Origin of the sequence: Endozoicomonas sp. ALD068, from assembly GCF_049310145.1 — a bacterium.
Lineage (GTDB): Bacteria > Pseudomonadota > Gammaproteobacteria > Pseudomonadales > Endozoicomonadaceae > Endozoicomonas_A.
The window spans coordinates 1557131-1672473 of sequence record NZ_JBLYNU010000004.1; the positions used below are offsets into that span (position 1 = coordinate 1557131).

Genomic DNA, 115343 nt, shown 5'->3' on the forward strand with positions numbered 1-115343 from the left:
TCTTGCGCATGGATTCTCCTTTCAGCGTAATCCTGTGGGCGTTGTGCATCAGGCGATCCAGAATGGCATCTGCCAGAGTCTCATCACCGATGCTGCCATGCCATTGCCGGGTCGGTAGCTGGCTGGTAACCAACGTTGAACTTTGTTCGTGACGGTCATCCATCACTTCCAGTAAATCGTTGCGTTGCTGCTGGGTCAGAGGTTCCAGCCCCCAGTCATCCAGTATCAACAAATCCACCTTCGCCAGTTGCTTGAGTTGCCTGCTGTAGCTGCCATCACCATGGGCAAGGCTCAGCTCTTCCAGTAAGCGCGAGAGTCGGTAATAGCGGACACTGTAACCCTGTATGCAGGCCCAGTGTCCCAGTGCGCAAGCCAGGTAACTTTTACCACTGCCACAAGGTCCGGTAATCAGCAGGTTCCTGTGCCTGTTTAACCAGTCCTCGCTGGACAGTGTGGCTATTTGGACTTTCTTCAACCCCCGGGGATGTTCGTAGTCAATGTCGTCTACCCGTGCAGCCAGCTTAAACCTGGCCGCCCTCAGTAACCGGGCAAGACGTTTGTTATTGCGCTCGGTCTCTTCCTGTTCTGTCAGGAGGGCCAGCCGCTCCACAAAGCTCAGGCTGTCGTAGGTGCCGGGCTGCTCCAGTTGCTGAGCCAGGGCATCGGCCATGCCTGTCAGGCGCAGTGACCGCAGACGGGTCAGAGTTTGATTCATCATGATACGTCTCCGGTTACTGATAGCTGGCTGCACCACGAATATTTTCGTGGCTGTCATGAAGAGGTAGTGTCGTTTGTTTCACCTCAGGTTGAAGAGCCTGTTTGTCTTTACCTGATTGCAGGATCGCCCGGATATTCTTGAGTCGGTAACCTTTGATTTTCCGGGCATGGGCGCAAGCATTGTTTAACCGGTCAGCTCCGTAATCCCGTTTGAGGTTCAATAACCCCAGGCAAGACCGATAAGCCTGCTCCGGATGCTCACGACTGTTCAACAGATACTGAGTTATCCAGTGAACATCGGGGCCCAGCTGTTTTGCCCACTCCAGCAGTCGTTCCGGTGTCCACTCCTGGTGCTTGCTATGTCGTTCAGGCATATGGCCTGATTGAGTGGTAAAACCGGTTGTGAACTTACGGGGGTGACAGGCCACAACTTCACCTTTGCAGAAGACAGTGACCGTATGTTCTGTTGCCTGAACTTCCACCTCTTTCTTGACCAGCTGATGAGGCACTGAGTAGTAATGGCCTTTACAGTGAATGTGATAGTCAATGTTCACCCTGGCTTTGCTGAACTCAGCGTACTCAAAGGCCTGTTTGGGCAAAGGTCGCAAAGCGGGTTCATCCAGTTGCTCAAAGGTACTTCGTCGTGTACCTGGCAGTTTTTGAAAGGGCTTAAGGTTGAGTTCAGTCAATAGCTCCCGTATACGACTGTTCAGTTCTGCCAGGGTAAAGAAGGTCTCATGACGAAGTCTGGCCAGTATCCAGCGTTCAACCAACTGCACACCCACTTCGGCTTTCGCCTTGTCCTTGGGCTTGTAGGGCCGAGCTGGAATGACCGCCACCTGGTAGTGGTTGGCCAGGTGTTGGTAAGCCGGGTTCAGGTCCGGTTCATAACGGCAAGCCTTACTGACACCGCTCCTGAGGTTGTCTGGTACCACGACAGCTGGAATACCTCCAAAGAACTCAAAGGCCCGAACATGAGACCCCAGCCAGTCTTCGGACTTCTGGGACAGGGTGGCTTCTGCGTAGGTGTAGTTAGAGGCTCCCATCACCGCTACGAAAATCTGGGCGTTATGGGCGATCTCACCGGTCTTTGGATTAACGACAGGGACCGTAAGACCGGCGTAGTCTACAAACAGTTTTTCACCCGCCTTGTGATGCTGTCGCATGGAACGTTTCTGGCAGCCCAGCCACTGGTTGTAGCGGTGACAAAACTGCGAATAGCTGTAGGCATTGAGAGTGCTCTCTTGGCAGTACTCCTCCCAGAGTGTTTGCTTGGTCACCTCCTTGCGCTTGAGTGACTGGTGAATAACGCCCCAGTCCGGGTCGACCAGACCCTGGCGGCTCGACAGTGGGGTCTCAGGGAACAGTGTCTGCACCAAAGTAGCCTCAGAGCAGTCCGAGGGCAGAGGCCAGCTCAGTGGCGACCGTTCAAAGGCCTGAACGTAGTTGGACACAGTGCCAACACTGACCCGCGTGCTGCGAGCTATTTGCCGGATACTGAGTCGGTACTCAAAGCGCATCCGGAGTATTTCTTGAAGTTTTCGCATGGAAATCCTGTTATCTGGCATGGCTGCTGTCCTTTCTGTTTAGAAAGGTCAGCGGCTAAAGTTCATGGAAATCAATGCGTAAGAGATAATCTACCGAAAGAAGAGTTTTCAGATTCTGGAGGCTTGAACACGGATTCTGGGCAGTTGAACAGCGATTCTGGAAATCGCCAAAAAGTGTTCAAGAGTTAACAGAATGGGTGTTCAAGCGCCGCCAGAATCGGTGTTCAAGAGTTAGCAGAATGAGTGTTCAAGCGATGCCAGAATATGCATATGATGCAAAATTATAGCTATAGCCGTGAAATTCTTGAATCTATTAATATGAAAAGCTGTAGGTATTTTGCAGTGGCTATAACTGAAGCTGGAGATAACATTGGAGTGATACTTTTTGAAAGCGAAAGAAAAGATTCATTTCCTAATGAAGTTAAAATACAAATAAGGGACTATTGCAGTGATTATCAAAGCCATCTTTGTAACTTTGTAAAAGATGGTATTTTGTATGATAAATCAATTGATTCTAACAAAGCACCAGCGACAGTCGATAATGATGCTGATGTATTGAATATGTTGGGAGGCTTAAAGTGACTAGGTTACAGAATATAATTGCTTACTTTTGCACCCAATATCCACATAAAGGTGAGCTATCTAAAGCTAGGCTGACAAAACTAGTTTATTTGGCTGACTGGTTTAGTGCTTTAGCAGATGAAAAACAGTTAACATCAATTAAGTGGCTGTTTAATCACTATGGGCCATATGTTGATGATGTTTTCAATGCAGTAAAAACTGGCGATGGTTTTACAATTGCGCACGAAAAAACCATGTATGGCTCTGATAAGCTTTTGATTGGGTTTGATGGTAATATTGAGCCTGTTGAACTATCTCCTAGAGATAAGCAGATATTAGATGCTGTAATCACTAAAACAAAAACATTATATTTCAATGATTTTACAGACTATGTCTATTCAACTTTCCCTGTCGTATCTAAGGATAGATATTCCTATCTTGATCTCGTAGGTCTAGCTCAAAAATACAAGGTAGAAAGCACCCTAACAAATGGTTCCAGGTGACGCCTACGGCGCACCTGATGCAAGCGTTATGTGCCAAATCAAGTTAAGTTAATATGAATGAGATCCACTTTCTTAACATAGATCTAGATATCGAATCGTCGATTGATATATCTCCCATCATCAAGGAATGGGGAGAGCGTATTTGCGTGTTTCGTAATGAAGAGATTGATGGTATTTACTATGGATCCTTTGAAACAGCCTGTAGCGGGATCGATGAGATAATTGCTGAGTATGTTTCTTTAATTGATGGTTTGTCCAAATCATCAAGAGATATCTGGGACAAAGCACTAAGGAGAGATTTTGACTTTGGCTATGAAAGTGGCCCCACAGCATGGCGTTATACGGCAGAAAAAATCAAAGAGCTATACCACAAGAGAGTTTTTATAGTGAAGTTAGAAAACGTTGTTCCTTGGGGACGTACACTCGAAGAGTATGAATTGATGTTTTCTTTGAGTGATAAGGATAAAAGAAAGAAAATACTTGGCTGTGGGGATGGGCCAGCAAGCTTTAACATGGAAATCAAAAAGCTTGGAGGTAGTGTAGTTTCAGTTGATCCGATATATCAGTTTTCAAAGTCTCAGATAATCACAAGAATCAAAGAAGTTCGTTCCCTTATTATGGAACAAATATATCTAAATAAAAATGAATATGTTTGGAAAAATATCAAATCTCCTGAAATGTTAGAGTCAGTAAGAATGTCAGCAATGAATGCATTCCTTAGTGATTACGATAGTGGTAGACTTGATAGTAGGTATATTTATGCTTCATTGCCAAACTTACCTTTCCAAAACAATGAGTTTGATTTAGCAGTTTGCTCACATTTTCTATTTCTTTACAGTGAACACTTTTCTGAATCGCAGCATATCGAATCAATACTTGAATTAACTAGAATTGCAAGAGAAGTAAGAATTTATCCATTACTAACATTGGATGGTAAAGAATCAAAGCATTTGCCGGTAGTAATAGAACATTTAAGAAAAAATGGAATTGAAGCTTCTCTCAAAGAAGTCAGCTATGAGTTTCAAAAGGGAGCAACTCAGATGCTAATCGTGAGAAGCCGTATAACAAAGCCCTAGAGTACGTTCCTCCCTAAAGGGCTCCACCCGATGCTGCCTTCGGCGCGCGGCTCAGGGCGGCGTTATGCGCTTCGATTCATCATAAATCATAACGTTGATACCATTTTATGACACTATGCTCTATAGTGCCTTCTATGAATGCTAAACACCGTAAAACGCTCACAGCGATATTCAAAGATCCAACCCCAAAACAGTTGGAATGGAAGGCTATAGAAGCCCACTTGATTGCTGTCGGAGCTGATATTATCGAGGGGCGCGGGTCACGTGTAAGATTCTATAAAGATGGGGAAATCGGAACTTTTCATAGACCGCACCCAAAAAAAGAGGCAAAGCCCTATCAGGTTAAAGATGCACGAGATTTTCTAACTAGAATTGGAGTTAAACCATGAACACAATGACATACAAAGGCTATGCAGCTAGCATAGAATACAGTGACGATGATGAATGCTTTATTGGTCATATCGCAGGCATTAAAGATCGAGTTGGTTTTCATGGTGAGTCAGTAACAGAATTAAAAGATGCTTTTCACGACGCAGTTGAAGATTATCTCGAAACTTGTGCCTCTGTGGGCAAAGAGCCTCAGAAACCATACTCTGGAAAATTGATGCTACGTATTCCACCAGAACTTCATGCAACCATTGCAACAGCAGCTCAGGTTAGCGGTCAAAGTATCAACCAATGGATTTCAAGAGCCTTAGTTCAAGCTTCTCGCATATAAACCAGCGCATAACAAGTGCGTGGTGTCGCCAGCAAGCTGGCTGGGACTGCCGCCTGCGGCGTCAGCCCCACACGCAGGCGTTATGCCTTTAATCCTCAACAGTGCTATTACCACTATTATCTCTGGTACATATTCTTACTCGATATTCTTACTCGCACACATCCATCTTTTGATTCAGTAGTTATTTGTGTAACAGAGTTGCCATGGTTTATTTGCTGCAAAGTTGCTGTTTGATCTTCTGAAGGTAAACTAATTTGAATAGGATCTCCCTCCTGTGTGCCATAAATGAAAATTCCTTCTCCACGCTGTTGAAGCTGAATAGAAATTCCACTGCTATGTGACAAATCTGGCATTGGAGGCATTGGAGGCATTAGAGGCATTGGAGGCATTGGAGGCATTGGAGGCATTGGAGGCATTGGAGGCATTAGAGGCATTAGAGGCATTAGAGGCATTAGAGGCATTGAGGGTATTGGAGGCATTGAGGGCGTTGCCGGTAAAAATTGTGCCGACATTGATAACCCATGTGCTCCAAATGTGTATGGAGCATATCGTTGACGACGTGAATGTCGTGGGTGACGTGATTCTTCATGGTTAGACATTACACAAATAACATCAACGCATTTATCATGCTCTTCAGTACTGTACTCTGGAGTATGAATACAAGCTTTCTGCATGCAATTCGGGCATGTATCATGGGCCTCAAACCAAGGGGCTATACAAGTGGCATGATATAAATGCCCACAACAAAGTTGTTGTACATTGTCACTATCTTCTAAAACTTCCAGGCATAAAGAGCAAGCCTCTTGCGCTAATGCTTGTAGAGGGATTATGAATAAAGATACGGTCAACAACTTAAAGATAAAAATTTTGTTCATGATGGAAGTCTATGCGCCTCAGCCCAGCTCAGTATAGGCATAAATCGGGTAAGGACTGGTCTTTCTCCAGCCCTCCCCACAGCACCCGGCATGCGGGTCCGCACCGGGCGGTTCACCGAGGATAGTGAAACCTGATCCATAACTCTTTCAGGGAAACAAGCCCAATATTTGCAAGATAACTGTCGTTGAGTGCCTGCTGTGTTGCAAAGGTTTTGCTCAACCGATAATACCCTTTGCTGCTGGCTGCAATCGAAGCGGCCTTGATATGATCAACGCCTAACTTGACTAAATTTCGATAACGGGTTTTCGGCTTGCGCCACTGCTTAATAAAACAGCAACGGATGCGCCGACGTATCCATTGATCCAGCAGCGGTATAGGACGGTAATATTCGGTTATTCTGAAATAACCCATCCAGCCCCGGATATATTCGGCAAGCTTTCGCAGGCGGTAGCCCATCGAGACTCCCCAGCTGCGGCTGGTGAGTTTGATGATTTTCCGCTTAAAGCGAAGCAGGCTTTTCTGTGACCAGCGGACTCTCTTCCCTGTGAAGGTAAAACTCAGGAACTCGACCTCAGTGGATTTCACCACCTTGCTTTTGGTCGGGTTGATTGTCAGTTTCAGTCGACGCTCAAGGTACCGGGTGATGCTTTCCATCACCCTTTCCCCTGCCCGTTGGCTGTGAACCACTATCACGAAGTCATCGCAATATCTTGCGAAACAGTGACCCCGATATTCCAGTTCCTTGTCCAGGTCATCAAGAAGTACATTCGACAGCAGCGGTGAAAGTGGACCGCCTTGTGGCATACCCACCCGTGTCGGGTAGCATTGCCCATCAATCATGACGCCAGCACGGAGGTAGCAACCAATCAGTTTTAGCAGACGCTTGTCGTTAATCTTACGGGCGACTCTCGACATGAGTACATCATGGCTGACGGTATCAAAGAACTGACTCAGATCAACGTCAACCGCCTGATGCAGCCCCTGTTTGATATAGCGTTTAACCTGTTGCACAGCATCATGTGCAGATCTTCCCGGTCTGTAACCAAAGCTGCTGTTTGAAAATCCGAGATCAAAGATGGGGGTTAACACCTGCACTATGGCCTGTTGTATAACCCTATCCTGAACGGTAGGAATTCCAAGCAACCTTTCTCCTCTATCGGGTTTCTCAATGACAGCCCGAAGCACCGGAGACGGTTTATATGTTCCATCCAGTAAGGCTTGGCGCACTGAAGGCCAATGCTGTTTAGCAAAGTCAGGGTAGGCCTCAATGGTGACTCCATCAATACCGGGAGCACCTTTGTTGCTTCTGACCTGTTTCCATGCCTTCAGTAAGTTGGCAGGCTCCAGTGCACAACTTAGTAGATCGTGGTTCAAAGCTGGTTAAAGATTCTGTCGCCAGACACAGTGTTTCGCCGTTCGGCTGCAATGCTCCGAGGGAATCAGTCTCCTCTTTGTCATCGGTGTTCAGTCCTTCGCTGACGATTCCTGTCGAACAACTACGCGGTAACTGCTCCTGCGTTACTCTAGCTCCTGCATCCATGCAGTCGTATGACGTCTGCTGACTTCTGTTCAATCACCACACAGGATTACTCCTTTGGGCGCTATTGGTTGTCATCGGGTTTGCTCGAACAGGGTGATGAATCTTGCTCGCCGAGCCTGTTGTAACCAGTGGCTGAGAACTGGGAATAACCAATCGCATGTTGAACAGACCTCGCCGGATAAGAACATGAACTGTCAGTGCACAACCGCCGCATTTACCGTGTCTCTCAAACCAGAGGGCTTTGTGATCATTGGCTCACTCGCCCACGAGACTCGGCCTTGTATACGATTTCTGGGGGACGCCCAGTCTCCGTCGGCTCGCACCTTTGCAGTCAGACTGCCTCCGCACAATCCTTCGCGGGATTGCAATTGCCTTAAGCTAGTGGTTATCATCGGTTGGCTTATTAGGCGCAAGATCCGATGCTGGTTTACCCACAGGGGACTTTCACCCCATAAGTTCATGCCCATGCCGGGCGTACCAAGTGCTTCAGGTGAAGCCTATGGTGTACCTGATGCAGGCGTCAGCTGCTAAGAGTAAATATGCACATTCCATCAAAATTTAAAGAAGAAAACTTGGATAAATTGTATGAGTTTATTCAAGAGCATCCGCTTGGCACTCTAATAGTTTCAGCTGAAAATACTTTGGATGCTGACCATATTCCGTTTTATCTTCAGAAACGAAAGAATGCACAGGTAATACTTCAAAGCCATATTGCAAAAGTAAACCCTTTATGGAAAAAGGTCTCAGACGGTCAGGAGGTTCTGCTTATCTTTCATGGACCAAACGCTTATATCAGCCCGAATTTATATCCATCAAAGAAAGAAACGGGTAAAGTCGTTCCAACATGGAATTACTCTGTCGTACACGTTAGAGGTCGAATTTTTTTCAGACATGAAAGTGACTGGATTATTCAGCTGCTCAACAATATTTCTGACTTTCATGAACTAAACCAAACCCTTCCTTGGTCAGTTTCAGATGCTCCGTTTGAGTTCACTAAAAAACTGATAAATGCTGTTGTTGGTTTGGAGGTCGTTATTGATGATATAGTTGGTAACTTCAAGTTAAGTCAAAATAAAACAGCATCAGACTATTCAGGTGTCGTAAACGGTTTGGCGGCTTCAGAAAACAATTCAGATATTTCTGTGTCCAAAAAAATGCAACAATCAGAACGCAGCTAACTGTCTGGGACGCAGCCTGCAAGCGTTAGCCGTCATAATAACATCGAGAAGTATCGTAATGTCAGGAATAGTAGATCTTGGAAAACTTCTGGAAAGTATGAACCCAGTGCTAGTTGAGGATGAATTTGTATTTTGCAATGTATCAGGTCAACTGTCCGAGTATATTAATTTAAACCCTCTTGCTACTTTCAATGAATCAGAGGGCTTAACATTGGTTTTACCAAAAAAATCTGCTGAAAGTGCTGGCATTAGTTTTGAAAATACCTACAAGCAAATCACTTTAACTGTGCATTCAAGCTTGGAGGCTGTTGGCTTAACAGCAGCAATATCAAACAAACTTGCGTCAAAAGGTGTCAGTGCAAATGTAATTGCAGCATATTTTCATGATCATGTTTTTGTTCAATCTGAAAAAGCTCACGCCGCATTAGCTGCTTTGCACGAAATATCGGGGAAAAACGGCTAACAAGCACATGGTGTCGCCAGCAAGCTGGCTGGGTCGCCTACGGCGCCCCACATGTAGGCGGTTATGTGGCACAAATCAACAATTGAGTAAAACGAGAAAAATATGAGAACTATTGGTCTGCTTGGAGGAATGAGTTGGGAATCTACCGCAAGCTATTACAAAGCAATAAATGAAGGTATCAAAGAAGTACTTGGTGGCTTACATTCCGCCAAAATCTGCCTCTATAGTGTTGACTTTGATGAAATAGAAAAGCTGCAACATTCTGGTTGCTGGGATAAGACAGGAAAAATTCTTTCTCAAGCCGCTCAATCAGTTGAAGCGGGTGGAGCTGATTTTATCCTCATCTGTACAAATACAATGCACAAGGTTTCAGAAGAGATTCAATCTTCTATTTCAATACCACTTGTTCATATTGCAGACGCAACCGCAGAAAAACTTATCACTGATGGAATAAAGCGGGTTGGTTTGCTTGGTACAAAATTCACAATGGAGCAAGATTTTTACAAAAATCGAGTTTCAGAAAATTATGGTATAGAGGTTATTGTTCCAAACGATCAAGATCAAAACATTATTCATCAAGTAATTTACAATGAGCTGTGCCTTGGTGAAATTAATGATGAATCGAGAGAAAAATATCTCGAAATTATCAGCAACTTATATTCGCAAGGAGCAGAAGCGGTAATTCTTGGTTGTACTGAAATTGCGTTGCTTGTTCAACAGCAGCATACAAATATCCCGCTATACGACACAACACAAATTCATGCAGCACAAGCTGTGAAGTTGGCAACCAGTCAAAGTGCCGCATAACAAGTGCGTGGTGTCGGCAGCAAGCTTCCTGGGACGCCGCTTGCAGCGGTGCCGCACAGGCAGGCGTTATGCCCTTATACCAAGAAAACAAATTACAATCTGACCGGTGAGAAAAATATAATGGCTAAAAAAGAATCACTCCTAAAACTCATAGAGATCATTGAGTCCCACAAGGCAAACCGAACAGATATGATGTTCAGAAATTATTTTTCTTTAGCATGTCATTTATCCCTTCAAGGGAAAGACGAAGCTTCGAGAAAAGTTCTCAGGAGCCTTTTTGATTGGCTTGGATATGAGAATAGGAAAACATATTTCAATAACATAATTCACACACTCCCACAATACGCTGAAGATTATGCTTGGGAAATATCAGCAAATTGTGAATTTAATGAGTTAGTTCAGGAAATTACTAGAAGCAAAGAACCAGCATAAGTTAAAAAAAGGCAAGCAATGAAAGTGGTTTCTATAGATACTGCCAAGCATTACAAATGGGGCGAAAAGTGTGATGGTTGGCATCTCGTAAAGTCTGCCATGCTCAGTGTAATCCAAGAGCGTGTTCCCAGTGGCTGTAGTGAAATTCGACATTTTCACCAAAAGTCAGAGCAGTTTTTCTACATATTATCTGGTAACGCAGTTATTGAAGCTGATGGAGTGGTTCATTCGTTGATTACAGGACAAGGCTTGCATATTCCGGCTAAAGTCCCACATCAGCTTAAAAATACAAGCTCTCAAGATTTGGTTTTTGTTGTCACATCTGTTCCGCCGAGTCATGGTGATCGTATCGAAGCATGGGCATAACGAATAAGGATAGATTGCGCCCAGCCGCAATCTTATCCTGTTGTTGCACAAGCCCAGGTTGAATTCTGGTAAGAAAGGTCTATTGAAGTTTACTTATCTGGCGGACCTTGAATCAAAACGTTTTTTCTGAACGCTATTTATTCAGGATGAGTGTCTCCAGACCACTGCATTACGGTAGTCTTGGGTATATCGGATCTGTCTGGCTGAGCTTACATTTCCTCCTTGCTTGTGAATGGCGGTGTTTGTTGATGTGACAATAGCTCAGGTCGGTTTCAGGAAGCTGAACGCAATGTGTTTCATAGGCTCACCGCAACGCCTGCATGTGAATTTCGGGCGAATCACGGGTTCGAATGCTTTGACCATCACATTTAAAACCAGTTGCACCAGTGATAATTGTTTTTTTGCGTTGCTGTGTAAAAATCCGTAATCCCGCGATCGTCGAAGTCGCCTGGGTAATACATGTTTCAGTACCAGCCACAGGAAGTCTTCTCCTGTGTCAACAGAATGGTGTAATAGCGCAGTTTCCGTGCAGTATTGAGCAGTCGTTCTACCTCTGCAGGCTTCAGGACAACGGGCAGTCGCTTGACGGTCGGTGGTTTGATGATTTCAACAAAGCCACAGGGTTTCCCAGAACATGTTTCCAGAAAAACTGCAGGCCATTACAATCGGTTTTGACCTTGCTCCAGGAATGGCTTTCCAGAAGGGCGGCAAAATAGGTTTTTAAATCCTCAGGGCTGAGTCTGTCAGGACAACGATCAAAGAAGGTTGCCAGCCGCCGAATTGGTCTGCTGTATAGATCAATGGTTGATTTACTTTTGCCCTGAAGTTTCAGGGTGGTGATGTGTTTTTGATACAGTTTGTCAAACCGGATTTGCTCAGAACGTTCCATGTTGCTTCCTTATATAAGCCGCGCCGGAGTGGTACGGATATCAGGAAGTATTGGCAATGTTGGGGTGGCTGGGATGAACGGTATTTTTTTGCCGCGTTAGCGGCTTGGTTCAACAACAACGATCATGGTGTATCAAACAGACGCATGAAAAAAATTCAGGTGACGCCTACAGCACACCTGATTTAGGCGTTATGTTGCATACAAATCAAAGGAATCATTCATCAAATGGACTTTCTCCCCAAAGTGTTGGAAGCAGAGAGATTAATTCTCAGACAATTCGAAGACGGTGATTGGGTTGATTTGCACAAATATTATTGTGACTCAGTAGCTACAAAATTCACAACTGGTCGCTCTTTTACAGAGGGTGAAACATGGAGAGCTATGGCAGGAATGATTGGCCATTGGCAACTACGAAGTTATGGCCCTTATGCTGTTGTAGAAAAGTCCAGTAACGCTGTACTGGGTCCAGTAGGCTTCTGGTATCCTAACGACTGGCCATCTCCAGAAATAAAGTGGGCACTGGCTCCGGAGTTCTGGGGACATGGCTTTGCAAAGGAGGCAACTCTGATTGTTCAAGCAACTGGCAAAAAAATTATGCCAGATTTGTCTTTGATAAGTTTTATTCATTCAGAGAACTTGGCATCAATAAAGCTAGCGAAATCTGTAGGTGCAAATCTCGAAAAAGAAACAGAGTTCAGAGGTGGGCTCTGGCAAATCTACCGCCATCCACATGCAACATAACAATTACAGGCAAAGGGATGGCTCACTGCGTTCGCAACACTTGCTGCAAGCGTTATGCTACGTACGTTTATAATAATAGGATTTAATATGTTAGATAAACTAAACAACAAAGTACTAATAATATGTTCATTGATATCTACATGCATTATGTTTTCAATTGTCATGTTTTATGTAAATCCTTTAATTGATGGTAAAAATGGGTTTGAAGTTATTGGCTTGCAGCTGGCTTTTAATAAATCGGTTGGTATCGAGTTGGTGAGACATTGGGGGGATTCTGGTATAAACAATTTTAAATCATTGATATTTACTGACTATATCTATGCTGTATCTTACTCTTTGTTTTTTTCATCATTATTGTCATTTCTTATTTTCAAGAACAACAAATCTAAGCACTTTTCTTATACTTGGGTTGTATACCTAGCTTTTCTAGCAGGAATACTCGATTGCATTGAAAACACTATTGAACTTCGTTTTTTAGAAAATACTGCAATTTTTTCGGATGATATATTTTTAATCCATTCTTGGCTTGCTGTTTTTAAGTGGGCCACCCTTCCAGTCATATTAGGCTATGTTTTAGTTTTGTCTGTGCCGAAAAAAAATACTATGACGATAGAAAAAGCATAACAAGGCCAGTCAGTCGGAATCGCTACGCTCTCCGCTGCTGGCGGCGTTAAACCGCATTACCTATCATTGACATACTATAAATGATATATATACTATATTTGGTATGTGGGAAATATACGAACATAAGAAATTGGCTGGTCAGCTTCGAAAAATTCCGAAGGATGTCTTGCAAAGGTATGAAAAATGGAAGGATATCGTAATGATCTCAGGCCCTGGAGGCCTAAAACAGATTCGTGGGTTTAATGATGAGGCCCTACGTGGAGAGTGGAAGGGCTTTCGATCATCACGCCTAAATATGCGATATAGAGTGATTTACAAAGTTGAGAAAGACAATGTTCTTGTGCAGGTCGTAAAAGTAACTCCACACGACTACAGGAGAAAATGAAATGAGCGAATACAGGAAAGCTAAACGTCATGTAGAGGTGTCAGTGGGCGATTCGGTTCGGATTGTACGAGAGCTTCAAGAGCTCAGTCAGAATGAACTTGCGGAAATAACTGGGATACCGCAGTCTACACTTTCTGCAATCGAAAATAATCGAGTCAATCTTGGAGTTGAAAGGGCCAAGATCTTAGCTCGTGCTTTAAAATGTCATCCAGCCGTTCTAGTCTTTCCTGGTTGGGATATTAATCAAGAATCAGCGGCTTAATTGCTTTATATCTCAAACATGGCTTTCAAGCATTACATCAAGCAGAGCAGAATTCTGTAACAACAACGATCATGGTGTATCAAACAGACGCATAAAAAAATTCAGGTGACGCCTACAGCACACCTGATTTAGGCGTTATGTTGCATACAAATCAAAGGAGTCATTCATCAAATGGACTTTTTTGTCCCCAAAGTGTTGGAAACAGAGAGATTAATTCTCAGACAATTCGAAGACGGTGATTGGGTTGATTTGCACAAATATTATTGTGACTCAGTAGCTACAAAATTCACAACTGGTCGCTCTTTTACAGAGGGTGAAACATGGAGAGCTATGGCAGGAATGATTGGCCATTGGCAACTACGAGGTTATGGCCCTTATGCTGTTGTAGAAAAGTCCAGTAACGCTGTACTGGGTCCAGTAGGCTTCTGGTATCCTAACGACTGGCCATCTCCAGAAATAAAGTGGGCACTGGCTCCGGAGTTCTGGGGACATGGCTTTGCAAAGGAGGCAACTCTGATTGTTCAAGCAACTGGCAAAAAATATATGCCAGATTTGTCTTTGATAAGTTTTATTCATTCAGAGAACTTGGCATCAATAAAGCTAGCGAAATCTGTAGGTGCAAATCTCGAAAAAGAAACAGAGTTCAGAGGTGGGCTCTGGCAAATCTACCGCCATCCACATGCAACATAACAGTTACAGGCAAAGGGATGGCTCACTGCGTTCGCCACCCTTGCTGCAAGCGTTAGCCCTCCTAAATCTAGCTAAGATCAATCCCTTGACTTTATTTGGCTCCAGAGTAAACTTAAAATCAATAAATTGATCTTATAGTAATTTTCATGTTAACTATATCTGGCAATGAAATAATAAAGCGCCTCTACTTTGATAACCCATGGTGGGAAACCTCCAATATTGAATCTAGGTACCAAAATTATCCCAAGAGGTTTTACTTTACTCCTTTCTTTGAATTGGTTAGAGAGTCATCTATAAATAGAGCTGCTGTCTTAATGGGGCCTAGACGAGTTGGTAAAACTGTTATGGTTTACCATACAATTGGAAAGTTACTTGAAGAAGGTGTTAGTCCGACCAGCATTCTTTATGTTTCTTTGGAAACACCTATATATACGGGTCTTTCGCTTGAACAAATTTTAAATTTTTTTAATGAAGAATTTAAGCATAAGAGAGATAGCAAACTCTATATAATTTTTGATGAGATACAATATCTTCCAAACTGGGAAGTTCATTTAAAATCACTTGTTGATTCATATGCATCTCATAAGTATATTGCCACAGGTTCAGCCGCTGCTGCTCTTAAATTGAAAAGCCGTGAATCAGGTGCAGGTCGGTTCACAGAATTTCATCTCCCATCTCTAACATTCGCTGAGTACATTTCGTTTATCAATAAGTCAGATAAACTCATGAGCTATGATGATGAATTTTGGGAAGCATTAGATATAGAAGAACTAAACAAAGAGTTTGTAAACTATCTTAACTATGGTGGTTATCCTGAAGCTGTATTTTCATCATTGATACAAGAAGACAGCTCTAGATATATAAAGAGTGACATAATTGATAAAGTGCTTTTAAGAGACTTGCCAAGTCTTTATGGGATAAATGATGTTCAAGAATTGAATAAACTTTTTAATGCTATAGCCTATAACACAGGTAATGAAATAACTTTAGAGTCATTGTCAAAGTCGTCAGGTGTTTCAAAAAATACCATAAAAAAATATATTGAGTATTTAGAAGCTGCTTTTCTAATAAAGATTATTCATCGTGTAGATATTAGTGCAAAAAAATTCAAAAGGGCAACAACGTTTAAGGTATATCTTACAAACCCTTCAATGAGGGCCGCTCTTTTTGGCCCTGTGGAGGGAAACCATGAAGCAATGGGAACCTTGACAGAAACAGCAATCTTCAGTCAGTGGGTACATAATCCCAATATAGAAAACTTACACTATGCTCGTTGGAAGGCAGGCGAAGTTGATATTGTGTGGTTAAATCTTGCAACTCAAAAGCCTTACTGGTGTGTTGAAGTAAAGTGGTCTGATTTACCATGCTCTGACTCTAGAGTTCTAAAGGGGATTATCGCATTTATAAAGCAGCATGATTTAGATGATGGCTTAGTAACCACAAAAACAATAACTCAGAAACAAACCGTTGATGGTGTTAAGCTACGATATAGGCCTAGTGCTGCTTACGCATACACCTTGGGAACAAATATACTCGGAGGGCTAAATCGGGTAGCCGGAGGATACTAACCTCCAACCCCCACCCCACGTAGCGTGCGGATCCGTACCGGGCGGTTCACCGAGGATGTTGAAACCTGATCCATAAGTCTTTCAGAGAAACAAGCCCAAGGTTTGCAAGAAAGCTGTCGTTCAATGCCTGCTGCACTGCAAAGGTTTTGGCCAACCGGTAATACCCTTTGCTACTGGCTGCGATCGAGGCGGCTTTGATATGGTCAACGTCTAACTTGATCAGATTTATATAACGGGTTTCCGGCTTACGCCACTGCTTGATAAAACAGCAACGGATGCGCCAACGTATTCATTGATCCAGTTGCGGTATGGGGCGGTAATATCCGGTTATCCTGAAATAACCCATCCAGCCCCGGATATATTCGGCATGCTTTCGTAGTCGGTAATCCATTGACACTCCCCAGCTGCGACTGGTGAGTTTGAATATCTTCCGTTTGAAGCGTTGCAAGCTCTTCTCTGACCAGAGGATTCGCTTCCCTGTGAAGGTAAAACTCAGGAACTCGGCTTCAGTGGCTTTCACCACTTTGCTTTTGGTGGCGTTGACGGTCAGTTTTAATGGGCGCTCAAGGTAACGGGTGAAACAGTGGCCCCGGTATTCCAGTTCCTTGTCCGGGTCGTCGAGAAGTACATTGGACAGCAGCGGTGAAAGAGGACCGCCCTGTGGCATGCCTACCCGGGTAGGGTAGCATTGCCCATCGATCATGAAACCAGCGCGGAGGAAGCGGCCAATCAGTTTTAACAGGCGCTTGTCGTGAATCTTACGAGAGACTCTTGACATGAGTACATCGTGGCTGACGGTATCAAAGAATTTACTCAGATCAACGTCAACTGCCTGATGTAGCCCCTGTTTGATATAGCGTTTAACCTGTTGCACGGCATCTTGTGCAGACTTTCCTGGTCTGTAGCCAAAGCTGCTGTTGGAGAATCCGGGGTCAAAGATTGGGGTCAACACCTGCACTCTGGCCTCTTGTATAACCCTGTCCTGAACCGTTGGAATGCTCAGCAGCCGTTCTCCTCCACCGGGCTTTTCAATAACAACTCGAAGAACCGGAGATGGCTTATATGTTTCATCCAGTATGGCTTGGCGCACTGAAGGCCAGTGCTGTTTGGCAAGGTCAGGGTAAGCCTCAATGACGACGCCATCGATACCGTTGGCAGTAATGGAAAGGTTAGATATGGTCAGGCAAGCATCAAACTTTGAGCATCCAGCCTAACCTGTTGGCCACAAACTCAGAGAGCACGGATTAAACAATCACGTTGGGCAGCAACCGCCTTTTAACAAGTGCAGTCAAAGGGAGGCTCACTGTGTTCGCGCCCTTGCTGCAGGCGTTATCAGTAGGGATACATTATGAGTAAATCAACGTTTGAAAAAACATCGATCGGTTCGGCTTTTGAAAGCCTTTTTGTTTTCCTGGTTGCGGGAATGCTATTGGTTGTTCTGGGTGGCTGTTTTGTAGATCTTAGTGGGGACTTGCCAGGTTGGTACTTAAATTTGATTCAAGAACCTATCTCGATCGGATACTTCTTTATATTGAGTATTCTAAGTCTATTGGCTACTGCTTTAGTTACTTGGGGAGGGACTAAGAACCATAATGAAAAGTGGTGGTTCCGGTAACTTTCAAGGTAGATGTCGCCTCAACTTATGCAGCTAAATCACAATGCTGCTGATTCTCTGATCGCTCAGGGTTAAGCCACACCTCTACCGGTAATTGCCAGTTTCTGGTTTCACGGCTTCCCCATCGCTCAGGGTGTTGCTCTTTTGCTTTACGGTAAACTCTTTCACGATTCAGAACCTTTTTCTGAGCCTTCCCTGTGTGTCTGTCGTAGGGGGTCTGGAACTTGATGCCACTGTGCTTATGCTCCATGTTGTACCAGTTTACGAACCCATACACCCACTCTCTGGCTGACTCCAGACTGGCGAAGTGATTCGGATACCCGGGACGATATTTCATGGTTCTGAAGCCTGACTCTGAGTATGAGTTATCGTTACTCACGCGTGGCCTGCTGAACGATGTCTGTACACCCAGCTGCTGAAGAGTACTCAGCATGGTCGCCCCTTTCATTGGGCTGCCATTATCGGAGTGCAGAACCAGTGGTTGCTCCTGAAGGCTGATTTTATTCTGCATGAAGGCTTTGCGGATCATCTGAGCAGCCAGATCAGAGGACTCCCTTTCATGGACTTCCCAGGTCACAATCATGCGGCTATAGACGTCCAGAACCAAATAGAGATAATAATATTTACCCCTGATGGGCGACCCCAAGAATGTTATATCCCACGACCAGAGCTGATTCGGTGCCGTAGCCCGATGCGATGTTGGCTTCCGCTTTGCGGGCTTCTGACTGCGACCGCGGTGATGCTGTTGATTATGGGCCTTCAGCACTCGATAAAAGCTTGACTCAGAAGCTATATAAACACCTTCGTCGGCCAGTGTCGGTACAATCTGGCATGGCGACTTACTTTTGAATCGCTCGCTGTTACAGACTTTCAGAATCTCGTTTTGCTCACTCTTGGTTAGTTGGTTGGCAGGCATTGGCCGGTCTGCGTATTGACGCTGATCTTCCCGCACCTGTTCTACATCTTTTTGCCAGCGCTGAACCGTGCGTATCGACAGGTTGAGCGCAGCACAGGCTTTCACTTTACGTGCACCCTGTGAAACAGCTTCCTGGATTAAAGCAACGGCTTCCTTGCGATCAGGGAGAGGAATCAATCGTCCTCGCGCTCCCCCCAGATCGCGTTTGCCTTTTTTGTTAGAACCAACAGTGCTGCGGTTTCAGCAAGTGCTTTGTCTTTGCGTTTGAGTTCTTTTTCCAGTTTCTGGATGCGCTTCTTGTCATCTCGTCTGGCAGCAGCGGCCTGTACCTGACGGGATTCAGCAGGCTTTGTGCTGCCTGCGATAAAATCAGCTTTCCACTGCTGCAGGTCTTCATAGTAGAGACCCTTCTTACGACAGTATTCGGATAGCTCTGTTGTGTTCATGTTGGCGGTTTCCATCAGAACCGCGAACTTGTTTTCAGCACTCCACTGCTGAGGATTCTTACCATCACCGGGCACGACTACACCTTGCGCTTTTGCCTGTTTGCGCCAAGTATACAGGGTCGCATCAGTAATGCCGGTTTCTCTTTTAAGCTGAGCCACGGAAACATTATTTGGCGGCATCATCTTCTGGATAATGGACTCTTTCATTTCTTTGGAGTAGCGAGTCATAACAGCCTCTTTCTAAATGCTCTCAGTTATTGAGAGTCATGAATCAAAAGAGGCGACATCTATTCTGACACAGAGGGGTTCGAAAAAATCTTTTTGGCTCCTTGTAGAGCAGGAATAAGTTGCGGCTTTATCGCAAGCGGTATGCTCGTTGGTATTGGGTTAGGATTGTTCATAGTTACCCGTGGGGTGCCTGATTCAGAACTCGCAAATACCTCACTAGCTTTTATTGCGTTGGGTGTATACTGCTTTGCTGTAGCTTATCCTATAGCACTGCTGATGCTTTACTTGATCAATCAGGATGCAAAACATAACTTTGTAATCGATCTGTTTGGTGCTCTATACATAGCTTTAGTAATCTTTGCAGGCTTCATGTTTAAAGAATATATGGATTGGGTTGGTTTGGGGGCGTGCTTTGCAATATTAATTATTTATGCATTTGTAGGTCGAATATGGTTGCGCAAAACTGATAACAAATAAATCAGCCTGTTGCCTGGCGGCACAGGTTATTAAGGCGTTAGGTGCTCACAACTTCACATCGCGCAATGGCTCTGCTATCAGAGGAAATTCAGAAATTACCTTCTTGTCCATCGTGAACAGTTTTGTCCCAAGGTTCATAGCCAAAGAAACATATTCGCAGTCGTATGCTGAGCAGTTGCTCTGATTTACAAGAGATAACACGTTCAGTGATTTGATGTCATATTCATTACCAGACATTAATGTTTCAGCTTCATTCTGTATCTGGAGAGCTTTGTCGTAGGTAACAAGCTCCTTTCTCAGATAGAGTGCTAAAACATTTCTAAATTCGCTACGCCAGAGGTGAGGAGCAACCCACAACGGGTCAATTTCGAGAAGCTTTTCCGCATGCGGGGTGTATTTCGTTGGCAAGTACAAATAAACGAGTACATTGGTATCAACAACAATCATGCTCTGCCTTTATTAATCGCATCTTGGATATCGTCAATATCAACCAGATTGGCATCAATCCCTCTACGTAGCTCTCTGGCACGCTGCAAGTGCTCGGAAGGGTTCACTCGCTTAGGCAAAAGCATTTGCTCAAGACAATGAATTAACTCACTATTTATGCTTCTGTGGTGGGCGGAAGCCGCTTCTTTCAACCTGTTATAAAGAGTTTCGGGTATGTTTTTAACCGTAATGGCTGGCATTGCTTAACCTCCTGAAATGTCATAATGGTTTCATTATGGTTGCAAAGTGTCAATCAGTCAAACAACGCACCAAAATCGGGTAGCCGCAGGTCTCTAACCTCCAGCCCCCATACCACCACGGCGTGCGGATCCGCACCGGGCGGTTCACCGAGGATGGTGAAACCTGATCCATAAGTCTTTCAGAGAAACAAGTCCAAGGTTTGCAAGAAAGCTGTCGTTCAATGCCTGCTGCACTGCAAAGGTTTTGGCCAACCGGTAATACCCTTTGCTACTGGCTGCGATCGAGGCGGCTTTGACATGGTCAACGCCTAACTTGATCAGATTTATATAAGAGGTTTCCGGCTTACGCCACTGCTTGATAAAACAGCAACGGATGCGCCGACGTATCCATTGATCCAGTTGCGGTATGGGGCGGTAATATTCGGTTATCCTAAAATAACCAATCCAGCCCCTGATATATTCGGCAAGCTTTCGTAGTCGGTAATCCATTGACACTCCCAGCTGCGACTGGTGAGTTTGAGTATCTTCCGTTTGAAGCGTTGCAGGCTCTTCTTACGAGAGACTCTTGACATGAGTACATCGTGGCTGACGGTATCAAAGAATTTACTCAGATCAACGTCAACTGCCTGATTTAGCCCCTGTTTGATATAGCGTTTAACCTGTTGCACAGCATCTCGTGCAGACTTTCCTGGTCTTTAGCCAAAGCTGCTGTTGGAGAATCCGGGGTCAAAGATCGGGGTCAACACCTGCACTATGGCCTGTTATATAACCCTGTCCTGAACCGTTGGAATGCCCAGCAACCGTTCTCCTCCATCGGGCTTCTCAATAACAACCTGAAGAACCGGAGATGGCCTATATGTTCCATCCAGTATGGCTTGGCGCACGTCAGTGCACAAAGCTTCCGCGTCCTGCATCCATGCAGACGACCGCCGCATTTACCGTATCTCTCAAACCAGAAGGCTTTTTGACCTTTGGCTCACTTGCCCACGAGAGTCGGCCTTGTATGCGATTTCTGGGGGACGCCCAGTCTACGTCGGCTCGCACCTATGCAGCCTAGACTGCCTCCGCACAATCCCTCGCGGGATTGCACTTGCCTTAAGCTAGTGGTTATCATCGGTTGGCTTATTAGGCGCAAGATTCGATGCTGGTTTACTCACAGGGGACTTTCACTCCATAAGTTTATGCCCATGCCGGGCGTACCAAGTGGTTCCAGGTGACGCCTACGGCGCAGCTGAACCAAGCGTTAGGCACTTCAATCAATATGCTCAACTGACATAAAATCAGCTTTATTTAAAGCTAAGCTTTTTTTCATGTTGGTACATTCAGAGTTTTGTGTAATACTGCCATCTTTAAAGGTAAGCCCGCTGAGACTGGGTGTTTCTCTGAGCGCAGACATCGAATATAAAAATTGTTTTTTATGAAGAGCAACGTCAGTCGTATCTACATTATGCCTTGTTAAAACTTTCCCTAAGAAATCAGAAAGCTTTGCTCTATTTACTTTGATATGGCAGTGCCAACCGTCTAACTTGTGATTTTTACTAGTAGGATTTTCTGGCTTATGTAACTCTGCTTTATGGTCTGGATGATAACTAAAAATCATACTTCCACTATCATAACCCAATGCATTTTGACATTCTCCAAAGCTAAAAAAAATTTTACCTGGAGGATAATATATTGTTAATACATCTTGCTGAGCAGCCTCTCTTTCCGTTAGCTTTACAGCTGAAATGAAAGCTTGGCTTTTAGGAAAATAAGTAAAGCTCAGCGATGTACTGGTTATAGATTTACTAGCAAATTTACCTGACGAAAGGTTTTCTTGGTTTGATGCGTCTTGCGGACTTGGTTGTAATAAGTTTACCTGATCTATTCCTTGCACTTTATCCTCCTTAATAATCAATTTAATTACTAATCTGACAATGCTGCTGCCAAGTAGTTCTACCAATACAAACATGTGTGTTAGCAATACTAACTATTCGAGACCAGTGCATAAATCGGGTAAGGACTGGTCTTTCTCCGTAACCTTGAATGTCTTTTCCAGGTGAGGCTTGAGGCCATATGCATGCCATATCCGGCGAACACTTCTCTCACTGATACCGCTAACAGCAGCCATAGTTCGGGTGCTCCAGTGAGTGGCATTTTCCGGAAGGGTGTTTGTGGTCAGACTCACAATCTCAGCAGCATCAATCTGCTTTTTACGGCCACTGCGAGCTCGATCCTGTTCAATCCCGGAGAAGCCTTCCTGGGCATATCGGTCACGCCAGCGGCTGACCTGATGACGACCGATCTTCAGTATTTGCGCAATCTCAAGATTGCTTTTTCCTTCTGCAGCGAGAAGAACAATCTGAGCACGGCGGGCCAGGCGAACAGGGCAAGTATTTGACGAAGTAATCTTTCTGAGTCGTACTTCTTCAGAAGCATCAAGTATTATCTCTGTGGCAACTCGCATAGTAAAAACAGGCAGTGGTTGGAATAACATCCATAGTAGACCGTTAGGAGTCTTTATGTATTTTTAATTAGGTCGCACTACACTAGTTCCGACAGCTTCATGCCGTCGTACTTTCCGTCATAAACTTTCATGTGGCAGTCACGACAGACCGGTATTTGCTTCCGGTTGATTTGCGCCATTACCTTGCTAAAGCCTTTGGCTTCCTGACCCATCTTGCGGGTATGCCGGACATGATGCATCTCAATATCATCGGGTTTACCGCAAATTGCACAGTGACACCCCAGCTTGCTCCTTGTTCGCTGGTTTATTCGCTTCAGGTACAATTTCTCAGGATCAAGACCTTTGCCGCTGACATTAAATGCTTTTTGGTTCACCTTCAGGGACAGGTTATTGCCGTATCCATTAAAATTAACCTGTCGTATACCATCTTTAGTTGTCTTCAAGGCTGTAATCTTACCGTTGCCTTTCTTCAAAACTTGCCGGGTTGAACAGCGCCTGCTGCTCGCTAATGTATGCATCAGTGATCTTTGAAGCGTGTATACCATCCAGCTCATTTTTGACCTGTTGGCAGCGAAAGAGTAATAGTTTAGAACTTCTCCCAAGACCGAGTTGTAGTACATGACTATTTCCCATTCCTGTCTCGGGATTAAATCTCTACGCGCTTTTCCCTTAAAAGACCCTTTCTTAGCAAATCCATCCTCAACCAGTTTGCCCATCAGCTCCATGATCGGAGCTTCGAGCCTTATGGTGCCCGCACCAGTACGTGCAAGTGTTGCCCGTTTCGCATGGCCACTTTTATGTTTGGAAGTGTGCCCCTTGGGATCGGATTTAATATACGTCCCAAGAAATTTCACTTTTGCCTTGTCGGGTCTGGCGATCATGGCGGATGAAACAACCCTACAAGTGCTGAAAGAACCAGGGCGAGAGGCGGCCAGCAAGTCGTATATGTGGCTATATCGCAATGGTGCTTACAGTAAACCCATTGTCATCTACGAATACCAGCAGGGGCGTGGATCTGAACATTTTAGCTGACTATCAGGGGACTCTGCACTGCGATGGCTACGCCATAGAACAGAGAGTGCGGGACAAAACACCGGATGAGCGACGCCTGGCGAGGCAAAACGACGCCGGTCCGGTGATGGACAAAATCAAGGTTTGGCTGGAAAAACAGGCGCTGAATGTCACCCCCAAAAGCAAGCTGGGTGAGGCGATTCGCTAAATGCAGAACCAGTGGACGTACCTTGTTCGCTAACTGGACAATGGTCTTGTGGGCATTGACAACAACGCATCAGAACGGGCGATCAAACCCTTCGTGATGGGGCACAAAGGCTGGCTATTCTCAGACAGTATTGCTGGTGCACGCAGCAGTGCGGTTCTGTACACACTGGTGTATGCACAAGCCTGTCAGTCTGCTGTTTCTAGAGATCCTCATGACCTGTGATCAGCTAAAGCGGGTTGGTCGTGAGATGTTTGCTATTGATGGTCGTAAAATGTCGTCCAATGCCCGCAAGGAATGGAGTGGGACACATAACATAAGGAACTGCCCAGTAAACAGAAAAAGCTCGAGCAGATGATCGCCCATCTGATGAAAAAGCATCAGAAGCACGACGTTCAGGAAGCACAGAACGAGCAGTATCGTGAGGGCGATGAGAAGCGTATTCAGACTCTGCGTATGGTAGCAATCTCCTTTTTCTACAGATTCGTTATGCTTTTATGAAGGAAATTGAAAATGCAAAAATATGTGTCAAACTGCCTATGTATTTCTCGCTCTTTGTGATGGTGAGATGATGTTCTTGGAACCTAGGAGGCTGACCGAGAATAGCGCCCGTAGCGAGGACGGCAGAAAATTGAGGATGAAAATTCGGTTTTGTGAGGAGAATAGCGAGCTATTTGACGAACAAAAGCGGATTTTCAGACCAATTTGCTGCCGCCACAGTAGGGCAGACTATTCTCGGTCAGCCTCCTAGCAGCCTGTCGGACTTAAGACTGTTCTACTGCGGTTGCAATAAATTGGTCTAAAAATCTCTGTTTCTTCGTCAAATAGCTCGCTATTCTCCTCAGAAACAGAGATTTTTATCCTCAATTTCTTGCAATCCTCGCTACGGACGCTTAAGTCCGACAGGCTCCTAGGCTATTGAGGTGAAGTATGAAGGTTCGGAGTATTAATGAATGTCGGCTTGTGCAATCTATTGCAATCTCTCTTTTTTCCTGTTCAGTGTGTATGGCTAATCCTGTTCCAACATTGAGTGACAAAAATGGAACTGAACCGACGGTTGATATTGAGTCATTTTCCCGGCTAGTGGATGATAAAAGTGCTGACGACGTGCTGGAGTTAGCCAAGAAATATAATGTCCCCATTTATGAGGGGGAAATATTACTTGATGAGGTGACAGGCAATATTTCATTAGAGACCAAACCATATGATATGAGTCTTGACTCACATGATGATAAAGCAAATGAAACGCGAGGGTTAGATAGAGAAAGAAGATCTATCGATAGTACTGATAGCAATAATGGGGATTGTCATCTTGAAGATCTTGAATTCGATGTGTCGAAATTTGATATTTTGAAGGGTGATATCAGCGAATTCTGGAGCGCAAAAAGAATAAACATCAAGCAGGCTGTTGGCAGTTGCTCTAATATAGATTCCATGAGAAAGGCCAGGCAGCACACTATCGCCAAGCAAAAATTATACGAGCAAAACCACCTTGTACAGCCAGCAAGGTGCGTACCAATCAGTTTTAAAAAACGAGCCTTCGTAGTCAAGAATAGCCAGGGACATTTATCTATTGTGGAATTGAGAAAATTTATCGCAACTGAAGCTGGGTGTCGTTAGAAAAAGAACGTATATTAAACGCATTTTTCGGACAAGGTGTTACAATAAAATCCAGTTGACGTCAACGGCACATATAGTTTTGTGCGTGTGTGCCGGGCATAGCGCTTAACTTGAGACATGAAAGTCCTCTTACCAGTTATTGGCAGAGTCGAAGGTTAGCGAAAGGGCACGGGCGTTGTCGTGTTGAGTGAGTTTGAGACCTTTTTTATCGGTCAGGTGAAACCTGTGAACCGGAATGCTACGGCTTTCATATCGCAGCCACAGGTTCTGCAGGCGTGTTTGGGTCGGATGACGGGTTACAGAGGTTCCAGCATGACTTTCAAGATCAGCTGAATCAGGTAAGTCTGCCTCTCCCGACAGTACAGGAATCCGTAGTCACGGACTCGTCTCAACCCTCTGGGCAGAAAATGTTGTAAAACCAGCCAGATAAAGTCTTCTCCTTTTATGGTTCGCTGCTCCATTGCACCGGTTTTACTGTTCCGGTAGATGAAAGTCACTTGTCCGTCATCATGACCTATAATCTGCCGGTCAGTGAGAACGTCCCGGTAGAGATCTCTGGACAAGTATTACAAAGCAGGTTCGCCTTTTCCGACGTGCTGACAATTCACCACCCAGAGTTCGGGCGATGACTTTTTGAGCGTTGGTATCAGTAAACCCGCTTCTTTCGAGGCTTTCAACAATCGTCCCCGGAAGACTCTGGCCAGGTTGTTACTGTTGAACAGGTATTTACCCTTGAGCTTTCGCCATTCACGACGGCGGGTATTAATACCACCATCCGGAACTACAAAGTGCACATGAGGGTGATATCACGGCACTGGTAGGCAAGTGCATTTCTCATGGCTCTTTGGGGTAACGAGCGATTCATCGGCTTTTGTGCCAGGTGTTTTTCTGCTTTATCCCGGTCTTGTGGAAAAACCCAACGTGGATTTCGGTGGGTTTTCCAATGGGTTCTCAGGGCCCCGAGTGCTTGGGTTGGCAGTGGGACCTAACGATCTTTACCGCCTTTGCACTGTCTTAAATGAACACTCATTCTGTCTGAGTCAACATCGTTGACAGTGAGGCTCAATGCCTCTCCTAACCTCAGTCCCGAACTGTAAGTAACGAGAATAAAGTTTTTGAATATTGGATTCCTGGCAGCTGTTGAGCAGCCGGGCGGTCTCTGCTGAAGTCAGGATATCCGGCAGTCGCCTGACTGAGAGAGGCTTGAAGATATCAATGAATTTCCACGGTTTGTTGATCACATGTCCATAGTAGAACTGGATACCGTTGCGATCTGTTTTTAATATACTCCATGAGTGGCTTTCGATCAGATCCGCAAAATAGGTTTTAAGGTCATCCGTGTTGAGTGCATCGAGGCAGCAGTTAAAATAGCTGGCAAGACGTCTAACGGGCGGCTGTAGAGATCAATGGTGGGCTTGCTTTTGCTTTGTAGTTTGAGTGCGGTCAGGTGTTTTTGGTAAAGTTCTTCGAACTGTTTTTTTCGATTGAATTCATGTTTGGTATTCCTGTTATTCAGACACATCAGAATTGATGTGGTATCAGGAATTATTAGGCAATATTGTAAGTTTTTTTTCCGTGTAGCGGCTTGGTTCAACAACAGGCTCAACTGGGACGTACATATTGTGCGCCCGTCAGTTTTTCGGTTTTGCGCTGCCAGCAATCAGTTAAAGCCAGTTAGACGGGTAGGTTTTGGTCTATGATTATTTTCTTATTAATCACTTGAATGATGACTTAAAAGTGAAAAAGTTACTAAAGACAGTATGTTTATTCTATTGTTTCTCAGACTGTGCCTGCTCACAGACTGGAAAAGGTTTCATTGATGTTTTTTCAAACTCTTCAATTGTTCCAAATATTTTAAAATATTTAAGCTTTCAAGGCATTTCTTCATTTCGAACTGCGGTTGGTTGTGACTCATCTCTTTTGGGTTTGTCTGAATTAATACAAAGCTCGGGTCTACATGTAATAAGAACTATAAGTCGAAATAGGTGGCTGAATTATGCGTATTCTTCCTATTTAAGTGAAGATGGGGATTGGGAAGTGCGTGGAACACCTCAAGCAGGAATGCTGGAGTATTCTACAGACAGGGAGTTTGAAATTAAAAAAGTGATTTCATATTCAGAAGGTGAAAGAGATGAAGCTCCATGGGTCATGTTTGGGGAACTACATGATGGCTCAGTATTTTACTTTATTGCTAGCTGTGATTATACTGGTTTTGATTGCCAAGGAAGTGGAGTGATAACGTATGCGCCAAGTTGGGTCAACTTACTCAATAATCTTAGCCCTCGCGCACTAAATTACCTGATTAGCAATTTAAATACATCTGATGAGTTTATTGTCCTCCTTCTAAAAAACAAAGACTGCCCTGAAATACTTATACGTCTTTTTATTCAGGCACTTAATCAAAAAACGTAATAATTCATTCAAGTACGATCATGCGCATAAAAAATTTCCAGCAGACTACGCCTGCGGCGGAGCAGTTGAAAATGACGTGTGTGCCGAGCATGGCACTTAACTTGGGAGGTGAAAGTCCTCTGACCAGGTATTCGCAGAGCCGAAGGTTGGCGAAAGGGCATGGGCGTTGTCGTGAGGCGGGTTCTACGCGACCGGTCTACGCGACCCGGTCTACGCGACCCGGTCTACGCGACCCGGTCTAAAGGAAGCTCGATGCAATACTCAAAGATGTCTCTTATTTTAAACAGGTCAGAGTAGCTTTTAGCTCAGTAGAATGGCCTAATGATCAAGATTTCAGCAAGGATACTCTTTATCTTCTCGGCGTTTCAGTGAGTTCAGCTCAAAGAAAACATTGACAACGCACCTTAAAAGAGAATCCGGCGGCGCTAGATGCACCGCCGCTTATAGGCTAGGCGTTAGATGCTCAAACCGAGCAAGGAGACTGGTATGAAAATCGAAGAAAAGGGAGTTATACCTGATTCAATTTTTTGGGTAGGAATTGGTAATATTTCGATATACTTGATCATATATTTTCTCGGGTGCTTAAATTCTGGATGGACATGTTCTGGTGATAGCATGGGCGGAATAATGATGGTTTACGCATTGACCATTTTTATTCCTCAGTTTCTACTGTTTATTTTCTTAACAATCTACTTTATTCGTAAATTAACTTGTATATTCAGAAAAGAAGAAAATGAACGACCAAGTAGAAGAGACTGGAGAAAGTTCATAATCTATTCTTCGTTATCAATGTTTGCTTATTTTATAGGGTGATTATTACTCCATATCTTAAACATAAAGTTTCAACAAAACCATGAGTTTGCGAATAGATATTATTCATAATTTTTATTAAACATTTCAAGAGCAGATCTAGCAAAATCGCCGTAAACCCTCGTCCAATCGAGGGTGTCATAAAAGCCAAAATTCAAATACAGTAAAGCTCTCTCCTTTGCAAAGTATGAGGCTTTACTGAGTTTCTTTTCCGACTGACCCATTTTCTATCAAGTAACCAATATTTTTCAAAAAGCCAACAGAGAAGCTTGTTTAGCCACAAAATAGCGTAAATAACGGCTTTTACAGCCCTGCTCAGGTTGTAAGCCAGCAGATGCAAGCCAAACACCAATTTAACGTTCTCAAGCCCACTGCGACGGAAGCGACTTAACCCCTGTATCTCAAGAAAATCCATGGTTATGGCGGCGGAAAGTTGCTACAACGAATGGAGAAGATCAAAAAAGAAACGCTGAAACGACTTTGGTCGGTATTTATGTGAACAGCTTGCCCCGCCAGAGGCGCCTGCAGTGTTCTGAACGGTTCTCAGGCTGCTAATGCATATTCTGGTCAGCTTGAACACCCATTCTGGTTCATTTGAACACCCTGGATCTCCTACGCATCACCCAGTCTGATTTTTAGTCCAAGTGTTCAAGTGTTTCCAGTTTTCCCAGCTTCTTGCGCATGGATTCTCCTTTCAGCGTAATCCTGTGGGCGTTGTGCATCAGGCGATCCAGAATGGCATCTGCCAGAGTCTCATCACCGATGCTGCCATGCCATTGCCGGGTCGGTAGCTGGCTGGTAACCAACGTTGAACTTTGTTCGTGACGGTCATCCATCACTTCCAGTAAATCGTTGCGTTGCTGCTGGGTCAGAGGTTCCAGCCCCCAGTCATCCAGTATCAACAAATCCACCTTCGCCAGTTGCTTGAGTTGCCTGCTGTAGCTGCCATCACCATGGGCAAGGCTCAGCTCTTCCAGTAAGCGCGAGAGTCGGTAATAGCGGACACTGTAACCCTGTATGCAGGCCCAGTGTCCCAGTGCGCAAGCCAGGTAACTTTTACCACTGCCACAAGGTCCGGTAATCAGCAGGTTCCTGTGCCTGTTTAACCAGTCCTCGCTGGACAGTGTGGCTATTTGGACTTTCTTCAACCCCCGGGGATGTTCGTAGTCAATGTCGTCTACCCGTGCAGCCAGCTTAAACCTGGCCGCCCTCAGTAACCGGGCAAGACGTTTGTTATTGCGCTCGGTCTCTTCCTGTTCTGTCAGGAGGGCCAGCCGCTCCACAAAGCTCAGGCTGTCGTAGGTGCCGGGCTGCTCCAGTTGCTGAGCCAGGGCATCGGCCATGCCTGTCAGGCGCAGTGACCGCAGACGGGTCAGAGTTTGATTCATCATGATACGTCTCCGGTTACTGATAGCTGGCTGCACCACGAATATTTTCGTGGCTGTCATGAAGAGGTAGTGTCGTTTGTTTCACCTCAGGTTGAAGAGCCTGTTTGTCTTTACCTGATTGCAGGATCGCCCGGATATTCTTGAGTCGGTAACCTTTGATTTTCCGGGCATGGGCGCAAGCATTGTTTAACCGGTCAGCTCCGTAATCCCGTTTGAGGTTCAATAACCCCAGGCAAGACCGATAAGCCTGCTCCGGATGCTCACGACTGTTCAACAGATACTGAGTTATCCAGTGAACATCGGGGCCCAGCTGTTTTGCCCACTCCAGCAGTCGTTCCGGTGTCCACTCCTGGTGCTTGCTATGTCGTTCAGGCATATGGCCTGATTGAGTGGTAAAACCGGTTGTGAACTTACGGGGGTGACAGGCCACAACTTCACCTTTGCAGAAGACAGTGACCGTATGTTCTGTTGCCTGAACTTCCACCTCTTTCTTGACCAGCTGATGAGGCACTGAGTAGTAATGGCCTTTACAGTGAATGTGATAGTCAATGTTCACCCTGGCTTTGCTGAACTCAGCGTACTCAAAGGCCTGTTTGGGCAAAGGTCGCAAAGCGGGTTCATCCAGTTGCTCAAAGGTACTTCGTCGTGTACCTGGCAGTTTTTGAAAGGGCTTAAGGTTGAGTTCAGTCAATAGCTCCCGTATACGACTGTTCAGTTCTGCCAGGGTAAAGAAGGTCTCATGACGAAGTCTGGCCAGTATCCAGCGTTCAACCAACTGCACACCCACTTCGGCTTTCGCCTTGTCCTTGGGCTTGTAGGGCCGAGCTGGAATGACCGCCACCTGGTAGTGGTTGGCCAGGTGTTGGTAAGCCGGGTTCAGGTCCGGTTCATAACGGCAAGCCTTACTGACACCGCTCCTGAGGTTGTCTGGTACCACGACAGCTGGAATACCTCCAAAGAACTCAAAGGCCCGAACATGAGACCCCAGCCAGTCTTCGGACTTCTGGGACAGGGTGGCTTCTGCGTAGGTGTAGTTAGAGGCTCCCATCACCGCTACGAAAATCTGGGCGTTATGGGCGATCTCACCGGTCTTTGGATTAACGACAGGGACCGTAAGACCGGCGTAGTCTACAAACAGTTTTTCACCCGCCTTGTGATGCTGTCGCATGGAACGTTTCTGGCAGCCCAGCCACTGGTTGTAGCGGTGACAAAACTGCGAATAGCTGTAGGCATTGAGAGTGCTCTCTTGGCAGTACTCCTCCCAGAGTGTTTGCTTGGTCACCTCCTTGCGCTTGAGTGACTGGTGAATAACGCCCCAGTCCGGGTCGACCAGACCCTGGCGGCTCGACAGTGGGGTCTCAGGGAACAGTGTCTGCACCAAAGTAGCCTCAGAGCAGTCCGAGGGCAGAGGCCAGCTCAGTGGCGACCGTTCAAAGGCCTGAACGTAGTTGGACACAGTGCCAACACTGACCCGCGTGCTGCGAGCTATTTGCCGGATACTGAGTCGGTACTCAAAGCGCATCCGGAGTATTTCTTGAAGTTTTCGCATGGAAATCCTGTTATCTGGCATGGCTGCTGTCCTTTCTGTTTAGAAAGGTCAGCGGCTAAAGTTCATGGAAATCAATGCGTAAGAGATAATCTACCGAAAGAAGAGTTTTCAGATTCTGGAGGCTTGAACACGGATTCTGGGCAGTTGAACAGCGATTCTGGAAATCGCCAAAAAGTGTTCAAGAGTTAACAGAATGGGTGTTCAAGCGCCGCCAGAATCGGTGTTCAAGAGTTAGCAGAATGAGTGTTCAAGCGATGCCAGAATATGCAGCTAATAAGCCAGAATGGAAAAATACAAATTAACCGCGAATCTGAAGATCAGTACTCGCTAATAACAGTAACCGCAGGTTTACGGCTTTGTTTTTGGGTTTTTCTAAAGGCTCGTTAGCTGTTCTCTCCACATCTCAAAATACGACATAATTGAGACAAACTAGAAATATTGAGTTAGAATATCTCAATATCACACTTTTTTGAGATATATTATGTTCAAGGCACCACCACCTGAAGGCCTAAATCCAAATGTATTTGAGGAAATCTCCCAATATAGTCCAGAGAAATTTGGAGATTATCTTAGTTATTACAAGCCCTTAGATGGAAAAGGTCGCTATTTACCCTTTGATGAATTCCGATATCGAGTAAAGAAAGGCTTAGATGTAGCTATTGCATGGTCCTTAACAAAACTGTCTAGAAACAGCCAGTATGTAAACTTGCTGCCTGTAGGTGAACCAACCGGACTATGTAGCCTAATACTTACGCCATCGATTCAAAAAACGATCTCACACACTGATCGGAACGCAACTACAGCTGCACTAGAGTGGATGAGTAGCAAAATTGGGGAAGAGCAACATTTTGAATATCTTCTAAATGATCTCATTGAAGATGAAGCAATTAGTAGTAGCCAGTTGGAAGGGGCAGCTACAACGACTCTTGTAGCAAAAGACATGCTCAAGAGAAAGAGAAAACCAAGAACATCAGATGAAAAAATGATTCTTGGAAACTATAAAATGATGAGATTTGCATGGGACAATAGAGATGAGCCTCTGACTATTGATTTGATATGTGACATGCACAGGATTGGTGTCAGTGACATTGATGATGATAAATATACGCCAGGTGTATTTAGACAAACTGATGATGTTGTCGTTGTAGATAGTGATGGTGAAACCGTCCATACACCGCCTTCTCATAAAGGGATAAAGAAACGGTTTAAACTTTTATGCGACTGGATAAATCAATGTCATGATGATGAGGATAGCTCAGACTACCTCCATCCACTAGTCAAGGCAATTTCATTGCACTTTTCGATTGGTTTTGAGCATCCATTTCGAGATGGAAACGGAAGAGTTGCCCGATCATTATTTTATTGGTTCATGTTCAAAAATGATTATGCAGCATTCAGATATATTGCAATAAGTGTTTTACTAAGAGCTGCTCCTGTAAAATATGGAATGTCATATTTATATACTGAGACGGATGATATGGACTTAACATATTTTATCGAATATCAGTGTGGAATTATTCATAAAGCAATAAATAATTTCAAAGAAGCATATAAAAAAGCATTAGATGATATTGAAAGTTTCAATCAATGGATTTGGTCTTCAGGACTTTATAAAAAGCTATCAGAAAAACAGAGGGTTGTGTTTCAGGTGGCAAAGAGTGGTACAGCAAGTGTCTTCACAGCATCTAGTGTAAGAGACAATCTTGGTTGCTCGTATAATACTGCTTCAACTGTACTAAACGGACTAGTTGATCTAAATATTTTTGAAAAAAAGAAACACGGTAGAGAGTGGCTTTTCTACATGATGGATAAAAATTCTATTCAGAAAAAATGGAGAACGCAGCTAACAAAAAAAACCAGGTGACACCTACGGCATACCAGATTTTAGTGTGTGTGCCGAGCATGGCACTTAACTTGAGAGGTGAAGTCCTCTTACCAGGTATTCGCTGCCAAAGGTTAGCGAAAGGGCAAGGGCGTTGTCGCGAGGCAGGGTCTGCGCGACCCGACCTGCGCGACCCGATCTGCGCGACCCGATCTGAACAAAGCTCAACGCAAAATCGCGGGACGACGAACAGCAACCCAATATGAGATGTGACGTATTCGCGGCCAGTGGGCACGTGATCATTAACCGCTCCATCTGCAATCTTTTGTTCATTTTTGATGGGCGGTTACTGGGAAATCTATACTTCGATCTTTCATGGGCATTACAACAATGATGAAACCGGTCGTTTAGCCTACGATCCAACCATGCTTTTAAAGGTGGTGTTGTTCGCCTATTCCCGATCCTCTCGCTCCATTTCATCCAATGTTTCCTGAAGCCAGCGTTTAGAACGATCATTAATATCTTCCTCGGAGAGAGCCGAATCTGTCTTCCTGATAGAATTACCAATAATTGTAATTGCTTCTTGCTCTGGTTGAGGACGTAATTCTGAAGGTACTCTGTTCCTATGGAGAGACTCGATGTGTTCTGTTAATAACAAATCTTCATTTGTGACTACAAGACAGTCACCAGGTTGTGCAAAAATTTTATACGTAACTGCTAGAAGTAATAGAACTATACCTTTAGTAATCATTTCAATATTCAGCTTTAAATAGTACGTTTTGTTCGGACAGTATAGGCATAATAGCTGTTAGCAGGCAGATGTATGATAGTTTTTCCGCTTTGTCAGTAGTTAAGTAATGTACCAAAAAAAGTGCCGACAATCAGTTCGATCAAAACCTGTTCGGAGTATTTTTTAGCGGTAGATGCCTGCTGGTTTTGAGCCAGTCTCCAATGATTCTTTAGTGTAATCTTGTGTCTGTCAGCGTTGGTTCCCAGTTTTTATAAGTACTTGGTCTGGTGCTCTATTACACTTTAGAGTAGTGTCATTATTGGTGTTGCCTGAAGGGTGTTAACTCCGTTTTGAATGACCTTCACCCACTGATTTGAGATGACCCGCTTTCTGTCGTGTTTTTGAGCTCGACTTAACAGTTAAGTTCAGGATCATTCTTTATCCGATTATATATTTCGGTTGAGCCATTCAAAAGTGCAGTCTGTATGCTCCATAAATTAATGACCTTTATAGGTCGGCATTGATTTTAAATCAGGAAAGATGAGTTCGAATATTTAATAAGAGGGATGTAGAGATAGCAGTTGTGCTTATCTTATTTTTCTAACGGTTTCTCAGGTTTCATCCGGATACCCATACTCTGAGCAATAAAGATGGATATAATCTGAAATAGCCTCTATTTGTTCGTAATTTTCAAAAAAAGGGTTGGTCAGAACCTGTGACACATAAAGCTGAACGACTGGGTAAAGCTCAATGCAATCTTGAATTAAACGAGCTAAGTAAACGTTGTTGAACCAAACTAGCTCAAGAAATACTAGAATCGCCTGCTCCACAGTTGCTCCTTTTTTTACTTATTAAGTTTTATGTAGCTAAAGGATTTACGAATTTATTTTTTATAATGCAACAATAGCATAAAGAGTTTAAAGAGCAATGGCACCTTTAGGGATGAATGCAACCAGCCACTAATAAAAATCAAAATCAGTATGCCGGTTTCTTAAATCGTTAGCTTTTAGTTCAGGGACTAACTTTTCTGGCAAGCACATTTTTCGCCAAAATCCTTTGTGGCTTTAGTTTGATTTTGTCCAAATTTAGACAAACTCTAAGCCTTTGGCACATGGTTTTAATTTTAACTCTTTTCTTTGCTCAGTAGTGAATGGCCATATGGTTAATGGAGAAAGAAATTTCACCATTTCTGCATGATAGCTTTCACTCTTGCCGCTGCCTTGTGGGGGAATTTGTTCACATTCGCCATGTAATGGGCTTTCCCCATCTTGGAGTGCCAGGGAACTCCGCCAGCAAACTTGTGTGGTACGGATCACCGCAAACAGTCTACATGTGTCCTTGCTGTCTCTGCATACCACCTGATAAGCCGTTAAGGTGTTGGCAATATTCTTCAGAATAACGAGGCACGATACCTGCCTACTGCCTACTGCCTACTGCCTACTGCCTACTGCCTACTGCCTACTGCCTACTGCCTACTGTTGACTTCTGGACATGGCCTGATCGATGTGACACTACATCACCCGCCCGAGGTGAATAAAAACATGCAAGGCAGGGTAAAAAAATGTCCGGAAAATCCTTGCCACATCAAGTTTTTCAGACAGGCACTGAATAGATGGGAATAAATAAAGCATTTTCAAATTTAAGGTCTATTGTTATGCCTCGTTGATAAGATCTTTAGGCAAATCCAATCATGAAAACAGTAAAACTTCTGACTATGATTCGCTTGTTTATGTTATTCATTCTGGCTGTGACTTTTCCTCTTGTTGGTCACAGTGCTGCTTTTTCCAACCTGTTGAGCTGGACAGCTTGGATGAGTTCCTCCAAAGCCATTGAAAAAAGGAGTGAGACATTGGAGGGGATTAGCAAACTGTCGTTTATAGGGCACAGTCCGCCGCTTCATCTCACTTATGATAGCAAGTCAAATGTCGAGATCGATAAAACAATTTCTGAACTGGATAATAATCAGCTTTATATCATTTTGAATGGCCTACCAAATGACTGGTTTGTTTTTTGTTTCAGGACACCTCCAGTATTCTCGTCGGAGAATATTCCTTCTCCTCCGGTAATTACAAAGTCTTTAACGGATAAGGGTTTGCCCGATATACAAGACGTGAGATTGAGACTGTTGGCATCGACACCAGGTACTGGTCGCTGGCAGTATGAGTACACGGCCCGATGGCGTTTGCCCGCAGGTAATCACTCGCTGGTTCTGGCCGTTGAAAATAATGGTAATGAATGGCTTATAGAACCGGAATGTAGTGGTATTCTTTCAGAACTCACCCGTTCTCCGTCGCCTTTGAGAAGCAATACTTTCGATGGCAAAAAAGCATCATTTGTTGATATTTTTTATCGTAATAAACAGGCTGTAAGAAATGAGCCTGTCAGTTCTGACGACAATAGCCGTACCAGTGGGCCTTTAGCAATATCTGCAGCACCTGATACTATCGATAACAGCGAATCATTCACAAGGTCTGGTGGTGGCGGTTTTGGTGGTGATGATTTAGACGATTTATTCAAGAAAAGGCCGGGAAATGGGTTAACGCCTCTTTACTCTTTTGAATGGATGAGTGACCTGGTCAGCAGAATAATCCTTGTACCTGTCCCTGACGCTGATGGCGAAACCGTAAAAAAACAGATTTGGGATACCCGGATTCTTCTCAAAATCAAACAGGGTTGGAATGAGCAGGCGATTATTATTTCGCAGGAACTCTGGCGTAAAATAAAGGGTGCAAATTTTGAAAGGAGTACGGGACTTTTTCTGGCATTGTCCAGAAATCCCGATAATCCGGAAGTTGCATTCGATCACTACCTGAGCAGTAACCCGGCACAACCCTTACAGGCAGAAGACTATCGTCGCTATACGCAGCAAGATTTTATTTTAAGTCCCAAACAATTACTTAGTGTGTCTGTTTTTCCGGGCCATTGCCCCACTGGGATCGGTTGCTCTGGAGGAACCGGTCAGGTTGAAAAGGAGATGGCAGACCTTGGCGCGAAACCTCCCGGCTATAGCCAATCTCAAAGAGACGATGATCGGCACCATCAAGGAAGCCAAGGTAGAAGAGGGAGTGGGGGAGATGATGGATCCGGTAGATCACCAATCAGTGGACTATGCAAAAATTGCAATAAGCCTGTTGTTGCCTTCAATAAATGCCGTGAATGCCTGAATCGTGAATCTAATTTATTTGAGCAGGTAGCTAATAAAGAGCTCTCCTCTTCAACAGATCAAAATAGCGAAATGCCACTGTCTGAAGCAAAAGATTTTAATGCTTTAGCAATTGATGTATTTCAGTGGTTTCAAACTTTGAGATCAAATGAAAAGGAGGCAATACATTATTTTCACCATAATGACTACTATAATCTACCAGAGCTTTATAAGCTTTTATCTCATCGCTTTTATTTAGACAAGAATAATCTAAGTAAATTTCATTCAAAATGGGTTGAATTTACAAAAGGAAATCTGGCACTTTACTCCCTTATTTCAGAAGTCGGTGAATTGGCTAAATCCCAGGGAGTCGATGATTATGTTGAGGTGATGAGAATTATACAAGCGCTCGCATTAAAAAGGGAGGTATATGAGAACGAAATTTCTTTAACACTATTCAGAAGCAAATTGATAAACTATCTAGCGAGCAATAATCTTTTGGTATCTGATGAATCGGATCAAATTTCTTATTCAAGATTGCATTGCCATAAGAAAGCAGAATTGATTAATTTTATTTATCAGTTATTTAAATTGACTGTTCCCTTGGTAAAAGAAGAAACTGTACCATTGGGATATGAAGTAATGGTAATGTTAAATAGCTTTGCCAGAGAGATTTATGCTGAGTTTTTTTTTGGTCTTCCGGATGTTGATGATGACGGTTTATTCGACGTTATTATGTGGGGTTATGCAAATCACAATCAATATTCTTTTCTAACTCCAAACAACAGGGATAATTTTCTTGAGGTTAACAGTCATCAATCACTTCAAAATCTGGCATTGTTTGTTTCTGCTGATGGATCATCAAATGCTGAAGAAGTTAGCACTATGTTTACGGCTTTGGCTATTGTAAAATCAATGTTTTCAGAACGTTTGACAAAAGTTTTTCCGGAGCATGCTCTTTTAATAAAAGGTATTCCCTATAAGCAACTTGATTTTTTAAGGACTTTTACTTCTAAAGCCAGAGAGCAGCTTTTTGAAGTGCTAAAACTTAGTGGGGAAGAAAAAAAAGATGAATTCATACGTAGTATGCTTTTGATCTTTGGTATGGTTCCAAAAGAACTATCTGATGAATTGTCTAAAGAATCGGATTCCGAACTTTATCCATTATCGCAAGTTGCTTCTCACGCAGTAGCACATCCTCAGCATCTGTCATCAAAAATAAGAATACCGCAGTCTGTAAGTTTGGACTTTGCTTTACCACAAGGGGTACTCCAGAATATTGGATTTAAGCTGGACGAAGATTGGGAAAATTTTGCCAAAAGCTCTTTCCTTAGTAATGCTGATGTAAGAAAGATTGATGCTGATAACGAGAGAGTTGAAGATAAGGCAATGGCAATGCTAGAACTATGGCAACAATTGAAAGTCCGAATTACCTTTGTAGATTTACTGATTGTTCTTGAAAACATCGGACGAGATGATCTTGTAGACGATATAATGGAACTTTATGCTCTTTGAAATCATTAACTTTTTTATCGAAAGTCGTCTCAATTCAGTGATTTTGGAGCATTTTATGGCAGCGGTAAAACAACAGTGGGCATCAACAGTCGGGACAGCCAATTTTGGTATTTTCATGTAACCATGTGATCTGTTTCTGAGGTGTTTCATAAAATTTAGTGCACCGCGAAAAACCACGTCCCATGGACGTGGTCATGAATTGTTGGCTCTGCCTGCAATGAACGGAGCTACCCATGCTACAGCGAGGCATAAGGCTCATGCCCATTGATTTTGGCAGTTTTGGGACAGAGTGACGCGGTCGTTTATAGTAGCCCGACTGTGCAATTCAATAGTGTTTCTGAGAAATATCAGAATAGGTGAGAATAAATGCCGGTCACAGTGCCACCCATATCAAATGGAGTTCAGGACTTTTTCTGACATTGTCCAGAAATCCCGATAATCCGGAAGCTGCATTTGAACAGTACCTGAGCAGTAACCCGGCACAACCTTTACAAGCAGAAGACTATCCTCATTATGCAAAACAAGAATTCATTTTAAGTCCTAAACAATTACTTAGTGTGTCTTTTTTCCCAGGCTTCGTTCCCAACGGGACGAGCCACTCCGGGGGAAGCAGTCAGGCTCAAAAGCAAATGACAAACCTTAGTGAAACCCCACCCGCCGACACCCAATTTAAAAAAGACTATGGTCGTCAAAATCGGGGCAGCCGTGATGGTGGAGGGAGTGGGGGAGACGATGGTTCAGGTGGATCACCAAACAGTGGGTTATGTCAAGTTTGTAAAAAACCGGTACCAGCTTTCAATAACTGCAAAGAATGTCTGGATCGTGAACCCAGTGTAGCTGAGCAGGAACTGACTAAAGAACTGCCTTCTGTAATAAGACAAGATAGAAAAACAGCTGTATCAGGAACAAAAAATGCTGACACATCAGCAATCCATGTATTTCAATGGTTCAGAACTTTAAAATTAAAGGATAGGCAGAGAGGAAATTGCTTTCACGAAAATGATTGCTATAAACTTCCACAACTTTATAATCTTTTAACTCAAAGTTTTATGTCAGATAAAAATACGCTTAGTAAGTTTCATTCGCATTGGGCTAGGTTCTTAAATTACAGTATGTCGATTTACGAGCTTATTTCAGAAGTCGGTAGATTGGCAAAATTAAAGGGAATTGAAGATTATGTTGAGGTAACAAGGGCAGTTAAAGTACTTGCTTTTTATAGGGATGAGTTTGAGAACGAAACTAGTTTTAATAAATTCGGAAACGACTTGCTGAACTGCCTAACGAGTAATAATATTATTGCCTCTGATGACTAAGAACAAGTTTTTTATTCAGGGCTGGATCGACAAAAGAAAGTAGCGTTAATTAAATTTCTTTATTGTAGCAGAACAGGAACTCCTGAATATTGGTTCTAAACTTGACATCGATTGGCAAAAATTTGCAAAAAATACGGGTGTTCTCAGTGACGATCAACTAAGAAGTATTAATGTTGATAACGCTAGATTTGATGATAAAGTAAAGGCAATGATGGAAAAATGGAAACGAATGAAAGGCTGGATTACCTTCAATGACTTACTGGATGTTCTTGCAGAAATCGAACGATATGATCTTATAACCGAACTAATAGATCGTTATCATCTTTAACACTATAGACTTTATACCTGGTTCCTGAGAGAAGTAAAATGGGTATCCCTATATTTGACTAATCGACTTGATATAATAATCTTTTCCTGCTTCCGATTTTTACCGCTTTATCAGGAAATCCCATTACTCGAACTCGTAGCAGCCTATTTTAACTGATTCAGCTACTGCCTGAGCGCTCAACCAACAACACCTACCCCGCAAGGCTTGGGTGGGGTTTATTAAAAATTCTGGTTTGATCTTCATTGGCAACAGGTGTTCCACATTCACGTCTTTTTCCGGGGCCGACAGAGTTGTCAACATAGTGACAGAAGAGTGATGCGACGTTTATAGTAACTTGGCTGCGAATTTTAAAGGTTTTTTCGATAGATATCAGAACAGGTGAGAAAAAATAAAACAACTTCAAATTTAAGGTCTATTGTTATCCCTGCTTAATAAAATTTGTAGGCAAACCCAATTATGAAAACGGCAAGGCTTCTCGCTATGACACGCCTGTTTCTTTTATTCATCCTGTCTGTCATTTTACCATTTGCTGGTCACAGTTTTGCTTATAGTAACCTGGTGCGCTGGCCAGATTGGGGGAGTTCTTCCAAAGACATTGTGAAGCGGGGCGAGGTATCAGGGATAATTAACAAACTGTCGTTTATCGGGAGCAATCCGCCCCTTCTTCTTACTTATCATCGCAAGATGCTTGAAGAGAGCGGTCAAACAGTTTCTGAACTGGAGAACAATCAGCTTTATATTATCCTCGATAGCCAACCGGGCGACCTGTTTAATTTTTGTTTCAGGACGCCCCCCGCATCTTCGACTGGAAATTTTCCCTCCCCTCCTGTAATTAAGAAGACTGTATCTCATCAGGGTATGACGGATATACAAAATGGAAGAATGAGACGGGTCGAATCGGCACCAGACAGTGGTTTCCGGCAGCATGAGTACTCGGCCAGATGGCGTTTACCGGCAGGTAATCAGTCTTTGGTTCTGGCCATTGAAGACAATGATAATGGGTGGGTTATAGAACCGGAATGTAGCGGTATTTTTTCAGAAAGCGCTGCTTTTAAGTCGTCATCGGGCAGCAGCACATTCGATAGCAAAAAAGCATCATTTGTCGATATTTTTTACCTTAATAAACAGGCTGTAAAACATGGGCCTGATATTCCTGAAGGCAGCAGCCGTTTCAGTGGGCCTTTTGCGATACCCGGAGCCTCTGATACTGCTGATAACAGCGAGCCATACATAAGCTCTGGCGGTGGTAGTTTTGGTGGTGGCGATAATTTAGACGATTTATTCAAGAAAAAGCCAGGAAATGGGATGGCTCCTCTTTACTCTTTCGAAGTAACGAGTGAGCCATTCAGTAGAATGATCCTGATGCCTGTTCCTGGCGCAGTCGGCCAGACCGCAAAAAAACAGATTTGGGATAACCGGATTGTGCTCAAAATCAAGCAGGGTTGGAATGAGCAGGCGATCATTATTTCGCAGGAACTTTGGAATAAGATAAGGGGGGCAAATCTTGAAAGGAGTTCAGGGCTTTTTCTGGCGTTGTCCAGAAATCCTGATAATCCTGAAGCTGCATTTTATCATTACCTGAGCAGTCACCCAGCACAGCCTTTGCAGGCAGAAGACTATCGTCGTTATGCACAGCAAGAGTTCATTTTAAGTCCCAAACAATTACGCAGCGTGACCGTTTTTCCGGGTACTGTTCCTACAGGGATAGGCCATTCTGGAGGAACCGGAACCAGTCAGGCTGAAAATCAAAAGGGTGACGTTAATAGGACTCCGCCTACCAATACGCAGTTTCAAAGTGGCGATGGTCATCAAGATCAAGGCAGCAGAGGTGGAAGTGGGAGTGGAGGAGACGATGGGTCAGATGGATCACCAGACAGTGGGTTATGCCAAAATTGTAATAAACCGGTACTGGCTTTCGATAAATGCAAAGAATGTCTGGATCGTGAATCCAGTGTACTTGAGCAGGATCCGATTGAAGAACTGCTTCCTGCAATAAGACAATATGAGGGAAAGCCTGTGTCAGGAGCCAGTGTTGTTGAGCTGGTATCGACTGGAGAACTGCTTCCTGCAATAAGTCAAAATAGGGAAGTACCTGTATCAGGAACAAAAGATGCTGATACTTCAGCAATCCAGGTATTTGAATGGTTCAAAATGTTGGAATCAAATGAAAGTCAGAGAGAAGATTGTTTTCGCATTAATGATTACTATAAGTTCCCAGAGCTTTATAGACTTTTAACTCAAAGTTTTATGTCAGATAAAAATACGCTACGTAAATTTCATTCGAAATGGGTTGAGTTTTTAAATGGCAGTCTATCTCTTTATCACCTTATTTCAGATGTGGGGGAATTGGCAAAATCTCAGGGAATTGAAGATTATGTTGAAGTGGCAAAAATTGTTAAAGCACTTGCTGTTTACAGGGATGACTTTGAGAACGAAATCGGTTTGAAACAATTCAGAAACGAATTGCTGAACTACTTAACGAGAAATGATTTTTTCGCTTCTGATGACCCAGGTAAAGTTTTTTATCCAGGATTAGGTCGCCAGGAAAAAGCAGAGTTAATTAATAATATTTATCAGATATTTGAAAAAACGAGTCGACCTCTACAGAGTGAAAGATTTCCATCGAGATTTACAACAATATCAATGTTAAATAAATTTGCCAGAGATGTTTATGCTAAGTATGGTTTTGGTCTTCCGGATCTGGAAATGGAATATGAGGACACACCAGGAATTCTTATGTGGGGCTGTGGGAGTAGTGGTGAATATTCTTTTATTACTCCATATAACAAAGATTTTATAAGTGGAATCATTAGTCAATCACTTCATATGCTGGCATTAGGAGTTACTGCCAATGAATATTTGGATTTTGGTGCTGTTGAAGCTATGATTACCGCCTTTGTTCTTATAGGATCAATGCACGGACAACGTTTAAATGATATGTTCCCTGAATATGCCAGTTTTACGAAAGATTTACCCAGTGAGCAACTTGAGCTTTTAAGCGCTTTTAGCATTAAAGCCCATGAAGCGCTTGTTAAGGTTCTGGAACAGGCTGGATCAGAAAAAAAAGACAAATTTATACGTAGTATGTTTATGATCTTTGGTATGGTTCCTGAGAAGCTATCGGATGAGCTGTTAGATGAATCATTGGATCCCGAACCTGTTCCGTTAACGCAAGCCGCTGCACATGCAGACGCATATCCACAGGATCATGAATCAGAAATAAGCGCGCTACAGCCTCTAACCTTGAATTCTGATACAGCGGAAATCCTGGATGTGTGTTCCAGACTCGATATCGATTGTTCCTCATTTGTCAAAAAAAGCACACCACAGTCTGTAACTTTGGACTCTACCGTAGCCAAGAGGAACTCTTGAATATTGGTTTTAAAATAGATATTGATTGGCAAAAATTTGCCAGAAATACCGGTGTTCTTAATGAAAAACATATAATAGAGATTGATAAAGCTAACGTTGGGTTTGATGATAAGGCAGGGGCAATGATGGAAAAATGGAAAAGCATGAAATTTCGGATTACCTTCAATGACTTGCTGGATGTTTTTGCACTAATCGGACGATTTGATCTTATAACCGAGGTAGTAGATCGTTATCATTTGTGAAATTGTTGACTTTTTATCCGGCTGGCTCCCCAAGAGAACTAAAATGGCTATCCCTGTATTTGGCTAATCGACCGGATATAATAATCTTCTCCTGCTTCCGATTTTTACTGCTGTAGCAGGAGATCCCATTACTCGAACCCGCAGCAGCCTGATTTGACTGATTCAGGTACTGCCTGAGCTGTCAAGCAACAACATTGATTTTGTTAGTTTAGGGGCAAAGTGATGGCGACGTTTAATAGTAGTTTGGCTGCTAATTTTAAAGGTTTTTTCGAGAAATATCAGAAAAGATGGGAATAGATAAAACAACTTCAAATTTAGGGTCTATTGTTATCCCTCCTCAATAAAATTTGTAGGCAAAACTCATTATGAAAACGGCAAGGATTTTCGCTATGACTCGCTTGTTTCTGTTGTTCATTCTGTCTTTTATTTTGCCACTTGCAGGTCACAGTTCTGCTTATACCAGCCTGTTGACTTGGCCAGATTGGGGGAGTTCTCCCAAAGACACTGAGAAGTGGGGTGAGGCATCAGGAGAGATTAACAAACTGTCGTTTATAGGGAGCAATCCGCCCCTCCTTCTTACTTATGATCGCAAGACGCTTGAAGAGAGCGGTAAAACAGTTTCTGAACTGGAGAAAAATCAGCTTTACATCATCCTCGATAGCCAACCGGGTGACCTGTTTAATTTTTGTTTCAGGACGCCTCCTGCATTATCGACAGGAAATTTTCCCTCCCCTCCTGTCATTAAAAAACCTCTAACGGGTCAGGGTATGATGGATATACAAAATGGGAGAATGAGACGGGTCGAATCGGCACAAGACAGTGGTTTCCGGCAGCATGAGTACTCGGCCAGATGGCGTTTACCGGCAGGTAATCAGTCTTTGGTTCTGGCCATCGAAGACAATGGTAATGGATGGGTTATTGAACCGGAATGTAGCGGTATTCTTTCAGAAAACGCTGCTTTAAAGTCGTCATCGGGCAGCAACGCATCTGATAGCAAAAAAGCATCATTTGTCGATATTTTTTACCGTAATAAACAACCTGTACAAAATGGGCCTGGTAAGCCTGATGGCAGCAGCCGTTTCAGTGGGCCTTTTGCAATACCCGGAACCTCTGAGACTGCGGATAACAGCGAGCCTTACATAAGCTCTGGTGGTGGCGGTTTTGGTGGTGGCGATGATTTAGGTGATTTATTCAAGAAAAAGCCAGGAAATGGGATGGCTCCCCTTTACTCTTTTGAATTAACGAGTCAGCCGGTCAGTAGAATGATCCTGGTGCCTGTCGCCGGCGGGCAGACCGTAAAAAAACAAATTTGGGATACCCGGATTGTGCTCAAAATCAAACGTGGTTGGAATGAGCAGGTGATAATTATTTCGCAGGAACTTTGGAATAAGATAAGGGGTGCAAATCTTGAAAGGAGTTCAGGGCTTTTTCTGGCATTGTCCAAAAATCCCGATAATCCGGAAGTTGCATTTGAGCATTTCCTGAGCAGTCAACCGGCACAGCCGTTACAAACGGAAGACTATCGTCGTTATGCACAGCACGAGTTTATTTTAAGTCCCAAACAATTACGCAGCGTGACCGTTTTTCCGGGCCATGTCCCCACCGGGATCAGCCGCTCCGGGGGAAGCAGTGAGGCTGAAAAACAAATGGCCGACCTTAGTGAAACCCCACCTGCCAATACCCGGTTTAAACAAGACAATGGTCGTGAAAGTCAAGGTAGCCGAGGTGGAAATGGGAGTGGGGGCGACGATGGGTCAGGTGGATCTTCAAACAATGGGTTATGCCAAAATTGTAATAAACCGGTATTAGCTTTCAATAAATGTAAAGAATGTCTGGATCGTGAGTCTTGTGTACTTGAGCAGGAACCGGCTAAAAAACGGCTTCCTTTAGTAGGAAGAGTTAGGAAAATACGAGCGTCAGGAATCAAAGTGGTAGAACAGGAGGCGACTGAAGAACAGCCTCTTGCCACTAGACAAGATAGAGAAATACCGGTGTCAGGAACAAAAGATGCTGATACTTCAGCACTCGAGGTATTCCAATGGTTCAAAAATTTGAAATTAAATGAAAGGCGCAGAGCAAATCTTTTTCACACTAATGATCACTATATTTTCCCAGAAATTTATAACCTTTTAACTCATAGTTTTTTTTCAGACAAAAAAACTCTTAGTGATTTTCATTCGAAATGGATTCGTTTTGTAAAGAACAACTTGTCACTTTATGATCTTATTTCAGATGTTGGTGAGTTGGCAACATCGCAGGGAGTCGAAGAGCATCTCGAGGTGACGAGAATTATTATAGCGCTTGCATTATATAGAAATGTATATATAGACGAAGTTGCGCTGGTGCGATTCAAAAACGAATTGCTGAACAGCCTGGTGGATAATAATCTTTTGATATCTGATGACTCAGACCAAGTTTTTTATTCAGGGTTAGTTCGCGAAAAGAAAGTGGTGCTAATTAATTCTATTTATCAGCTTTTTAAAAAGACGGGGCGTCTACTACAAGAAGAAACTGTTCCGTCGGGATTTAAAACAATAGAAATGTTAAATAAATTAGCCAGAGATGTTTATGCTAAGTATATTTTTGGTTTTCCGGTTATTGATGGCCGAGGGTTTGACATTATTATGTGGGGCTATCCGAGCCAAGGTCAATATTCTTTTATTACTCCATCTAACAAAAATAATTTGCTTGAAATGCCTGATCATCAAACACTTCAGGGACTAGCATTAAATGTTTCTGGCGATGGATCATCAAAATGTGAAGATGTTAGGGGTATGTTTACTGCTTTAGTTCTTATAAGATCAATGTTATCGTATCGTTTAAGTGCTATATTTCCTGAACATAGTCTTTTGGCTGAAGAGCTACCCAGTAAAGAACTTGAGCTTTTGATAGATTTTACCCTTAAAGCCAGAGAAAAGCTTGTTGAGGCATTGGAGCTTAGTGAGCCAGAAGAAAGAGACGAATTCATTCGTAGTATGTTTTTGATCTTTGGTATGGTACCCAAAGAATTATCTGATCTATTGTCTTGGGAAGTTAATCACGAATTTTTTCCGTTAACACAAGCCGCTGAGTATGTATCGAAACATCCGCGGTATCATCCATTTAAAACAGGCACTCCACAGGCGGTAATTATGAAAGCTCCTTTACCACTGGGAGAATTGCTGAATATTGGTCTTAAACTAGGCAAAGATTGGAAGAATTTTGCCAGACAAACGGGTGTTTTTAGTAATCACAACCTAAGGAGTATTGATGATGATATCGATGAAGATGATGGAAAGGCAATGGAAATGCTGGAACGATGGAAAAAAAGGAAAGTTGGACTTACCTTTAAAGACTTACTGCTTGTTCTTGAAAAAATAAAACGAAATGATCTTAAGCGCGAAGTAATGGATCGTTATGGTCTTTGAAACTATTGGCTTTTCAGCTTGTTCCCATGCTTTTTGGCTCTGTAGCTCGTAGCGTGGGAACGAGTTGTTGTAGTTTTGTGACAGTCTTCAGAACACGGGGTTAAACGGCATATCTGATAAAGAATCTGAATGTTTTTGTCAGGATTTCTTGCGAAGATGTTAGTAAGAATATTGAACAAATATCAAAACTGAGACTCTAAAATAGTCTGAGATGTAAGAGTTAGAGGGTTCTACATTGTACTCAAACATAAATATGGAGGCTAGTGGCTCCTTTGCTGCTACAAATAATTGTCCAAATAACCAGGCAAAAGAGCCGGTAACGTATCAGGGTCATACCCTAGTCAGTGTGGAGCCTGTAGTCGGCTCTGATTTACCAGGGGTGAGTGCCTGTCAGCAAACCTCCATCAGGTTAAGAAAATACACCGCTTATGATCATCCTTTAAGTCATGTCTTTAAACATATTCAAGATGTTATTTCAAAAAAATATGGAATCACTGTTGGAATCAATAAAGACAGGCTTGTTTATGATTTAACTAAAAAAATCAATGAAGAACAGGATCGGCTTTTAGAATTTGGTGAATATCATTATTTAATCACAAGTGCCTTCAATGGTACGGATATCCCTGATTTAATCAGAGCTGAAAGGCTAATTCCTATTGTTCTGAAAGGTGATAGTAAAAGTCAATTCATTTTAGAGTTTAAGTGTTTTCCTGGGGCCTACGTGCATACTCTTTATGGAGAAGAGACGCCACTTAAAACACTATCTATTATGCCCTTTTATAATCCTGAAGCATTAAACGATGTTGATAGTTCTATGTTAAGGCTGGATATGTTTGATGTGGGGTTCATAGATGGCTCGCCACGATACATTTTTACTACAGGCATTTGCCCCTGCATTTGTGTTGCTTTTTTTGATAAATCTCTAAATAAGGTGCTACTTTGTCACTTTGCTGGTACAGATTTTTTATCTGAAAAACTATCAGAAATTTTTGATTTTTGCGATCAGCAGAAAATGAAAAGCCTTGAATGCCATATTGTTGGTGGAGAATGTGAGTTTCTAGGTCAGAAATACGGTTTTTTAGATTTAATTGACTTTATATCCGCAAAAGGTGTTCCCATAAAACAGATGTTTGTTGGTGATAGTAAAGACCGTCCAAAATCGGTAGTTATAGACACCAGGGATATGAGTTTGTATGGGCTTCCTTTTAGTGATCTTGCTTTTCCTGCAAGCAGCCAAGACATGTATGTATCGAAAAAGAAACTTAGGCGTATAGCAAAGATGCCTCTCATAACGAAGAATCATAGCCTTTCATTATTAACGGCTGGTCTGGATGCCTGATTTAAACTGAAACGAGTGGAAAGGGCAGCCTTCGTGACACAGTATGTTCAAAGACTGGAGGATATTGTCGGCCTTTCTTGCAATGTTGTTAGTAATAAAAGTGAACGATTCTCGAAATAAAGTCTCTAAAATAACTGAGTGATTTAAGATTGAGGAATTATATATGGACCCAAGAACAGGCTTGCATGAAAGCTGTGTGTTTGCTTCCATAGATCACACTTCAAACAACCAAATTAAAGAGCAGGGAAATAATAAGGGGCATACTGTTTTGAGTGTTATGCCTCTGGTTTCGTCTGGTTCCTATGGGATGAGTGCCTGTCAGCAAACTCCTATCAGTTTAAGAAAATACACCGCTTATGATCATCCTGGGAAACAAGTCTTTAAACACATACAAGATGTTTTTTTAGAAAAAACCGGAATCCCTGTTGTCGTCAATAAAGGAAGGCTTGCTTTTGATTTAACTGAAAAAATCATTGATGATCAGGGTGGCTTTTTTACATGCTTAGGGTGTCATGCTAAATTAGGACATCTATTTGATGGCACAGATATCCCTGATTTAATTAGATCTGAAAGACTAATTCCTGTTGTTCAGAAAGGTGATAGTGAAAATCAAATGCTTTTAGAGTTTAAGCATTTTCCTACTGCCTATGTCCATACTCTATATGGAGAAGAGACGACTCTTAAAACACTACCAATTGCACCTTTTTATAATTCTCAAGCTTTAAATGACGTTAATACTTCGATGCTGAGGGTAGATGCGTTTGAAGTGGGGTTTAGCGATGGCTCACCACGATACATTTTTACTACAGGTCTTTACCCCTGCATTTGTATCGCTTTTTTTGATAAATCTCAAAATAAAGTGGTACTTTGTCACTTTGGTGGAACAAGTATTTCACCCAAAAATCTATCAGAGATCTTTGATTTTTGTGATGAGCAAAAAATGAAAAGCCTTGAGTGTCACATTGTAGGCGGTCAATATAATTATCTAGGTCAGAAAAACGGTTTTTTAACTTTGATAGATTATATATCTTCAAAAGACATACCCATAAACCAGATGTTTGTAGGAGATACCAAAGATCGCCCAAAATCTATAGTCATAGATACCAGAGACATGAGCTTGTATAAGCTTCCTTTTTGTGAACTTGATTTTCCAGTAAGCCACTATGAAATGGATTCAACAAAGGAAAAGTTCAGGCATATGGCAACGATGCGTCTCATAACAAAAAAACACAGTCTTTCATTATTGACAGCTGGTTTGGATTCCTGAAGTGAATTGAAACTGAAACAAGTCAAAAGGGCACCCTTAGTGGCACGCTAAGGATAAAAAACTGGAGGTGTAACTATGTCAGACATTGTTGCAAAGTTGTTCGTAATGAGCGTGAACGACTGCCGAAATCAAGTAGCTGAGTAGTTTAAGGAATTGTATTATGGACCCAAAAGTAGGCCTGGATGCAGACCTTGTTTTTACTTCTATAAAACACACTTCAAATAACCAGTTAAAAGAACAGGTAACACATCAGGGGTATTCTGTTGCGAGTGTCGAGCCTGTAATCTCCCATGGCGATCAGGGGATGAGGGGTTATCAACAAACACCTGTCAGTTTAAGAAAGTACTCTGCTGATGATGATCGTAGAAGTCATCTATTCAAAAAGATTCACGATATTGTTTCAGGAAAAAAAGGAATTACTGTTAGCATGAATAAAGATAGGCTTATTTTTGATTTGACTAAAAGAAATAATGTGAATCAGGACAACTATTTTAAAGATGGTGAATATCACGCTTTAATCGGAAATGCGTTCGAAGGTACAGATATCCCTGATATAATCAGAGCGGAAAGGCTGATTCCTATTGCTCGGAAAGGCTATAAGGAGAAACAATTAACTGTAGAGCTCAAGGTTGCTCCTGAGGCCTACGTTCATACTTTGTATGGTCAGGAAGTGCTACTTGAAACGAAGCCTTTTACCCCTTTTTATAATCCCCGGGCATTAAGGGATGCTGATACCTCTATGTTAAGAGTCAATATGGATGAATTGGGGTTCACAGATGGTTCGCCACGATATATATTTACCACGGCTCTCGCTCCCTGCATTTGTCTTGCTCTTTTTGACGGGTCTCAAAGTAAACTGCTACTTGGTCATTTTGGGGCTGCTGATTTTTCATATGAAAAGCTGTCAGATATTTACAAGTTTTGTGATCAACAACAAATGAGAAGCCTCGAGTGTCATATTGTCGGTGGCTGGTATCAATATTTAGGTATGGAAAACGGTTTTTTGAGCTTGATCGATTTTGTATCTTCAAAAGGTATTCCCATAAAACAGTTGTTTGTCGGTGACACCCTAGATCGTCCAATGTCCGTAGTTGTAGATACTAAGGATATGAGTCTGTACGGGCTTCCTTTCAAAAGCCTGGACTTTCCGACAAGTATTGTAGAAAGGTTCAGAGCAAAGAAAGAACTCAAGCGCTTAGCCAAATTGTTTCTCCTGACAAAAGATCATAGCCTTTCACTATACACATCTGGTTTGGATGCCTGATGCGAGTTAAAAGTGAAGTGCGAAATAAGGACATTGATACAGAGTAAAGAAGCTCCGGCCTGTTTAACGGAGCTTTTCAAACGTTGCGCGGTCAGTCGTGAAGGTGTTCCGCTGCGTAAAGTGTGTTTTCCAGCAGAGTGGCCACGGTCATCGGGCCCACACCGCCTGGTACAGGCGTGATCCAACTGGCTCTCTGCTGTGCCGTTTCGAACTCGATATCACCTACCAGTCGACCGTCGTCCATACGGTTAATGCCGATGTCGATGACTATTGCACCTTCTTTAACCCATTCACCTTTGACCAGTCCTGGTTTGCCAACGGCAACCACCAGAATCTCGGCTCCGCCTACAACCTCTTTGAGGTCGTGGGTAAAGCGATGAGCTGTTGTTGTTGTGCAGCCTGCCAACAGTAATTCCATGGTCATGGGGCGGCCAACGATGTTGGATGCGCCAACGATCACTGCATTTTTGCCGCGAATGGCTTCACCGGTACTCTCTAGCAGGGTCATAACACCTTTTGGTGTGCAGGGGCGCAGCATTGGGATGCGTTGAACCAGACGGCCAATATTATAAGGGTGGAAACCATCTACGTCTTTGTCAGGACGAATGCGTTCTAATACAGGGTCGCAGTTGATGTGCTCTGGCAGTGGCAGCTGAACCAGGATGCCATCAATGGCCGGGTCCTCATTCAGCTGGTCAATAAGGCCCAAAAGGTCTGCTTCGCTGGTAGAAGCAGGCAGGTCATGAGAAACAGAGTGAAAGCCAACACGTTCACAGTCACTTCTTTTTTTGCCTACGTACACCTGGGAGGCAGGGTCGTCACCCAGCAGAACGACAGCAAGACCCGGTACCCTGAGTCCCTGTACAATCCGTTGTTTGACGCGTTCAGCAATGGAATCTTTCAGTTTTTCGGCAATGGCCTTGCCGTCAATGATTCTAGCGGTCATGGTTCTTGGTGGATGCCTGTTAAGCGGACGAGTTGCCCATTTTATCATGGAAGTTCTTTATTGTTCATGAATTGAATAGGTCGAAGATACCTATAGCTATTAGATGGAGTTCTCCTGGAGTGCCGAGTGACCCGGGTGATTGTTTTCGGCTCAAAAAATGAACGTTTCGAGTCTGGTCAGTCTGGTACTCCTGTGTTAGATTGTTTGCCGTTGGAAGCAAGGCGGAGCTCAAGTCCGGCGACTCGTTGATGGCTCAGATGATTGAATTAAATCGACGTTGACGAGACACTCTCTTCTGGGTAATATTCGCCGCGCTGCAACGATCAGCACATTGGATTAACAGAAAGTTATCCATAACTCGGGGTATAGCGCAGTCTGGTAGCGCGCCTGCTTTGGGAGCAGGATGTCGGGAGTTCGAATCTCTCTACCCCGACCAGATTAATCACTGGTTAAAATGTTCTTAATGTTTAGACGAGTGATGACTTATGATGCGCCCGTAGCTCAGCTGGATAGAGCATCCGCCTTCTAAGCGGATGGTCGCAGGTTCGAATCCTGCCGGGCGCGCCATAATTAACTGTCTCGAAGAGTCGGTTATTGCTGGTGGGCGTAGCTCAGTTGGTAGAGCCCCGGATTGTGATTCCGGTGGTCGTGGGTTCGAACCCCATCGTCCACCCCAGTATGAAAAAAGGGTTTAAGCCCGATATTTGGTTTGTCAAGAGTTAAGCAGCATCAGTAAAGTGCTGTAAGCGGATGTGGTGGAATTGGTAGACACGCTGGATTTAGGTTCCAGTGCCGTGAGGCGTGAGAGTTCGAGTCTCTCCATCCGCACCAGTGAACGATACGGGGATAAGCTTGCTTATCCCCGTTTTTGTATTGGAGAAATAGCCTGTTTGTGCCGGGCATTCTCTCTGCAACTAGTCCGCAGTCCCAGCTCGCTGGTGAGGCGTGAGAGGGGCAGGGGTCTGTTTGTATGATCCGGGGTGCAACCTATAAGTACTTTTGCTAGTCTATGCGCCCTTGTTCCATACGTACTGCAACTCAGGTTTTATTGAGGAACGCAAATGCAAGTCTCCGTAGAAACGACTTCCGGTCTGGAGCGTCGCCTGACAATTACAATCCCAGCCGACAAGATCGATGGGGAAATCAACAAGCGACTGCAGGATCTGTCTCGTCGTGTTCGCCTGGATGGTTTCCGTCCCGGCAAAGTGCCTATGAAGGTCGTTAAGCGTCGCTATGGCCTGGGTGCACGTCAGGAAGTGCTCGGTGAGCAGATGCAACAGGCGTTTGTAGAAGCGATAACCCAGGAAAATTTGAATCCTGCAGGTGCGCCCCGTGTTGAACCCAAGAATGACGAAGAAGGCAAGGATTTTGAATTCGTAGCCATCTTCGAGGTTTATCCGGAGATTGTAGTGGGTGACTTCGCAGGTGTTGAAGTTGAGCGCCCGGTCGCTGAAGTTTGCGATGCTGATATCGATGAAATGGTAGAAACTCTGCGTGCTCAGAGCAAAACCTTTGAAGATGTAGAGCGTGCTGCTGAACTGGGTGACCAGATCGTATTTGATTACGTGGGTTCCTTTGCTTCAGGAGAGAAAGACGGTGAAGAGTTTGACGGCGGCAAGGCTGAGAATGCCACTCTGGAGCTGGGCTCTGGTCAGATGATTCCGGGCTTTGAAGACGGTCTGGTTGGTGTTTCAGTCGGTGAAGAGAAGACGCTGGAACTGACCTTCCCGGAAGACTACCACGCTGAAGAGCTGAAAGGGCAAGCCGTTAAGTTTGCCTGCAAAGTGCACCAGGTGCAGGCTGCCACTCTGCCAGAACTTGATGAGGCATTCTTTGAGCGTTTCGGCGTAGCTGGGGGTGGCGAAGAAGCTTTCCGCACTGAAGTTCGCAAGAATATGGAGCGTGAACTGCGTCAGGCTATAAAGAGCAAGGTTAAGAATCAGGTAATGGACGGTCTGCTGACTACTCACGAGATTGAGGTTCCTTCGCCACTGGTAACTCAGGAAATCGACCGCATGCGTGAACAGGCTGTTCAACGCTTTGGTGGTGCTCAGGGTGGTTTCGATCCCAGGCAGTTGCCTGCTGAACTGTTTGAAAAAGATGCCAGGAAGCGTGTAGCTCTGGGTCTGCTGATTGGTGAAATCGTCAAGCAGCGCGAAATCAAGGTTGATGACGATCGCGTTCGCGCCATGATTGAAGAAATGGCCTCTGCTTACCAGACACCACAGCAGGTTATCGACTGGTACTACAGCAACGAAGAGCAGCTCTCTGAAGTGAAGTATGTTGTTCTGGAAGAGCAGGTAGTAGATACTGTTCTGGAAGCAGCCAAGGTTTCTGATAGCGAATGCAGCTACCAGGATGCAATCAAGCCAGCTGCTCCTGCTGAAGAAGCCGAAGCTTCCGAAGAACAGCTGGCCTGATCAGGGCGTCGTCTAAGGTTTTGACGCGCGCTGCCGTATTAACGCCTTGTGTGCGTCGATAATGTTAGTCACTGTATCACTACAGTGGTTAAACCATGACACGTTTCGCGACCCGCTCTATGCGGGTCGTTCCTCTTCGACTTGGCAAGGAGTTAAGACAGGACATGTCCAGACTGATCGAAACGCAATCCGTGGCAATCACCAATTCCGGCCTGGTTCCAATTGTCGTTGAGCAGTCCGCCAGAGGTGAGCGTTCTTACGACATATACTCAAGGCTACTCAAGGAAAGAGTTATCTTCCTGGTGGGTCAGGTTGAGGATCACATGGCCAATCTGGTTGTGGCTCAGCTACTGTTTCTTGAGTCAGAGAATCCAGACAAGGATATCCATCTCTATATCAATTCTCCGGGTGGGTCGGTTACTGCCGGTATGTCTATTTACGACACCATGCAGTTTATTAAACCGGATGTTTCAACCATGTGTATCGGGCAGGCCTGTAGCATGGGCTCACTGCTTCTGGCGGCAGGTGCTAACGGAAAACGTTATGCACTGCCTCACTCCAGAGTGATGATTCATCAGCCGCTGGGTGGTTTTCAGGGACAGGCGTCTGATATTGCTATTCACGCCCAGGAAATCATGACCATCAAGGAACGTTTGAATCATGTGCTGGCCAAGCATACCGGACAGCCCATGGAAGTGGTTGAGAAAGATACTGACCGTGATAACTTTATGAGTGCCGAACAGGCAATGGAATACGGCCTGATTGACAAGGTTCTGAGTAGTCGCATTCCGACTGACAAGTAAAAGCGTGGAGTTTGAACGAAAATAGCCTCGAGCTGTCTATTCTTGTTCAGACTCCCGAGTACCGTCTGGCAGAAACAGATTAAAATCAGGCAAAGGTGGACAGTGAGTGCTTTTGTGGAGGCAGTCTCAGTATTGGTAACAGATTGCCCCAATGTGAAGGAGTAAATTGAATCCATGACAGTTTCTGCCTGAGGCATGAAAAATAGGTCTGACTAACCTCTCGTAGACCATTTTTCTGTAATTTCTCCTGTTTGACACTTGAAAATACGTCCCAATGCCTGCATCTTGTTTTTATGACAGGTGTTGTTCCTCCAACAGGTAATCGAATGACCGACGAAACTAGCGGCAAGGGTGAAGATAACGGCAAGTTGCTGTACTGCTCTTTCTGCGGAAAAAGTCAGCATGAGGTGCGCAAGCTCATTGCCGGCCCTTCCGTATTTATTTGCGATGAGTGTGTTGATCTGTGCAACGACATCATCCGTGAAGAAATTCAGGACAGTGAAACAGAGACTTCCTCTGACAAGCTGCCGACACCCCGGGAAATCAAGGATATTCTCGACGAATATGTGATCGGTCAACCGCGCGCTAAGAAAGTGTTGTCGGTTGCTGTATACAACCACTACAAGCGCCTGCGATATGGCGATAAGAAAAAAGATGATGTAGAGCTGGGCAAGAGTAATATCATGCTGCTCGGGCCTACCGGCAGTGGTAAGACATTGCTGGCCGAGACACTGGCAAGGCTGCTAAATGTGCCCTTTACTATTGCCGATGCCACCACTCTGACCGAAGCAGGTTATGTGGGTGAAGATGTTGAAAATATCATTCAGAAGCTGCTACAGAAGTGTGACTACGATGTAGAGAAGGCCCAGGTGGGCATTGTTTATATTGATGAAATTGACAAGATTTCCAGAAAGTCTGACAACCCCTCAATTACCCGTGATGTATCCGGTGAAGGTGTTCAGCAAGCCCTGCTCAAGTTGATTGAAGGTACCGTTGCTTCCGTTCCGCCACAAGGTGGTCGCAAGCATCCTCAGCAGGAGTTTCTGCAGGTAGATACCTCCAATATCCTGTTTATCTGTGGTGGTGCCTTTGCCGGTCTGGATAAAGTGATTCGGGACCGCACTGATAAAGGTGGTATTGGTTTCTCGGCGGAAGTGAAGAGCAAGGATAGCAAGAAGGATCTGAGTGAAATCTTTAAAGAGGTTGAACCGGAAGATCTGGTTAAGTTTGGTCTAATTCCGGAGTTTATTGGTCGTCTGCCAGTGATTGCCACGCTGGAAGAACTGGATGAAGCTGCTCTGGTTCAGATTCTGACCGAACCAAAGAATGCTCTGACCAAGCAGTATTCAAAGCTCTTCGAAATGGAAGATGTCGATGTCGACTTCCGTGAAGACGCTCTGCGTGCAGTGGCTAAGAAAGCTATGGAACGAAAGACGGGTGCCCGTGGTCTAAGGTCCATTCTCGAAGGTGTTTTGCTGGACTCCATGTACGACATACCGTCAGAGAGGACGGTTTCCAAAGTGGTCATTGACGCTTCCGTGATTGAAGGCAAGTCTGAACCGCTGATGATTTATGAAAACACTGGAGCACAGATGGCAGCATCTGACGACAGTTGACTATAAGTTCGCATTTTTACAGAACCGGGAACCCTGTCAAATGGCAGGGTTTCTTTTTCCCGGGAGCAAATCCACAACCGACCAAAATAGCGGGATTCTGGTAAAACGCTTATTGCTTTATTTTTTCAGTGTTGGATTACATAGGCCCAGCTCTGATCGGGATGACAGAAAAATACAAGAGATACATTGCTCTTGACAGACTTCAAAAACTGTTACATTAACGAATTGGGTCAGCGTTATTGTGGTACTAAGGTCTATAAATTTTACTTGCCGGGTGGGTAGAGAGTCTTGTAAAAAATCAGATCAGTGGCTGTATAGAGAATTGATCGAAAGAAGTTGCGAAGATAAGCTTCTCAATCATGAAAATCTACCACAGTTGGAAGCAATAAACACTATTGTAATTTCCGCAAAAAAGAAGCATCTTAAACCTTAAGCCAACGGTGCTGCACGTTTACAGGATGTTGCCCGTTGTGAGCCGTTCCGGAACATTATAATACCGGAGTCATGTAAGTAGAAATGCCGTAAGGGGACTGAGTCATGGATAAAAACGATACTTTGCATCTGTCAGAGCCCTTTGAGCTGCCATTGCTGCCTCTCAGGGATGTGGTGGTGTATCCGCACATGGTGATACCGCTTTTTGTCGGGCGTGAGAAATCCATACAGGCCCTTGACCTTGCCATGGAGCAAGATAAGAAGATTCTTTTGGTGGCCCAGAAAAATGCCCAGGTCGATGATCCGGTCGTAGACGATATTTTTCAGGTGGGCACACTTGCCAGCATTTTACAGCTTCTAAAGTTACCCGATGGTACCGTCAAAGTTTTGGTTGAAGGTGAGGGCCGTGTCACTATCAATCGTTTGGATGAAAGTAATGATTATGTTACGGCGGAAGTTCAGGAATTCATTGAGCAGGAAGTCAGTGAGCGCGAGTCGGAAGTTCTGACCCGGTCATTAATGTCCCAGTTTGAACAGTATGTTCAACTGAGCAAGAAAGTGCCTTCTGATGTACTGACGTCCCTGACAGGAATCAATGTGCCCTCCAAGCTGGTTGACACTGTCGCCGCTCACATGCCCATGAAGATTGAGGACAAGCAGAAAGTGCTTGAAGTCGAAGATTTGGGTGAGCGGCTGGAATACCTGATCGGTATTATGCAGGGTGAGCTGGATTTTCTGCAGGTTGAAAAGAAGATTCGTGGCCGTGTCAAAAAACAGATGGAGCGCAGTCAGCGTGAGTACTATCTGAATGAGCAGATGAAGGCTATCCAGAAAGAATTGGGTGATATGGATGAGACGCCTAATGAGTTGGAAGAGCTGAAACAGAAGATTGATGATGCAGGTATGCCTGTCGAGGCGAAAGAGAAGGCCATAGCAGAGCTCAGCAAGCTCAAGATGATGTCGCCAATGTCCGCTGAAGCGACTGTGGTCCGTGGTTATATCGACTGGATGATTGCTGTACCCTGGAAAAAGCGCAGCAAAGTTCGTCATGACATGAGGCGTGCTCAGGATATTCTTGAAGCAGAACACTATGGTCTGGAAGAGGTGAAGGAGCGTATTCTGGAATACCTGGCAGTACAGAAACGTGTTCGCAAGATAAAAGGTCCTGTTCTGTGTCTGGTGGGACCTCCCGGTGTTGGTAAAACCTCTTTGGGCGAGTCGATTGCCAGGGCTACTAATCGTAAGTTTGTTCGTATGGCTCTCGGTGGTGTTCGTGATGAAGCGGAGATCCGTGGCCACAGAAGAACCTATATTGGTTCCATGCCCGGCAAGCTGATACAGAAAATGGCCAAGTCCGAAGTGCGTAACCCGCTTTTCCTGTTGGATGAAATTGACAAGATGGGTTCTGATATGAGAGGCGATCCTTCTTCAGCTTTGTTGGAGGTGCTGGATCCCGAGCAGAACAACTCATTCAACGATCACTATCTGGAAGTGGACTATGACCTCTCTGATGTCATGTTTGTTTGTACCTCCAACTCCATGGATATCCCGGCACCACTGCTGGATCGTATGGAAGTGATCCGGATTCCGGGTTACACCGAAGATGAAAAAGTGAATATTGCCCAGCGTTATCTCGTCACCAAGCAGATCAAGAACAGTGGTCTCAAGGCTGGTGAGCTGGAGTTTGAGGAAGACGCCATACGTGATGTCATCCGTTACTTCACTCGGGAAGCAGGCGTCCGGGGGCTGGAAAGGGAAATTGCCAAAATTTGCCGTAAGGCGGTTAAGGATGAAGCACTTTCTGCTCAAGAGCGTTACGATACAGTGACCCCTGAATCACTGGAATATTTCCTGGGGGTTCGCAAGTTCAGCTTTGGTAAGGCGGAAGATCAGGATCAGGTGGGTCAGGTAACCGGACTGGCCTGGACCCAGGTTGGCGGTGAGCTGCTGACTATTGAGTCAATGGCGGTGCCTGGGAAAGGGCAGATTACCAAGACGGGTTCTCTTGGGGATGTTATGCAGGAGTCTATCCAGGCTGCCCTGACTGTCGTTCGTAGCAGAGCCCATTCACTGGGAATTCCTCAGGATTTCCACCAGAAGAATGATCTGCACATTCACGTTCCTGAGGGAGCTACGCCCAAGGATGGTCCAAGTGCCGGTATCGGCATGTGCACAGCTCTGGTTTCTGTACTGACTGATATTCCAGTCAAGGCCGATGTTGCCATGACCGGGGAAATTACTCTGAGAGGGCAGGTGCTGGCCATTGGTGGTTTGAAAGAGAAGCTTTTGGCGGCGCATCGAGGTGGTATCAAGACGGTCGTTATTCCGGAAGAGAATCGCCGGGATCTGAAAGAGATTCCGGAGAATATCAAGGAAGACCTTACGATCGTGCCGGTGAAGTGGATTGATGAAGTGCTGGAGATTGCCTTGCAGTATATGCCAACTGCTGACAATGAAGAGCCTATTAAGGATCTTGAAACCGAGGCTGCATCTGGTAGGAGACGTTTAATCAAGACCCATTGAGCATACTGATCCTATTAAAACAACAGGCTGGTACAAGAGTACTGGCCTTTTTTTTGGAGTTAGTGCGCAGAGGCAGTATTGGCGGTTGTTGCCGCTGTTGACAGTTCCCATAAGGCATTGGTATAAACAGCGTCTGCTGTTAAGTAGGCTCTTGTGGGTTTTAGGAGCCTGAGAATTATCCGTTTCGGATACAATCTGCAACTCGTTTGATGCTGTTTCGCTTTTTTGCCCTGTTCAATTCTTTCAGATGGAAAGTCAGAGGGTATTTCGAAGTCGTTGTGGCCGTTCTGTAATAAACGGGGAGCTGTTGTTAACTGTTTGATTGGAACATACGATCAGATTAGGCAGAAAACGGCAGAAATTACCGGGTAACCTGCGCTATCGCTTGAGTTTTCAGCTAAAATCACGCAGCATAGCAAAGCACCCGTCAGGTATGGTATCTGGGGCAGTCAGACTGTCTTCAGTACCAACAAGCTATTTTTGGTTATAGCTATTTTTGGCTATAAAAGCATCGTACAAAGAAGGGGAATAGAGTGAACAAGTCCGAGCTGATTGAAGCAATTGCGGCATCTGCTGACCTTCCCAAGGCTGCCGCTGGTCGTGCCCTGGACGCCATGATTAACTCTGTCACCAATGCACTTAAAGATGGTGAACAGGTCGTCCTGGTTGGTTTTGGTACATTCGCTGTTAAAGAGCGTGCGGCTCGAACTGGCCGTAACCCTCAAACCGGTGAGCCTATTGAGATTGCTGCTTCCAAGATCCCTAGCTTCAAGGCTGGTAAAGCTCTCAAGGATGCGGTTAACAGCTGATAGCGCGCCTGGGATGAAGTCCTGAGACTTCAACAAACCACAAAGGAACTGTGGCAAGAATCTGCAGTTGTTTTCAAAAAGGCTGTTAATTTTTTGCTGCTTTCCGAAAAGGCGCATCTTAAGATGCGCTTTTTTTGTTGGTGAAGCCTGAAATTCTGAAACTCCGTTTTACGGGTCAGGGGATAAAGGTCATACCAGCAGCACCTGACACTACGTCTCAAGAGCTCATTCTCAAGAGCTTACAGAGAGGTAAGTGATGTCATCGTAACAGGGCTCGAACATCAGGTTCGTGTCTCTATGAATATAAAGCTAAAGCGAGCCCGGAACCTGAGGTTAGTATGCTCCAATCAATGAGGGATAAGGCAAAGAGCTGGGTAACATTTGTTGTTGTCGGCATCATTGCTTTTATGATGGCGATTACCGGCCTGGAAACACTGGCGCCGAATCCTAATAATCCTAACGTTGCTAGCGTTAACGGTGAAGATATCACCCGTGCCCAGTTGACACAGTCGCTGGAGCAACAGAGAAGAATGCTTATTCAGCAGATGGGTGATCAGTTTGATCCATCCCTGATTGATGAAAAACAGCTCAGGGAGTCTGTTCTTCAATCTCTGATTGATCGCAGTCTGCTGCTGCAGGAAGCCAAAAATGGTGGTATGGGTTTAGGTCAGAAAGAACTGGATGCCATGATCGTTCGTATGCCTGAATTTCAACAGGACGGTAAATTCGACCAGGATCGCTTCATGATGATGGTCCGCAGTTTGGGTATGTCTCCAGCTCAGTTCCGTGTGCTTTTGAGTGACGAAACAGTTTTGCAGCAAATTCAGGCCGGTGTTGCAGGTTCCGAGTTTGTCACCCAGTCAGAGATTAACAGGCTGACTGCCCTGGAAAGCCAGAAGCGTGAGATAACCTGGCTGACACTGGATGTTGCAAAAGTTCGTGACAGTATTGAACCGACTGAAGATCAGGTTAAATCCTACTACGAAGCCCACCGTGATCAGTACATGACATCAGAGCAGGTTGAGATCAGTTTCGTAGAAATGGATAGGGCTTCCATGGTTGAGGATCTTGAAGTCGATGAGCAGGCTGTCAAAGATGAATACCAGCGTCGACTCCAGGACATCGAAGAGAATGCCGCTGATACACAAACAGTGTCCACTATTTTGATTCAGACCGGTGATCAGCGCTCACTGGAAGAAGCTCGTAAAATTGCTGCAGAAGTAGAGTCCAGGCTGAAGGCGGGTGAAGCTTTTGCCAGGCTGGCAGAAGAGTACTCGGACGATCCCGTAACCTCTGCCAAAGGCGGTGATATGGGGCAGGTTCAACCAGGCATCTTTGGTGATACTTTTGATGAAACGGTGGCCTCTCTTGAGCCAGGACAGGTTTCAAGGCCAGTTGAAACTGACTTTGGAGTCCAGATCATCAAATTAACTTCTCGCGAGAAGCCCGTCATTCCGAGCTTTGATGAACTGAAAGATGAAATTGCTACCGGGCTTAAGGCTCAGGAAGCCGAAACCATTTATCTGGAAAAAACCCGTAAGCTGGCGGATATCAGCTTCGAAGCATCTGATCTGGCCCAACCGGCAGAACAGCTGGGCCTGACCATCCAGACGGCAGGTCCTTTTACTCGCCAGGGTGGAAGCACCGATGTAACTTCAAACGCTAAAGTTATTGCAGCTGCCTTCAGTGATGATGTGCTTGAACTGGGTGCCAACAGTGAACTGATTGAGCTGTCTCCAGAAAAGGCCATGGTTCTTAGAGTTAAAAAGCACCTTAAACCAGAATTGCGTCCGATGGCTGAAGTGCAGGACAGCATTGTACAGGCTCTCAAGATTGAAGAAGCACGAGAGCAGCTGGTCAAGAGGGCAGAAGCTCTGCAGGCAAAACTGGTGGCCGGCGACACGGTTAAGCAGGTAGCTGAATCTGAGGGTCTGAACTGGACTGAGGCCAAGACGATTGCCAGAAGAGAGCAGGGCGTTCCTCAACCCCTTCTGATTGAATCTTTCAAAATGCCTCATCCTGAAGACGGGAAGTCGAGCTATGCTTCAGTCGAATTGTCCAATGGTGATATCGCTGTTGTTGCCCTTAGTAAAGTAGTTGAAGGTAAGCCACTCGAGGCAGATACCGCCAGTAATCGAATGATGGCGAGCTACATCGCTAACGGTAATGGACGTAACCTCTTTACCGAGTACCTCAAGAGCCTGAAGGAAACCGCAAAGGTTAAGATCACTAAACAAGAAGAGTGATCTCAGGTTAACCCAATCCGAATGGCAGCCATAAACCCCGGTTTTTATCGGGGTTTATTTTTTTCTGGCCGATTACGGCACGCAGCGCCAACTGGCGCTGTTCCAGTCCGCATAGTGGCGACTATCCATTTTCGTACCAAACAGAAAGCGGAATATCTGTCGGAGCAGGTCATACAACGTTTAAAAGACTGTGGTCTGACATTGCATCCGGAAAAGACAAAGCTGGTCCAGGTGACTTTGTTAAGAAAATGGTACAAAAATTATTCTAGCCGTATGATCACTCATCATGAAGTATAAAAAGCAGCCTTCGAATTGCTCTTTAGATATATTAATTGAATAACGCTTGATATTGTCCAACAGGCAATGTGTAATGCTTTCGTTATGTTCAATTAAATCAGTTTCTGATGCATGATATAGGAATGTTCTGTTTGACAGCATTAAATCTACATCATGCCTGGTTAGCCCTCGTGGTTTGTTTTCTTTAGAGTTGTTTTCTACTGTTAGTAATACAATATAATTTTTTATTTGAGCTGATTTGGTTTGTCTGGAAAGTTGATCGAATGTTGAATAAATTGTAGATGATGCTCCTGAATAATTAATAATCCTGGCAATGTCTTCCTGTCTATTAATGTAAGTGTCTTGCTGCTCTACATCATCAATCAAGATAGACAAATCCTCCTCATTCATCCGAATAGCTTCATTGATTGGAACCACTAATGATGAATTGACACTGAATTCTGGTGGTACGTCTAATTCAGCATTTGCTCCTGGTGGCGGGAACCTTAGATTCCTGGTTGCTCGCAATGCTAAGGAAAATCCTCTACGACAGCCATAGAGGATAGTTACAGGAAGGGCTGCAATTGAAATACCTGTGACTGCTGTTGCTGCACCAATGGTAAGAAAAGTGCCGCCTATTAAAATACTAACACCTGCCAGTGTTGGAATTGATCTGATTGTTGCTCGCCAGCCATGGTATGTTGTTTGAACGCCATTACTTACAACGGTAAGTTGTGCCCCTGTTTCAGAAGTTGAATATCTATATTCAGAAGTTGAATATCTATAGTTAAATTCAAATGAATAAGAACGCTCGGAAGAGGCTAAAGCCAAGAGAAACGATATTATATAAAACAGCTTTATCGTAGAGTGAGTGGTTGTTTTCATTGACTCAACCTATGCATTAGAAATTTCATTTAAGGTAGAGTCGTTTTTGTCTTTTGTCACGTAACGAGTCTGTAGAAAAAACATCTCAAAGGCTGCTATCTCCAAGAGACTCACTTTAATATTCATTTAATCCTGTTTCAGATATTCAGTTACTGACTTTTTTCTGGTTTTTCAGGGTAAGTTCGGTCGGTCTGATTTCCTGCCTATGACCAAGCGGTGGTTCCGACGTCACCAGTCGTTTGCCGTAAAAAAACCGAGGGGCACCCGGTTACTGCTGATGAAGGCTTCTTTATAAGTCCAGACGCTATAGGCTGGCTGTAGCCTGTGAAGTCAGAAACCTCCCATGACAAGGCGGAGAGCGTCACAGCAGGTATTGTAAATACCTGAATTTCCATTAATAAATGCTTATTATTCTGGCGGTAAATGAGGGCAGGGGATCTGAAGCAGTTGAGTATTTTCATCAACATACCATTCTATTTGACCGTTTTTGGTGCTCAGTTTCACTGTAACTTCTGGTTCTGTTGCTGCAACGATGTCCCGTTTCAGATCTTTCATGGAAACAATGGATCTGCCGGAAATTTGATATGTTTCCAGTCCCATAATCCCGGCACCTTTTGCTCCCAGTGAATAGGGTGGTTTGCTGGCGATCATTGTGTAATCAACGGCAAGGTCACCGTCTGCCAGTAGTGTGACGGTTATCTGGTGGTTATCGTCAGCGTCCCTGCCCATAGGATTCAGCAGGAAGGGAGTCACCTTAAACAGTCGATAAGTCTCAAGTTTGGTCTGGTAAGCAGCAAAAGTCTGGGTCAAAAGTTTTGACAGAGTCCTGGCAGCACGCATGTCGCCAAGAAAACGCATCAGTTGAGTGACTTCCAGCGTATGTCCGATACGAGAAAAAGTTTGATCCTTTCTTCGCTTTTTGCTGCCGGTAGCTACCTTGAACTGATAGTCTGTTCGCGGGCGGTCCTTTTCAAATTGGGTCAGCATTTCTTCGGAATCGTTAATACTGTTCAGAATGACTTGCCACTCTTTCGTCATGTTTTCTTTTATGCCCAGAAATTCCGGGGAAACAGGCATGTCATGGTTAAGACCATACTTTAACGCCACGGGTAATCTTTTTGTTAATTCGCCTGTGATATGGCTCAGCCATTTTTCTGAAGGCTCCCCGATCATTTGGCGGGTGTCAGAAGAAACACTGGGTACTGAACAGGCATCGTGTATTTCCTCAACGAGAGCAAACAGGTGTGATAGACCTTTGTCGTAGGAAAAAATTTCCGTTCCTGAAGCCACTTGGACCAGCAATGTGGGAATGTCTGCAACGTAGAAATTTCTTAAATTTCTATCAGAATTATTGAATCGTTCAACCCTCTGTACAATAAAAGTCATATCCTGATGAAATGTTTGTTGCCAGGGAGTGTTCTGAATTCCATGGATAGGTTGATCATTCGCCAGGTGCCGGGCGATAAGGGTAAAAAGCTGGCTCTGCATGCTCATTTGTTCGGGGGCCTGAATCAGCAGTCCCATGATGTAATGATTAAGTCTCTCCTGAGTCAACTGCTGTTGTTGAATATCGGACAACATTGCTGCCAGCATCTTTTTAGTGCTTTCATCCAGGGAGGCTGAACTCCACGACACAAGGCACTCTATCAAGTCCGGCTGAATGGGATTTGAAGTTTCTGCGGCTTGCAGTTGCTGCTCCAGGGTCTTTCCGGCCTGAAATGCTTTTACAAAACGCTTGATGGACTGCTCTAGTCCATCAAAGTACTGAATTCCGGGTAGGAGAGTCAGGTTAATCAAATGGTTTTCATCCAAGGGTTCACAAAGCTGACTCTTCAAAGGTTCATCGACCTGTTGCGACAGGGACTGACAGAAGTGTTCCAGCTTTTGTAATGTCATCAGGCCTGTTTGTTCAGACACCAGCGCCTTAACCGGTCGGGACCTGCGGGTTCGTTCCATCAGTTCAATATGGTCGAGCGTGATATCGACTGAAACCAGTGTGTAACTGTTGTCTTCTTCCCGATGGATAAAGCCCATCTGGCTGAGCTCATTGTTGGTAAAAAGTGGTGCTTCTTCTGTTCTGGCAGGATAAACACAGTGAAACACAAACCCCTGATCAAGTTTTCCACCGTCGTTTAACCAGATTCGACCAAACTCAACCGGGTCTGTACAGGCGAGATAGCGATCAAGCAGGAACAGCTTTCTGTTATTCACTTTTGATGCGAAGAATCCTGAAGGCTTCAGTGAGTTAACCTGACCAGAAGCCATTCCAAGCTTTGTTAATACAAAGGCTACTTTGCTGCGCAGCTGATTTTTGTCTGCATAAAAGTCCGAATAGTGCTGTTCCAGAGACGCTACAAATTGATTCAGTTCACGCTGCCAGAGCTTTTTGTGGCGCAACTGCAGTAGTTCCTCTCCCTGACCTTTGGCAGTCACTTGCCAGTGTGCCAGGGTTTTTGCAGAAAAGGGCTGAACTGTCGGGAGCGTATTTTGTGTGGGCAGACTCCTGACCTTATGACCCAGCCAGAAACCGGAGAGACGGCCAAGTCCACTGTGCAGAGAGCGATAGACTGAGCTGACAAAACTGGGTATCCGCATACCGGCTTAATCTTCCATGAAGAGGCTGATGGGGGGGCTGTGTAAACTTTAACCTATCATAAAAAGCCAGAGAAACATGAGTTGTTAAGCCAGTTTCGTGTGCGCCAAACCCTTGTCAATTATTGGGGGACGCTCCCTCTCCGGTCGGAATTGGTATACCGATTGAGAATTAGTTTTCCAGCTCGAGCATCCAGTCACCTGGTATCCAAAAGTCGTCCAGATCCAGTGATAATACCGGGCGATCACCCTGATCAGACAAGGCCCTGGCATCTTTAAAGGCTTCAAGGCAGTCATCTTCGAGAATTGGGCCAATCAACTCAGGCCGGTATTTGTTGTCTTTTCCTGCCCGGTCGAGAATTTCGACGGCTTCGAATCCGAAAGAGCAATCCCAGAGTTCTTTGAGGCTGATTCTTGAAGCGCCGTAGGCGATTCTGGCAATGTTGATATCGTGCATATTGCACCAGAGAATCGTCGATATGGCTGCGCAGTCCGGCTCGGTATTGGTCAGCAGAATCAGCTCCTGATCCCGGCGGACATGATAGTTCTGTGCCAATGCATGAAGGGCCAGACCTTCAGCGCTGAACAGGGGACTGATATGCCGGGCATAAGCGGCAGTCACCAGAATCTGGCCGCAGGGGTCCAGGATGCAGCAGGAAAAAGGTGCTACGGGGTTGGCATTGATGCCAAGCTCGATCAGCTCTCCCATCATTTCTTCGTACTCTTGCATAACCGTTCTCCGGACGGGTTGAAATCATCAAGAGAGACACAGGCTATTTGTCATGTCCCAATTGTTAAGCGGAAAAGAGCCTGAATAAAGCGGAAAAAACTGCCAAATTTATAGTTCCATTTGTCATCTCCATCAAGGTATTGCGACCATTTCTTCGAAAAGTGCAATGTCCACAAAGCGCAGTATATTCCGGGTACAATTTTCTCATGTCACAGCAGTGCGATTCTGTACACACTGGTGGAAACCGCCATTGCCAGAGTGTTCTACACAGTAGCCGGTGCTAGCATGCTGTTACTGCACGGCTTTATCAAAAAGTCGGATAAAACCCCGACAAACGATCTTAAGCTGGCAAAAACGCGCCGTGATGACGTGCTAAGGGAACAGAAAGGAGGTAGTGATGAGTAATCCCCATATTGGCAGCAGTTTCGACGACTTCCTGGAAGAAGAGGGCTTGCTGCCCGAATGCCAGGCAGAGGCCATAAAGCGAGTACCTGGAAAAAGAGAAGGCCAACAAATCAACCTTTGCCCGCCGCCTGGGTACCAGCCGTTCACAACTGGATCGGCTTCTTGATCCCAACAGCACCAGCCTGAATCTGAAAACACTGGCGAATGCCCCTCAGGTGATGGGGAGAAAGCTGGAGTTGAGGATTGTTTGATTTGCCCGGCTTCGCCAACCCTTAGCCAGATTGACGGCAGATGCTTTAATGGGCTTCTTTTCTGGTAAGGTCTGCAAGTCAATGATCTGGTACTGGAACACCCGTTGACATCCTCCCACAGATAAAGAGGGTGTCGCAAAACTCCAACAGCTCGTCCCCGTGCTCTGAGGTCGTCATTCCCGCGAAGGCGGGAATCCAGCGCCAACGGTGGATCTCTGCCTTCTCGGGGATGACAAGGCTAGGGGGGCACCGGGCAGTATGGTTCTGGTGGTGAGTCAGTGTGGATTCCCGCCTTCGCGGGAATGACGAGAATGAAGTTGGGAATGACGAGAATGAAGTCGGGAATGACGAGAATGAAGTCGGGAATGACGAGAGTCAACTCGTTCCCATGCTGGAGAGAGTTTTGTGAGAGAGTTTTGTGACACCCTCAGAGCGTGGGAACGAGTCGTAAAATACGTGGCCCGAAGGAGAAAAGGAATAGTGAAGCTCCCAATACTTGGCTGTCTCTCAATTGAGAGACATACTAAATAAACATCACTTAAAAAGGATATTTGTTATGGCTCATACATCAATGTTGCACGTCCGTGTAGATTCTGCTTTAAAAACATAAGCGACCGAAAAGCTGGCCAACTTCGGCTTAACCCTGTCTGATGCGGTTCGGATCCTGCTGACCCGGATAACCAAAGAAGGTGGCCTGCCCGTCGGCCTTACCAGTGACCCTGAAGCGCATGATGCCTGGTTCCGGGAGCGGGTTAAGGAAGCCTTGAACTCTGAAGATGTTTTATCCCATAACCAGGTTATGGATGAAGCCCAAGCCTTGATCGAAAGGAAAAAACAACGTGCATAAATTGGAGCGGTTGGGCCTTGCTCGTAACGACCTTTTGACCATTGTTGATTACACTCCGATGATAACTTAGAGACGGCCCCTCGACTCAAGGACGACATTCAGGCCAAAGCTGAAAAGCTTATGGATTTTCCCAAAATTGGCAGGGTAGGCCGGGTTGTAGGTACAAGGGAGTTAGTGGCTTGGGGAAATTACATTATTGTGTACAAGGTAAGTGAAACCACCATTCGGATACTTCGCATTTTGCATGCCGCACAGCAATGGCCACTGTCGAAATAGGGGTTATGACCGTTAGCGTACGTTTTCGTTCCGGCTCCAGACCTCTGACAGCGAGATCGATATGGCGTTGTCGAAGGTGTCCATTGCCAAGCTGATTGAATGATGAGTTTATGGCCATCAGTGCGCAGGATGATATTGATCTCTTCGCTATACCCAAGCTGTTCTAACAAGTCGAAATAAAGCCGGGTTCCGGGAATAAAATCCCTCAGTCCTTCAGGCAGTCTCAGGGCGGGAAGTGCCATCAGGCTCTAGTGTCAGGTCTGGAAAAGAATCCAGGGCAGCCGTTTTTTTTGCTGCTAGTTGTCGTCAAAGCTGTAACCGCCTTCACCTCCGGTAAGAATGGTTTCTTCTGAAGGTTACGGTGAGGGTGTTAGTCCTCAATCTATATCCCTGCCCATTTGAGGTATCACAAAACTCTGTTTCCCATATTTTCAGGCCCTATGTGTCCCAGCATTTTTGCTAATGCACTACATTCTATGAAATGCCTAAGGTATAGAGGAGCAATCCATGTCAGTAAATGTGATGACAAGACCATCGTGGCGATGTGAAAAAAATCATCTCCTGTCCGGATGTATTCTTACTTTAACGGCACTGATACTGCCTCTGTCAGGCCTGAGTCTGGAGATCTTATCTGATGAGGTGGTTGAACCTGCAAGCTGTCTCAATCAGGAGCCGGACTTTCTCAGTCGGCTGAAGCATAATCAAAGATATTTCCTGCTCTGTCATGTTCCTGCCCCGGACTGGAAGGTTTTTCGTGATGACATCATTGATGATGAATCTTTAAAGGTGGAAGCGGAACAGCTGGTTGAGAAAATCAGCAATAATGACTATATATTACCGGCCTCTGGCGCTGAAAATTCTGAAGTCAAAAATGATGACGCAGTGCTGGAAAAAATATTCGACCTTCTGGTCTACATTCATATTCACCTTGCCGGTCAACTCACCACTGACAACCTTTTGAATGCCTGGATCACCCAGTTGCTTCCAGCTGCTCAGTTTGGTTCTGCATCAATAAGCAAGCTTGATTCTGTTAGTGATGGCTCTTTTCAGGGTGTCCAGGTTAACCTTGATGAGCGCTATCGGAAAGCTTTCCTCAAATCAGCAACGCGTGTTGACCGGTGCCCTCATGGGGGTTCTGAAAAAGCGGCAGCGGTTTTAACCCGGCTTCGGATTTTGGACAGAAATTCAGAGCCGTTTATCTATGATCGAGAAAAAAACCTGGTGCAGATACCTATCATGGCAAAAGTCTGGGCTGATATTGCCGAACATAATCGATTACATTTCTATCATGAGACCTTCGGACAATCACCGGAAAAACCTGTTCTTTTTCTCGGCGCGCCCGATATAAAAGCGCTCTATAAGCTTCGCAAAAATGGCCTGCACCCGGTGACACTTTACCACCCAAAACTCAGCGAGCCGTCTCTGACAGCTGACGACTGTTATGCGGGCCCGGCTATGTCTGCCTGGCACGGTATGAGCTACATCATACTGTTATCGACACTGTCCAATGACACTAAGCAGCACAGCTATGAACTCTATAATTCATTGACGCAACTGGGACAGGAATTACAAACGGGTTCTCCATCATCTCCCGGGAATGCTTTTTTCCTGGCGCACTATTTAGAAGCCATGGATCGGTTATCGAGGACAACGGACTGGAATAAAGACCTGGCATTCTTATTGAGGGGACTGTTCAAATATAAGCCTTTTTTTGAGGGGGAGTCTGTTAACATCAGTGACTCCACTTATTTCGATATTCTTGAAATCGGGCATCACAACCATGCTATTGGTGATGAGCGCGATGATTTAATGAAGCTGTTATCGTTAATGATGAATGCCAAGACTGAGCTTCAAGAAGCCTATTGGGGCTTGGCCGGTCATTATTATGTCTTCACACACATGGACAAATGGTTAGGGCGTGGAAACAGCAAGGAGCTTGGGCTGGTTCCGCAAACTCTGGTGGAGGTCTGGAGAGCAGTGCGTCAGTAAATTTGTTTCACAAAGGCAGCGCCGTAGTGGATTTAACCGAGGCCAGGGCCAGGGCTGTCTTGACATGACTGACGCCGGGCAGGGTCAGAAGCTCTTTCATGATAAATTCATTCAGAGCCTGACTGTTGGCTGCCATGACTTTTAACAGATAGTCTCCATCGCCGGTTATCGAGTGGCACTCCAGTATCTGATCCATATGTAAGATGGAGGTCTGAAAACTTTCAGCAGAGTGCTTGCCATGGGTTTCCAGTGTCACAGTGACAAAAGCCGAGACATCCAGACCCAGGGCTTCGGGGTTTAGTTGTGCCACCTGCTTCCTGATGTAGCCCAGCTTTTTCAGGCGGCTAATGCGTCTGGAGCATTGGGAGCTGGACAGGTTTACCTTGTTAGCCAAGTCTGCCAGAGAGACTCCATCTTCCTTCTGCAGACTATCCAGAAGACTTACGTCGTACTTATCCAGAGATTCAGTCATCATGAACAAGGCCCTGATATGCAATCAAATTGCATGATGTTGTTTTATTGCTTTTTATGTCGCAACCATTTTGCATGACCACCCTTTTATACTGTATTTACTATGGAAATGCAGCACTTTCAATGGCCGATACCGCTTGGTTATGGTTGGTGAGTTCTTCTCCCTGACACCTTTCAGATTATTGGCAATCTTGAGCTGAACTAACAAGAAGCTAATAGACGTCTGATTTGCCAAGGTTGGCCGATAGATAGAATAGCGGACTTTAAAGGGAAAGTTAGCCCGAATTCGTCCATAAAATGAGGGTAATTTATGAAAGGCATTGGCCATTCTGCAAAGGTTTCTGATATTAATCCCATGGGGACTGATGGCTTTGAATTTGTAGAGTTTGCCTCTGCAGAGCCCGCTGCGCTCCATGAGTTCTTCGCAAGCCTCGGTTTTCATGCCTCTGCGCATCATAAAACCAGGGATGTTGCTCTTTACAAACAAGGCGACATTCAACTTCTGGTAAATGGTGATGCCAGCAGTTTTGGCCGTCGTTTCTATGAAAAACATGGCCCCTGTGCCTGTTCTTTTGGTATCCGTGTGGCAGACGCTGAGTATGCACTGGAGCGAGCCCTGAGTCTGGGCGCAGAGCAGGGCGAATCTGAATATTCGGTCGATGGTCGTGAAATCCCCTGCATTGTTGGTGTTGGCGGCGCTCTGCTCTACCTGGTTGAGCGTTATGGGCCGGCAGGCAGCGTTTATGACAGCGATTTTGAGTTTGTTCAGGATCAGATAAAAAAACCTGAAGTCGGTCTGGAAATACTGGATCATCTGACCCATAACGTGGCACGTGGCAACATGGATCACTGGGCTGGCTTTTATGAAAGGCTTTTTAATTTCCGCGAGATTCGCTACTTTGATATTGAGGGCAAGCTGACTGGGCTCAAGTCCCGGGCCATGACCAGCCCCTGTGGCAAGGTCCGAATTCCCATTAATGAATCTTCTGATGACAAAAGCCAGATTGAGGAATATCTCGAGCAATACAAGGGGGAGGGTATTCAACATATCGCCCTGACAGCCGGAAATATTTATGAAGCGGTAGACAGAATGAGGGGTTTGGGGGTTAAGTTTATGTCGCCGCCACCGGATACTTACTACGAAATGCTGGGTGAGCGTCTGCCGTGGCACGGGGAAGTGGTTGAAGACCTGAAAACCAGAGCCATTCTGATGGATGGTGCTCCCACTTCAGACGGCGGTTTGTTGCTACAAATCTTTACCGAAACCGCCATCGGACCGATCTTTTTTGAGATCATCCAGCGTAAGGGCGACGAAGGCTTCGGAGAGGGTAATTTTAAGGCCCTTTTCGAAAGCATGGAGAGGGATCAGATTCGTCGAGGTGTTTTGCAGGAAAAATGACTTTTCTTGCATCTCTCAGACCAGGCTGTCTGTTTTCGGACAGCCTTCAAGCTGTGAAAATGGCTATGGAGATTGCTTTTTCACAGTAAAAGGAATTTCAGATTGAAGAAGCCCACACACTATGTAGCCCGAAAGCCTGATGAAAAGGGTTTTATCGAGTATCCGGCCGAAGAGCATGAAACCTGGCGAATACTCTATGAACGTCAGATCAGGGCGGTCGAAAAGAGAGCCTGTCCCGAGTATATCAGGGGGCTGGGGATTCTTGGTCTTTCTGCTGAGCAAATCCCTCAGCTCAATGATATCAATGAACAGCTGCTTGAATGCACCGGCTGGTCCGTGGCCAGGGTGCCAGCGCTTATCTCCTTTGACCGTTTTTTTGAATTACTGGCCAATCGTCGTTTTCCGGTGGCTACTTTTATCCGCACCCGTGAAGAGCTGGATTATCTCAAGGAACCGGATATCTTCCATGAAATATTTGGACACTGTCCTTTATTGACGAACCCCGATTTTGCTCAATTTACTGAAACCTATGGTCAATTGGGACTCAAAGCGAGCAAAGAAGAAAGAGTTTATCTGGCAAGGCTGTACTGGATGACCGTGGAGTTTGGCCTGGTCATGACAGATGAAGGGTTGAGAATATATGGAGGAGGTATTCTCTCCAGCTTCAGGGAAACGGTCTATGCTACCGAAAGTGAAGATCCTGAGCGTCTGTCCTTTGATTTGATGACGGCTTTGAGAACTCCCTACCGGATCGATATTCTTCAGCCGGTCTACTTTATTATCCAGTCCCTTTCAGAGTTACACAGTCTGACAGAAATGGATCTGATGGCAAAAGTACATGAAGCCATGAAGCTGGGACTATTAACCTCAAAATTCGCCCCCAAGAGTGCCTGAGCCTATTGTCGCTGGTGCGGGGATCTGGTTGCTTTACCTTTAATATCCTGATAATTTTTCGGCATTCTCGGGCTGTTCGGTGAATGGATAAAACTGCCTGAAAACTTTTGTGATGAGACCGACAGGCTCCTGACCATAATTTATGGCGAAAATAATGACACACTGTCGTGGAAGATAGAGAGGCTGACAAGAGAGAGCTATGGAGCCTAGAGACATTGAAATCAGTATCGGGCGGATGAACTTCTCCGGTCAGGAATGGGGCGACCCGCACGGAAAGCCCCTGATTGCCCTGCATGGTTGGCTGGACAACGCCGCCAGTTTTACTCCTCTGGCTCCCTTTCTGAAAGATGTGCGTTTGATTGCTATTGATCAGGCCGGACATGGGCGTTCCTCTCATCGACCCGATGAATTGGATTATTCCATCTGGCACTACGTCGAAGATCTGGTTGGAATCGCTGATAGTCTGGATTTGGAATCCTTCAGTTTAATCGGACACTCAATGGGAGCCATTGTTTCGGTAATGGCTTCAGCCATTCTGGGGGATCGGATTGAGAAAGCGATTTTGCTGGATGGGCTTTTTCCCATGCCCAGAAAACCTGAAGATACTCCCAGTGCCCTGGCGGCCTACATTCAGGAACGAAAAACCTTTCGAAAAGGCAAGCCAGTAAATCGTTACCGCTCTTTGGAGCATGCTATTCGTGTACGTTGTCTGGGACAATTTCCAGTAACGCGGGACTCTTCCGCATTGCTGGTGGAGCGAGCGTTATTTCAGGATGGTGATGCCTGGACCTGGCGAACCGATCCACGTCTGAAGTTGCCTTCTCCCACTCGTTTTACAGAAGATCAGGCGCTGGCCTTTGTAGAACAGATGAGCTGTGATGCACACATGCTCTATGCAAAAGAAGGTTATGTTGATGCTTTGATTGAGCCATATCGTGAACGTCTTGATAATATCCGGTTTTATCCGATGTCAGGCTCCCATCACTTTCATATGGACGGGGAGACGGATTCTGTAGCCAACATAGTGAACACTGTTATGAGTTCTTGACTTTGTCTGGCGGGCCAGGCACCTGAAAGGTACTTATATCTGATAAAAAAGCGGTACTTCATTGGTCGGGATTGAAATGCAAATCATAACCATTTTTCATTCTTTATTAAGACGAACACAGACTTTAACATTGGCAGGTGGCCTTATTGTCTCTGGTACTCTCATTGCTGATGAAATAACCCCGTTTCCCAATGCCACTCTCAACCTTGAATTCGAACAGCAGGTGACCAGCTATCCGGTCATCAGTAGCCCAATGAAAAAGGTGAACGGTGTCGTGACTGCCGATTCAGAGCAGTGGCTCGATGGCTCTCTCAATCGAAAACTCTACCAGCTGCCCAGTGGTAAAAGCAGTGACGAAGCCTATGGATTTTTTACCGATCAGTTTGAAAAACTGGGTGTCACCCCTGTTTACAGCTGCGAACGTTTCAGCTGTGGGGCCAGTAATTTCTGGGCGAACAATGTTTTTGACGTAGCCCGTTTGTATGGACTTGATAAGACTCAGGCCTATTTTCTGGGTGAAAAGCAAGTCGATGGTAAGACCGTTTATTATCTGACCTATACGGTTCGCAGAGGCGACAAAAGAGAGTACGCCCTGGTCGATATCTTCACTGCCGGCAAAACAAAAGTAGTGAGGAACAACCAGGTTGTCATGATCACCTTGCCGAGCAGTTCATCTGCTCTGGCCCGTTCAGAAGCCTACAAGTCCCTGCTTAAGGCTTTTGAAAACCAGACCAGAGCCCTGTTGATTACGGTCGAGTCAGCTTCAGCTGAAAGAGTCTCTGAGGTGGACAGTCACAGCAGGCAGTTGCAACAATTCAAAAGTCTCCTTCAGTCCAGACTGAGGGAAGACGCTATTGGCTCCAGTCGTTTCCGCATTCAATGGATTGTTGGAGACCAGGAAGAGGCAATGATGCATTGGCAGTTGCTTCAATAGAGTAACTTGATAGCCATCATAGCGTCTTCCTCCATCGGGAAGTCAGCCATTAAACACTTTCCAAAGCTACAGGCTTACTTCTGACCCCTGAAAAAATAACGTGCTCATAAGGCTCCATGAGACGTACCATGCGGTACGTTACGCCATTCTTTGGAAGAACGTTGTCCGGAGCGCCTACCAGCAATTGCAATGACTGATTGGCACAGAGTTCTTCCAGAGTCTGGAGTGCCCGGGCATCCAGTCGCGCCGCCTCATCAAGGAACAGCAGGCGATTGGCTGCATGGCCGTTTCCTTCACGGTTCTGGGATTCCCAGGAGTGCAGTACCATGGTGAGTACCGCCAGGCCTGTGCCTATGGCTTCACCGGTAGACAGGTTGGTCGGATTGGCGGCTTCAAACTGGCTGCTGCCCGCGCGTTGAATCAGTATATTAAGTTTGATGTACTCGCGATAGTCAAGTAGCTTCTCCCCGGTAATGGTGCCACCTGTTTCCCGTTTGAATATTGCCGCAAGGGCATCTTCAACGGTCATTTCAGGCTGTTTGAAAAGATCGCCATAGAACTGGCTTTGCAGGGCATCCAGTACCTTTTTGAAGCTCTCAATCTCCTGCACTTCGATTTTGATAGAGCGGATGGTGCCAAAGTGAACGCTGGACAGCGCAGAGTTAAGTTGAAAAATCTGCTTCCGCTGTCTGTTAATACTGCGTTGAATGTTCTGGCCCATGTATTCCGATTCAGCAAGGAACTGCTCTTCTGCATCCTTAAGTCGCTCTTCCAATCGAACCAGATGTTCTTCAAGTTGTTCCAGTGCTTGTCTGGGATCATCAGAGTTGGAAATGGTTTTATCCATTCGCTCTGCCAGCAGTTGTTGGGCATAAAGAACGCATTCAAACAGGTCGGGCAGGTCGGAAGCACTGGCTTGGGACAAGCGTCTGAGCAGGGTATTTTCAGGTTCAGGCTTGAGAGCCTGTTCCAGTCTCGCCCGGGCGGTTGAAATGTTTTCTTTTAACGCTTCACTACTCTCATGGAGTAATTGCTGAGAGTGAAGTCGGTTCAGCAAGCCGGACTGGCTGGCACGCTCTTCAATCCCCTGCCACTGTTGTTTTGCTGTCGCGCTCTTTGGGGTAATAGATTGAAGGTCTTTTTGCAGTGCTTCCAAATGATTCTGCAGTGTATTCAGCTCTGAGCGACATTCTGTGACTGACTTGAACAGGGTGTTGTGTTTCGGCTCAAGATCTTTTAGTTGACGGATGACCTCGTCCAAACGGGCTTTCATCTGGTCTGTCAGTGTTTCATGCCAATCCAGTGGGATGCCTTTGATCTCGTTTTCTTTAAGTAGAAGCTGGCCTTCGTTGTGTTGCAGTACGCTTTTATCGGCAGACATATTATTGTTAAGAGCCTGCAGCTGATCCTTAAGGAGTTCGAGTTCTCTCTGTTGGACCTGTTTTCCGGAGTCTTTTTCTTCCCATTCCCGTTTCAGGGATTCTCTCAATGAGCTGGTTTCGTTCTGACGATGGACTGAGTTTTTAAAGCGCAGGTTTGGCAGGGTCTGTTCTGTGCGCTGGAGCAGATCAATAGTCTTATCTGACTCGGCTATCTGGTTGCCGAGTTTATCAAGACTGGCCTTGAAGACTTCAATGTCTTCAGCCGGAGGGGTATCAAGGTATAAACGACTGCTTTCCAGTTGACTGATATTTTCAGAATGTATTTTGATCCATTCGGCGGCTTCGAGGCACTGAGTCTGCCGGGACTCCAGACTCTCCACTGTCATGGCAAGATCGACTTCATCAAGAACAGTGGCATTGGATTGTTGAGAGGCCAGAAAAGAGACAACATGGTTAAGCGTTTTTAACTCTGTATCTTTCTGAGTCCGGGTGGCCTGAGACGATGTGAGCTGGTTTTGACAGTCTTCAATGCTTACGGCCAGTGACTGGAGGTCAGGCTCCTCCTGGCCAATCCACTGCGATAAAGGTGCCATCCTGTCGAGCAGAGTAAACTGTTTTTCAAGTTTCCTGCGGTTGACGGCCAGCGTTTGTCTCTCATCGAGAATGTTTTCTTCCCGTTCAATGAGTCTTGCTCTCTCTTTCTCGCGGGCCAGTTTACCGAGAGTAGGAAATTCAGGTTCCTTGCTGAGACGGGAAATGTTCTTTGAAAGATTCACCAGTACACTGCCGTCTTCATCCTGATGTAACGGTGATTCAATGAAGAGGTCTTCAGAAAAGCTGGTGCTCGAATCACCCTCAAGCAACCAGACATCGTCAGGGCGATCAGTTTCCTGTCTGATCAGTGCCGCTGCCTTCTCAACATCCTTTACCAGTAGCGCATTGCGTAAGGGACCCATTTTGGCTTCCAGCCAGGCGGCTTCTGCCAGTGAAATCTCATCTTCATCAAAGAACTGGCTTACCAGCTGACCCTTTGTCAATTCCGCCAGTCTTTGCAGCTGGATCTGCTCTTTTGAATCGCAGATTTCAAGCCCTTTCAACCTGAGTCTCAGGGTGCTCAGTTCGGTCTCAAGCCCAAGGTCCTGACGATGGCAGATATTCTGCTGTTCGGTCAATGTATAGCGAAGAGTACTCAGCTCATCCGGCTGTTCTAATTGAATATCGTCGTTTAGCTCAAACAGCTGTTGTTTGAGACTTTCATATTCCAGCCATTGGGTATGATCTTTTTGCTTTTGTAAACGCTGTTGTTCCAGCTGCTGCTGCTTCACTTTCAGGTCCTGAATGGCATCGGAAAGTGTACTCAGTTGTTCACTGATCAGGGCTTTGTCCGTCTCTCCCTGCTTCAGGTGAGTCAGCCATTGTGCATGGTTTGTTATGGCATGGTTGAAGGGGGAGGGTAGTCTGGCGATGCCTTCTTTAAGTCGTTGTTGTTCTGCCAGTTTGCGTTGTGTTAATTCCAGCCTGTCCTTTATAACCTTTATTTGACGTGTATCATGCTCTTTTGAGCGCTTTACCTGAATCCACTTGTCTGATAACTGGCCGACATTGGCGGTAGACACTTCACTGTTTTCAAGGAGAGACAGGATCGGTAGACACTGATCAAAGTGATGTCTGATATTTTCCATCTGCTCCAGCAGGGGCCGTTTAACATGATACTCTGCTGAGAGTTCGCTGCGCTGCGCAATCGTCTGCTGAAGAATCTGACTGAGGTTTTTTTCACTCAGGGTCGCATCCGACAGATGGCTGCGACACTCTTCAAGGCTGGCTAAAGCCTGATTATAGAGTCCGGCTTTACGGGCTTCTTCAGAATAAGCATCTTCAGCGTCAGCCAGCTGTTTAACGAGTGATCGAACGTCCTCTTCTATTTGTTCCAGTTGCTGGTTTTGTTGCTGTTTTTGAGCTTCCAGTATTTCAAGTTGTTCGTTCTGTTGTTGCAGGCGTTCATGAATATTGTCATTTTCTTGTTTCAGCAGTCTGGACTCAGTGTGGATTCGGTCCAGTGTTTCGGCCTGTTCCTTTTGAGTACGGGCCATGGTTTCATGAGTCTGGAGCTGTTCCCTGGTACTTTCCAGTTGCTCTATTTCAAGCTCAATTGCGCTGATTTGCTGTCGTTGAGCTGTGATATCTGACTCAGTGCGCTCAGTCTGGTTCTGGCAATCAATCAGCGACTGCTCAAGTTGGACCTGAAGTCTCTGTGCCAATGCTATGATGTTTTCGCCCAGTTTGTAGCTTGAATCCAGTAACTCTTTAATCAGCTCCCGTTTTTCACGGGTATGGTGAATACTGTCCCGTGTTTTGCGAGTTTCCTGCAAAGCATTCTGCATGGAACCGACCGACTTTTTAACATTTTCTTCCGATGTTAGCAGGTAGTCCCGGAGCCCTTTTTGCATTTCAGAAGAAAGGCCACCATACAGGCTGGTTTCCAACATTCGATAATAACGCTGGCGGTCTCTGATGTTTTCCATTCTGCGGGGAATGATCCGGCACTGAAATTGCCAGTCCATAAACTGGCCGAGAGATTTGAAGCGTTTCAGTGTTCCGCCCTGAATGGCAATCTGATTTGAAAGGGCGTTTCCTTCCAGTGCATCGTAACGATTCTCACCCGCAGGACTCATCATCAGGTCTTTTACTGATATGTCTTGGTCTATGCCCGAAATGGCAAACATTTTCAGCTCGACTCTGGGCTTTCCAAGGCGCTTTAGCTGGACGACGGCGATGACACGTTCACCGTTGTACAGGGTGTAATCCACCAGAGAATAACAGGTGCCTTTGTCAATGCGTCCCCAGATACCATTATCGCTGCGATCCTGACCGCTGTCGGAGTTGTTTCTTAATCTTACCAGACGATTGTCTGGTACCCGGTTAACCAGCAGTGCGCCCATAATGGTCGTTTTGCCGGCCCCATTATGGCCAATCAGGTTGCTCATCCACTGGTGCAATGAGAGAGTTTTAAAGAATATCCCTCGAAAGTTGACCAGCGTCAGACTGTTAATCTGCGTACGTGTCTGACTCATGCTTCGACTTCCTTAATCTCTTCATTGCCTTCAACGGAACCTTTGTTTTCTGCTGCCGGTTCGTCGCTGTTTAGTGTTTCATCCGTTACTGATTCGTCTGCCACTTCTTCGTCTGCCTCCAGAGAAATAGAACCGGATTGCACCAGCTTTTCCAGACTTTCCCGGGTCATTTGGCTGCTTCTTACAGGTTCAATAAAGCGCATCAGGGGGGATTGGGTCTGAACTCTGTCTGCTTTTATGCCATCCATGCGGATCATGCCGAGCTTCGCCAGTTGCCGCAGTGACCTCTTGAGGGTTTCCATAGCTTTTTCACGATCCAGCTGGGTATCGATTTTCTTTCTGTCCAGCAATCGTGCCAGCCGCTTGTCGTCTACAAGCATCCGTAAACGTTCAAACAAAGAATCCGCGTGAATCCAGCCGCCGCCTTCGAGCTGTTCCGGGTCAAGGTGATACAAGGCCAAAAGCTGGCCCAGAACCATGCTGAGTTCGTCGAGCTTTTTAGAGCGAATCAGATTTTTGTTGCCCAGTTTTGGCTGCAGGTAATAATAGTCTTCCTGAGCACAAATCAGATCTATACCATAACGCTGGTAATGCCCGTCAAGCCAGGTTTCGCCTGCCTGTAACATGCTATAGAGATGGGTATGTCTGGCATCAATATGCTCACCCCGGCGCAGTCGGCTGTCCAGCTCGGGAAAGAGATCGTCGTTTATGACATCGGCCAGAGTCTGGTAGGGGTTGTTAGCATTCAAGCGAAGATTCTCTCTCTGATGTGATGGGTTTTGTTAGCTCTAATTGCAGGTGTTCGGCTTCGAGGTTGGGCATGATTTGGTGCCAGAAACTTTCAGGAATATCCTGAGCATTACGGAAATGGCCCAGTCTGGTCATGGCTTCGAACAGCCAGCCCGCAGATTGCAAAAAATCGGTCATGGGTAGGGTGTTGGCAAGTTCGCTTAAGGCTTCCTCATAGGAGGGAAGATAGCCTTTGTCAGAAACCCGTGTTTTTAGCCATTGAGCGATCGCTGTTTTACGGCTTTCAAGATCGTCCATGTCGGTCATGCTCTCTTCATCCATGATGACCCGGGACTGAGTGGTTTCAGGCTGGGGCGCATCAATTTCTCTCAGTCGAAGTAAAGGAGCGTCGCTGGAAAGATTGAGATACCAGGGGTTCTGATCATACTGTTGAATGGCGTCCAGCGTTCTTTCCATCAGGGCTTTGCGTTCATCCATGTTGATAAACTGGCGGATATATTGATGGGCGCGTTGATGGAAACTTTCCCAGTGTGCCAGTCTTTCTCCGCTCCAGTGCTCAATGCGATCAAGGTGTTGCTCTAGTCTGAACACCGAGTGGGCTGCAAGATGTCTATTCGCTGTTTCGCAGGCCTGGGAAATGGCTTCCAGAAGTTGTCTCAGGTCATGACAGGAGGCCAGCAACAGTTGTTGAAGATCCTGTAATCGGTCCTGGGTATCATTCAGAAGGTGTTCACACTGTGTCATGGCATTTTGCCAGTCTTGCTTCAGCAAGGCGACGACGTCAGACCGTGTTTCTATGGCTTCCTGGTCCAGTTGTCTCTGTCTATGATCAATCGCGGTGACGAGTTGCTGTACAGTGACATCCAAGGGTGCTTCGATTTGAAGACGCCAGTACTGATCGTTACCATCATTGATAGCAGCATCCCTGATCTCCCGCAGGTGGCTGGCGACTGTCATAAACAGTGTGCTCAATGCGGTATGGGAGGCGTCAAAGCCTGTGCAGATGGATTCAACGATTTGTTCTGAAACGGGAGGAAGCAGGTAAGCGTGCTGTTTTTCACCGATACCCTCCAGACAGATCAGCAGGTTTTGATCCATCATTCGACGAATAGTTTCATTGCAGCGTCGTTCAGATGTGACGGAATCACTGTCTATAAGGTGTTTATCAACCTGTTCATAGACGATATGAAGCTCTGCTTCGCTGAACTCTGGCTGAGATTCCTGATCTCTCCAGTATCTCAGGGTAGCAAGAAATGCTAGCTCTGCGGGTTGCAGGTTAAGTTTTTGACCGCTGGTTAAAATGTTGCTGATCAGTGAAGGAATATCACGAGATGCCGTCAATCCGCACTCCCTGGCTGCTTAATGTGAAAATAAATGTTATGCCACGCTGAATCTGTGATTGAGATGGCATTGATAGAGTCAAGGCACGATTATGGAAAACCAAACGAGTCTCGTAAAGTAGAATTGATAAGCAGTAAGTAATGCAGTGAATAATACTGTGCAAACAGAGGTAGTTAGTCAGGAAAACGGGCACTGAAATACGGGCAGCTGACAATAGGGAATGCTGAACAATTTGACTAAGTAACTGGTTAGGTACTTAAAGTAAGCCCCGGGTTTTACGGCGCTTTGTCACGACCGGTTATCTGGTTGGTAGCAGAGCTTTTTAAGAGGGTGGCCCGGCTTTTCAGGGCTGCCCTTGCTCTCTGTCAGTAACCTGTTCTTTTCTGCGAGTTTGTTTTCTTTTCTGCGTTTGTTAAGCTCTTTCCTAAGGTAAAACAGGTCTGGGTGTTATGAAAACGCATAGTCAACGTTTGCTTCCTGGCGATGATCTCTATTTCGAACTCCTGACCCTTGCCAAGGAATGGCCTGCAGCCTTTCTGTTATCCTGCGTGGGAAGTCTGAAAGTGTTGTCGCTCAGATTGGCCGGAGCAGAGCAGGAGAAGATACTTCAGGGCCCCTTCGAAATTCTTTCTCTTTCTGGCACCTGTTGTCCATCAGGGCTCCATTTGCATATCTGTGTGGCGGACAAGGAAGGGCGTGTTTTTGGTGGTCACTTAAAACCGGGGTCGATTATTGAAACCACAGCAGAAATAGTTGTGGGTATTCTTGACGATACCTGTTTCACCCGGGAAGCAGATGATGAAACAGGTTATCTGGAGCTGGTGGTCAAAAAGGCTTCGCAGGCCAGTTCCTGATCAATTTTCGTCTGATGTTGGCTTGCTCTTCACTCGATAAATCACCAATGTGCTTACCGGCATAATCGCTGTAGATGGTAACAAGTCGACGTGTATTTAATGGGTTGGGAATGATCATATACTGACGGCCAAACCTGTCTTTATTGGCTGCCACGGATGCTTTCAGGTCCGGGTCAAAGCCATTTTCTTCAAGGCCAAAGTCAGAGAGTGTGTCACCAATATAAAGTGCGATCTGATGTTTTTTTCTATCAACCTGTCCGCTGGTGATCGCATGTCGCTGAGAAGTTTTTGTGCAGTTCTTCAGCTCGACCTCAGTGCAGTGTTCACCTTTTAATAAAACGTGGGTTTCGTCTGCATCGGGGTAGCCAAGCTCCCTTAATTTCCTGACCGTAAGCGTTTCTATGTCTTTCTTGTTGCCCTGCCGACCAGACGACACTGGTGTTTCGGAGACATAAAAGATATCAAATCCTTTTTCCTTTGCGCCAGCAAGAAACTCGGGAGCTCCGGGGGTTGGCTTTGCATTTTTTTGTTGTTCAAGGTGCCAGTTAAACAGATTCTGTTCTGATCCTGGTGCAGGTAGGTTCAGGTCAGGATTTTGGGGGGTGTATTGTAATATGGTACCGTTGATGTTCACGACAATAGCAGGGTTCTCCATGGTTTTCTGATTCATTTTTGCCAATATTCTTGTGGATTGATTGTAAGCCTGATGCGTCAGGGCATGATAATCCGCTGATGAGTTCATCCACAGCATTGCATTAATGTTGTGCAGTGCAAATGTTGGGTCCTGTATCTGCGCGAAGTGAGAATAGTTCAGCGCATTCAATTTGGCATCGTGCTTCTCATCAGGAGACAGCTGGTTGAAGTTCACCGTCACCACAGCATGCTCCCAGCTTCCATAGACAAGGTTGGGAAAAAAGATCCAATCTTTGCCGAATCTGCTTCGGTTTTGCTGAACCCACTGTTGTCTCCTGTTGAAGTGATGGCCTTCCACATCTGCCAGATCATCCAGCTGGTCACCCAGAAGCATCAGTACGTGATAGCCCTTGTCTCTGATTTTCTGACGTTGGTTCTCTTTACTTAATGTTCTATTGTCTGTTTGCTGAAAGAGTAGATAATCAGCTCCTTTGATCGGGAATCCCAAGCGTTTTAGTTTGGCCAGGGAAAGTTCCTTGGCTTCATTAAAACGAGCGCTGACATAGAAGATGTCTATCCCCTGGTTATCAACCTCATTCAGAAAGTCTAAGGCACCGGGCAAGGCTTCCATCTTCTGATCTTTCCACCAGGCTAAAGTAGCATCGACGTTTCTTGCACCGTCGGTCCCCACCATACTTGAGAAATAGGTGGTGCCCTCGATCAAAGTGTCATCAATGTCAGTCACTATCGCTGCACGCTTGCCTTTCGGTAGTTGATTCAGTGCGTTGCTGAGGTTGTCTCTGGCCATGTTAAAAGACTGGTACACCAGTGCTTCATATTCCGGTGAGTGTTGTTGCCAATTGGACGCAACGACTTTTTCTTCATTCAATTCTCTCTGGGAATAATCATCAGGACGTGCTGACAATGCAGATGTGTATGCTGCCATTATGAGCAGGATTGAAGTTTGAGCTATGGCCATGAATTCCTCTGTCTGATCGATTTATCGGCGGGCTTCGAGGATAAAATCTAGTCGAGGTTTCAGGGAAGGCGTGTTTTTTTGTAACGGGTTGTTTGCTGACAAGGTAAATAATGACCCACCGTTTAAGTGGGTCACACGGCGATGTCAGAGTGTTGCAATGTTCTCTGGATCACCCGGAAGCTGGGCATGAAAGGCTTTGCCGCTGACTGAGTGACTGTCGTCTCCCATCAGATACAGATAGACTGGCATAATATCTTCAGGCGTCGGACGACTCATCGGGTCCTCTCCGGGGTAAGCAGAAGCTCTCATGGCTGTGCGGGTGCCTCCGGGATTAATCGTGTTGACTCTTACCTGACTGAGGCCGTCCTCTTCGTCGGCCATGACCTGCATAAGCCCTTCGGTAGCAAATTTCGAAATGCTATAGGCTCCCCAGTGAGCGCGCCCTTTATGGCCAACGCTGGATGAAGTGAAGGCAATAGAACCCGATTCAGCCTTGCGGAGCAGGGGGATTAGTTCTCTGGAGAGCAGAAAGGGGGCGGTCACATTAACGTGCATGACCTCATTCCATTTGTCCAGATCGAACTGTGCAATGGTCTTGAGTTCGCCCAACAGACCTGCATTGTGCAGAAGCCCGTCCAGTCTGCCAAATTCTTTGTTCAGAGTTTCCGCCAGGTTGGCATAGTCCTGTTCAGAGGCTCCGGCGAGGTTCATGGGGTAAATAGCTGCCTGGGGCCAGCCATTTTTTTCAATCTCGTCATAGACCTGTTCAAGCTTGCTGATGGTTCTGCCCAGCAGAATGACGGTTGCGCCGTGGCGTGCAAAGGTCAGGGCTGCCGTACGGCCAATACCACTGCCTGCACCGGTGACCAGGATGATTTTGTCCCGGAGGAGGTTGTCGGGTGCGGTATATTCAAACATGCGTTGCTCTCCGTGGCAGCTGCCACTTATACTTTTCCAGCAGCGGAAGAATCTCTTCTGCGGACGAAACCTTGTAATCAGCGTGCCATTGATCCGGTGTATCTATGGGGCTGATAAAACCATAGAGTGCTGCAATAGTCACCATTCCTGCATTTCTGCCAGCCTCGATATCACGCAAATGATCACCTATATAAATGCACTTTGCCGGGTTGGCATCTGTTTGCTGGCAAGCTACCAGCAAAGCTTCCGGGTTGGGCTTGGTCTGTTTGACATGGTCTGGACAGATCAATGTTTTTGAACGCTGGCTCAAGCCAGCCTGATCCAATAAGATTTTTGCATAAGCTGAAGGTTTATTGGTGACGACTCCCCAGGGAATGGTTTTGTCATCCAGAGTATCCAGCAGCATTGGCATTCCGTCGTACAGTTTTGCAGCCTTTTCCCTGCGATCATTGTTGATATATTCATTGTATTCTTCAAGAAGCCTGGTTCTGAGGCTTTCGAGCTTCGGATCAGGTGGCTCTATACCATAGGCAAGTTGAACAAGCTTTCTTGAGCCTTCCGAAACATGGCTTCGAATCAGTTCACTATCAATCGCTGGCATATTGTCGTCTGCCAGCATTTTGTTAACGGTGAAAATAAAGTCTTCCGAGGTGTCCAGCAATGTGCCGTCCAGATCAAAAAAAATACCTTCAATGGCGTTCGTTTGGCTCATCGGAGTTCTCATTGGGGCTCTGGTTTGCTGCCGTAGATCAGGTAATTAACGTCAGTGTCTGACTTCTTGAGGGAATAAACGCCAGTAAACGGGTTGAAAACCATGCCTGTCATGTCGTGTACTTCCAGATCGGTCTGGCGCATCCAGCTACAGAGTTCATGGGGTTTAATGAATTTACTGTGCTCATGTGTACCCCTGGGTAGCATTTTTAGAACATACTCGGCTCCGACAATGGCAAATAGCCAGGATTTGGTGTTGCGGTTTATCGTAGCAAAGAAGATCTTTCCGCCGGGTTTGAGCAGCTTTTCACAGGCGCGAATAACGGATGCAGGTTCGGGAACGTGTTCCAGCATTTCAAGGCAGGTGACAACATCAAAGGTGCCGGGCATCTCTTCTGCCAGCTCTTCCACCGGAATTTTACGATAATTGACTTCGACTTCACTTTCCATGCTGTGCAGGCGAGCTACAGAAAGTGGCGCGTCGCCCATGTCGATGCCAGTCACCTCTGCGCCGCGAAGTGCCATGGATTCGCTGAGAATGCCGCCACCACAGCCAACGTCCAGTACTTTTTTTCCGGCCAGACCCACTCGCTCGTCGATGTAGTTGAGGCGCAGCGGATTGATTTCGTGCAGTGGCTTGAATTCACCCTCCATGTCCCACCAACGGCTGGCCAACTCTTCAAATTTAGCAATTTCGGCTGGATCGACGTTTTGCACTGGGCGTGGTTCGTCCTGGTTTGCAGTCATAGTGTCCAGATTCTCATGCGGTTGTGTTGAATGTGCGCCGGGAAGCGGGTCTCTCTGAAAACCGCTTTATGCGAAGAATAACGCAAAAAACCAATTTCGAGAGTCGGTTGATTTTCGAAAGTAACAGCGCAGTTTGTATTCTTGTCTGCATTATACAGACAGAGTTATCAGAGTTAAGTATTCCTGTTATCCGGATACTAAAGAGTTACTATGTCGTACTTCTGTGTCATTTTTTATTCACAAATATTGTTGTCAACGCATAGACTTGCTCGCAGTAGGGCTGGCAGCTGTGGTATTATTTCGTACTTAATATGAAAAAAGTAGCCATGCCCTTTTTATCGTTAAATTCATTTCAACGCTCCTTTCTATTCAGACAGGAACTGAATGATTGCTTCCACATGGCTGCGTGTTGATTGAATTGTTCGGGTTTCCGGCCTTCCGGGTTGAGAAAGGGTGCTGACTGGTATCCGTTGGGCGCAAGCTAAAGGACGACTGGGTTTACATGACTGATATCGCCAAAGAGATTCTTCCGGTAAACATCGAAGACGAACTCAAGCAGTCCTATCTGGACTATGCCATGAGTGTCATCGTCGGGCGGGCACTGCCCGATGTACGTGACGGACTCAAGCCGGTCCATCGGCGAGTTCTCTTCGCAATGAACGAGCTGGGCAATGATTGGAATAAGCCCTACAAAAAATCAGCTCGTGTGGTGGGTGATGTGATCGGTAAATATCATCCCCACGGTGACTCTGCAGTATATGACACCATTGTTCGTATGGCGCAGCCATTCTCTCTGCGATATATGCTGGTAGACGGGCAGGGTAACTTTGGTTCCGTGGATGGTGACTCTGCAGCGGCCATGCGTTATACCGAGATCCGGATGCAGAAGATCAGTCATGACATCATGGCTGATCTGGATAAGGAAACGGTCGATTACGTGCCTAACTATGATGGCACGGAACAGATCCCTGCTGTTATGCCTACCCGCATTCCCAATCTCCTGGTGAATGGCGCTGCCGGTATTGCCGTCGGTATGGCAACCAATATACCTCCTCATAATCTGACTGAAGTGGTCAAAGGTTGTCTGGCGCTTATTGATGATGAGAGTCTGTCTGTTGATGACCTGATGGAATACATTCCGGGTCCGGATTTCCCGACGGCTGGCATTATTAATGGTCGTGCGGGCATTTTGCAGGCCTATCGAACCGGGCGTGGTCGCATCTATATTCGTGCCCGAGCGGATATTGAGCACGATGAGAAGAGAAACAAAAGTACCATCATTGTTACCGAGCTTCCTTATCAGCTGAATAAGGCCCGGCTGATTGAAAAGATCGCCGAGCTGGTTAAAGACAAGAAAATTGAGGGCATTTCCGAGCTGCGCGACGAGTCTGATAAAGACGGTATGCGGGTCGTGATTGAGCTGCGTCGTGGCGAGGTGGCTGACGTAGTACTCAACAACCTCTATGCCCAAACCCAGCTTGAAAGCGTATTTGGTATCAACAATGTTGCGCTGGTGGATGGTCAGCCAAAACTCCTGAATCTCAAGGAGATGCTGGAAGCCTTCATTCGCCACCGTCGTGAAGTGGTGACCCGCAGAACCGTTTATGAGCTGCGAAAAGCGCGTGAGCGGGGTCATTTGCTGGAAGGTCTGGCCGTAGCGCTTTCCAATATTGATCCGGTAATTGCCTTGATCAAGGACTCTCCAACGCCTGCAGAAGCTAAAGAGAAACTGGTGGCTCAAGGGTGGCAGCCCGGTCACGTGCTGGAAATGGCAGAGCGTGCCGGAGCCGATGCCTGTCGACCTGAAGAATTACCTGCAGAGTTTGGCATGAGAGAGGATGGTCTCTACTATTTGTCCCCGGCTCAGGCTCAGGCAATTATGGAAATGCGTCTGCACAGACTGACTGGCCTGGAGCATGAAAAACTGCTCAGTGAATACCGCGAGCTGCTGGAAAAAATTGCCGCGTTACTACTCATTCTTTCCAGCTCTGAGCGTTTGATGGAAGTCATCCGCGAAGAGATGGAAAAAGTGGTTGAAGAGTATGGCGATGAGCGTCGCACTGAAATCACCAGTTCACGCCGGGATCTGACCGTTGAAGATCTGATTTCTGAAGAAGACATGGTCGTCACCCTGTCTCATGGTGGTTATGCAAAAACCACATCGCTCGACACCTACCAGGCACAGCGCCGTGGTGGTCGGGGTAAGTCTGCCGCTTCGGTAAAAGACGAAGATTATGTTGAACATATGTTGGTGGCCAATACCCATACCCAGATTCTTTGTTTCTCCAGCAGGGGTAAGGTCTATTGGTTGAAGGTCTATCAGATTCCGGAAGCTGGCCGTACTTCACGTGGCCGCCCAATTGTGAATATCCTGCCTCTGGAAGAGGATGAGCGGATTACGGCGATGCTGCCTGTAGAAGAGTATACCGAAGGTCACTTTGTCTTTATGGCAACGGCTGCGGGAACGGTTAAGAAGACGCCTCTGGAGCAGTTTTCCCGTCCAAGAACCAGTGGTCTGATTGCCCTGGGTCTTGATGAAGGCGATACTCTTGTGGGTGCTGAAATTACTACCGGTGAGAAACAGGTTATGCTGCTTTCCAACGCCGGAAAAGCGATCCGCTTCGAAGAGACTGACGTGCGCGCCATGGGCAGAACTGCCAGAGGTGTGCGTGGTGTCAAGTTACAGGATGCACAAAGAGTTATCTCTCTGATTATTCCCGAAAACGACACCCAGATTCTGACCGTCAGTCAGAATGGTTTCGGTAAACGTACGGCGGTAGAAGATTTCAGAATCACCGGGCGCGGTGGTCAAGGGGTTATTTCCATGCAATGTACCGATCGGAACGGTGAGCTGGTTGGTGCTATTCAGGTGCAGGATGGAGAAGAGATCATGTTGATCTCTGATCAGGGGACCCTGGTGAGAACCCGTGTCGATGAAATATCTGTCATGAGTCGTAATACCCAGGGTGTTACCCTGATCAAGGTTCAGGAAGGCGAGAAGCTGGTCGGTGTTGCCAGGGTTGAGGAGCCGGAAGAGCCAGAGTATTCAGCTGAGGGCAATGAAACCGAAGAGGCTGGGGAAGAAACCTCTCAGGCCGAACCTGATGAAGGGCAGGAAGGCTGATTCTGTATTCCATAATTTAACGCCAGCATCATGCTGGCGTTTTACTTGCCGGGATGTAATTTATCCCTGAGATGCAGGAGCAATTTCAGCGGCAGTTACGCATTTCTGAATCGACGAGTCTGGCTGTATGGGAGGATGGTATGAACAATCTATTGGCAAAAACACTGGCTGACCCAAAAGGGCAAACCTATAACTTTTCGGCGGGTCCGGCGCCTTTGCCAAAGTCGGTGCTTGAGCGTGCTCGTGATGAGCTGCTGGACTACAACCGTGAAGGGGCTTCCATTATGGAAGTCAGTCACAGAGGGAAATCCTTTCTCAAAGTCGCAGAGCAGGCGGAGCAAAATCTGCGTGAGCTTTTGAAGATTCCTGAAAACTACAAGGTTCTGTTTTTACAGGGGGGTGCCCGTGGGCAGTTTGCTGCCGTCCCGCTGAATCTGAGAGGTGAGAAAAATAGCGCCGACTATGTCAATAGTGGGTACTGGGCTCAATCAGCTATCAAGGAAGCTCAGCGTTATTTGAATGTCAATGTTATTGCTGACGGTAAGGGAGCTTCATTCCATACCATGCCGGAAGAAAGTGAATGGCGCTTCAGTTCAGATGCGGCTTATGTCCATTACACGCCAAACGAAACTATTGGTGGTCTTGAATTTTCGTTTATACCGGATTCAGTGGATGTCCCGCTGGTAGCAGATATGTCATCCAATATCCTGTCCGGGCCTGTTGATGTCGGCCGTTTTGGGGTTATCTATGCCGGTGCCCAGAAAAATATTGGTCCGGCAGGATTGACAGTGGTCATCGTGCGTGACGATCTCCTGGGTCGAGGACATTCCAGTTGTCCTGCTGTTTTTGATTATCGAGTGCAGGCGGACAAGGATTCCATGTACAACACCCCGCCAACCTTTGCCTGGTATCTGGCCGGTCTGGTGTTTGAGTGGCTGAAGGAGCAGGGGGGGCTGGAGGTGATCGACCAGGTCAATGCCCGCAAATCCGGCAAGCTTTACCAGGTGATTGATGAGTCCGGTTTTTATCACAACAAGGTGGACCCTCGATGGCGTTCAAGAATGAATGTACCCTTTACGCTGACTGACCCTGAGTTGGACAAAGTCTTTTTGGCAGAATCTGAAAAGAATGGCTTTCTTTACCTTAAGGGTCACAAGGCAGTAGGCGGTATGCGGGCCAGTATTTATAATGCAGTACCGGAAGAGCATGTCGATGCGTTGATTGCTTTTATGCGTGAATTCGAAAGAAAATTTGGATAACAAATTCTTGATCCGTTGCAATCTCAATCACAAAGCTCGCAGGATTGCCAGCCGCTGATTGCACGGCTCTGGTCATTACAATTAAACGCAGAGAACATTATGACAGATGACAAGTTGAAGGGGTTGCGGACAAAAATTGACAAACTTGACCAGGATATTCTGAAGCTGATCAGTGAGCGTGCACGCTGCGCTCAGGAAGTGGCCAGGGTCAAGCAGACTGAAGACGCTGCGGCAGTATTTTATCGCCCGGAACGTGAAGCCCAGGTTTTGCGTCGGGTGATGGAACGGAACAATGGTCCACTGGACGATGAAGAAATGGCTCGATTGTTCAGGGAGATTATGTCAGCCTGTCTGGCCCTTGAGGAGCCCGTCCGAGTGGCATTTCTTGGTCCGGAAGGCACCTTTACCCAACAGGCGGCCTTGAAGCACTTTGGCCATTCAGCGATTTCTGTCCCTATGGCAGCGATTGATGAGGTATTCAGGGAGGTGACGGCTGGAGCTGTAAGCTACGGTGTTGTGCCTGTTGAGAATTCAACGGAAGGCGTGGTCAGTCATACTCTGGACAGCTTCATGGATTCATCTCTGAAAATCTGTGGTGAAGTTGTATTGAGAATTCATCAGCACCTGCTGGTTTCTGAAAACACTCGTCGTGACAATATTACCCGTATTTACTCCCACGCCCAGTCACTGGCACAGTGTCGTAAATGGCTGGATGCTCACTGGCCAATGGCCGAAAGAGTAGCGGTCAGCTCCAATGCGGAGGCGGCCAAGCGTATCAGGGGTGAATGGAACTCTGCGGCCATTGCTGGTGATATGGCTGCTGACATTTATGGTCTGGAAAAAATCTCTGAGAAAATCGAGGATCAACCCGACAATTCCACTCGCTTCCTGATTATTGGTCATCAGGATGTGCCCGTCAGCGGTGAAGACAAAACCTCAATTGTCGTCAGCATGAGAAACCAGTCCGGTGCTCTGCATTCGATTCTTGAAGCGTTCGATGTTCATGATGTGGATCTCACTCGAGTGGAAACCCGTCCATCCCGTACCGGCATCTGGAACTATGTCTTTTTCATTGATTTTGAAGGTCATCAAGACGATCCGGTTATCCAGAAAGTGTTGGGAAAGTTGGCTGACAGAGTGAATGACCTCCGTGTTCTGGGCTCTTATCCGAAGGGTGTTCTTTAACAAAACAGCCATGCGCGATTGAAGCAATTTTTCGTCCCTGCCTCTGGAGGCTGTCTAAAAGCCCTGGTTTCAGTGTGGGGACGAGTAGATGGTGAATATACAGGTGAAACATGGGTTGTGATTTTACAAAGCTTGCCGTACCGGGAATACGTGCCCTGAATCCTTATCTTCCCGGAAAGCCTGTGGAAGAGCTGGCGCGCGAACAAGGTCTGGATGCCAGCAGTATTGTTAAGCTGGCCAGCAATGAGAATCCTCTTGGGGCGGCTCAGTCTTCCCGTGAAGCCATTGCCGCAATAATGGCCGAGCTGGCCCGATACCCGGACAGCAGTCTTTACAATCTGCGTGATACTCTCTGCAGAAAGCTGGCGGTTGATCCTGATCAGATAACCTTTGGTAACGGTTCCAATGATGTTCTGGTTCTGTTGGCGCAGTGCTACCTGAAAGAAGGATTCTCAGCCGTGTTCTCTGAATACGCCTTTGCGGTTTATCCCATTGCAGTTCAGGCGAGCGGGGCTGAAAGCATTGTGGTTCCGGCTAAAAACTGGGGGCATGATCTGGAAGCGATGGCCAAAGCGGTTCGTTCTGATACCCGTATCGTATTTCTGGCTAATCCTAATAACCCGACAGGTACCCGTTTTTCAGAAACAGAGTTGCGTGCCTTTCTGGGTAAACTAGCTGAAGGGGTTATTGTTGTTCTGGATGAAGCTTACTTTGAGTATGTCATGGAGAGTGATTACCCGGATGGTATTGCGCTGCTGAAAGAATACCCCAATCTTGTAGTGGTCAGAACATTCTCAAAAGCCTACGGTCTGGCGGGTGGTCGAATCGGTTATTCTGTTTCAAGCGCTGAAATAGCCTCTATTATCAACCGATTACGACAGCCTTTTAATGTTAATAATCTTGTTGAGGCGGCAGCGGTTGCTGTTCTTAATGACGAAGAATACCTGAACCGTTCCAGACAGGTTAACCAGGATGGAATGGCTCAGATTGAAGCGGGTCTGAAGTCCATGAATATTGATTACATTCCATCCAATGGCAACTTCATTACTTTTGATGCTGGCATGGAAGGTGTGGAGTGTTATCAGCGCTTACTCAAACAGGGCGTCATTGTCAGACCTCTTGGCAATTATGGAATGCCGGGGCACCTCCGGGTTTCCGTTGGTCTGGAAGAAGAGAACCGTCGTTTTCTGGAAGCACTGTCCGCTCTTAAACAGTCTTGAGTGATAACAGCCCTGAGCGAAATACAGCCCTGAGCGAAATACAGCCCTGTACGAAAGTTATTAGTCTGAAGAGGCTGTCGCCATTTTCATTCGACAGACATTTGAAAGTGGTTTTTGAAAAAGGTTGAACGTGTAGTGATAGAGCAAAACAAGACCGGTACCCCACTGAATATTCTGGTGGTCGGGCTGGGCCTTATTGGAGGATCATTTGCAGCTTCCCTCAGAGAGTGCAGTGAAAACTTTCATCTGATGGGTTTTGATCTCAAGGGCGAAAACATCGAAGCAGCCCTTTCCCTGGGAATCGTGGCAGAAGGTTGTACAGATTTTGAATCCGCCGTCAGCAAGGCTGATGTTATCCTGCTATCAGTTCCCATGCTGGCTATGCCAAAATTACTCCGGCAACTTAAGGGTCTCGATCTCACTGACAAAGTGATGACGGATGTGGGTAGTTGCAAAGGCGTACTGGTCCAGGCTGCCCGGGAAATATTTGACTGTGTACCTGAGAATCTGGTGCCGGGTCATCCCATCGCCGGTTCCGAAAAAAGCGGAGTCACTGCTGCCAGGGCCGGACTGTTCAAGAATCATAAGGTGATCCTGACACCGCTGGAGAACACTGATACTGCCGCTTTATCCCTCGTCAGGCATCTCTGGCAATGCTGTGGTGCCCAGGTCAACGCTATGGATTTTCGGCGTCACGATGAAGTGCTGGCAATGACGAGCCATTTGCCTCATCTCCTGGCGTTTTCACTGGTGGATACGCTGGCGGGCAATCCTGAAAATCAGGATATCTTTCGTTACGCCGCCGGAGGGTTTAGAGACTTTACCCGCATTGCTGGCAGTGATCCGATCATGTGGCACGATATTGCCCTGGGTAATAGCGAGGCTATTATTTCCTCGCTGGATCAGTTTTCTGAGGGCTTGACTCATCTTCGTCAAGCCATCGTTGAGAAAGACAGCAAAGGGATACTGGCGAGTTTTGAGCGAGCCCAGTCTGCACGGCAGCACTTTGCCAGTATTCTGGAAAAAAGAGCCCGTATGAATACCCTTGATGAGAATCAGGGTGATTCCCTAAGCTGAGATTCGTATTCCGGATTGTGCCAGTGTGGTCACATCCTTAGCTAACTTCGTCAACCCGGCTTTCGATGCGGGTCTGGCGCTCTCTACAGAAGGTATTCAAGCGTGAGAGATATTGATATGTCTGCAGCGACAGAAGTAATTCTTAATTACTTCATGGATTAGAGAGTCAGTCAATGAAAACTTCTTCATATATAAGCGTGCCGGTCGTAACTATTGATGGTCCCAGCGGTTCCGGGAAAGGAACGGTTGCGGCTCTGCTGGCGAAAGAGTTTGACTGGCATCTGCTCGACAGTGGTGCTTTGTATCGACTGACGGCGCTGGCGGCCATGAATCACGGGGTGGATTTTTCCGATGAAAATTCACTGGAAGTTTTAGCAGGTCACCTGGATGTGCAATTTGAACCGGGTGCTGATGGTGAAGGTCTGAAAATCGTTCTTGAGGGTGAGCGCGTTGGCGCTAATCTGAGGACCGAAGAGGTGGGAGCCAAAGCTTCTCAGGTGGCGGCTTTGCCGGGTGTCAGGAAGGCTCTTTTGAGGCGTCAGCAGGACTTTGCAGAAGCTCCGGGTCTGGTTGCCGATGGAAGGGATATGGGAACTGTGGTATTCCCCCATGCTAACGTCAAAGTTTACCTTACAGCCAGTCCGGAAGAGCGGGCGAAACGCCGTCAAAATCAGTTGCAACAGAAAGGTATTGATGCTAGCTTTGACCAGCTTTTAGCTGACATTCTTGCCAGGGACGAACGTGACATGAATCGCGATGTCGCCCCGCTGAAACCCGCCGATGATGCTATTGTTCTGGACAGCACCAGATTGAGTATTCAGGAAGTCTTCAGTCGTGTAGTGGATGTCATGCGACAGAATGGCCTGATCTGATTAACGTTAATCATTTCGGAACCTGCTGGTTGTTGAGGAGCTCGACAGCCTGTTTATATCGAGGTGGTCTGACCGACTTCCGGAAAGACCGGCGTGAATAGCCGTGTGGTGCAGATTGCCAGTTACAACCATACGGTGTTTTTTGAAAAACAACCCACACTGACTGGCGGTGTGGCCAGCATGCGATCGGTAGTCACTGCTTTTCTGAGGTGGTGTTGATTGAAGTGCTGATTGATAGGAATGACCATGAGCGAAAGCTTTGCTGAACTGTTTGAAGAAAGCCTGAAAGATATCGAAATGAAGCCGGGCGCTATTGTTAGCGGTCAGGTTGTCGATATCGACAGCGACTGGGTTACTGTCCACGCAGGCCTGAAGTCTGAAGGTGTTATCCCAAAAGCTCAGTTCCTGAACGAACAGGGTGAACTGACCATCGCTGTCGGCGACGAAGTTCAGGTTGCTCTTGACGCGGTTGAAGATGGTTTCGGTGAAACCCGTCTTTCCCGTGAAAAAGCCAAGCGTATGGAAGCTTGGGGCGAACTCGAAAAAGCCTTCGAAGCTGAAGAGATCGTTAAAGGTGTTATTTCCGGTAAGGTCAAGGGTGGCTTTACTGTTGACGTTAACACTATTCGTGCCTTCCTGCCTGGCTCTCTGGTTGACGTGCGTCCGGTTCGTGACACAGCTCACCTGGAAGGCAAAGAGCTGGAATTCAAGGTTATCAAGCTGGACCAGAAACGTAACAACGTAGTCGTTTCCCGTCGCAGCGTTCTAGAAGCTGAAAACAGCGCTGAGCGCGAGCAGCTGCTGGAATCTCTGCAGGAAGGTCTGGAAGTTAAAGGTATCGTCAAGAACCTGACCGACTACGGTGCATTCGTTGATCTGGGCGGTGTTGACGGTCTGCTGCATATTACTGATATGGCCTGGAAGCGCATCAAGCATCCAAGCGAGATTGTGAACGTTGGTGACGAAATCAACGTCAAGGTTCTGAAGTTTGACCGCGACCGTAACCGCGTATCCCTGGGTCTGAAGCAGCTGGGTGAAGATCCTTGGGTGGCTATCACCAAACGCTTCCCTGAAGGTACCCGTGTTTCCGGTCGAATCACTAACCTGACCGACTACGGCTGCTTTGTTGAGCTGGAAGAAGGTGTTGAGGGTCTGGTTCACGTTTCTGAAATGGACTGGACTAACAAGAACATCCACCCATCCAAGGTGGTTGCTCTGGGTGATGAAGTTGAAGTTCAGGTTCTGGACATCGACGAAGAGCGTCGTCGTATCTCTCTGGGTATCAAGCAGTGCAAGCAGAACCCATGGGAAGAGTTCTCCGGTTCCTTCAACAAGGGCGACAAACTGGCTGGTAAGATCAAGTCTATCACTGACTTCGGTATCTTCATTGGTCTGGATGGCGGCATCGACGGTCTGGTTCACCTGTCTGATATCTCCTGGAATGAAACTGGCGAAGAAGCTGTTCGCAAGTACCGTAAAGGTGACGAAGTTGAAGCTGTTATCCTGGCGATCGACGCTGAGCGTGAGCGCATCTCTTTGGGTATCAAGCAACTGTCCGAAGATCCATTCAACTCTTTCGCTGGCCTGAATGAAAAAGGTTCCATCGTTAAGGGTGTGATCAAGGAAGTGACAGCCAAGGCAGCTACCGTAGAACTGGCTGAAGACGTTCTGGCTACTCTGAAAGCTTCTGAAATCAGTGTTGATCGCGTTGAAGACGCTACCAACGTCCTGAAAGAAGGCGAAGAAGTAGAAGCCCGCATCATCAGTATCGATCGTAAGAACCGCAATATCTCCCTGTCCATCAAGGCGAAGGATCAGGCTGAAGAGAAAGCGGCCATGAAAGAACTGCGTGCGAAGCAGGAAGACGAGACTTCCGGCCCTACCACCATCGGTGACCTGATCAAGGCTCAGATGGAAAACAAGTAATACTTGTTGGAGAAAGCTTCTGATGAAGCTTTCTTTTACCATAAAAAAAACCGCAGCTCGGGCTGCGGTTTTTTTTATGGTAATCAATAGGTTGCTTGATTTATTGAATCGGGTTGGCTAGGGTAGGAATTATCTGTAATCCCTGTCAGGTTCGGGACTGCCTGAATTATCGGGTGTCCGGCTAATGAGATACTTGGCCGTTCCAGGCTACGACTGTTTAATGTCTTGTTTATCTCCTGATCAGGGTGCAGCGTCTGTAACGATACTGATACTTCAGTGTCACCCAAGGGTGCAGGGATAGGAAGAACGACAATGACCCGATCAGAATTGATAGAACGACTGACCGATCTGCAAGATCAGTTGTCGGTGAAGGATGTAGAGCTGGCCATCAAATCTATTCTTGAGCAGATGTCACATTCTCTTTCCTGTGGAACAAGGGTGGAAATCAGAGGGTTTGGCAGTTTTTCCCTGCACTACAGGGCTCCCAGGGTGGGGCGAAATCCCAAGACCGGTGACTCTGTTGTTCTGAATGGAAAATACGTTCCTCATTTCAAGCCGGGCAAAGATATGCGGGATCGTGTTAACAGTAGCCTTAAGAATCTGAAATCTTGATTTTTCCACTGTTGTTAAGCTCTGTTCAATTGTGACTCGGAATCGGATCGTAAATAAGTCATCACTGGAGTTTGATCGAATATGGTCTCTCATTTGAGTATCTGGCTGAAGCGGCTGGTAATACTGTTGGGCAGTCTCCTCCTGCTGATTATTCTCGTCAATTTTATTGTCGCTAACCCACAATTGGTGAGATTCGACCTGGCTGGTTTTTTATTGCCAGAAGTGAAGGTGTCTTCTGTCGTCGTTATCTCCTTCATAATGGGCGGGCTATTCGGGCTGCTGGTCTCACTGGTGGCTATGACCCGGCTGAGGTTGGCCAATGCCAGTTTTAAGCGTAAGCTGGGCCGACGTGATGCAGAAATACAAAAACTCAGAGCGAATGCCTTGCAAGGATTAACCTGATGCCCGATGTTGCACTGCTGGCGCTGATTATGGTGGCAATGCTGGCAGGATATCTTCTCGGACGTGCTGAAAAAAAGAAAAAAAAGACCACTTCCCCGGGCGACCCCTCTCTAAAGAGTATTTTGTGGGGTTGAACTATCTGTTAAATGAGCAGACGGATGAGGCCATTGAGACCTTTATCAGAGCGCTGGATATTAATAATGATACTGTCGATACCTATCTTGCCCTGGGTAGCCTGTTTTGTCGTAAAGGAGAGGTGGATAAATCGATTCGGGTGCATCAGGATCTTTTGGCCCGACCTAGTCTGACCCCCCTTCAATCCATTCGTGTTCGGCTGGAGCTGGCCAAGGACTACATGACCGCAGGATTATTTGATCGCGCCGAAGCCATGCTGGTCGATCTTTCCAGTCAAAATCATGAATATAGAGTGGATGCGCTTGAACAACTTCTGAAAATCTATGAGAGAGAGAAAGAGTGGCAGCAGGCTGTTGAGATTGCAGAATCCCTCCGTAAATTGTCAGGTGAGTACTATGCCTCCAGGCTGGCTCATTTGTACTGTGAGTTAGCCGAAGAAAAACTGCTTCACAATGATCGATCGGGGGCCAGAAAGTTCATCAGAACAGCATTTTCCAGGGATAAGAACTGTGTCAGGGCCAGCTTGATACTGGGCCAGATAGAAATGGAGGAAGGCCGCGACAGAGAAGCCGTTAAGGCTCTCCAGAAGGTGTCCATTCAGGATAATCGTTACGTGCCACTGACTCTGGAAATGCTTGAAACTGTCTGTCACCGAAGTCATCAGCAGCGTGCTCTGGGCAGCTATCTGGCACGGTGTCTCAATGAGAAGTCGGGTACAGCTATTATATTGGCCATGACGGCTCAGTTAATGAGCAGTCGTGATGAAGTGTCTGCCATGGAATTTTTAACCATTCAGTTGCGACGGCAACCTTCTCTCAGGGGGTTGAATGCCTTGATCAATATTCAGTTAAATCATTCCTCTGACCCCTCTCTGACCAGTATCAAACTGTTGAAAGAGGTCACAGACCAGATGTTGCTTGAAAAGCCTGTTTACCAGTGCTTCAGCTGTGGCTTTTCCGGCAAAGAGATGCATTGGCATTGTCCGGGTTGTGATGGCTGGGGAACTCTGGCACCCATTCAGGGCGTAGAAGGGGAGTAATATCCCCATTTGTTTGTTTTACTGAGTGTTCTTGTCTAGACCTGTTTATAGAGCCTTCTTAGTATATCTTCCAAATTTCAGGATGCAGCGTGGGAGGCAGACAGGAAGTTAAGGATGTCTCCGATGAGAAAAAGAATAATCAGTTTTACCGCAGTGACCCTGCTGGCTCTTTCTGCCCCTGTTTTTGCCGACAAAGCCCCATCTCGATTGAAAGTAAAAATGAATATTGCCACTCTTCAGGAACTGGATGAAGCCAGGGTTCAAGTGCGCCATACACTGGCAGAGAAGATTGTCGGAGACAGAGAAAATAATGGCCCCCTGAGCTGAAAGTTAAATTGATTTTCAAGATGCCACAGTATGACCATTTAATATTTTCGTACTCATTTAGCAGATATTTCTTTTTGATATTTTGAAAAAATCTATATGAATTAAAAATTAATATTTCTGAAACTACGATATTAATGAGTTCGATTGTTAATTGAAATAATTCTCATTTAGGTCTAGTATTCCGCTTGCTTTTCAATCTGTTGTTGTCTTTCCATGAACCGCCTCAGGTTACTCTTTTCACTACATCATCAGATGTATCAGGAAGCACTCTCTCCCGCTTGCTGTGCGTTCCGGGAGGAGGCTTGGGAGATTGTGATGACGGTCACTTTAGGGGATCTCCGGACAGGAGAGGAAGCTCGGGTCTTCGCTTTCAGGGAAGCAGGCTCAGCCTATCGTCGTAAGCTTCTGGCCATGGGCCTGACGCCTGGAACCTGTTTCAGAGTATGCCGGGTCGCGCCTCTGGGTGACCCTATTCAGCTCCAGGTTCGGGGATTTCAACTCAGTCTGCGTCGTCACGAAGCGGCAGCCGTTGAAGTGACTCGTCTATGAACGAACATGTGTTTGCGATTGTAGGCAACCCTAATTGCGGCAAAACCACTTTATTCAACAGTTTGACGGGGGCCAGTCAGCATGTAGGCAATTGGCTTGGTGTTACTGTAGAAAAGCGCAGTGGCCGCTATGAGTATAAAAGCCAGCTCGTTGAAGTGGTTGACCTGCCCGGTACCTATTGTCTGGACGTGGTTGATGATCAGGTATCGATGGATGAGCGCATTGCCCGTGACTTTATCCTTGCCCGTGAAGCTGAGTTGATCGTCAACGTTGTCGATGCTTCAAATATTGAGCGTAACCTGTATCTGACCACACAGCTGTTGGATATGGGACTCCCCGTTCTTGTTGTCCTCAACATGATGGATGTTGCCAGGGACAAAGGTCTCAAGATCAATGCTGAAAAGCTGTCCGAACAGCTCGGTTGCCCTGTTCATGCCATGATAGCCTCCAGAAACAAAGGAACACCGGGGCTCAAGGATCTTATTAATCAATGCTTTTTTAAAGGAGTTGGACCGGCAAAGCCGCAATATCTGGGAAGCGTTCTGGAAGAATCTGTTACTTGCCTGCAGGCACGTGTTGCCAGTGAGATTGAAGATCGCTCAATTGCACGTTGGGTGTCGCTTAAATTACTGGAGGGCGAGGCCGGTTTTGTTGACCAGGTTTCTCAGGGTCTGTTGGAGGCTGCGGTTTTGGCGCGATCCCAACTTGAGGACGCCTATGATGCAGAGATGGATATCCTGGTGGCAAACGGTCGTTATGAAAGCATCAGCCTCATCATGAAGGATACTGTCAAAAGCATGGGGAATGTAAGTCAAGGTCTTACTGAGCGTGTCGACCGCATTGTCCTGAATCGACTGGTGGGGTTGCCGGTTTTCTTTGGTGTTATGTATCTGATGTTCATGTTCTCTGTGAACATAGGCAGTGCTTTTATAGACTTTTTCGATATTCTCTCAGGCACTTTCTTTGTCGATGGTGTGAGCCATCTGCTTGAAAGTATCGATGCGCCGGACTGGATTATTGCGCTGCTGGCCAAAGGTGTCGGTGGCGGTATCCAGACTGTCTCTACCTTCATACCGGTAATTGCTTTTCTGTTCCTGTTCCTTTCAGTACTGGAGGATTCAGGTTATATGGCCAGAGCCGCCTTTGTTATGGACAGGGCAATGCGTTTTCTGGGTCTTCCCGGAAAGGCTTTTGTGCCTATGTTGGTTGGGTTTGGCTGTAACGTACCGGCCATTATGGCGACCCGGACGCTGGAAAATCAGCAGGACCGGATGCTGACCATTGCCATGGCGCCTTTTATGTCCTGTGGTGCGCGTCTTCCTGTTTATGCGTTATTTGCTGCGGCCTTCTTTCCCGGTTTCGGCCAGAATGTGGTTTTTACACTCTACCTGACGGGTATTCTGGCTGCGGTGGTAACGGGTTTGATGCTGAAGAAGAGTCTCTTCAGTGGAGAGGTTACACCTTTTGTTATGGAGTTACCTAACTATCACAGGCCGTCAGTCAAGCATGTACTGCTGAGAACCTGGAGCCGACTGAAAGCCTTCTTGTTCAGGGCAGGTAAAGCCATAGTTCTCGTAGTAATGATACTCAATACCCTGAACTCTGTAGGAACTGACGGCAGTTTTGGCCATGAAGACACCCAGTCATCAGCGCTCAGTAAAATAGGTCAAACCATTTCACCTGCTTTTGCTCCCATGGGTATGTCAGAAGATAACTGGCCAGCGGCTGTTGGCCTGTTCACAGGCATTCTGGCAAAAGAGGCGGTGGTTGGCACACTAAACTCCATGTACACCTCCATCGCTGAGCAGGAGAATGGCACTCAAGCCCAAGCCCATAATTTTGACTTTATGTCTGGTTTTAAGGAGGCCATGGCAACCATTCCTGTCAATCTTTCAGAGGTGCTATCTTCTCTGGCAGATCCTCTTGGACTCAGTGTTGGTGATTTGAGTAATCTGGAATCAGTAGCGCAGGACCAGGCAGTGGAAGTTTCCACCTTCGCGGTCATGCAAAGACTGTTCATCAGTGATGCGGCTGTCGTCGCTTATCTCCTGATGATCCTGCTCTACACACCTTGTGTTGCAGCCCTGGGGGCTATTTATCGGGAGTCAGGCCTTCGCTGGACATTCTTTGTGGCGGGCTGGACTTTCTTCATGGGATATTCAGTGGCTACTCTATACTACCAGCTGTCCCGAATCACTATTCAACCACTGACATCCCTGAGCTGGCTGTCCGTTATAATACTGGCCATGGCTCTGGTGTTTCTGCTACTCAGGAGGGCAGGGCAGAGATTGCTATTCACTTCAGAAGATTTACCCGCTGAAACACTCAGAAGCTCTTCAGGAAGCCATTGATGCTGCTATCAATCAGAGATTTTCTGTCAGAAAAAGGTATCTGTACTTTGGCTGAACTGAGTCAGCATTTTGAAGTAGACCCTGAAGCCATGCAGGCCATGCTGAGTCACTGGGTCAGGAAAGGAAAAGTGGTGGAGGAGTCATCCGGCTGCAAACAGGGGTGTGTCAGTTGTGGGCCTGAACAATTGATTGTCTATCGTTGGTTAAGCTCGAGTCACTACGATCTCATTCCTGTCTGTGTTCAGAGTGATTAACCCGATATCGATAGACTGGGCTAAGGTATAAATCGTTAGCCTTATTCGTACGTTCAGGCTGCCATCCCGGTAGCCTGAATGTGTGGCTGACGATGTAACAGCCATCCTTAAGTTTCTCCTTGAATGCCCCGGATAACTTTTCCATAGCGCCCGGATAGAGATAGCATACGACCAATCCGGCTTCTTCCCATTGATGTTGAAAAATATCCTGCTGAATGATGATGACATTTTTTAGATGGCTGCAGCGTATTCGGCTGATCCAGTAGGGGAGGGGAGAACGTTCAATTCCGAAGATGATGCGGTCAGGATAGGCATTTGCCAACACTGAAATCAGAGAACCAAAACCACAGCCCAGTTCATAAATGTTGCCATCGACCCTTGAAGGCAGGGTTTCCAGTAGTTTTACTCTTACCTTGCCAGAAGAGGGTGTTGGAGTGATGCCCAAACGCAGGCTCCAAAAGACAATGGTCGTAGTTATCAGGCAGCCTGCAAAAAAGATCAGAATCAGAATTGTGTGTTCAAAGTTAATCATTCCCTTAAAGAACTTTATTACCCGCCAGGTTTTTATATTGCTCTTTATTTGACGCTTTGATCAAGTTCTGGCTGGACAGTTTTGCTGTATGAACTAGCTTACAAACAGAGTCTCAAGTCAAGTAGTGCGATGAATAGTGCAATAAACAGTGCGACATATAGTGCGATAAACAGTACGTTGAGAAAATTGGCGATCACTGGCGTATTCTCATTGGTCACAATCGTCATTTGGCCTCTCTATGCAGCCGAACCTGTCCCGTCTATTGAAAGCCTGGATGCAGGCTTCCAAAAACTGCAATCAGTACTTGGGCGGTATGAGCCGATGCATGCCAGGCAGTTCCGTATCATTATTGACAAGGAGTATAAAAATAAACCTGTCGAAAATGAGCCGGAAACACTGACCATCTCTAAGGGTGAGGTGCTTATTGGTAATCCTTATCGAATGGCGGATGGCATCGCTTTTGATACGATTGAAGCCATCAGGAATACGTTTTACGAAATTAATAAACATGATCAGCGCAAGAAAAAGTTTCGTGAGCACCGCTATCTGGCGATTCGCTACGTATTAAGAATAGATGCCGAACATCAATGGCATTTTGAAAGCAGTGTACTGTCCCACAGTGATCCTGCCGTGGTGGAGTCCCATGCCCTTACAGGCAATGTCGACTGGCTGAAAAACGGCTTTGAGCTGACAGGTTTTACCTCGGGTGTTGCATACACAGCGGGAGTTAAGCCTCTGCCCATAGCGGTCTATGCTCAATTAAAATTTATACGTGCCGGTGATGAATTGTACATTGATGATCGATGGCAGGATTATAAAATGACCAAAGGTCCCAATGGCAAGCTACTGCCATTCCCGGATTTCAATCAGCCCGTCGGGCGCCCTCAGTCCTGGTACAGTCGGGAAGCTTCTTACTATGAATAAAAGCCCGTCGTCGTCTATCGAGATGCACTTTGGCTGCCAGATGGTTTGGGAGCATAGTTGGCTTATATTTGCGCCACCGACTTTGCTGGTTTGACTTTTTTGGGTGTTTGCAACAGAGTGACATTTTCCTGATTTTGACCAAAAATATTCGCTCTTTAAAAAGATGTTAAAAATCATATGGTTATAAATGGCTCAAAAAATTGGGGTGAATTTGATATTTATTCCTAAGTTGCTGTTATATAAGTGGTTTGATGCTTTATACTCTGGTTCACTGCCGTGCAGGCAGCTTAGAAATGCTTGACATAGCGGGCCTTGACCTGGCGGTTGTTCACTGCCGTGCAGGCAGCTTAGAAACGGTATTAATTTCTATTTTTAATTTCATAATCGTTCACTGCCGTGCAGGCAGCTTAGAAAGAGTGAAAATTGTGTCCAGGTGGAAGAGCATATGTTCACTGCCGTGCAGGCAGCTTAGAAATACAAAAAAAAAGGGCTATAGCCCTTTCTTTTGTTCACTGCCGTGCAGGCAGCTTAGAAACCCGTCCTCCAGCGGTTGCCACAGATAGCCTTCGTTCACTGCCGTGCAGGCAGCTTAGAAAAGCTATGCCGATCAGACGGACCAAATCGCCTCGTTCACTGCCGTGCAGGCAGCTTAGAAATGCAGGGTCAGGCTGCTCCATATTCATGGGTAGTTCACTGCCGTGCAGGCAGCTTAGAAAACCAACTTGTGTAATTGTTTGAAAATCCTGATGTTCACTGCCGTGCAGGCAGCTTAGAAAAAAGCAGGCATCACAAGTTGATTTGTTAGCGCGTTCACTGCCGTGCAGGCAGCTTAGAAATACAAAAAAAAGGGCTATAGCCCTTTCTTTTAGTTCACTGCCGTGCAGGCAGCTTAGAAAATCGGCTTGACCTGGCCAAACGCAGTGGTGAAGTTCACTGCCGTGCAGGCAGCTTAGAAAAACAGGAACAGGCAGAACTGGAAGCCAGGGCCGTTCACTGCCGTGCAGGCAGCTTAGAAATGCAACAAAATATCAGTCGATCAGCATTGCTAGTTCACTGCCGTGCAGGCAGCTTAGAAAATGACGGTGAAAGTCGACGGTGTTGAGCAAGAGTTCACTGCCGTGCAGGCAGCTTAGAAAAATGATTGTGGTGATGATCATCGCCAATGTTCGTTCACTGCCGTGCAGGCAGCTTAGAAACGTGGCGCAATGTATTGATAGTCCCGCGAATAGTTCACTGCCGTGCAGGCAGCTTAGAAAAATTCCGCACCATTTGCGCCCAGAAGTTAAGAGTTCACTGCCGTGCAGGCAGCTTAGAAATGCTGTGTCAAGGCCCATCACCTTTTAAGAAAGTTCACTGCCGTGCAGGCAGCTTAGAAAAGCCCATTGGTTTTAGTGACGATCTGAAATGCGTTCACTGCCGTGCAGGCAGCTTAGAAAATAGTCTCAGTCAGCTAGATAACTGACCCCAGGTTCACTGCCGTGCAGGCAGCTTAGAAAAATTCCGCAGCATTTGCGCCCGGAAGTTAAGAGTTCACTGCCGTGCAGGCAGCTTAGAAATTCAAAAGCCAACCTGATTCCTTCTCCATGCGGTTCACTGCCGTGCAGGCAGCTTAGAAAATGAGTAACAAGATTATGCTGCAAGTTTCGACGTTCACTGCCGTGCAGGCAGCTTAGAAATTTGAGCAGGTCGTCGGCGGGCAGGTCAAAGGGTTCACTGCCGTGCAGGCAGCTTAGAAAACACAGTACGCTGCTTTTCTTAATGCGGTGCGTGTTCACTGCCGTGCAGGCAGCTTAGAAAGATTCCAGTAACGCCAGTTCCTGCGGATGGGCGTTCACTGCCGTGCAGGCAGCTTAGAAATGGCTCGCTCGTCGGCCACTTCTTCCGGGTTGGTTCACTGCCGTGCAGGCAGCTTAGAAATGGCAGGGGCTGTTGCCGGGGCAGCGGGGAGCGTTCACTGCCGTGCAGGCAGCTTAGAAATGGCTCGCTCGTCGGCCACTTCTTCCGGGTTGGTTCACTGCCGTGCAGGCAGCTTAGAAATAAATTCAAAGATGAAAAGGAAGAAAGGGAGTGTTCACTGCCGTGCAGGCAGCTTAGAAATCGAAGCACCGCGAGCCAGAGCACTAAGCCCAGTTCACTGCCGTGCAGGCAGCTTAGAAAGTTCCGCCGCTTCAATACTGGTGAAGGGCTCAGTTCACTGCCGTGCAGGCAGCTTAGAAATTGCTGAGGATAACTTTCTCATCCTTGACTTTAGTTCACTGCCGTGCAGGCAGCTTAGAAAATCAGGCATAAGGCATAATTCTTGACTGATATGTTCACTGCCGTGCAGGCAGCTTAGAAATGCAGAACAACTCCTGGTTCTGCGACAAAATCGTTCACTGCCGTGCAGGCAGCTTAGAAAACGAGGTTTATCAGTTAACGTGCCCTGGGCCAGTTCACTGCCGTGCAGGCAGCTTAGAAAGTCAAACTCTGTTCTACCTGTTCCGCCGGTGTGTTCACTGCCGTGCAGGCAGCTTAGAAACAACCAATCCAGCCTGTGTAACAGTAGCTTTTGTTCACTGCCGTGCAGGCAGCTTAGAAACTTCTTTAAACTGAGGGACATCATTACTCAGCGTTCACTGCCGTGCAGGCAGCTTAGAAATTTTAAGAAAAGCTAATATCAGTCTGGAAATAGTTCACTGCCGTGCAGGCAGCTTAGAAACTCTGCGTCCTCAACATCAAACGCAGCATTATGTTCACTGCCGTGCAGGCAGCTTAGAAAATACGCGGCCATCTCGCCCAGGCGCCGCGTACGTTCACTGCCGTGCAGGCAGCTTAGAAACCAGCATGACGGGCAGCGCAGCTGTCCCGACGGTTCACTGCCGTGCAGGCAGCTTAGAAAAACCCGAAAAATGGCGAAACGCCGGTGTTGCAGTTCACTGCCGTGCAGGCAGCTTAGAAACGACCGGTTTATCGCCGTAGACAGTCGTCGGCGTTCACTGCCGTGCAGGCAGCTTAGAAAGAACAGGCGTTGGCCCCATACAAATCTGGGTCGTTCACTGCCGTGCAGGCAGCTTAGAAAAACAAATCAATGTCCATCCGAATGCAACCCAAAGTTCACTGCCGTGCAGGCAGCTTAGAAAGCTGACGGGTATGCAGAGCAGCAACTTTTTTCGTTCACTGCCGTGCAGGCAGCTTAGAAATGTGTGGAAGAGCTCAAACGGGTGGCGTTTGCGTTCACTGCCGTGCAGGCAGCTTAGAAAGATGACCGTGACCTTTGTGAGAGCGCATCAGGGTTCACTGCCGTGCAGGCAGCTTAGAAATGATCACGAAAACATTTTGGGCTGGATCAGCTGTTCACTGCCGTGCAGGCAGCTTAGAAAATTGGCGGAGCTGGGGCCACACGACAAGCGGCGTTCACTGCCGTGCAGGCAGCTTAGAAATCTCGCACTCCGGTACAAGTCAAAGGGGCATTGTTCACTGCCGTGCAGGCAGCTTAGAAATTGCTGACGTTATAATCCTGGTTCTCCCGAAAGTTCACTGCCGTGCAGGCAGCTTAGAAATCATCATCGGTGCCTGGCAGTTGTAGCCATTCGTTCACTGCCGTGCAGGCAGCTTAGAAATTTTAGGGTTATGATCTCAGCCATGAGCTACCCGTTCACTGCCGTGCAGGCAGCTTAGAAATGCTCCAGATAGCCCAGCCCCAGGCGCTGGAAGTTCACTGCCGTGCAGGCAGCTTAGAAATCTGCACCTATTGACCGCAATGCCCCACTCCCGTTCACTGCCGTGCAGGCAGCTTAGAAACAAACGTGGGAAGAAAAGCGAAATACACTGATGTTCACTGCCGTGCAGGCAGCTTAGAAATATGACGATCAAAAAGAGCCATTTGGCAATCAGTTCACTGCCGTGCAGGCAGCTTAGAAACAAACGTCTTCAAACGCTCGCTGCGCTTCTTCGTTCACTGCCGTGCAGGCAGCTTAGAAAGACAAGGCAGTGTCAGTCGCAGTTGCTGGAGCGTTCACTGCCGTGCAGGCAGCTTAGAAAAGGATGAATCATGAAATTCATTAACAATTTTGGTTCACTGCCGTGCAGGCAGCTTAGAAATACGGCAAAACTGATAGGTGTCGAAGGTTGCATGTTCACTGCCGTGCAGGCAGCTTAGAAAACCGGGGAGATTGCCGAGAACGTGAACTCACTGTTCACTGCCGTGCAGGCAGCTTAGAAACGAAAATTTTCAGAAACGCCAGAGGGTGAGGCATGTTCACTGCCGTGCAGGCAGCTTAGAAAGCAAGGGTCTCCTGTGACTGCGCAATGGCCATGTTCACTGCCGTGCAGGCAGCTTAGAAACAGAAGTTAAGAAACTGTTGTTAGACGACCAGGTTCACTGCCGTGCAGGCAGCTTAGAAATTCATCAAATCAATAGTTGATGCCTCACCCTCGTTCACTGCCGTGCAGGCAGCTTAGAAACAATGGTTCTTTTTACTGTTGAGTTTGCTGGCGTTCACTGCCGTGCAGGCAGCTTAGAAATTGTGGGACATAGCCTGCGATGGAATGCAAAAGTTCACTGCCGTGCAGGCAGCTTAGAAATTGTGGGACATAGCCTGCGACGGAATGCAGACGTTCACTGCCGTGCAGGCAGCTTAGAAATTGTCGGCAACGCAAAATGATTGAATATCTCCGTTCACTGCCGTGCAGGCAGCTTAGAAAATCCGGGTTTTTAACGAACTCGGCCAACAAATGTTCACTGCCGTGCAGGCAGCTTAGAAAGCTGACCCGGTGGTGGTTGAGCAGGTCCTGACGTTCACTGCCGTGCAGGCAGCTTAGAAACAGGAATTTTTACTCGGTTTCAACGAGCGCAGGGTTCACTGCCGTGCAGGCAGCTTAGAAATTGAGCATAAGTCAAAGAGGATCAACTTATGTGTTCACTGCCGTGCAGGCAGCTTAGAAAAATGACGGATAGTAAAAAGCTTTCTATAGAAGGTTCACTGCCGTGCAGGCAGCTTAGAAAACCCTGGTCATCCTCGACGAAGGCTCCATGCAGTTCACTGCCGTGCAGGCAGCTTAGAAACTCGTCGCGCATGGTCAGCGATTCGTCCAGCAGTTCACTGCCGTGCAGGCAGCTTAGAAATTTCCTTTTCCGCCGCCAACAGTGTCTTGAATGTTCACTGCCGTGCAGGCAGCTTAGAAATACCCAAGTTCCGGAAACCTCAACGATCCTACTGTTCACTGCCGTGCAGGCAGCTTAGAAATACTCAGTAGAGGGCGTTCGTGAGGTCGCATTGTTCACTGCCGTGCAGGCAGCTTAGAAAGACAATCAGGGGGAGTATCAGGGCGAGAATTAGTTCACTGCCGTGCAGGCAGCTTAGAAAAGTATCGGGCGGCCAGCGTGCTGGAAAAACAGGTTCACTGCCGTGCAGGCAGCTTAGAAATGAAGGAACATCCAGTATTTTGGTATCGCTCCATTCACTGCCGTGCAGGCAGCTTAGAAAGAAAATTGCTGAAAAAATGGAAATCCCCATTGGTTCACTGCCGTGCAGGCAGCTTAGAAATTTAAAATCCATCAGCTTCGCCAGAACAGAGCGTTCACTGCCGTGCAGGCAGCTTAGAAAGATGGAAATTGATTATGTGCAGCTGGCATCACGTTCACTGCCGTGCAGGCAGCTTAGAAAATGACTCAACATAGAAATTACCGGCAATGCCGGTTCACTGCCGTGCAGGCAGCTTAGAAAGAACTAATAGGCTTTCAAGTGAGGAAAAGAGCGTTCACTGCCGTGCAGGCAGCTTAGAAAACTGTCCGGGGATTCAACCCGTCGTCTCTTGAGTTCACTGCCGTGCAGGCAGCTTAGAAAAACGACAACCAGGTTCTGACGAAGCAAAACGAGTTCACTGCCGTGCAGGCAGCTTAGAAATATGAGTCTCAGCATGAGGTCGCAAGGTTGATGTTCACTGCCGTGCAGGCAGCTTAGAAAAATAGAGGACGGAATTGAGAGCTGTAAAGCAGGTTCACTGCCGTGCAGGCAGCTTAGAAACGTCAGCTCTGGGTTATGCGCTTAATCGTAATGTTCACTGCCGTGCAGGCAGCTTAGAAAGATAGGGTAATAATCGTGCGGCCCCATGTTTGGTTCACTGCCGTGCAGGCAGCTTAGAAAGATAGGGTAATAATCGTGCGGCCCCATGTTTGGTTCACTGCCGTGCAGGCAGCTTAGAAAAGCAACATATTTAAAGGCTCTGTCTCCGGGGTGTTCACTGCCGTGCAGGCAGCTTAGAAAACAGACCAAGAAACAAGAGCCCTTGCAGGGAAGTTCACTGCCGTGCAGGCAGCTTAGAAAGATAACGAAAAAATAACCGTAGTTTGTACCTTGTTCACTGCCGTGCAGGCAGCTTAGAAAACCGATAACCAGCCCACAACATCACGGCAGATGTTCACTGCCGTGCAGGCAGCTTAGAAAATAAAGCCCAACACAGGTAATACTTCTTGCGGGTTCACTGCCGTGCAGGCAGCTTAGAAAACTCACTACAGAGTTGCGGCCTATCGTGTAACGTTCACTGCCGTGCAGGCAGCTTAGAAAACACTGTCGTACCTGTAGACACCAGCACCACTGTTCACTGCCGTGCAGGCAGCTTAGAAATCCACGAAAATGGTTCCTGGTTCACGCCTAACAGTTCACTGCCGTGCAGGCAGCTTAGAAATAACAGGAGTGTAAAAGATGTATACAGAGAAAGTTCACTGCCGTGCAGGCAGCTTAGAAAACATGCTGGGGTTATGCAGCTCTACCGTTTCTGTTCATTGCCGTGCAGGCAGCTTAGAAAATCTGAGAGGAGAACGCCACCCGAGAACCTGTGTTCACTGCCGTGCAGGCAGCTTAGAAAAGCCAGTAAGTCACGGATGGTTTTCTTTTCTGGTTCACTGCCGTGCAGGCAGCTTAGAAATTGCATGACGGGCAACGAAGTTGTCCCCTCGGGTTCACTGCCGTGCAGGCAGCTTAGAAAGCGCTGGGTGACGCCCAACGAGGCCCGCACCGGTTCACTGCCGTGCAGGCAGCTTAGAAAGATGACCGTGACCTTTGTGAGAGCGCATCAGGGTTCACTGCCGTGCAGGCAGCTTAGAAATGTACCTTTGTTCTCTCTGGCCACTCTATTTGGTTCACTGCCGTGCAGGCAGCTTAGAAAACACAGACCATCTACCGGTTTAGTGACGGCGAGTTCACTGCCGTGCAGGCAGCTTAGAAAACGTTAAAGAAGCAAGTCACTACAACACCGGCGTTCACTGCCGTGCAGGCAGCTTAGAAAGTATGTATATAAAAAATAGTGTACTGACCTTATGTTCACTGCCGTGCAGGCAGCTTAGAAATAGCCGATCCAGGCGCCAAACCACCACGCTGTGTTCACTGCCGTGCAGGCAGCTTAGAAAACGACCGTTCCATCTGAACGAAACTCGATGAAGTTCACTGCCGTGCAGGCAGCTTAGAAAAAACAGGTCGGTGGTGAGTGCCTGGTTGTAGGGTTCACTGCCGTGCAGGCAGCTTAGAAACACAGCAAAACGCGGTCTGTCCATGTTGCACTGTTCACTGCCGTGCAGGCAGCTTAGAAAACTAATGCAGCAGTCAGCCGGGGAGTCTGGATGTTCACTGCCGTGCAGGCAGCTTAGAAAATAGTGGCACCCAAGGCTACTATTCCGACAACGTTCACTGCCGTGCAGGCAGCTTAGAAAAGAACAATGATTACAACGCAACGCAGACATGGGTTCACTGCCGTGCAGGCAGCTTAGAAAATGCGTCGCAGCGATCAGGAAATTTAGAATGTGTTCACTGCCGTGCAGGCAGCTTAGAAAGCCCTGGCCGATAGCGATGATCCGGGCTTTGGGTTCACTGCCGTGCAGGCAGCTTAGAAATGAACATGATCCCTGGCGTCAATATCGGCGGGGTTCACTGCCGTGCAGGCAGCTTAGAAAAGTCAAGAGATAGAACTCTCAGAAGCAATTACTGTTCACTGCCGTGCAGGCAGCTTAGAAATGTGAGCGGGATGAGCAGGCACGGTTAACAATGTTCACTGCCGTGCAGGCAGCTTAGAAAATGTAAAAACCTCTTGAAAAACAGTGACAGGAGTTCACTGCCGTGCAGGCAGCTTAGAAATCCCAAGCTTGCGGGGCGCTCCGGGCTGGACTGTTCACTGCCGTGCAGGCAGCTTAGAAATGGGTAATGTTCCTGTCCATTTTGATTTGTAGGTTCACTGCCGTGCAGGCAGCTTAGAAAACCAAGTCACAACGTCGGGCGGTCAACCTGGTGTTCACTGCCGTGCAGGCAGCTTAGAAATGTGGTACGGCCACATCCGCAGCCAGCTGGCGGTTTACTGCCGTGCAGGCAGCTTAGAAAAAAACATCTCCCCGACTGTGCATAACATAAACGTTCACTGCCGTGCAGGCAGCTTAGAAAGGCTGGTTCTGCTGTATGGCCAGACCGGCACGGTTCACTGCCGTGCAGGCAGCTTAGAAACGGCTGATGGCCATTGCGCAGTCACAGGAGACGTTCACTGCCGTGCAGGCAGCTTAGAAAAATTTTTTTTTCTGGTCAATGATTACCCCACAGTTCACTGCCGTGCAGGCAGCTTAGAAAGTGAAAATACGGGTGCTCGACCTTCATCGTGGGTTCACTGCCGTGCAGGCAGCTTAGAAAAGGTCGAAAGCGGTGGCGACCCGGACGCCTTTGTTCACTGCCGTGCAGGCAGCTTAGAAAGCAAGGGCTGGGGCGTGAACCGCATTGTTGACGTTCACTGCCGTGCAGGCAGCTTAGAAACGGGTGGTCCGGGGACCCGGAAGGCCGTTGTTGTTCACTGCCGTGCAGGCAGCTTAGAAAGTGCAAATCCTGGCGTTTTATTTTCCGGTGAAGTTCACTGCCGTGCAGGCAGCTTAGAAATTGCGGGCATGATTGAACACCTGCCGGAATCCGTTCACTGCCGTGCAGGCAGCTTAGAAAGTACGTTGAGCGTAAAGCACACAGTCGTAGAAGTTCACTGCCGTGCAGGCAGCTTAGAAAACCTCAGGTGTTCCGGATGGGTCAGGAAATGAGTTCACTGCCGTGCAGGCAGCTTAGAAAGAGCTAACCGGCTTGTCCGGTTGAGCGTGTTGGTTCACTGCCGTGCAGGCAGCTTAGAAAACAAGATCAAAAACCGGTTCAGCAGGCCGTTGGTTCACTGCCGTGCAGGCAGCTTAGAAAATAAAGGCGGTGTATTGCTGCTCAGCATCGGAGTTCACTGCCGTGCAGGCAGCTTAGAAAGATGATATAGAAAAATGATTTGAGGATATATTGTTCACTGCCGTGCAGGCAGCTTAGAAAACCGTTGAATAGCAGCATGGTTAAACGCCAACGTTCACTGCCGTGCAGGCAGCTTAGAAAAGTTATAGCCCGATTGCGGAAATCGAATTACTGTTCACTGCCGTGCAGGCAGCTTAGAAAACCCACAGGCTTTCACGGCAACATCGGCAACCGTTCACTGCCGTGCAGGCAGCTTAGAAAGCCGGGCGTCACCCCGGTGCGGGACGATGTGAGTTCACTGCCGTGCAGGCAGCTTAGAAATTCAGCAAATCCTGGGTCCGGTGCCGTCCCTCAGTTCACTGCCGTGCAGGCAGCTTAGAAATGCGACCGCTATCGGTTTGATTCGCTGGTCTAGTTCACTGCCGTGCAGGCAGCTTAGAAACGACAGCGGGATGATGTTGTCAAAATCATTGGGTTCACTGCCGTGCAGGCAGCTTAGAAAAAGATGCCGGTTTCCATAATCATGTGTTTGATGTTCACTGCCGTGCAGGCAGCTTAGAAAAAGGACAAATTACAGAACCAGTCGGCAGGGGGGTTCACTGCCGTGCAGGCAGCTTAGAAAATACAATACTTCTGACTGGCTGCCAGTCACCAGTT

General features: G+C 46.3%; 93 protein-coding genes, 4 tRNA genes, 7 pseudogenes and 1 CRISPR repeat array (2 of these 105 running past the window's edge). Of the genes and pseudogenes, 69 read left to right on the top strand and 35 right to left on the bottom strand.

Annotated elements, in window-relative coordinates; all coding sequences use genetic code 11:
- On the bottom strand, positions 1 to 721 hold the 5' portion of the coding sequence (istB, locus tag ACO6V5_RS05395) for an IS21-like element helper ATPase IstB (RefSeq protein ID WP_422414320.1). It extends 38 nt beyond the left edge of the window; only the first 721 of its 759 coding nucleotides appear in the window; its start codon is at positions 719 to 721; its stop codon lies beyond the left edge, outside the window.
- 10 nt (positions 722 to 731) lie between these two features.
- The gene (gene istA / locus ACO6V5_RS05400) at positions 732 to 2285 is read right to left on the bottom strand and encodes an IS21 family transposase (protein ID WP_422441836.1); all 1554 of its coding nucleotides are present in this window, start codon (positions 2283 to 2285) and stop codon (positions 732 to 734) included.
- Positions 2286 to 2534: 249 nt separating this feature from the next.
- On the opposite strand from istA (ACO6V5_RS05400), the gene ACO6V5_RS05405 reads away from it, so the two are divergent.
- The 6 genes from ACO6V5_RS05405 to ACO6V5_RS05430 all read left to right on the top strand — a co-directional run bounded on the left by ACO6V5_RS05405 (position 2535) and on the right by ACO6V5_RS05430 (position 5717).
- Complete coding sequence (locus ACO6V5_RS05405; protein ID WP_422413942.1) at positions 2535 to 2846, top strand: hypothetical protein; 312 nt, start codon at positions 2535 to 2537, stop codon at positions 2844 to 2846.
- A complete protein-coding gene (locus tag ACO6V5_RS05410; protein ID WP_422133966.1) occupies positions 2843 to 3328 on the top strand; it encodes a Panacea domain-containing protein in 486 nt (161 codons plus the stop codon). The genes ACO6V5_RS05405 and ACO6V5_RS05410 overlap by 4 nt, the downstream gene beginning before the upstream one ends.
- Before the next feature lie 53 nt (positions 3329 to 3381).
- Entirely contained in the window at positions 3382 to 4404 is a 1023-nt protein-coding gene (locus ACO6V5_RS05415) for a class I SAM-dependent methyltransferase (protein WP_422413940.1), read from the top strand.
- A gap of 134 nt (positions 4405 to 4538) precedes the next feature.
- Positions 4539 to 4793, top strand: a complete 255-nt coding sequence (locus ACO6V5_RS05420) for a type II toxin-antitoxin system HicA family toxin (RefSeq protein WP_422413938.1) — start codon at positions 4539 to 4541, stop codon at positions 4791 to 4793.
- Positions 4790 to 5122 (top strand): type II toxin-antitoxin system HicB family antitoxin, encoded by a 333-nt coding sequence (locus ACO6V5_RS05425; protein WP_257282032.1) that lies wholly within the window; start codon positions 4790 to 4792, stop codon positions 5120 to 5122. The genes ACO6V5_RS05420 and ACO6V5_RS05425 overlap by 4 nt, the downstream gene beginning before the upstream one ends.
- A gap of 337 nt (positions 5123 to 5459) precedes the next feature.
- Positions 5460 to 5717 (top strand): hypothetical protein, encoded by a 258-nt coding sequence (locus ACO6V5_RS05430; protein ID WP_422413944.1) that lies wholly within the window; start codon positions 5460 to 5462, stop codon positions 5715 to 5717.
- 91 nt (positions 5718 to 5808) lie between these two features.
- On the opposite strand, the pseudogene ACO6V5_RS05435 reads toward ACO6V5_RS05430, so the two are convergent.
- Positions 5809 to 5997 (bottom strand): annotated as a pseudogene (locus ACO6V5_RS05435) (RING finger domain-containing protein); the annotation flags it as partial.
- Between the two features lie 112 nt (positions 5998 to 6109).
- Positions 6110 to 7372: a group II intron reverse transcriptase/maturase gene (ltrA, locus tag ACO6V5_RS05440; protein ID WP_422441842.1), complete on the bottom strand. Its 1263-nt coding sequence runs from the start codon at positions 7370 to 7372 to the stop codon at positions 6110 to 6112.
- A 705-nt stretch (positions 7373 to 8077) separates the two neighbouring features.
- Between ltrA and ACO6V5_RS05445 the strand changes: the two genes are divergently transcribed.
- The 5 genes from ACO6V5_RS05445 (at position 8078) to ACO6V5_RS05465 (ending at position 10784) form a co-directional block, all read left to right on the top strand.
- Positions 8078 to 8716, top strand: a complete 639-nt coding sequence (locus tag ACO6V5_RS05445) for an FMN-binding negative transcriptional regulator (protein WP_422133962.1) — start codon at positions 8078 to 8080, stop codon at positions 8714 to 8716.
- 58 nt (positions 8717 to 8774) lie between these two features.
- Positions 8775 to 9179, top strand: coding sequence for an ACT domain-containing protein (locus ACO6V5_RS05450; protein ID WP_422133961.1), 405 nt, complete (start codon positions 8775 to 8777; stop codon positions 9177 to 9179).
- Between the two features lie 102 nt (positions 9180 to 9281).
- The gene (locus ACO6V5_RS05455) at positions 9282 to 9986 is read left to right on the top strand and encodes an aspartate/glutamate racemase family protein (RefSeq protein ID WP_422138106.1); all 705 of its coding nucleotides are present in this window, start codon (positions 9282 to 9284) and stop codon (positions 9984 to 9986) included.
- A 3-nt stretch (positions 9987 to 9989) separates the two neighbouring features.
- On the top strand, positions 9990 to 10418 hold the full coding sequence (locus ACO6V5_RS05460) for a hypothetical protein (protein ID WP_422138105.1): 429 nt from the start codon (positions 9990 to 9992) through the stop codon (positions 10416 to 10418).
- A gap of 24 nt (positions 10419 to 10442) precedes the next feature.
- Positions 10443 to 10784, top strand: coding sequence for a cupin domain-containing protein (locus tag ACO6V5_RS05465; RefSeq protein WP_422413483.1), 342 nt, complete (start codon positions 10443 to 10445; stop codon positions 10782 to 10784).
- A 261-nt stretch (positions 10785 to 11045) separates the two neighbouring features.
- Here the strand turns inward: ACO6V5_RS05465 and ACO6V5_RS05470 are convergent.
- Together ACO6V5_RS05470 and ACO6V5_RS05475 are read right to left on the bottom strand one after the other, a co-directional pair.
- A pseudogene (locus tag ACO6V5_RS05470) lies at positions 11046 to 11279 on the bottom strand (transposase); the annotation flags it as partial.
- Positions 11280 to 11346: 67 nt separating this feature from the next.
- Positions 11347 to 11673: a site-specific integrase gene (locus tag ACO6V5_RS05475; protein WP_422413481.1), complete on the bottom strand. Its 327-nt coding sequence runs from the start codon at positions 11671 to 11673 to the stop codon at positions 11347 to 11349.
- A gap of 225 nt (positions 11674 to 11898) precedes the next feature.
- On the opposite strand from ACO6V5_RS05475, the gene ACO6V5_RS05480 reads away from it, so the two are divergent.
- From ACO6V5_RS05480 to ACO6V5_RS05505, 6 genes are all read left to right on the top strand, one after another.
- On the top strand, positions 11899 to 12414 hold the full coding sequence (locus ACO6V5_RS05480; protein WP_422133956.1) for a GNAT family N-acetyltransferase: 516 nt from the start codon (positions 11899 to 11901) through the stop codon (positions 12412 to 12414).
- 87 nt (positions 12415 to 12501) lie between these two features.
- Complete coding sequence (locus ACO6V5_RS05485; protein WP_422133955.1) at positions 12502 to 13038, top strand: hypothetical protein; 537 nt, start codon at positions 12502 to 12504, stop codon at positions 13036 to 13038.
- 103 nt (positions 13039 to 13141) lie between these two features.
- Positions 13142 to 13423 (top strand): type II toxin-antitoxin system mRNA interferase toxin, RelE/StbE family, encoded by a 282-nt coding sequence (locus ACO6V5_RS05490; protein ID WP_422133954.1) that lies wholly within the window; start codon positions 13142 to 13144, stop codon positions 13421 to 13423.
- 1 nt (position 13424) lies between these two features.
- On the top strand, positions 13425 to 13685 hold the full coding sequence (locus ACO6V5_RS05495; RefSeq protein WP_422138103.1) for a helix-turn-helix domain-containing protein: 261 nt from the start codon (positions 13425 to 13427) through the stop codon (positions 13683 to 13685).
- Positions 13686 to 13856: 171 nt separating this feature from the next.
- A complete protein-coding gene (locus tag ACO6V5_RS05500) occupies positions 13857 to 14375 on the top strand; it encodes a GNAT family N-acetyltransferase (RefSeq protein WP_422133952.1) in 519 nt (172 codons plus the stop codon).
- A gap of 146 nt (positions 14376 to 14521) precedes the next feature.
- Positions 14522 to 15943 (top strand): ATP-binding protein, encoded by a 1422-nt coding sequence (locus ACO6V5_RS05505; protein ID WP_422138102.1) that lies wholly within the window; start codon positions 14522 to 14524, stop codon positions 15941 to 15943.
- Between the two features lie 289 nt (positions 15944 to 16232).
- Here ACO6V5_RS05505 and ACO6V5_RS05510 read toward each other — a convergent pair whose 3' ends face one another.
- On the bottom strand, positions 16233 to 17033 hold the full coding sequence (locus tag ACO6V5_RS05510; RefSeq protein WP_422413478.1) for a reverse transcriptase domain-containing protein: 801 nt from the start codon (positions 17031 to 17033) through the stop codon (positions 16233 to 16235).
- 258 nt (positions 17034 to 17291) lie between these two features.
- On the opposite strand from ACO6V5_RS05510, the gene ACO6V5_RS05515 reads away from it, so the two are divergent.
- Positions 17292 to 17558 (top strand): hypothetical protein, encoded by a 267-nt coding sequence (locus ACO6V5_RS05515; protein WP_422413476.1) that lies wholly within the window; start codon positions 17292 to 17294, stop codon positions 17556 to 17558.
- Between the two features lie 25 nt (positions 17559 to 17583).
- On the opposite strand, the gene ACO6V5_RS05520 is transcribed toward ACO6V5_RS05515, so the two are convergent.
- Positions 17584 to 19148 (bottom strand): IS3 family transposase gene (locus ACO6V5_RS05520; RefSeq protein ID WP_422492065.1). Its coding sequence is split into 2 segments (ribosomal slippage): positions 17584 to 18683 and positions 18683 to 19148, totalling 1566 coding nucleotides; the frame shifts between segments, so codons are not numbered across the junction.
- Between the two features lie 93 nt (positions 19149 to 19241).
- Between ACO6V5_RS05520 and ACO6V5_RS05525 the strand changes: the two genes are divergently transcribed.
- On the top strand, positions 19242 to 19625 hold the full coding sequence (locus ACO6V5_RS05525; protein WP_422441838.1) for a hypothetical protein: 384 nt from the start codon (positions 19242 to 19244) through the stop codon (positions 19623 to 19625).
- Between the two features lie 45 nt (positions 19626 to 19670).
- On the opposite strand, the gene ACO6V5_RS05530 is transcribed toward ACO6V5_RS05525, so the two are convergent.
- The 6 genes and pseudogenes from ACO6V5_RS05530 to ACO6V5_RS05555 form a co-directional block, all read right to left on the bottom strand.
- Positions 19671 to 20072, bottom strand: a complete 402-nt coding sequence (locus tag ACO6V5_RS05530; RefSeq protein WP_422133949.1) for a type II toxin-antitoxin system VapC family toxin — start codon at positions 20070 to 20072, stop codon at positions 19671 to 19673.
- Entirely contained in the window at positions 20069 to 20311 is a 243-nt protein-coding gene (locus tag ACO6V5_RS05535) for a FitA-like ribbon-helix-helix domain-containing protein (RefSeq protein WP_422133948.1), read from the bottom strand. The genes ACO6V5_RS05530 and ACO6V5_RS05535 overlap by 4 nt, the downstream gene beginning before the upstream one ends.
- Positions 20312 to 20455: 144 nt before the next feature.
- Positions 20456 to 20815, bottom strand: a pseudogene (locus ACO6V5_RS05540) (group II intron maturase-specific domain-containing protein); the annotation flags it as partial.
- A 748-nt stretch (positions 20816 to 21563) separates the two neighbouring features.
- A complete protein-coding gene (locus ACO6V5_RS05545) occupies positions 21564 to 22187 on the bottom strand; it encodes a hypothetical protein (protein ID WP_422413857.1) in 624 nt (207 codons plus the stop codon).
- Positions 22188 to 22280: 93 nt separating this feature from the next.
- The gene (locus tag ACO6V5_RS05550) at positions 22281 to 22787 is read right to left on the bottom strand and encodes a helix-turn-helix domain-containing protein (protein ID WP_422138098.1); all 507 of its coding nucleotides are present in this window, start codon (positions 22785 to 22787) and stop codon (positions 22281 to 22283) included.
- 47 nt (positions 22788 to 22834) lie between these two features.
- On the bottom strand, positions 22835 to 23638 hold the full coding sequence (locus tag ACO6V5_RS05555) for a group II intron reverse transcriptase/maturase (protein ID WP_422138097.1): 804 nt from the start codon (positions 23636 to 23638) through the stop codon (positions 22835 to 22837).
- On the opposite strand from ACO6V5_RS05555, the gene ACO6V5_RS05560 reads away from it, so the two are divergent.
- The 3 genes and pseudogenes from ACO6V5_RS05560 to ACO6V5_RS05570 all read left to right on the top strand — a co-directional run bounded on the left by ACO6V5_RS05560 (position 23637) and on the right by ACO6V5_RS05570 (position 25593).
- Positions 23637 to 23789 carry an IS66 family transposase gene (locus tag ACO6V5_RS05560; protein WP_422133943.1) on the top strand — a complete coding sequence of 51 codons (153 nt, stop codon included), beginning with the start codon at positions 23637 to 23639 and terminating at the stop codon, positions 23787 to 23789. The two genes, ACO6V5_RS05555 and ACO6V5_RS05560, sit on opposite strands and share 2 nt — an antisense overlap.
- Positions 23767 to 24198, top strand: a pseudogene (locus tag ACO6V5_RS05565) (IS66 family transposase). The gene ACO6V5_RS05560 and the pseudogene ACO6V5_RS05565 overlap by 23 nt, the downstream one beginning before the upstream one ends.
- A gap of 780 nt (positions 24199 to 24978) precedes the next feature.
- On the top strand, positions 24979 to 25593 hold the full coding sequence (locus ACO6V5_RS05570) for a hypothetical protein (protein WP_422413910.1): 615 nt from the start codon (positions 24979 to 24981) through the stop codon (positions 25591 to 25593).
- Between the two features lie 212 nt (positions 25594 to 25805).
- Here ACO6V5_RS05570 and ACO6V5_RS05575 read toward each other — a convergent pair.
- The 3 genes and pseudogenes from ACO6V5_RS05575 to ACO6V5_RS05585 all read right to left on the bottom strand — a co-directional run.
- A pseudogene (locus ACO6V5_RS05575) lies at positions 25806 to 26399 on the bottom strand (IS91 family transposase); the annotation flags it as partial.
- Positions 26400 to 26578: 179 nt separating this feature from the next.
- The gene (locus tag ACO6V5_RS05580) at positions 26579 to 26716 is read right to left on the bottom strand and encodes a tyrosine-type recombinase/integrase (RefSeq protein WP_422492195.1); all 138 of its coding nucleotides are present in this window, start codon (positions 26714 to 26716) and stop codon (positions 26579 to 26581) included.
- A gap of 109 nt (positions 26717 to 26825) precedes the next feature.
- A pseudogene (locus ACO6V5_RS05585) lies at positions 26826 to 26969 on the bottom strand (integrase); the annotation flags it as partial.
- 313 nt (positions 26970 to 27282) lie between these two features.
- On the opposite strand from ACO6V5_RS05585, the gene ACO6V5_RS05590 reads away from it, so the two are divergent.
- A complete protein-coding gene (locus ACO6V5_RS05590) occupies positions 27283 to 28005 on the top strand; it encodes a hypothetical protein (RefSeq protein WP_422133941.1) in 723 nt (240 codons plus the stop codon).
- A gap of 486 nt (positions 28006 to 28491) precedes the next feature.
- Positions 28492 to 28818, top strand: a complete 327-nt coding sequence (locus tag ACO6V5_RS05595) for a hypothetical protein (protein WP_422138095.1) — start codon at positions 28492 to 28494, stop codon at positions 28816 to 28818.
- Positions 28819 to 29450: 632 nt separating this feature from the next.
- On the opposite strand, the gene istB (ACO6V5_RS05600) is transcribed toward ACO6V5_RS05595, so the two are convergent.
- Both istB (ACO6V5_RS05600) and istA (ACO6V5_RS05605) read right to left on the bottom strand, forming a co-directional pair.
- Entirely contained in the window at positions 29451 to 30209 is a 759-nt protein-coding gene (gene istB / locus ACO6V5_RS05600; protein ID WP_422414320.1) for an IS21-like element helper ATPase IstB, read from the bottom strand.
- Between the two features lie 10 nt (positions 30210 to 30219).
- A complete protein-coding gene (istA, locus tag ACO6V5_RS05605) occupies positions 30220 to 31773 on the bottom strand; it encodes an IS21 family transposase (protein ID WP_422441836.1) in 1554 nt (517 codons plus the stop codon).
- A 460-nt stretch (positions 31774 to 32233) separates the two neighbouring features.
- On the opposite strand from istA (ACO6V5_RS05605), the gene ACO6V5_RS05610 reads away from it, so the two are divergent.
- Positions 32234 to 33616, top strand: a complete 1383-nt coding sequence (locus tag ACO6V5_RS05610; RefSeq protein WP_422413653.1) for a Fic family protein — start codon at positions 32234 to 32236, stop codon at positions 33614 to 33616.
- Positions 33617 to 34025: 409 nt separating this feature from the next.
- On the opposite strand, the gene ACO6V5_RS05615 is transcribed toward ACO6V5_RS05610, so the two are convergent.
- Complete coding sequence (locus tag ACO6V5_RS05615; RefSeq protein ID WP_422138093.1) at positions 34026 to 34325, bottom strand: hypothetical protein; 300 nt, start codon at positions 34323 to 34325, stop codon at positions 34026 to 34028.
- A gap of 590 nt (positions 34326 to 34915) precedes the next feature.
- The gene (locus ACO6V5_RS05620; protein ID WP_422133938.1) at positions 34916 to 35134 is read right to left on the bottom strand and encodes a hypothetical protein; all 219 of its coding nucleotides are present in this window, start codon (positions 35132 to 35134) and stop codon (positions 34916 to 34918) included.
- A gap of 860 nt (positions 35135 to 35994) precedes the next feature.
- Here ACO6V5_RS05620 and ACO6V5_RS05625 point away from each other — a divergent pair.
- The 8 genes from ACO6V5_RS05625 (at position 35995) to ACO6V5_RS05660 (ending at position 51493) form a co-directional block, all read left to right on the top strand.
- On the top strand, positions 35995 to 38961 hold the full coding sequence (locus ACO6V5_RS05625) for a death domain-containing protein (RefSeq protein ID WP_422413651.1): 2967 nt from the start codon (positions 35995 to 35997) through the stop codon (positions 38959 to 38961).
- Between the two features lie 356 nt (positions 38962 to 39317).
- The gene (locus ACO6V5_RS05630; RefSeq protein WP_422441834.1) at positions 39318 to 40274 is read left to right on the top strand and encodes a hypothetical protein; all 957 of its coding nucleotides are present in this window, start codon (positions 39318 to 39320) and stop codon (positions 40272 to 40274) included.
- Between the two features lie 808 nt (positions 40275 to 41082).
- A complete protein-coding gene (locus tag ACO6V5_RS05635; protein ID WP_422413638.1) occupies positions 41083 to 43974 on the top strand; it encodes a hypothetical protein in 2892 nt (963 codons plus the stop codon).
- Positions 43971 to 44216: a hypothetical protein gene (locus tag ACO6V5_RS05640; RefSeq protein ID WP_422413639.1), complete on the top strand. Its 246-nt coding sequence runs from the start codon at positions 43971 to 43973 to the stop codon at positions 44214 to 44216. Before ACO6V5_RS05635 ends, ACO6V5_RS05640 begins: the two co-directional genes overlap by 4 nt.
- Positions 44217 to 44605: 389 nt before the next feature.
- Positions 44606 to 47623 carry a hypothetical protein gene (locus ACO6V5_RS05645; protein WP_422413641.1) on the top strand — a complete coding sequence of 1006 codons (3018 nt, stop codon included), beginning with the start codon at positions 44606 to 44608 and terminating at the stop codon, positions 47621 to 47623.
- A gap of 235 nt (positions 47624 to 47858) precedes the next feature.
- Positions 47859 to 48962: a hypothetical protein gene (locus tag ACO6V5_RS05650; RefSeq protein ID WP_422441832.1), complete on the top strand. Its 1104-nt coding sequence runs from the start codon at positions 47859 to 47861 to the stop codon at positions 48960 to 48962.
- Positions 48963 to 49125: 163 nt separating this feature from the next.
- Complete coding sequence (locus tag ACO6V5_RS05655; protein ID WP_422133931.1) at positions 49126 to 50229, top strand: hypothetical protein; 1104 nt, start codon at positions 49126 to 49128, stop codon at positions 50227 to 50229.
- Between the two features lie 160 nt (positions 50230 to 50389).
- Positions 50390 to 51493 (top strand): hypothetical protein, encoded by a 1104-nt coding sequence (locus ACO6V5_RS05660; protein WP_422133930.1) that lies wholly within the window; start codon positions 50390 to 50392, stop codon positions 51491 to 51493.
- Between the two features lie 91 nt (positions 51494 to 51584).
- On the opposite strand, the gene folD is transcribed toward ACO6V5_RS05660, so the two are convergent.
- Positions 51585 to 52439: a bifunctional methylenetetrahydrofolate dehydrogenase/methenyltetrahydrofolate cyclohydrolase FolD gene (gene folD, locus ACO6V5_RS05665; RefSeq protein WP_422133929.1), complete on the bottom strand. Its 855-nt coding sequence runs from the start codon at positions 52437 to 52439 to the stop codon at positions 51585 to 51587.
- Between the two features lie 359 nt (positions 52440 to 52798).
- Between folD and ACO6V5_RS05670 the strand changes: the two genes are divergently transcribed.
- The 10 genes and pseudogenes from ACO6V5_RS05670 to ACO6V5_RS05715 all read left to right on the top strand — a co-directional run bounded on the left by ACO6V5_RS05670 (position 52799) and on the right by ACO6V5_RS05715 (position 63288).
- Positions 52799 to 52875, top strand: a tRNA-Pro gene (locus ACO6V5_RS05670).
- A 54-nt stretch (positions 52876 to 52929) separates the two neighbouring features.
- Positions 52930 to 53006 (top strand) — tRNA-Arg (locus tag ACO6V5_RS05675).
- A 33-nt stretch (positions 53007 to 53039) separates the two neighbouring features.
- Positions 53040 to 53115: transfer RNA gene (locus ACO6V5_RS05680), tRNA-His, on the top strand.
- A gap of 70 nt (positions 53116 to 53185) precedes the next feature.
- Positions 53186 to 53270 (top strand) — tRNA-Leu (locus ACO6V5_RS05685).
- Between the two features lie 230 nt (positions 53271 to 53500).
- Entirely contained in the window at positions 53501 to 54859 is a 1359-nt protein-coding gene (gene tig, locus ACO6V5_RS05690) for a trigger factor (protein WP_422133928.1), read from the top strand.
- A 164-nt stretch (positions 54860 to 55023) separates the two neighbouring features.
- Positions 55024 to 55662, top strand: a complete 639-nt coding sequence (clpP, locus tag ACO6V5_RS05695) for an ATP-dependent Clp endopeptidase proteolytic subunit ClpP (RefSeq protein ID WP_422133927.1) — start codon at positions 55024 to 55026, stop codon at positions 55660 to 55662.
- A gap of 326 nt (positions 55663 to 55988) precedes the next feature.
- Positions 55989 to 57278, top strand: a complete 1290-nt coding sequence (gene clpX / locus ACO6V5_RS05700) for an ATP-dependent Clp protease ATP-binding subunit ClpX (protein WP_422133926.1) — start codon at positions 55989 to 55991, stop codon at positions 57276 to 57278.
- Between the two features lie 561 nt (positions 57279 to 57839).
- Positions 57840 to 60233, top strand: coding sequence for an endopeptidase La (gene lon, locus ACO6V5_RS05705; protein ID WP_422137112.1), 2394 nt, complete (start codon positions 57840 to 57842; stop codon positions 60231 to 60233).
- A 530-nt stretch (positions 60234 to 60763) separates the two neighbouring features.
- Positions 60764 to 61042, top strand: a pseudogene (locus tag ACO6V5_RS05710) (HU family DNA-binding protein); the annotation flags it as partial.
- Positions 61043 to 61380: 338 nt separating this feature from the next.
- Complete coding sequence (locus tag ACO6V5_RS05715) at positions 61381 to 63288, top strand: SurA N-terminal domain-containing protein (protein WP_422410081.1); 1908 nt, start codon at positions 61381 to 61383, stop codon at positions 63286 to 63288.
- A gap of 240 nt (positions 63289 to 63528) precedes the next feature.
- Here the strand turns inward: ACO6V5_RS05715 and ACO6V5_RS05720 are convergent, their stop codons facing one another.
- The 3 genes from ACO6V5_RS05720 to ACO6V5_RS05730 form a co-directional block, all read right to left on the bottom strand.
- Positions 63529 to 64449 carry a hypothetical protein gene (locus ACO6V5_RS05720; RefSeq protein ID WP_422410079.1) on the bottom strand — a complete coding sequence of 307 codons (921 nt, stop codon included), beginning with the start codon at positions 64447 to 64449 and terminating at the stop codon, positions 63529 to 63531.
- Positions 64450 to 64857: 408 nt separating this feature from the next.
- A complete protein-coding gene (locus tag ACO6V5_RS05725) occupies positions 64858 to 67044 on the bottom strand; it encodes a hypothetical protein (protein ID WP_422410077.1) in 2187 nt (728 codons plus the stop codon).
- 169 nt (positions 67045 to 67213) lie between these two features.
- Positions 67214 to 67771 (bottom strand): hypothetical protein, encoded by a 558-nt coding sequence (locus ACO6V5_RS05730; RefSeq protein ID WP_422410075.1) that lies wholly within the window; start codon positions 67769 to 67771, stop codon positions 67214 to 67216.
- 237 nt (positions 67772 to 68008) lie between these two features.
- Here ACO6V5_RS05730 and ACO6V5_RS05735 point away from each other — a divergent pair, with 237 nt between their 5' ends.
- Both ACO6V5_RS05735 and ACO6V5_RS05740 read left to right on the top strand, forming a co-directional pair.
- On the top strand, positions 68009 to 68176 hold the full coding sequence (locus tag ACO6V5_RS05735; RefSeq protein ID WP_422410073.1) for a type II toxin-antitoxin system RelE/ParE family toxin: 168 nt from the start codon (positions 68009 to 68011) through the stop codon (positions 68174 to 68176).
- Positions 68169 to 68342: a hypothetical protein gene (locus ACO6V5_RS05740; RefSeq protein WP_422410071.1), complete on the top strand. Its 174-nt coding sequence runs from the start codon at positions 68169 to 68171 to the stop codon at positions 68340 to 68342. Before ACO6V5_RS05735 ends, ACO6V5_RS05740 begins: the two co-directional genes overlap by 8 nt.
- Before the next feature lie 323 nt (positions 68343 to 68665).
- On the opposite strand, the gene ACO6V5_RS05745 is transcribed toward ACO6V5_RS05740, so the two are convergent.
- Positions 68666 to 68806: a hypothetical protein gene (locus ACO6V5_RS05745; RefSeq protein ID WP_422441831.1), complete on the bottom strand. Its 141-nt coding sequence runs from the start codon at positions 68804 to 68806 to the stop codon at positions 68666 to 68668.
- Positions 68807 to 69049: 243 nt separating this feature from the next.
- On the opposite strand from ACO6V5_RS05745, the gene ACO6V5_RS05750 reads away from it, so the two are divergent.
- The 3 genes from ACO6V5_RS05750 to ACO6V5_RS05760 all read left to right on the top strand — a co-directional run bounded on the left by ACO6V5_RS05750 (position 69050) and on the right by ACO6V5_RS05760 (position 71539).
- Entirely contained in the window at positions 69050 to 69274 is a 225-nt protein-coding gene (locus ACO6V5_RS05750; protein WP_422410087.1) for a type II toxin-antitoxin system RelB/DinJ family antitoxin, read from the top strand.
- A gap of 96 nt (positions 69275 to 69370) precedes the next feature.
- Positions 69371 to 69550, top strand: a complete 180-nt coding sequence (locus tag ACO6V5_RS05755; protein ID WP_422137111.1) for a type II toxin-antitoxin system RelE/ParE family toxin — start codon at positions 69371 to 69373, stop codon at positions 69548 to 69550.
- Positions 69551 to 70057: 507 nt separating this feature from the next.
- Positions 70058 to 71539 carry a hypothetical protein gene (locus tag ACO6V5_RS05760; RefSeq protein WP_422410067.1) on the top strand — a complete coding sequence of 494 codons (1482 nt, stop codon included), beginning with the start codon at positions 70058 to 70060 and terminating at the stop codon, positions 71537 to 71539.
- A 7-nt stretch (positions 71540 to 71546) separates the two neighbouring features.
- On the opposite strand, the gene ACO6V5_RS05765 is transcribed toward ACO6V5_RS05760, so the two are convergent.
- Complete coding sequence (locus ACO6V5_RS05765) at positions 71547 to 72014, bottom strand: Lrp/AsnC family transcriptional regulator (protein WP_422410065.1); 468 nt, start codon at positions 72012 to 72014, stop codon at positions 71547 to 71549.
- 306 nt (positions 72015 to 72320) lie between these two features.
- On the opposite strand from ACO6V5_RS05765, the gene hppD reads away from it, so the two are divergent.
- The 4 genes from hppD (at position 72321) to ACO6V5_RS05785 (ending at position 76285) form a co-directional block, all read left to right on the top strand.
- Complete coding sequence (hppD, locus tag ACO6V5_RS05770; protein WP_422410063.1) at positions 72321 to 73409, top strand: 4-hydroxyphenylpyruvate dioxygenase; 1089 nt, start codon at positions 72321 to 72323, stop codon at positions 73407 to 73409.
- 102 nt (positions 73410 to 73511) lie between these two features.
- Positions 73512 to 74303, top strand: a complete 792-nt coding sequence (gene phhA, locus ACO6V5_RS05775; RefSeq protein WP_422410061.1) for a phenylalanine 4-monooxygenase — start codon at positions 73512 to 73514, stop codon at positions 74301 to 74303.
- 199 nt (positions 74304 to 74502) lie between these two features.
- A complete protein-coding gene (locus ACO6V5_RS05780) occupies positions 74503 to 75351 on the top strand; it encodes an alpha/beta fold hydrolase (protein ID WP_422410059.1) in 849 nt (282 codons plus the stop codon).
- Between the two features lie 76 nt (positions 75352 to 75427).
- Complete coding sequence (locus ACO6V5_RS05785; RefSeq protein ID WP_422410056.1) at positions 75428 to 76285, top strand: DUF4892 domain-containing protein; 858 nt, start codon at positions 75428 to 75430, stop codon at positions 76283 to 76285.
- A gap of 49 nt (positions 76286 to 76334) precedes the next feature.
- Here ACO6V5_RS05785 and mukB read toward each other — a convergent pair whose 3' ends face one another.
- From mukB to ACO6V5_RS05800, 3 genes are read right to left on the bottom strand one after another with little or no spacing between them, the layout of a single operon-like run.
- Positions 76335 to 80738, bottom strand: a complete 4404-nt coding sequence (gene mukB / locus ACO6V5_RS05790; protein ID WP_422410054.1) for a chromosome partition protein MukB — start codon at positions 80736 to 80738, stop codon at positions 76335 to 76337.
- On the bottom strand, positions 80735 to 81487 hold the full coding sequence (locus ACO6V5_RS05795; RefSeq protein ID WP_422133911.1) for a chromosome partition protein MukE: 753 nt from the start codon (positions 81485 to 81487) through the stop codon (positions 80735 to 80737). Before ACO6V5_RS05795 ends, mukB begins: the two co-directional genes overlap by 4 nt.
- Entirely contained in the window at positions 81477 to 82829 is a 1353-nt protein-coding gene (locus tag ACO6V5_RS05800) for a hypothetical protein (protein WP_422410051.1), read from the bottom strand. The genes ACO6V5_RS05795 and ACO6V5_RS05800 overlap by 11 nt, the downstream gene beginning before the upstream one ends.
- A 449-nt stretch (positions 82830 to 83278) precedes the next feature.
- On the opposite strand from ACO6V5_RS05800, the gene ACO6V5_RS05805 reads away from it, so the two are divergent.
- Positions 83279 to 83683, top strand: a complete 405-nt coding sequence (locus ACO6V5_RS05805) for a PPC domain-containing DNA-binding protein (RefSeq protein ID WP_422138072.1) — start codon at positions 83279 to 83281, stop codon at positions 83681 to 83683.
- Here the strand turns inward: ACO6V5_RS05805 and ACO6V5_RS05810 are convergent.
- The 4 genes from ACO6V5_RS05810 to ubiG form a co-directional block, all read right to left on the bottom strand.
- On the bottom strand, positions 83655 to 85295 hold the full coding sequence (locus ACO6V5_RS05810; RefSeq protein WP_422133908.1) for an HAD family acid phosphatase: 1641 nt from the start codon (positions 85293 to 85295) through the stop codon (positions 83655 to 83657). The genes ACO6V5_RS05805 and ACO6V5_RS05810 overlap by 29 nt on opposite strands.
- 144 nt (positions 85296 to 85439) lie before the next feature.
- Positions 85440 to 86213: a YciK family oxidoreductase gene (locus tag ACO6V5_RS05815; protein WP_422133907.1), complete on the bottom strand. Its 774-nt coding sequence runs from the start codon at positions 86211 to 86213 to the stop codon at positions 85440 to 85442.
- Positions 86206 to 86925 (bottom strand): HAD family hydrolase, encoded by a 720-nt coding sequence (locus tag ACO6V5_RS05820; RefSeq protein WP_422133906.1) that lies wholly within the window; start codon positions 86923 to 86925, stop codon positions 86206 to 86208. The genes ACO6V5_RS05815 and ACO6V5_RS05820 overlap by 8 nt, the downstream gene beginning before the upstream one ends.
- Positions 86926 to 86933: 8 nt before the next feature.
- Entirely contained in the window at positions 86934 to 87641 is a 708-nt protein-coding gene (ubiG, locus tag ACO6V5_RS05825; RefSeq protein WP_422137110.1) for a bifunctional 2-polyprenyl-6-hydroxyphenol methylase/3-demethylubiquinol 3-O-methyltransferase UbiG, read from the bottom strand.
- A 532-nt stretch (positions 87642 to 88173) separates the two neighbouring features.
- Between ubiG and gyrA the strand changes: the two genes are divergently transcribed.
- From gyrA to ACO6V5_RS05900, 15 genes are all read left to right on the top strand, one after another.
- On the top strand, positions 88174 to 90795 hold the full coding sequence (gene gyrA, locus ACO6V5_RS05830) for a DNA gyrase subunit A (RefSeq protein WP_422133905.1): 2622 nt from the start codon (positions 88174 to 88176) through the stop codon (positions 90793 to 90795).
- 140 nt (positions 90796 to 90935) lie between these two features.
- Positions 90936 to 92054 carry a 3-phosphoserine/phosphohydroxythreonine transaminase gene (gene serC, locus ACO6V5_RS05835; RefSeq protein WP_422410047.1) on the top strand — a complete coding sequence of 373 codons (1119 nt, stop codon included), beginning with the start codon at positions 90936 to 90938 and terminating at the stop codon, positions 92052 to 92054.
- A 99-nt stretch (positions 92055 to 92153) separates the two neighbouring features.
- Positions 92154 to 93239, top strand: a complete 1086-nt coding sequence (gene pheA / locus ACO6V5_RS05840; RefSeq protein WP_422133903.1) for a prephenate dehydratase — start codon at positions 92154 to 92156, stop codon at positions 93237 to 93239.
- Positions 93240 to 93349: 110 nt separating this feature from the next.
- A complete protein-coding gene (gene hisC / locus ACO6V5_RS05845; protein ID WP_422410044.1) occupies positions 93350 to 94459 on the top strand; it encodes a histidinol-phosphate transaminase in 1110 nt (369 codons plus the stop codon).
- A gap of 114 nt (positions 94460 to 94573) precedes the next feature.
- Entirely contained in the window at positions 94574 to 95536 is a 963-nt protein-coding gene (locus tag ACO6V5_RS05850; RefSeq protein WP_422133901.1) for a prephenate dehydrogenase/arogenate dehydrogenase family protein, read from the top strand.
- 173 nt (positions 95537 to 95709) lie between these two features.
- Positions 95710 to 96408 carry a (d)CMP kinase gene (gene cmk, locus ACO6V5_RS05855; RefSeq protein ID WP_422133900.1) on the top strand — a complete coding sequence of 233 codons (699 nt, stop codon included), beginning with the start codon at positions 95710 to 95712 and terminating at the stop codon, positions 96406 to 96408.
- Between the two features lie 246 nt (positions 96409 to 96654).
- Positions 96655 to 98334: a 30S ribosomal protein S1 gene (rpsA, locus tag ACO6V5_RS05860; protein WP_317146341.1), complete on the top strand. Its 1680-nt coding sequence runs from the start codon at positions 96655 to 96657 to the stop codon at positions 98332 to 98334.
- A 312-nt stretch (positions 98335 to 98646) separates the two neighbouring features.
- Positions 98647 to 98946, top strand: a complete 300-nt coding sequence (ihfB, locus tag ACO6V5_RS05865; RefSeq protein WP_422133899.1) for an integration host factor subunit beta — start codon at positions 98647 to 98649, stop codon at positions 98944 to 98946.
- Between the two features lie 81 nt (positions 98947 to 99027).
- Entirely contained in the window at positions 99028 to 99348 is a 321-nt protein-coding gene (locus tag ACO6V5_RS05870) for a lipopolysaccharide assembly protein LapA domain-containing protein (protein ID WP_422133898.1), read from the top strand.
- A complete protein-coding gene (locus ACO6V5_RS05875) occupies positions 99348 to 99482 on the top strand; it encodes a hypothetical protein (RefSeq protein ID WP_422492066.1) in 135 nt (44 codons plus the stop codon). Before ACO6V5_RS05870 ends, ACO6V5_RS05875 begins: the two co-directional genes overlap by 1 nt.
- A complete protein-coding gene (gene lapB, locus ACO6V5_RS05880) occupies positions 99473 to 100522 on the top strand; it encodes a lipopolysaccharide assembly protein LapB (RefSeq protein ID WP_422492067.1) in 1050 nt (349 codons plus the stop codon). The genes ACO6V5_RS05875 and lapB overlap by 10 nt, the downstream gene beginning before the upstream one ends.
- Before the next feature lie 123 nt (positions 100523 to 100645).
- Positions 100646 to 100849 (top strand): hypothetical protein, encoded by a 204-nt coding sequence (locus ACO6V5_RS05885; RefSeq protein WP_422133896.1) that lies wholly within the window; start codon positions 100646 to 100648, stop codon positions 100847 to 100849.
- 315 nt (positions 100850 to 101164) lie between these two features.
- Positions 101165 to 101398: a FeoA family protein gene (locus ACO6V5_RS05890; RefSeq protein WP_422410040.1), complete on the top strand. Its 234-nt coding sequence runs from the start codon at positions 101165 to 101167 to the stop codon at positions 101396 to 101398.
- Positions 101395 to 103749, top strand: coding sequence for a Fe(2+) transporter permease subunit FeoB (gene feoB, locus ACO6V5_RS05895; RefSeq protein ID WP_422410038.1), 2355 nt, complete (start codon positions 101395 to 101397; stop codon positions 103747 to 103749). The genes ACO6V5_RS05890 and feoB overlap by 4 nt, the downstream gene beginning before the upstream one ends.
- Complete coding sequence (locus tag ACO6V5_RS05900; protein ID WP_422138064.1) at positions 103749 to 104003, top strand: FeoC-like transcriptional regulator; 255 nt, start codon at positions 103749 to 103751, stop codon at positions 104001 to 104003. The genes feoB and ACO6V5_RS05900 overlap by 1 nt, the downstream gene beginning before the upstream one ends.
- On the opposite strand, the gene ACO6V5_RS05905 is transcribed toward ACO6V5_RS05900, so the two are convergent.
- Positions 103975 to 104448, bottom strand: coding sequence for a methyltransferase domain-containing protein (locus ACO6V5_RS05905; RefSeq protein WP_422441830.1), 474 nt, complete (start codon positions 104446 to 104448; stop codon positions 103975 to 103977). The two genes, ACO6V5_RS05900 and ACO6V5_RS05905, sit on opposite strands and share 29 nt — an antisense overlap.
- A gap of 216 nt (positions 104449 to 104664) precedes the next feature.
- On the opposite strand from ACO6V5_RS05905, the gene ACO6V5_RS05910 reads away from it, so the two are divergent.
- Entirely contained in the window at positions 104665 to 105459 is a 795-nt protein-coding gene (locus ACO6V5_RS05910) for a hypothetical protein (RefSeq protein ID WP_422410035.1), read from the top strand.
- A 266-nt stretch (positions 105460 to 105725) separates the two neighbouring features.
- A CRISPR array of direct repeats spans positions 105726 to 115343; the repeat unit is 28 nt; unit sequence GTTCACTGCCGTGCAGGCAGCTTAGAAA; it runs 2370 nt beyond the window's last position.

Coding starts and splice junctions, on each gene's coding strand:
- istA (WP_422441836.1), bottom strand. CDS start 2,285: ATGCCAGATAACAGGATTTCCATGCGAAAACTTCAAGAAATACTCCGG.
- ACO6V5_RS05475 (WP_422413481.1), bottom strand. CDS start 11,673: ATGGAACGTTCTGAGCAAATCCGGTTTGACAAACTGTATCAAAAACAC.
- ACO6V5_RS05730 (WP_422410075.1), bottom strand. CDS start 67,771: ATGCAAGAGTACGAAGAAATGATGGGAGAGCTGATCGAGCTTGGCATC.
- ACO6V5_RS05715 (WP_422410081.1), top strand. CDS start 61,381: ATGCTCCAATCAATGAGGGATAAGGCAAAGAGCTGGGTAACATTTGTT.
- ACO6V5_RS05900 (WP_422138064.1), top strand. CDS start 103,749: ATGCTGCTATCAATCAGAGATTTTCTGTCAGAAAAAGGTATCTGTACT.
- ACO6V5_RS05455 (WP_422138106.1), top strand. CDS start 9,282: ATGAGAACTATTGGTCTGCTTGGAGGAATGAGTTGGGAATCTACCGCA.
- cmk (WP_422133900.1), top strand. CDS start 95,710: ATGAAAACTTCTTCATATATAAGCGTGCCGGTCGTAACTATTGATGGT.
- ACO6V5_RS05560 (WP_422133943.1), top strand. CDS start 23,637: ATGGCGGATGAAACAACCCTACAAGTGCTGAAAGAACCAGGGCGAGAG.
- ACO6V5_RS05645 (WP_422413641.1), top strand. CDS start 44,606: ATGACTCGCTTGTTTCTGTTGTTCATTCTGTCTTTTATTTTGCCACTT.
- rpsA (WP_317146341.1), top strand. CDS start 96,655: ATGAGCGAAAGCTTTGCTGAACTGTTTGAAGAAAGCCTGAAAGATATC.
- gyrA (WP_422133905.1), top strand. CDS start 88,174: ATGACTGATATCGCCAAAGAGATTCTTCCGGTAAACATCGAAGACGAA.
- clpX (WP_422133926.1), top strand. CDS start 55,989: ATGACCGACGAAACTAGCGGCAAGGGTGAAGATAACGGCAAGTTGCTG.
- ACO6V5_RS05780 (WP_422410059.1), top strand. CDS start 74,503: ATGGAGCCTAGAGACATTGAAATCAGTATCGGGCGGATGAACTTCTCC.
- pheA (WP_422133903.1), top strand. CDS start 92,154: ATGACAGATGACAAGTTGAAGGGGTTGCGGACAAAAATTGACAAACTT.
- ACO6V5_RS05820 (WP_422133906.1), bottom strand. CDS start 86,925: ATGAGCCAAACGAACGCCATTGAAGGTATTTTTTTTGATCTGGACGGC.
- ACO6V5_RS05420 (WP_422413938.1), top strand. CDS start 4,539: ATGAATGCTAAACACCGTAAAACGCTCACAGCGATATTCAAAGATCCA.
- tig (WP_422133928.1), top strand. CDS start 53,501: ATGCAAGTCTCCGTAGAAACGACTTCCGGTCTGGAGCGTCGCCTGACA.
- ACO6V5_RS05805 (WP_422138072.1), top strand. CDS start 83,279: ATGAAAACGCATAGTCAACGTTTGCTTCCTGGCGATGATCTCTATTTC.
- ACO6V5_RS05660 (WP_422133930.1), top strand. CDS start 50,390: ATGGACCCAAAAGTAGGCCTGGATGCAGACCTTGTTTTTACTTCTATA.
- ACO6V5_RS05595 (WP_422138095.1), top strand. CDS start 28,492: ATGAAAATCGAAGAAAAGGGAGTTATACCTGATTCAATTTTTTGGGTA.
- feoB (WP_422410038.1), top strand. CDS start 101,395: ATGAACGAACATGTGTTTGCGATTGTAGGCAACCCTAATTGCGGCAAA.
- ACO6V5_RS05725 (WP_422410077.1), bottom strand. CDS start 67,044: ATGCGGATACCCAGTTTTGTCAGCTCAGTCTATCGCTCTCTGCACAGT.
- ihfB (WP_422133899.1), top strand. CDS start 98,647: ATGACCCGATCAGAATTGATAGAACGACTGACCGATCTGCAAGATCAG.
- hppD (WP_422410063.1), top strand. CDS start 72,321: ATGAAAGGCATTGGCCATTCTGCAAAGGTTTCTGATATTAATCCCATG.
- ACO6V5_RS05765 (WP_422410065.1), bottom strand. CDS start 72,014: ATGATGACTGAATCTCTGGATAAGTACGACGTAAGTCTTCTGGATAGT.
- ACO6V5_RS05760 (WP_422410067.1), top strand. CDS start 70,058: ATGTCAGTAAATGTGATGACAAGACCATCGTGGCGATGTGAAAAAAAT.
- ACO6V5_RS05530 (WP_422133949.1), bottom strand. CDS start 20,072: ATGATTGTTGTTGATACCAATGTACTCGTTTATTTGTACTTGCCAACG.
- ACO6V5_RS05515 (WP_422413476.1), top strand. CDS start 17,292: ATGAGTAAATCAACGTTTGAAAAAACATCGATCGGTTCGGCTTTTGAA.
- ACO6V5_RS05625 (WP_422413651.1), top strand. CDS start 35,995: ATGAAAACAGTAAAACTTCTGACTATGATTCGCTTGTTTATGTTATTC.
- ACO6V5_RS05495 (WP_422138103.1), top strand. CDS start 13,425: ATGAGCGAATACAGGAAAGCTAAACGTCATGTAGAGGTGTCAGTGGGC.
- ACO6V5_RS05740 (WP_422410071.1), top strand. CDS start 68,169: ATGAGTAATCCCCATATTGGCAGCAGTTTCGACGACTTCCTGGAAGAA.
- ACO6V5_RS05550 (WP_422138098.1), bottom strand. CDS start 22,787: ATGTTATTCCAACCACTGCCTGTTTTTACTATGCGAGTTGCCACAGAG.
- ACO6V5_RS05890 (WP_422410040.1), top strand. CDS start 101,165: ATGACGGTCACTTTAGGGGATCTCCGGACAGGAGAGGAAGCTCGGGTC.
- ACO6V5_RS05815 (WP_422133907.1), bottom strand. CDS start 86,213: ATGTTTGAATATACCGCACCCGACAACCTCCTCCGGGACAAAATCATC.
- ACO6V5_RS05655 (WP_422133931.1), top strand. CDS start 49,126: ATGGACCCAAGAACAGGCTTGCATGAAAGCTGTGTGTTTGCTTCCATA.
- ACO6V5_RS05480 (WP_422133956.1), top strand. CDS start 11,899: ATGGACTTTCTCCCCAAAGTGTTGGAAGCAGAGAGATTAATTCTCAGA.
- serC (WP_422410047.1), top strand. CDS start 90,936: ATGAACAATCTATTGGCAAAAACACTGGCTGACCCAAAAGGGCAAACC.
- ACO6V5_RS05610 (WP_422413653.1), top strand. CDS start 32,234: ATGTTCAAGGCACCACCACCTGAAGGCCTAAATCCAAATGTATTTGAG.
- istA (WP_422441836.1), bottom strand. CDS start 31,773: ATGCCAGATAACAGGATTTCCATGCGAAAACTTCAAGAAATACTCCGG.
- ACO6V5_RS05555 (WP_422138097.1), bottom strand. CDS start 23,638: ATGATCGCCAGACCCGACAAGGCAAAAGTGAAATTTCTTGGGACGTAT.
- ACO6V5_RS05810 (WP_422133908.1), bottom strand. CDS start 85,295: ATGGCCATAGCTCAAACTTCAATCCTGCTCATAATGGCAGCATACACA.
- mukB (WP_422410054.1), bottom strand. CDS start 80,738: ATGAGTCAGACACGTACGCAGATTAACAGTCTGACGCTGGTCAACTTT.
- ACO6V5_RS05415 (WP_422413940.1), top strand. CDS start 3,382: ATGAATGAGATCCACTTTCTTAACATAGATCTAGATATCGAATCGTCG.
- ACO6V5_RS05450 (WP_422133961.1), top strand. CDS start 8,775: ATGTCAGGAATAGTAGATCTTGGAAAACTTCTGGAAAGTATGAACCCA.
- ACO6V5_RS05505 (WP_422138102.1), top strand. CDS start 14,522: ATGTTAACTATATCTGGCAATGAAATAATAAAGCGCCTCTACTTTGAT.
- ACO6V5_RS05535 (WP_422133948.1), bottom strand. CDS start 20,311: ATGCCAGCCATTACGGTTAAAAACATACCCGAAACTCTTTATAACAGG.
- ACO6V5_RS05870 (WP_422133898.1), top strand. CDS start 99,028: ATGGTCTCTCATTTGAGTATCTGGCTGAAGCGGCTGGTAATACTGTTG.
- ACO6V5_RS05425 (WP_257282032.1), top strand. CDS start 4,790: ATGAACACAATGACATACAAAGGCTATGCAGCTAGCATAGAATACAGT.
- ACO6V5_RS05635 (WP_422413638.1), top strand. CDS start 41,083: ATGACACGCCTGTTTCTTTTATTCATCCTGTCTGTCATTTTACCATTT.
- ACO6V5_RS05405 (WP_422413942.1), top strand. CDS start 2,535: ATGATGCAAAATTATAGCTATAGCCGTGAAATTCTTGAATCTATTAAT.
- ACO6V5_RS05500 (WP_422133952.1), top strand. CDS start 13,857: ATGGACTTTTTTGTCCCCAAAGTGTTGGAAACAGAGAGATTAATTCTC.
- ACO6V5_RS05875 (WP_422492066.1), top strand. CDS start 99,348: ATGCCCGATGTTGCACTGCTGGCGCTGATTATGGTGGCAATGCTGGCA.
- folD (WP_422133929.1), bottom strand. CDS start 52,439: ATGACCGCTAGAATCATTGACGGCAAGGCCATTGCCGAAAAACTGAAA.
- ACO6V5_RS05570 (WP_422413910.1), top strand. CDS start 24,979: ATGGCTAATCCTGTTCCAACATTGAGTGACAAAAATGGAACTGAACCG.
- ACO6V5_RS05445 (WP_422133962.1), top strand. CDS start 8,078: ATGCACATTCCATCAAAATTTAAAGAAGAAAACTTGGATAAATTGTAT.
- ACO6V5_RS05485 (WP_422133955.1), top strand. CDS start 12,502: ATGTTAGATAAACTAAACAACAAAGTACTAATAATATGTTCATTGATA.
- hisC (WP_422410044.1), top strand. CDS start 93,350: ATGGGTTGTGATTTTACAAAGCTTGCCGTACCGGGAATACGTGCCCTG.
- ACO6V5_RS05720 (WP_422410079.1), bottom strand. CDS start 64,449: ATGAAAACAACCACTCACTCTACGATAAAGCTGTTTTATATAATATCG.
- ACO6V5_RS05490 (WP_422133954.1), top strand. CDS start 13,142: ATGTGGGAAATATACGAACATAAGAAATTGGCTGGTCAGCTTCGAAAA.
- ACO6V5_RS05885 (WP_422133896.1), top strand. CDS start 100,646: ATGAGAAAAAGAATAATCAGTTTTACCGCAGTGACCCTGCTGGCTCTT.
- ACO6V5_RS05785 (WP_422410056.1), top strand. CDS start 75,428: ATGCAAATCATAACCATTTTTCATTCTTTATTAAGACGAACACAGACT.
- clpP (WP_422133927.1), top strand. CDS start 55,024: ATGTCCAGACTGATCGAAACGCAATCCGTGGCAATCACCAATTCCGGC.
- ACO6V5_RS05910 (WP_422410035.1), top strand. CDS start 104,665: ATGAATAGTGCAATAAACAGTGCGACATATAGTGCGATAAACAGTACG.
- ACO6V5_RS05615 (WP_422138093.1), bottom strand. CDS start 34,325: ATGATTACTAAAGGTATAGTTCTATTACTTCTAGCAGTTACGTATAAA.